Source organism: Streptomyces sp. NPDC045021 (assembly GCF_056432645.1).
Genome location: NZ_JBWKIQ010000001.1, coordinates 1,370,255 through 1,484,268, shown reverse-complemented (window position 1 = coordinate 1,484,268; position 114,014 = coordinate 1,370,255). Strand labels below are relative to the sequence as shown.

Below are 114,014 nucleotides of genomic sequence, written 5' to 3'. Positions count from 1 at the left end.
ACCCATCAGTAAACTTACTCTGGAGTAAGGATGGTGCCCGGCATGGCCGACATCGACAATCTCGACCTCGACACCCTCGACTTCGGGTCGGTCGAGCCGAAGGAATTCGCCCGCATCGTCAAGGAACTGCCCGTCAGGCGGATCGCCGAGCTGATGAGCGGCCCGCAGCGGCAGCGCGTGCTCGACGAGGTGTTCAACCGGATGGAGACCCTCTTCAAGCCGGACGTCGCGGGGAAGCGCGACGCGCTCATCCGGTGGCGGATCACCAACGGCGACGACGCCCGTGACGTGTACGAGACGCATATCGCCGACGGCGCCTGCAAGGTCTCCCAGCAGGACAGCGGCCGCGATCCGCAACTCACCCTCACCATGGCCGCCCCGGAATTCCTCAAGCTCGTATCGGGCAACGCCTCTGGTCCGGCGCTGTTCTTCACCCGTAAGCTCAAGATCCAGGGCGACATCCGCCTCGCCGGCGGACTGACGTACTTCTTCGACATACCGAAGGCGTGAGGGCGTAGATGCGGATACCCCGGCAAGCGGCGCGAGTCGCGGTGCTCGACCCGACCGGAGCGATCTTCCTGCTCCGGTCGGACAACGAGGAGGTCGGTGTCCACTGGCTCATGCCCGGTGGCGGCCTCGACCCGGGGGAGACCCCCCTGCAGGGGGCGCTGCGGGAAGTGCTGGAGGAGACCGGCTGGTCGGATGTCGAGCCCGGCGCCGTGCTGTGCACCTGGGAGCACGACTTCACCCGGGCCGGCGTGCCGGTCCGGCAGTTCGAGCACATCTTCCTCGGCAGCGGCCCGCGCAGGCCGCCGACCGGAGATGTGAGCGGCGTCCACCAGGAGGACGGCATCCTGGAGTGGCGCTGGTGGACCCCTGAGGAGCTCGCGGGAACCACCGAGGCACTGTGGCCCCCGCAACTGCCGGAGCTGCTCACACGGCTGCGCGACGAGGGCCCGCCGGAGCGCCCCGTCGAGCTGGGGTTCATCGCCAACGCCGCCACCCGCGGCGCGTAGCGCAGGTGTTCACCACCCGGCCCACCCTCCAGGGCACCTTCGGCATGGTCTCCTCGACGCACTGGCTGGCGTCGCAGTCGGCGATGGCGGTACTGGAGGACGGGGGCAACGCCTTCGACGCCGCGGTGGCCGCCGGCTTCGTCCTGCACGTCGTCGAACCGCATCTGAACGGTCCCGCGGGCGAGGTGCCGATCCTGCTCGCTCCGGCCGGCGGGCCGGTGCGGGTGCTGTGCGGGCAGGGCCCCGCCCCCTCCGGGGCGTCCATCGGGCACTACCGGAGCCTCGGCCTGGACCTGGTGCCCGGCACCGGACCGCTGGCCGCCGCTGTACCCGGCGCGTTCGACGCCTGGATGGTCCTGCTGCGCGACCACGGCACGAAATCCCCGGCCGACGTCCTGAAGTACGCCATCGGCTACGCCGAACACGGACATCCGGCGGTCGCGGCGATCGGCGCGACCGTGGAAGCGGTGCGGAGCCTGTTGGAGACCGAGTGGACCAGCTCCGCGGAGCTCTATCTGCCGGCCGGTAGCGCTCCGCGCCCCGGCGCCCTGCTGCGGAACCCCGCCCTGGCCGCCACCTGGCGGCGCCTGCTGCGCGAGGCCGACGCGCAGGCGGCGGGCAGCGGCCGGGAGGAGCGCATCGAGGCCGCCCGGCGGATCTGGCGGGCGGGCTTCATCGGCGAGGCGCTGGCCGCCTCCGCGGCCCGCCCCGCGATGGACACCTCCGGCGAACGGCACGCCTCGACGCTCACCGGGGACGACCTGGTCGCGTACGAGGCGCGCTACGAACCCCCGCTGACGTACGACCGCTTCGGCTGGACGGTCTGCAAGCCGGGGCCATGGAGCCAGGGCCCGGTCTTCGCCCAGCAACTCGCCCTGCTGCCCGACGGCTTCGGCTACGCGGAGCCCGGCTACGTCCACACCCTCGTCGAGGGCACCAAGCTCGCGATGGCCGACCGGGAGGCCTGGTACGGCGACGCCGCGGACGTCCCGGTCGGCGCGCTGCTGTCACCCGGGTACAACGACGGGCGCCGGGCACTGATCGGCGCCGACGCGTCCTACGAGCTGCGCCCCGGCAGCCCGGACGGGCGCGTGCCCCGGCTGCCGCGGTTCGCCCTCGACGGCACGCCGCGAGCACCCGGCGCGGGCGAACCGACCATCACCTCGGGCGAACCCACCACCGGATCTACCACCGGACTTGCCGCCGAACCCACCGTCGCCGCCGACGGACGCACCCGTGGCGACACCTGCCATGTCGATGTGGTCGACCGCTGGGGCAACATGGTCGCCGCCACTCCCAGCGGCGGTTGGCTGCAGTCCAGCCCGCTGATCACGGAGCTCGGCTTCCCGCTCGGCACCCGGCTGCAGATGACCTGGCTGGAGGAGGGCCTGCCCAACTCCCTCATACCCGGCCGCCGCCCGCGCACGACACTGTCGCCGTCGATGGCGCTGCGCGACGGCGAACCCGTCCTGGCGTTCGGCACACCCGGCGGCGACCAGCAGGACCAGTGGTCGCTGCACTTCTTCCTGGCCGTCGCCCTGGGCGGGCTCGGCCTGCAGGAGGCGATCGACGCGCCCGGCTGGCACACCGACAGCTTCCCCGGCTCCTTCCACCCGCGCGCCATGCGGCCCGGCAGCGTTACCGTCGAATCGAGGCTCGGCGAGCGGGTGATCGGCGAACTGCGGCGCCGCGGCCATGACGTGACCGTCGGCGACCCCTGGTCGGAGGGCCGGCTCTGCGCGGTCGCCCGCGACCCCGCGACCGGTGTGCTCTCCGCGGGCGCCAACCCGCGCGGAATGCAGGGTTACGCGGTCGGCCGTTGACGGGCCGGGCCGGTGTGCTCCGCCGCGGCCGCCGGGCCGACCCGGTGGCCGTTCTCCAGCTCCGCGGGGCCGGTGCCGGCCATCAGCGCGGCGAATCCGGCGCGGATCCGGCGTTCCATCCCGGGGGAGGCGAACATCCCGACCTGGTCGAGCGGGACGAGGTTCCAGGCGTCCAGCTCCTCCTTCTGGAGCTGGATCGCGCCGATCTGCTCCCCGTCGAGCACACCGCCGTCGTACAGGTACATCGCCAGCGGCGGCCGGTCGGGGCTGGTCACCCAGTCGATCGCGATGAGCGCGCCGGGATCGATGTCCAGACCGATCTCCTCCGCGGTCTCGCGACGCGCGCCCTGCCGCGGCGATTCGCCCTGGCCTGATTCGATCGTGCCGCCGGGCAGAATCCACTTCTTCTCGCCGTCGCGGTAGTTGGGATCCACGAGCAGCACGCGGCCGGCCCGGTCACGGAACAGCACCGCCGTTCCGGCGAGGATCTTCGGCAGCCCGGCGATGTATGAGGCGTAGTCCTGGGTCACGCAGCCCAACCTACGCGGCTCACAGGTCGTCGAAAGGCGCGGCATACGCGAACGCGCCACGCAGCGCCGGATCGGCCGGATCGTAGGCGGCCAGGGTGCGGACCTGGAAGTACTGCCGCCATTCGGGCACCGCGGGGGTGATCCCGTACTCCTCGGCGAGGCGGAAGCCGAACCGTGCGTAGTAGCGGGGATCGCCGAGCAGGATCACCAGCGGCGCGCCCAGCGCGTTGCAGGCGCCGAGGGCCGAGTGCATCAGGGCCTTGCCGACTCCGGAGCGCTGGTGGCCGGGGGCCACCGACAGCGGCCCGATCGCCAGCACCGGCGTCCCGCCGACATGCCCGCGCGTGCCCAGCACATGCCCGATCACCCGGTCGTCCTCGTCGGTCGCGACGAGAGACAGCTCGGGGAGCCATGCGTCGGTCGCCCGCAACCGGTCGACCAGCGACGCTTCGACGGTGCCGCTGCCGGCGGCCTGGCCGGGCTTGGTGAACGCGGCGGCGGTGACGTCACGGATCGCGTCGATGTCGGTGGGTCGTTCACGTCGGATCAGCACCGGCGCACTGTGGCGCACCCCGGCAGAGCGTCGCAATCGAATATTCACCTCGGCACCGTGACGTCCGGTGTGCGGACGGTGAGTGAGGTTCCGGCGGCTCGCGCCCTGTCTCCGGTCATCAGTACGACCCGCTATGGGCGTGAAAGTTCCGGTTTATGGTGGTGGCGCGCTGGACCGACCATGGGCAGGCGGCCGATGGCGGGATATGGTCCGAGCGGCGCGATGTTCCGTATCGGATGGGGAGTAAACGTGTCCGACGCTGCAAGACACACAACGGGGCGCGTACTGATCGCCGCCGACAAGTTCAAGGGTTCGCTGACCGCGGTGCAAGTCGCCGAGCATGTCACGGCCGGCCTGCTGCACGTGGTGCCGGGGCTGACGGTCGAGTCGCTGCCGGTCGCCGACGGCGGTGACGGCACCGTCGACGCGGCGGTCGCGGCCGGCTTCGAGCGCCGCGAGCTCCAGGTGACCGGGCCGCTGGGCGAGCCCGTGACCGCCACGTACGCCGTACGTGACACCACCGCCGTGGTCGAGATGGCCGAGGCCTCCGGCCTGCGGCACCTGCCGGAGGGCGTCTTCGCACCCCTCACGGCCACCACCCACGGCACCGGCGAACTGCTGCGCGCCGCGCTGGACGACGGTGCGCGCACCATCGTGCTCGGCGTCGGCGGCAGCGCCACCAACGACGGCGGGGCCGGCATGCTCGTCGCGCTCGGTGCCCGCCTGCTCGACGCGGACGGAGCGCCGGTCGGACCCGGCGGCGGGGCGCTGGCCGCCCTCGCCACCGCCGACCTCTCCGGGCTCGACCCGCGGCTGGCCGACACCGAAGTGGTGCTCGCCAGCGATGTCGACAACCCGCTGCTCGGCCCGAAGGGCGCCGCGGCCGTCTACGGCCCGCAGAAGGGTGCCACCGAGCAGGACGTGGCCACTCTCGACGCCGCCCTCGGACGGTTCGTCGAGGTGCTCACCGAGGCCCGTGGATCCGCCGCGGCCAGTGCCGCGGAGGCGCCGGGAGCCGGCGCCGCGGGCGGTATCGGCTACGGAGCGCTCGTCGGACTCGACGCGGCCTTCCGCCCCGGCATCGACGTCATGCTCGACGTCCTCGGCTTCGCCGCGGCGCTGGACCGCGCCGACTTCGTGATCACCGGTGAGGGCTCGCTCGACGAGCAGACCCTGCACGGCAAGGCTCCCGTCGGCGTCGCCCAGGCCGCCAGGGCCCGCAACATCGATGTCGTCGCGGTCTGCGGGCGGCTCGCCCTGGCCCCCGGCGCTCTCGGCGGGGCCGGCATCCGCCGCGCCTACGCCCTGACCGACATCGAGCCGGACCCGGCCGTCTGCATGGCGCAGGCCGGCCCCCTGCTGGAGCGCGTCGCCCAGGCCCTGGCCCGGGACTTCCTGGCGCCGTAGCGCAACGCGGTGGCGGGGCGGGCCGGAGAGTATCCGACCCGCCCCGCCACCGTCCCGGCACCACCCCGCGTCAATCCCGCAGTCGCGCCGCCGAGAACTCCAGCAGTTCGTCGAGAGTGGTCTCCCGGGGCTCGCCGTCCTGCGTGTCCCACTCCGCGATGTAGTACCCGCTGTGCCATTCGACGCGCCAGACGTGGCGGTGCCGGTTCTCGAACTCCACGAAACTGCCGTCCGCGCCGTCCAGCTCCCGCAGTTCCGACTCGAGGTTGCGCGGATCGGTGAAGCCGCGGCCGGTCTTCGTACTGCGGCCCAGCGTCCGGGTGTTGGCGAATCGCATCTTCAGGAAGAGCAGCGGCTCGCGCCCGAGGTTGTTCGGCCGCATCATGTCGAATCGGGTGAGCGCTTCCTTCAGCGATTCGTCACCGGCGAACTCCACGGAATAGGCGGGGAAGGCGAGCCGGACCAAAGGAGTGAACTCGGGCCGGTCGTAGTCGTAGAACTCGTGCACCTCGGGAGCAATGCACAGGACCGAGTCGAAGAGGTGCCCGCCCGGCGCTTCGAAGCCGTCCAGCGCACCGAAGTACGGGTTGCGCGCGACGATCTCCTCCTCGTGTGCGCGGGCGAAGGCCAGGGTCGCGACGGCAAGGTCCTTGTCGAACGAGTCGCGTGCGTTCAACTGCAACAGCCGCTTGCCGTCCGCGGAGAGCGCCCCTGCGAAATCGAGACGGGGCGCGGGCGCCCATGTCCAGGCGTTGTCCAGGCCTTCCAGCGGCGCCGCGTCGCGGAAGCCGGTGACTACTTCCCGGATGTCCATGAATTCTCCTTGGTCGGGTGCAGGAGGGTCAGGTACACGAGTATCCCGGTCCGACTTCCTGTTTGTACGTGGCTGTCATCTTGCCGCCGCCGCTCGAGTTCTCCTTGGCGCCCATCGGCTCCATATCGTCCACCTTGTTGTAGAAGTCCTTCCGCGACGCCTTGTCGGAGAATCGCCCCTCCCGGTTCCAGTGGTCGACGACCGGGTCTTTGTGCTCGTACGTTACCGTTTTGTGGAACGGCTTGGGATTGTCGGCGGCCGGGTCCCAGATCTTCCTGCCCTGGCCGTCGTACCAGTTCAGGTCCTCCCGTGGAATGCGATTGCCGTCGGCGTCGAGCGGCGCCCGGCCCTGCGTCCTGCCCTCGTCCGTGTAGTGCTCCGTCATGTGGTCGTGCGTGGACTGACGGTAGTCCGTGCCGTATTGGTTGTTGCGGGTGTACTTGGGCCCCTCGTCGGTCTTCGGCGGAAGGCTGGGATCGCGGCCGAACTTGTTGCCGTTGTTGGGGTCCTGCCAGTGCAGTCCGAGCGGGTCGGTCAGCGTGTACGGGTTCGGCACGTACGCGGTGTCGTTCGGTCCCGCGGTCAGACCGAGCGGGTCGGGAGTGACGTACTGGCCGGTCCGCGGATCGTAATACCGCTGGTAGTTGTAGTGCCAGCCGGTCTCCGCGTCGGCGTACTGGCCCGGGAAACGCAGCGGACAGTCGACACCGCCGTCACCGCCCCCCTGGGCCTGGGCGGGCAGCGGAGCCCCCCACAATGTGGTCCGTCGTGTCCACGCCAGCTCCCCTTCGGCCGAGACGAGCTCGGCGGGCGCCCCCGACAGGTCGGTGACGATGGCGTGGAAGCGGGCGTCCGTACCGGCGCGGTCGAGCTGCGCCACCGGCAGGAAGCTGCTGGGCGCGTAGTCCCAGGAAGTGGACCGGCCGTCGTCGTTGATCTGCTCGATCAGCCGGGCACCGTCCCAGACGAAGAGCGTCTGCTCGAGGAGCGCGCCGCTCTCGTCCACCCGCGCCTTCGCCGTCCGGCGGCCGGCGGGGTCGTACGTGTACTGCCAGCGGGCGCCGTCGGGGGTGGTCGTCGCCACCAGCTGGCTCTGGCTGTTCCAGGTGTAGGAGCGCACCCGGCTCTGGCCGTTGAGCAACCGGTGGACGCTGCGGACGATACGGCCCTCGGCGTCGTGCTCGAAGGTGGTGCGCCCGCTGCGCCGGATGCGGTTGCCGACGAAGGCGCGGCCCGCCTCCTCGGCGTCCACTCCGGGGGTCTCGGCCCGCGTGATGTTTCCCGCCGCGTCGTACGAGTACCGCTCGGACCACCCTCGGGCATCCACCGCGGAGACCCGGTTCGCCGGGTCGAGGGTGAACCGGCGGGTGCCGGAGGTGAGTTCGGCGATCGAGGTCGGGACGCCGTCCGGCCGGTAGGCGTACGCGCGCTGCTGGAGTGGCCCCGCTGCCCGGTCGGCGGCACGGTCGAGACGCTGCTCGCTGATCCGGCCCGCCGGGTCCCAGGACTGGGTGAGCGACACGCCGCCCGGCAGGCCGCGGTGCGTCTCCTGGAGCGCCTCGTTGTAGCCGAACGTCATGCGGTGTCCGGCGGTCTCCAGCGAGGTGGGACTGCCGACGCCGTCGTACGTCCAGGTGGATTCGATCCCGGTGGGCGTGCACCGCCGGGTCCGCCGGCCCAGCACGTCGTACTCGTACGTGGTGGTCCTGCCGTTGACGCTCTCCCACAGCAGCGCGCCGGCCGTGCTGTACTGACGCTCGATGGTGATCCCGGGGCCGGTCTCCCGGACGATGTTCCCGGTGATGTCGTAGGTGAGGCGGGCGGTCTGGCCGTCGGCGTGCGTCTCGACCGTCCGGCCGAACGCGTCCCGGGTGAACCGGATGGTCTCGCCCGCAGCATTGGTACGGGCGATCAGCTCGCCCATCGCGTCCAGTTCGTAGCGCAGCACACGACCGGTGAAGTCGGTCTCCGACGTGACACGGTTCGCCGCGTCGTAGGAGTAGCTCCAGATCCGCTGCTGCGGGTCGGTCACCGTCAGCAGGTTCAGCTCGCTGTCGAAGGCGTAGGTGTACCGGCTTCCGTCGCTGAGCTCGCGGGACGTGGCGACGCCGAAGGGACCGATGGTGAAGCTGGCCGTGCGCCCGATGGAGTCGATGTGCGAGACGAGATGCCCCTCGCCGTTCCACTCCCAGAACTCGCTCTCGCCGGTGCCCTGCTCGCGCCACACGGGGCGGCCCTCCGCGGTCCAGCCGAAGCGGGTGACCTGCCCGAGCGGGTTGGTGAAGGTGCTCACCCGGCCGAAGGGATCGCGTTCGATGGTGCTGACCGCTCCCTGGGCGTCGATGAACTCCACCGGCAGCCCGGCGGCGTCGTTCCTGGCCCGGCTGGTGCGTCCGGCGGCGTCGGTGACGGCGGCGAGGGCGCCGACCGCGTCGTACGCGTACTCCGTCCGGCCGCCCGACGGGTTGACGGTGGACGTGACGTTGCCCGCGTCGTCATAGGTGTGCAGCCACGCCGTGCCGTCGGGTTCCACCGCCCGCACCAGCTGCCGCAGTTCGTCGTAGACCGCTCCGGTGGACGCGCCGTCGGGACGGACCGCCGAGACGATGTCGCCCGCGGCGTCGTAGTCGTAGCGGGTGGTGGCGCCCAGGGCGTCGGTCTGGGCCACCAGGCGGTCGAACTCGTCCCACTCGTTGACCAGCGTCTGGCCGAGCGCGTTGGTCGACGAGACCAGCTGCATCCGTTCGTTGTAGCGGTACGTCGTGGTGTGGCCGAGCGAGTTGGTGTAGACGGTGGTGCGGGCCTCGTTGTCGTACGCGATGGAGCAGCTCAGGTAGCCGTCCTGGCCCACGCCGCTGACGCAGCGGTCCGCGTCGTCGTACTCCCAGCCGTACCAGCGGCCCGTGCGGTCGGTCCGCCGGATGATGCGGCCCTCGGCGTCGTACTCCAGCCGCTCGGTGTTCCCCAGGGCGTCGGTGACCTCCGTGAGGTCACCGTGGACGCTGTAGCCGTACCGGCGCAGGACGGTGCCCTCGGGGCCGTCCTCCGTGCCCAGCAGACGCAGGCCGGTGATGCGCCGGTCGAAGGTGTCGACGGCGAGGTGGTAGCCGCCGCTGTGCCGGACGGCGACAGGGGTGCCGTCGGCCGTGCGCTCGATCTCGATCCGGTTGCCGTTGCGGTCCGATATCGCGGTCAGCCCGAGGGACATCAGCCCGTCGGGCGCGCCGACGGGGGAGTCGACGGGCGTGAAGTGCCGGACGATTCCCGATGCCGGTTCGGTGATCCGGATCTCCCCGGCGGGCGTCCCGTCCCACTCCAGGGGCCAGCGGGGACCGCGGTCCGGCATGATCGGCCGGTCGGGCCGCGGCACCGGATAGATCAGCATCATCGCGTCGTCGGCGGCGAAGACCAGACCGTCGCCGTCCGCCTCGAGCCGCTGGTCGAGCGTGGAGGACCAGGAGGGTCCGAACCAGCGGCCGGTGCGGTAGGACGACACGTGCGTACGGGTCAGCAGCAGCGTGAGGATTCCGGCCAGGGACACGTCCCGATCGGCCAGCAGCATCTCGCCGGAGATCATGTCGATCGGGTCGCCGCCCTTGCAGCGCCCGGAGAACGGCTTGCCCGCCGCGACCTCGTCCTTCGCTCCCCGGCGCAGCGAGGTGAAGACGTCCTTGAACGCCTGGCCGCCCTTGCGGACGCCGTTGGCGATGTTCTCCAGGGCCTTGCCGCTCTTGAGGAGCGCGGGCAGGCTCTTGGCCATCTTGGCGAGGCCGCCGAGGGTGGTGAGGCCCTTGAACATGGGGATGCAGTCGAGGGCGGCGAACGCCACGTCCCAGAGGCTGGCTTTTCCTTGCGCGTATTTGACGAGGGTGTCGGCGAGGACGACGAGGGCGGCGGCGAGCACCAGCCAGGCGAGCGGTCCGCCGATGATCATGACGATGATGCCGAGGACGGCGACGATGACCTTGCAGACCGCGACGATCTCGTCCCAGTGGTCGGCGACCCAGTCGACCGCCTTCTCCCACCAGTGCTTGTTCTTGATCCCCGCGTCCGAGGCCTCGTGCAGCGCGTGCTCGGCGGTGCTCGCCGCGGTGTCCCGCAGATGGGCGGCCTGCGCGGCCAGCTCCTTCGCGGCGTCCAGCCGCTGCTGGGCGTCATGGACGGCGGTGTTCGCGGACCTCTGCGCGTTCGAGGCGTCCAACGCGTTACGGGTCGCGGTGCGGACTTCCTCGGCGGACGGCGGCTCGACGCCCGGCTTGGGGTCGGCCTGGTACTCCTTGGACTTGTCCCCGGCCCGCTTCACCCAGTCGTTCGCGTTGGTCTGGGTGGTCTTGGCGGCGTCCAGGTCCTGGCGTGCGGTGCGGCCCTGGGCCAGCGCCCGGTCGGCGTCCGACTGCGCCGTCTCCAGCTTCGGCCAGTAGGCCTCCAGCGCTCCCGAGGCGAGCCGGTAGGACTTCTCCAGCTTGGTCAGCTCGTTCGGCAGATCCCCGAACTGCTCCCGGTAGGCGTCACCCGACAGGCCCGCCCAGTCCTGGACGGCGCTGTCGCCACTCAGCCCCCGTACCGACCGAAGCGCCGACGAGACGTCATCGGCGAAGTCGCCCAGCTTGCGGGCCAGCTCCTTGACCTCGTACGGATCACCGGGCACCGGGTCCCGGTCCAGATCCAGTACATGCCAATCCGTCGGCCGATTCGCCACGGCTCAACCCCCCATGAATGATCAACTTCGGTCCAATTCTTGCATTGGACGACCAGTCGAACCGCCGGGAGAGGGTGGGTTGTTGAGAATCTGTTACGTCGTCCGTTGCTCCGCGACCGGCCGGGGCGAGCACGCGAAAGGCCCCGGGCGATCGCCCGGGGCCCTTCGTCTGTGCACCGCGTGCTCGGCGGCGGCGCCGTCACTGCTCGGCGCGCGCCTCACGGCGATTGTTACGGAACGTGTTCACCCGACGCGTTGTCGCGAAGAGCGGGATGACCGCCGCGGCGACGATCTGGAGCGCCGCACCGGTCTGGAGCAGCAGGTGCCCGCCCGGTACGTCCAGCGTCCAGGCCGCGAGGCAGCCCATGCTGATGAAGATCCAGGCCAGCGTGATCAGCGCGAGCCGACCGCGGGGCTTGGGGTACTCGACGCGGCTCATCATCAGCCACGCCACACCGACGATCGCCAGCAGCGTCGGGATGAACGGCAGCTCCAGCAGGACGACGGAGACGACCGTCATGGCGCCGAAGGGACTTGGCATGCCCTGGAAGACGCCGTCCCGCACCGTGGTGCAGGAGAAGCGCGCGAGTCTGAGGACCACGGCGAGCAGGACGACGACCGCGGCCACCGCCGAGACCCGACCGTGCGCATCGTCCGCGACAAGCCCCCACACCACCACGAAGTACGCGGGTGCGAGGCCGAAGCTGATCAGGTCCGACAGGTTGTCGAGCTCGGCTCCCATCGCGGAGCTGCGGAGCTTACGCGCCACCAGCCCGTCCAGGAGGTCGAAGACGGACGCCATCAGCATCAGCGTCACGGCCGTCGCGGCGTTGTGCCGCGCCATGCCGCCGTCGGCGGTGCCCATGAGGTGCGGCACCAGCACTCCGGTGGTCGTGAAGTACACGGCCATGAATCCGCAGATGGCGTTACCGAGAGTGAGGGTGTCCGCGATGGACAGCCGCGTGGACAGCGGGAGGTCGTCGACCTCTTCCTCCAGCTCGGTGACCCAGGGGGCCTGTGTGTCGGGATCAATCACGGTCAAGACGAGTCACCCCAGCCATGGTGGTCTGGCCGACCTCGACATCGGGCAGGACGCCCTCCGGGAGATAGACGTCGACGCGGGAGCCGAAACGGATCAGACCGATGCGCTCGCCCTGCTCGACCTTGGTGCCCGAGGGCACGTAGGGCACGATGCGGCGGGCCACGGCGCCGGCGATCTGCACCATCTCGATGTCACCGAGTTCGGTGTCGAAGTGCCAGACAACGCGCTCGTTGTTCTCGCTCTCCTTGTTGAACGCCGGTACGAACCCGCCGGGGATGTGTTCCACGGAGGTGACGGTGCCCGCGAGCGGTGCGCGGTTCACATGGACGTTCAGCGGGCTCATGAAGATCGCGACGCGGGTACGCCCGTCCTTCCACGGCATGATGCTCTGCACCACGCCATCGGCAGGTGAGATCACCCGGCCCTGAGCGATCTCTCGCTCAGGGTCACGGAAGAACCACAGCATGCCCGCCGCCAGGGCGGTGGTGGGCACGGCCACGGCCGCCCAGCGCCCGGAGCGGCGGGCGCGGACAAGGCTGACTGCCGCGGTGGCAACAGTCGGGAGGAGCCACGGCGACGCTCCGCGCGCGAGGCGGACCCGGCCGCGAGGTGCAGAGGAATGGCTGTGGGGCATGGAAGACCTTCGTAGCGGAGGATGCCGCAAGATGGTTCTGGGGACGGCGGCTTTACCAAGATGGTATCGGTTGGCACCCACAACTCGGCAAGCGCGAGGGCGAGTCGATGGCCGGTAACCGATGACTGGGTGTGACCTTCACCTCGGATATATCGTTTATATCAGGACATTTAACCCTGGATACGATACTCCTCCAGCAGCCTGCGGCCAATGATCATTTTCTGGATCTCAGCGGTACCTTCACCGATCAGGAGCATCGGGGCCTCCCGGTAGAGCCGCTCGATCTCGTATTCCTTCGAGAAGCCGTACCCGCCGTGGATGCGGAAGGCGTCCTCCACGACCTCCTTGCAGTACTCCGAGGCCAGGTACTTCGCCATGCCGGCCTCGAGGTCGTTGCGGTGGCCGGAGTCCTTCTTGCGGGCGGCGTTGACCATCATCGCGTGCGCGGCCTCGACCTTGGTCGCCATCTCGGCGAGCTTGAAGGAGATCGCCTGGTGCTCGATGATCGGCTTGCCGAAGGTGTGGCGTTGTTGCGCGTAGGAGATCCCGAGCTCGAACGCGCGCTGTGCGACTCCGCAGCCGCGCGCCGCCACATTGACCCGGCCGACCTCGACGCCGTCCATCATCTGGTAGAAGCCGCGACCGCTCTGACCTCCGAGAACGCGGTTCGACGGGATCCTGACGTCCTCCAGGATCATTTCCGTCGTGTCGACGCCCTTGTAGCCCATCTTCTCGATTTTGCCGGGCACGGTGAGCCCGGGAACCGTCGGATTCGGACCGAAGCCCGGCTCCTTCTCGATGAGGAAGGTCGTCATCGACTTGTGCGGCTTGGCCGCCGCTTCCTCGGGGGAGAGGCCCTCGTCGGTCTTGCAGAGCACGGCCACCAGGTTGGACGAACCACCGTTCGTCAGCCACATCTTCTGGCCGTTGATGACGTAGTCGTCGCCGTCCCGGACGCCCTTGGTGCGGATCGCGGAGACGTCGGAGCCCATCCCGGGCTCGGACATCGAGAAGGCGCCACGCACCTCGCCGGCCGCCATGCGGGGCAGGAAGTACTCCTTCTGCTCCTGCGTTCCGTGCTGCTTGAGCATGTAGGCGACGATGAAGTGAGTGTTGATAATTCCGGACACACTCATCCAGCCGCGGGCAATCTCCTCGACTGTGAGGGCGTATGTGAGAAGAGACTCACCAAGACCCCCGTACTCCTCGGGAATCATCAGCCCGAAGATGCCAAGTTCCTTCAAACCTTCAACGATTTCGGTGGGGTACTCGTCGCGGTGTTCCAGCTCCGTCGCGACCGGCAGGATCTCCTTGTCCACGAAGCTGCGGACGGTGGAGAGGATCTCCCGCTGGATGTCGGTCAGCCCGTCGGTCTGAGCGAGACGGCTCATGTCAGTTCTCCTGCAGGTCGGGGCGGCCGGGCTGCTCGCCGCCGCGTTCCTTGATGTACGTGGCGGTGGGGACCATGACCTTGCGGCGGAAGACGCACACCAGGGTGCCGTCCTGCTTGTAGCCCTTGGTCTCGACGTAGACGATGCCGCGGTCGTCCTTCGACTTGGACGGCCACTTGTCCAGGACGGTGGTCTGCCCGTAGATGGTGTCGCCGTGGAACGTCGGCGCCACGTGCTTGAGCGACTCGACCTCCAGGTTGGCGATCGCCTTGCCCGACACGTCCGGCACGGACATGCCCAGCAGCAGGGAGTAGATGTAGTTCCCCACCACGACGTTCTTGCCGAAGTCGGTGGTGTTCTCGGCGTAGTTCGCGTCCATGTGGAGCGGGTGGTGGTTCATCGTGAGGAGGCAGAAGAGGTGGTCGTCGTACTCGGTGACCGTCTTTCCGGGCCAGTGCTTGTAGACAGCACCGACCTCGAACTCCTCGTAAGTGCGACCGAACTGCACCGTCATACCTCCAACTTGTTCGCGAGCCGGATCTCGTCCACGATCCGGCCGATGATCTCAGTGATACCGAAGTCCTTCGGGGTGAACACCGCCGCCACCCCGGCGGCGCGCAACGCCGCCGCGTCCGCCGGCGGGATGATCCCGCCGGCGATCACCGGTACGTCGTCCACGCCGGCCCGGCGCAGCCGGTCCAGCACGTCCGGCACCAGGGCCGCGTGCGAACCGGACAGGATCGACAGGCCCACGCAGTGCACATCCTCGGCCACGGCCGCGGAGACGATCTGCTCGGGGGTGAGCCGAATGCCCTGGTAGACCACTTCGAAGCCGGCGTCGCGGGCCCGTACGGCGATCTGCTCGGCGCCGTTGGAGTGCCCGTCCAGGCCCGGCTTGCCGACCAGCAGCCGGAGCTTGCCGCTGCCGAGTTCGGCGGCGGTCGCGGCGACCTTGCGACGGACCTCGGCCAGTGGGGTGCCCGCCTCGGCGGTGACCGCCACCGGGGCGCTGCTGACGCCCGTGGGGGCGCGGAATTCGCCGAAGACGTCCCGCAGCGCCCAGGACCACTCGCCGGTCGTGACACCGGCGCGTACGCACTCCAGGGTCGCGGCCATCAGGTTCTCGCTGCCCGCCGCAGCGGCCTTCAGCGCCGCGACCGACTCCTGGGCGCGCTGCTCGTCGCGGTTGTCCCGCCAGGTGTGCAGCGCGCTCACGACGCGCGCCTCGTTGGCCGGGTCGACGGTCATGATGGCGGTGTCGAGGTCGGCGGTGAGCGGGCTGGGCTCGGTGCCCTGGTAGGAGTTGACGCCGACGATCTTCTCCTCGCCCGACTCGATGCGGGCGCGGCGCTCGGCGTGCGAGGAGACCAGCGCCGACTTCAGGTAGCCGGACTCGACGGCGGCCATCGCGCCGCCCATCTTCTCGATGCGCTCCATCTCGGCCGTCACCAGCTCCATGAGCTCGGTGACCTTGGCCTCGATGACGTGGCTGCCCTCGAAGATGTCCTCGTACTCCAGCAGGTCGCTCTCATGGGCGAGCACCTGCTGGATGCGCAGGCTCCACTGCTGGTCCCAGGGCCGCGGCAGGCCCAGCGCCTCGTTCCAGGCGGGAAGTTGCACGGCGCGGGCGCGGGCGTCCTTGGAGAGCGTGACGGCCAGCATCTCCAGGACGATGCGCTGGACGTTGTTCTCCGGCTGGGCCTCGGTCAGCCCCAGCGAGTTGACCTGCACGCCGTAGCGGAACCGGCGCTGCTTGGCGTCCTCGATGCCGTAGCGCTCCCGGGTGACGGTGTCCCAGAGGCGCCCGAAAGCCCGCATCTTGCACATTTCCTCGATGAAGCGGACACCCGCGTTCACGAAGAACGAGATCCGGGCGACCACCTCGCCGCGGCGGTCCTCCGGGATCTGCCCCGAGGCGAACACCGCGTCCAGGACGGCGATCGCGGTGGACATCGCGAAGGCGATCTCCTGGACCGGCGTGGCCCCGGCCTCCTGCAGGTGGTAGCTGCAGATGTTGATCGGATTCCACTTGGGGATGTTGTTGACCGTGTACGTGATCATGTCGGTGGTCAGCCGCAGTGAGGGGCCGGGCGGGAAGACATGCGTCCCGCGCGACAGGTACTCCTTGACGATGTCGTTCTGCGTCGTCCCCTGGAGCTTGCTGATGTCCGCGCCCTGCTCCTCGGCGACCACCTGGTACATCGCCAGCAGCCACATGGCGGTGGCGTTGATGGTCATCGAGGTGTTCATCCCCTCCAGGGGGATGTCCTGGAAGAGCCGCCGCATGTCACCGATGTGCGAGACCGGGACGCCGACCCGGCCGACCTCGCCGCGGGCGAGGATGTGGTCGGGGTCGTACCCGGTCTGGGTCGGCAGGTCGAACGCGACGGACAGGCCGGTCTGCCCCTTCGCGAGGTTGTTCTTGTACAACTCGTTGGACGCCTCGGCGGTGGAGTGGCCGGCGTACGTCCGCATGAGCCACGGACGGTCCTTCTCGCGCCTCGGCATCAGATGTTCCGGAAGCGGTTGATCGCCGGCAGGTGCTTCTCGCGCAACTCGTGGTCGGTGACACCGAGACCCTCGCCCGGGGCCAGCGCCAGGACGCCGACCTTGCCCTGGTGGAGGTTGCGGTGGACGTCGAACGCGGCCTGGCCGGTCTCCTCCAGGGTGTACGTCTTCGACAGCGTCGGGTGGATCTTGCCCTTGGCGACCAGGCGGTTGGCCTCCCACGCCTCGCGGTAGTTGGCGAAGTGCGAGCCGACGATCTTCTTGAGCGACATCCACAGGTAGCGGTTGTCGTACTCGTGGTTGTAGCCCGAGGTCGAGGCGCAGGTGACGATCGTGCCGCCCTTGCGGGTGACGTACACGCTCGCGCCGAAGGTCTCGCGGCCCGGGTGCTCGAAGACGATGTCCACGTCCTCGCCGCCGGTCAGTTCGCGGATCCGCTTGCCCAGCCGCTTCCACTCGCGCGGGTCCTGGGTGTGCTCGTCCTTCCAGAACTTGTAGTCCTCGGCGCTGCGGTCGATGATCGCCTCGGCGCCCATCGCCCGGCAGATGTCGGCCTTCTTGTCGCTGGAGACCACGCAGATCGGGTTGGCGCCGCCGGCCAGCGCGAACTGGGTGGCGTAGGAGCCGAGTCCGCCGGACGCGCCCCAGATGAGGACGTTGTCGCCCTGCTTCATGCCGGCGCCGTTGCGGGACACCAGCTGGCGGTAGGCGGTGGAGTTCACCAGGCCGGGGGCGGCGGCCTCCTCCCAGCTGAGGTGCGCGGGCTTGGGCATCAGCTGGTTGGACTTGACGAGCGCGATCTCGGCGAGGCCGCCGAAGTTGGTCTCGAAGCCCCAGATGCGCTGCTCGGGGTCGAGCATCGTGTCGTTGTGGCCGTCGGAGGACTCCAGCTCGACCGAGAGGCAGTGCGCCACGACCTTGTCACCGGGGTGCCAGGCGTTGACGCCCGGGCCGGTGCGCAGCACGACGCCCGCGAGGTCGGAGCCGATCACGTGGTACGGCAGGTCGTGCCGCTTGGAGAGCGGCGAGAGCTTCCCGTACCGCTCCAGGAACGTGAACGTGGAGACCGGCTCGAAGATCGAGGTCCAGACGGAGTTGTAATTCACCGAGCTGGCCATGACGGCGACAAGGGCCTCACCGGGACCGAGCTCGGGAACCCGCACGTCGTCCAGGTGCAGGGACTTGCGCGGGTCCTTGTCGCGGCTGTCGAGGCCGGCGAACATCTCGGCCTCGTCCTTGTGGACGGTGATGGCGCGGTACGACTCGGGCAGCGGCAGGGCTGCGAAGTCGGCGGCGGAGCTGTCCGACGCGAGAATCGCGTCCAGGATTTCCTTCACGGGGTGCCTCCGGCGAAGCGCGACGTAGAAACGTTTGAGGGAACGTCGGCGAGGGCTGACGGGTGACTGGTGCCGTCGGTTCGGCGGGGGTACTGCTCCCGTGACGGTCGCACGGGTGAAACCGGTGCGCGCGGTGGCGCGGTGGTTCCCCCGGACGGGTCCGGGGATGCCTGTGACGCAGGCGTCCGGGCCTTTGGGGACAGACGGCGTGCGTGGGATCACCACACGCCGCCCGCCCGGACACGGCTTACGTTATGGCACGCGGTGCCACTCGTAAAGACACTGCGTGCCAACAATTTCTCTCAAGTGTCATCCCGGCGCCACAAACGAGCAACAGCGGCCGCCCGGATTGCCCGGACGGCCGCTGTTGTGCACCTCTGAGGAGGCTGGGCGGGCGGTCAGCCGCCCCGCAGCGCCCGCTCGATGACCCGCATCACTTCGGCGGGGGAGGCGTCCGTACGCGCCACCGTGACCACCACCTCACCGGTCTGCGAGACCGCCGCGGCGGGCGTCGAAGGGGGCCCGGACAGCCGCCCGACCCCTATGCCGGTGCCGAAGGTCGCCTTGATCACGTCGAAGGCGTGGTCCAGCTGCGCCTCCACGTCGCCCTTGCCGCCGGCCCGCAGCCAGCGCCGCAGCACATGGTTGTGCGCCGCCACCACGGCCGACGCGGCGACCTCGGCGAGCAGCGGGTCGTCGTCGCCGTCATGGTGCGCCGACTCGTCGAAGTGACCCAGCAGATAGCGGGTGAACAGCCGCTCGTAGCGGGCCACCGAAGCGATCTCGCGCTCCCGCAGCGTCGGCACCTCACGGGTCAGCCGGTACCGCTCCACGGAGACCTCGGGGGACTCCGCGTACATCCGCAGCACCTCGGTGATACCGCGGCAGACGGTGTCCAGCGGGTGCTCATGGGGTTCGGCGGAGTCCAGGACGGCCTGGACCCGCACCAGGGTGTCGTCGTGGTCGGGGAAGATCGCCTCTTCCTTGGACCGGAAATGGCGGAAGAACGTCCTGCGGGCCACCCCGGCCGCCGCCGCGATGTCGTCCACGGTCGTGGCCTCGTACCCCCGGGACGCGAACAGGTGCATCGCGGAGGCGGCGAGGTCCTGCCGCACCCGGTGGCGCTGGGCGGCGGCACGGCGGCCGTTCGCCGTCGCCGGCGCCGGGCCTTCGGCGGTGCTCTTCGTCGCGGACTTGAGGGGCTGGGCCATACGTGGAACGTACTCCATGGCCGGGCCCGCGCGGGACGTACGGGGCGGCCGGGACGGCCCTCGCGGGCCGAGCAGACCACCCCAGCCGCCCTCATGATCAGCGCCGGGCATACTCGCGGAAGCCGCGGCCCGTCTTGCGGCCCAGGCACCCCGCCGACACCAGGTGCTCCAGCAGCGGCGAGGGCGCCAGGCCCGGGTCGCGGAACTCCTTGTGCAGCACCTGCTCGATCGCCAGCGACACATCCAGGCCGACGACGTCCAGCAGCTCGAACGGGCCCATCGGGTACCCGCCGCCGAGCTTCATCGCGGTGTCGATGTCCGCCACCGTCGCGTAGTTCTCCTGGACCATCTTCACCGCGTTGTTCAGGTACGGGAACAGCAGGGCGTTGACGATGAAGCCGGCCCGGTCCCCGCAGTCCACGGCGTGCTTGCGCACCTTCGCGCACACCTCGCGGACCGTGGCGTGCACATCGTCCGAGGTCAGGACGGTACGAACGACCTCGACGAGCTTCATCGCGGGCGCCGGGTTGAAGAAGTGCATCCCGATCACGTCCCGCGGGCGCGAGGTCGCGCGGGCGATGGCGATGACGGGCAGCGAGGACGTCGTGGTGGCGAGCACCGCACCGGGCTTGCACACCTCGTCCAGCGCGGCGAAGAGCCGCTGCTTGACGGCGAGGTCCTCGGCGACCGCCTCCACGGCCAGGTCCACGTCGCCGAAGGCGTCGTACGAACCGGCCGGCGTCACCCGCGCGACGGCCGCGTCGCGCTGCTCCTGCGTCAGCCGTCCCTTGGCGACCGAACGGTCCAGCGACTTGGCCAGCTTGGCGACGGCCTGGTCGGCCTTCTCCTGCGAGCGGGCGGCCAGCACGACGTCGTAGCCGGCCTTCGCGAACACCTCGGCAATACCCGTCGCCATCGTGCCGGACCCGGCGACGCCCACGCTGCGGACGTCGCGGCCCGCGACACCGGCGGTCCCGGCGGTGTCCGGGGTCGAGGCGTCGGTGACGACGGCCTCGCTGCCGGGCGCCTCGTAGGTGTAGAAGCCGCGGCCCGACTTGCGACCCGACAGACCGGCCGCGGCCAGCTGGCCGAGGATCGGGGCCGGCGCGTGCAGCCGGTCGTGGGACGCCTCGTACATCGCCTCCAGGACGGTCTGCGCGGTGTCGATGCCGATCAGGTCGAGCAGCGCCAGCGGGCCCATCGGCAGGCCGCAGCCGAGCCGCATCGCGGCGTCGATGTCCTCGCGGGTCGCGTACTTCGACTCGTACATCGCCGCGGCCTGGTTGAGGTAGCCGAAGAGCAGGCCGTCGGCGATGAAACCGGGCCGGTCGCCGACCGGGACCGGCTCCTTGCCGAGCGCGCGCACCAGCGCGGTCACCGAAGCGGTCGCCTCCGGCGAGGTCAGGACGGTGGAGACCACCTCGACCAGCTTCATGGCGGGCGCCGGGGCGAAGAAGTGCAGCCCGAGGACGCGGTCCGGGCGCGAGGTGTGCGAGGCCAGCCGGGTCACCGACAGGGCGTTGGTGCCCGTCGCGATGATCGCGTCCGGCTTCACGATCAGGTCGAGCGCCTCGAAGACCGTCTGCTTGACCTCGAACTGCTCGTTCACGACCTCGATGACCAGGTCGGCCTCGGCGGCCGCCTGCAGATCGGAGAAGGTGCGGAACCGCGCGAGGGTGTCGGCGCGCTCGGCCTCGGTGATCCGGCCGCGCTCCACGGCGCGCGCCGTGGACTGGTCCAGGGCCGTGACGGCCGTGCGGGCGGCGGTGTCGTTGGTGTCGATGCCGATGACCTCATGGCCGGCGCGGGCCATGACCTCGGCGATTCCGGCGCCCATGGTGCCGAGGCCGACGACGGCGACGGTGGGAAGGACGAGGGAGGGCAGGGGACTGCTGCTGGACGGACGGTCCATCGCGAAACTCCAGATGCTGAGGAGACCGCGGCTGCCGGGAGGCGCGCGCGGCTGAGGAGTTGGTGGAGTCGCGGGCCACGGAGAAGGGGTGGATGCCCGCATGAGGTGAAGGGCGAGCCCTGTCCCGGGGCTGCGCCGCGATGGTGCCGAACCGACGTGATGTGGTGCCTGCTGCTGAGCGGTGGTGCGTGCTCGTACTGCGTGAGGGTGGTGCGTTCCGAGCTGTGCGCGGCGGCTGCGTCACCAGGCTGCCGTGCACGTTGGTCCGAGGGTAACCGGCCAGTAACCTACGCGCCAGACCACCGCCCATGTGATCTGTACCGCGTACAGATGAGCGCGCCGTAGGCTGAGCGGGTGGATTCCGCAGCGCGCGACGAACTGGCCGGCGTACTCACCGCACCGGGACAGCCCCTGGAAGCCAGGGAGGCCGCCGCCGTGGCCCTGGCCGGCGCGGGCGACCGGAGAGCCTTCGAGACCCTCGCCCTGCTGCTCAACTACCGCGAGCCCGCGCGGGCCGAGACCGCGGCCCGCGCGTTGGCCCGTCTGGGGGACCCCCGCACCGCGCGGGCCGCCGCCGCGCTCGCGACCAATCCGCTCCGGGTCGCCTACGCCGTACAGCCGATCCGGCTGCTGGTCGAACTGCGCGCTCCGGAATCCGTCCCCGCGCTCATCGAGACCCTGGACCGGCTGCTGGCCGAGCAGGCCCTCGGCTGGGACGCCGTTCCCGCCTGCGTGGAGGGGCTCGGCGAGCTCGGCGACCCCCGGGCCGCGACGGTCCTGCGCGCCGCGTGCGCGCATCCCCGGCTGCGCACCGCCGCCCGCGCGGCCCTCGAACGGATCGGCTGCTACGAGCCCGACGGGTCCGACGGGTCTTAGGAGGTGCCGCGGACGTAGCGCACCTCGCGCAGGAACACGTCGTCGTAGTCCTCCTGCTGTTCCGCGCCGTCGGCCACGAAGCCGGCCTTCTCGTAGAACCGCCGGGCGCGCGCGTTGTCGGCCAGTACCCAGAGCCGCAGGCGCGGGAAGCCGCGGTCCGCCGCCCGGGACAGCACCGCGCCGACGAGCGCGCGGCCGGCGCCGGTGCCGATCAGATCCGGGCGGACGTAGATCGCGTACAGCTCGCCGTCGCCCGGCTCGGCGTCCTCGCCCCGGTACGGGCCGTGGGCGGCCCAGCCGATGACCTCGGCCCCGTCGGCCGACACGAGGTTCTCCACCCGGCCGGTGTCGTTCGCGAACCACTCGCGGCGACGGGCCGCGTCCGCCGGCGCCGACATCGCGTCGAGGTAGCCCTGCGGCACGATGCCCGCGTACGCGCTCTGCCAGCCGCGCACCCGGATCGCGGAAACGGCGTCGATGTCGTCGCCGGTCATCACTCGAACATCGGTCATGGGCAGGAGACTAGAGCAGCGACAGCTGGGTGGGCGCGTCGACTTCCACCGGGGCGGCGGCGGGCGGGGGAACGGCTCGCAGGGCGCCGGAGCGGGCCGGGCCGATGCCGAACTCCGTCGCGAACTCGTGCACCTGACGGGTGATCCGCCGCTGGTACCACGTGGGGGCGTAGGAGCCGTCCGCGTAGAGCGCCTTGTAGCGGCCCAGCAGCCGCGGATGATGCACGGAGAGCCAGGCGAGGTACCACTCCCGGGCGCCCGGCCGCAGGTGGAGGACGAGCGGGGTGACGGAGGTCGCCCCGGACCGCGCGATGGCGTGGACGGCGGCGCGCAACTGCTCCGGTGAGTCACTGAGGTACGGCAGCACGGGCGCCATCAGGACGCCACAGGGGATGCCGTTCTCGTTCAGTGTCCGGCAGACCTCCAGCCGCTTGCCCGGGGACGGGGTGCCCGGTTCGACGGTGCGCCACAGCTCGCGGTCGAGGAAGCCGACGGAGACGGCCGTGGAGACCTCGGTGACCCGGGCCGCCTGCCGCAGCAGGTCCAGGTCGCGCAGGATCAGCGAGCCCTTGGTGAGGATCGAGAACGGATTGGCGTGGTCGCGCAGCGCGCCGATGATGCCGGGCATGAGCCGGTAGCGGCCCTCGGCCCGCTGGTAGCAGTCCACGTTGGTGCCCATGGCGATGTGCTGTCCCTGCCAGCGGGGCCCGGCGAGCTCCTTGCGCAGCAGCTCGGGCGCGTTCACCTTGACGATGATCTGCGAGTCGAAGTCGAGCCCGGTGTCGAGGTCGAGATAGCTGTGCGTCTTGCGGGCGAAGCAGTAGACGCAGGCGTGGCTGCAGCCCCGGTACGGGTTGACCGTCCAGTCGAACGGCATCTGCGAGGCGCCCGGTACGCGGTTCACGATCGAGCGGGCCCGCACCTCGTGGAAGGTGATGCCGCGGAATTCGGGGGTGTCGAAGGTCCTGGTGACCACGTCCGTCCCGAAGAGCGCGGGTGTGGTGGTGGCGGCCTCGTCGCGGCCCAGGTTGTCCCAGCGCATGACGCCCTCCTCAGTAGCTCCTCCATAGAATAGAACACATATTCGGTTAGCGGGTGTGGTTGGCTTGCCCGGCACATGCGGGCACGGACCGGAGGAGAAGAAATGGCGCAGGTGGAGGCCACCACCCAGCGGGTCATCGAGGCGGCACCGGAGCGGGTGTACGACGCTCTCGCGGACTACGCGGGCACCAGGAAGACCCTGCTTCCCGAGCAGTTCAGCGAGTACGAGGTCCGCGAGGGCGGCAGCGGCGCCGGCACGCTCGTGCACTGGAAGCTGCAGGCCACCAGCAAGCGCGTCCGCGACTGCCTCTTCGACGTCACCACGCCGACCACGGGGCAGCTGGTCGAGGCCGACCGCAACTCGTCCATGGTCACCACGTGGACGGTGACTCCGGCGGGCACCGGGCAGGCCAAGGTCGTCTCCACCACCACCTGGGACGGCGCCGGCGGTATCGGCGGCTTCTTCGAGCGGACCTTCGCACCCAAGGGCCTCGGCCGCATCTACGACGAGGTGCTCGCCAAGCTCGCCGCCGAGGTCGAGTCGGCCAAGTAGCCACGGCCGTCCCGTCGGGGCCGAGGTCGGGGTCGGGGAGAGCCGGAGCGAGGGGGCGGGGCGCGCAACAGCCCCCTTCGGGTTCGATCGTTCACTGGTACGGGTGGTTCTGCATCGCTTCGGAGAATCGTCGGGCTTGTTCGTCGTTGTCGCTTAATGCGGGAAATGGGCGACGAGTCAGGTGCGACGAGGGGAGCGGCACGTGGGCGGAACCACTCTGGCCGAACGGGCCGGTAGGTCCGGGCCGGCCGGGCCGGCGGGCAGCGGCACGCCATCACCCGGCCTCGAACCGGCCGATGCCCCGCCACCCGGCGCGAACGGCTCTGCTGGTTCGGCCACCGGCATCCCCCCGGCCGACCTGACCCCGCGCAGAGTGCGACTGGTCTTCCTCGGCCTGATGCTCACGCTGCTGCTCGCCGCCCTCGACCAGATGATCGTGGCGACCGCTCTCCCGAAGATCGTCGGAGAGCTGCACGGCCTGGAGAAGATGTCCTGGGCTGTCACCGCGTACCTGCTCGCGTCGACCATCGGCCTGCCGATCTACGGAAAACTCGGTGACCTCTTCGGCCGCAAGCGGGTCTTCCAGTTCGCGATCGTCGTCTTCGTCATCGGCTCCGCGCTGGCCGGCTGGTCGCGCACCATGGACCAGCTGATCGCCTTCCGCGCCGTACAGGGCGTCGGCGGCGGCGGGCTCATGATCGGCGTGCAGGCGATCATGGCGGACATCGTCCCGCCCCGCGAACGCGGCCGCTACATGGGCCTGATCGGCGCCGCCTACGGGGTGGCGTCCGTCGCCGGACCGCTGCTCGGCGGGTTCTTCACCGACCACACCTCATGGCGCTGGTGCTTCTACATCAACGTGCCGTTCGGCCTGTTCACCCTCGCCCTCATCACCGTCGTGCTGCGGCTGCCCCGGCCCACGATCCGGCCAAGGCTCGACGTGCTCGGTGCGCTGCTGCTCGCGGCCGGCTCCACCTGCCTGGTGCTGCTGACCAGTTGGGGCGGCACCACCTACGCCTGGCGCTCGGAGATGATTGTCGGCCTCGGCGCCGGCGCCCTCGCCAGCGCCGTGCTCTTCGTCCTGGCCGAGCACTTCGCGGCCGAACCCGTCATCCCGCTGCGGCTGTTCCGTGACGGCATCTTCAACGTCACCGCGCTGGTCGGCGCGGTCGTCGGCGTCGCGCTCTTCGGCGCCGCCAGCTACCTGCCGACCTTCCTGCAGATGGTCGACGGCGCCAGCGCCACCGGCTCCGGGCTGCTGATGCTCCCGATGATGCTCGGCGTCGTCCTCGCCTCCGTCGCCTCCGGCCAACTGATCAGCAGGACCGGCCGCTACAAGATCTTCCCGCTGCTCGGCGGCGCCCTGTCCGCGCTCGGCATGTGGCTGCTGTCCCTGCTCGACGCGGGCACCTCCCGCGTCGAGTACAGCGCCTTCATGGCCGTGCTCGGCCTCGGCATCGGACTCGTCCTGCCCGTCCTGGTGCTCGCCGTGCAGAACTCGGTACGTCCGGCCGACATCGGCGCCGCCACCAGCGCCAACAACTACTTCCGGCAGATCGGCGGATCCGTCGGCGCGGCCGTCTTCGGCACGCTGTTCGCCAACCGGCTGGCCGACCGGCTCGCCGTCGAACTCCCGCGCGGCGCCCGCCTGCCGGACCCCCAGTCGATCACCCCGCAACTGGTGCACACGCTGCCCGCGGCGCTGCGCGACGGCTACGTCCAGGCGTACGCGGAGGCCATGCCGCGGATCTTCCTGTACCTGGTGCCGGTGCTCGTCCTCGGCTTCCTGCTCGCATTCCTCCTGAAGGAGAAACCCCTGGTGACCCAGTACGGTCCCGTCTCCGATCCCGCCGTCCCCCCGGCCAGGACGGCCGTCGGCCGCACCGCCGACGCCGGGGGAGTCCCGGTCTGCGGCACGGTCCAGCACTCCGACGGCACCTCGGTGGGCCGCGCCGCGCTCACCCTGATCGACGTCACCGGCAGGCAGATCGGCCGCGGGGCGACCGGCGAGGACGGTCGGTACGCGCTCAGCACCCCCGGCACCGGCAGCTACGTGCTGATCGCGGCCGCGGGCGGCCACCAGCCGCAGGCCGTCAGCGTCACGGTCGGGGACCGGCCGGTCGAGCTGGACGTGGTGCTCGGCGGTGCGGGCCGGCTGGCCGGCACGGTGCACACCTCCGACGGCACCCCCGTCCGCGAAGCCATCGTCACGCTCACGGACGTACGCGGCGACGTCGTCTCCAGCACCCGCAGCGCCCGCGAGGGCAGCTACGTGCTGACCGATCTGGTGGCGGGCGAGTACACGCTGGCCGCCAGCGCGCCGGCCTACCGCCCCGCCGCGCTGCCGGTCTCCGTGCAGGCGGCCCGCGAGACCCGGCAGGACGTCGAGCTGGCCGGCGGCGCGGTGCTGCGCGGCACCGTTCGGGCGCCCGGCGGCCGGGTGGTCGAGGACGCCCGGGTCACCCTGCTGGACGCGGGGGGCAACGTGGTGGACTCGGTGACGACGGGGGCCGACGGCCACTTCCGCTTCGTCGATCTCGCGGCAGGGGAGTACACCGTGATCGCCGCCGGCTACCCGCCGGTGGCCACCGTCCTGCAGGTCACCGGCGGCGGTCGCACCGAACGCGACCTGCAACTGGGGCACGAGGACTGAGAGGGATCGACGGGGACACGACGGGGACGGGACCGGGGGCGCACATGGTGCGGAACTCCCTCGGCGCGTGGCGCGCCGAGGGAGGTGTGCGCCGGGCGGCGCCGGGCCGGCCGGCGCCCGGGACCAGTTGTCGCCGGGGGTCAGTCCTTCTTGCAGGGCGTCCCGCGGGACAGGGCGTAGCGCCCGCCTATCCGGTACGTCCCCGGCGCCGGCGCGTACAGCCGGGTCCAGTCGCCGGCCTCGGCCAGACAGCCGTGATCGGAGTCCGTGGCTCCCGCTATCGCGAGCCACGGCGACCACGGGATGCGCAGCAGCACCGGACCCGCCTTCGGGACCTCGACGACCAGCTCGGCCGGCCCCGCCTGGCGGACGATCGACGGCGGGTCGGCCATCGGCTCGGCCCCGGTCACGCTGTACAGGCGCCAGTGGTCGTCCTGCCAGACCGGCTGCAGCCAGGCGTGCCCGGCCGCGACGATCTTCGCCTCGGCGACGGCCGCGCCGTCCGGTTCGTCCGACGGCAGGACGACGTATCCGACGCCCCAGCGCTGCAGCCACGCCAGGTAGGTGGCCGGGGTGAGGGTGCCGTCGTAGAAGAGCGGGTTCCGCTCGACGTCCGCCTGCCGGTTCCAGCCGCGGGCGAGGTTGACGTGCGGGGCTATCCCCGACGCCTCCCAGTGCGAGCGCAGCGGAACGACCTCGACCCGGCCCCGGTCGGCCCCGACCCGGGCCAGCTCGTCTATGAGTCCCTGGGCGTGCTCGATGGTCGCGGTCACCGGCGCGGTGTTGACCAGGTCGGTGACGGGCTTGGCGACCTGCCAGACCGCGATGGCGGTGAACGCCGCGAAAATGACGAGGGTCTTGCGGCCCCGATCGGTCCGCCCGACCGCGGCCGCGAGCAGCGCGGTGCCGCCGAAGAGCAGCGAGAGCCGCTCGACATTGCTGCCGATCGGCGACGGTATCGCCCAGGTCAGCACTATGCCCGCGGAGTAGACCCACGATCCGGTGCGCAGGGTGCGCCAGGAGCGCGGTACCAGCAGCGCCACCAGTACGGCGGCGGCCAGCGGCAGCGCGGCGAAGTACCAGGTGAACGGCTGCACCCCGTAGAAGGGGAACAGCAGCGAGGTGCCGCCGACCACGATCGGCGGGCTCGCGGCCAGGATGTACGCGTGCTTGCGCCGTCCGGTGAGGAACAGGGCGGCCGCCAGGACCTCGATGAACAGCCCGGCCACCGGGCTGCACATGGTGGCAAGCCCGCCCAGCGCGGAGGCCCCGATGATGCGCGAGTTCCGCTGGTCCTCGTCGGGGAAGACCAGGGCGGTGGCGGCGAGCGCGAAGAGCATCCCGAGCGCGAAGGTCACCCGGCCCGACGCCACGTCGCACCAGAGCGCGAACGCCGTCCACAGCGCGGGCAGCATCGGCCGTCTGATCCGGTACCGGACCAGCAGATACGCGGCGACCGTCGCCGAGAGCGTGCCCGCGATCACCGCGGTCGTGCGGACACCGAGCCACGCCATGATGTAGGGCGACAGGATGCTGTACGAAGCGGGATGCATCCCGCCGTACCAGGAGAGGTTGTACGCCGAGTCCGGGTGCTCGCGTATGAAGTCGGTCCACGCGAACTGGGCGGCCATGTCCCCGGCGTCCTTGGCCAGGAACAGTGCCCACACGATGTGCAGCACCGCCGCGAACAGCGTTGCGGCCATCACGGGCCGGCGTGGATCGGCTAGCCGGAGAAAGGACTTGGGACGCTTTGCGGCGGCCCAGCCCGCGGTCTCCCAGGTGGTCACGGTGTCTCTTCCAGTCGCGGGTCCTACGTGCTCCGGCTTGGATCCCCACCCGGCCGGAGTCGAACTCGCACCACGGATCTGGAGTTCGAACAGAGAGGAAGGACGCTAGCACGTGCCGAGGGGGGCGCTCACGCGCGGGCGTGCGCCCGGATTCGGGCTTTGCCCTTCGCGGGACCCTGTTCCGGCCGTACGGTGGTACCGGTGCCGCAGATCTTGCACCGGGGTGGGACATCCCGACCGCTCCTGTGAAGCGGCTCCGAGGGAAGGAGCCCACCCAGCCATGGACCGCCGCATTCCTCCGGGGCTGTCCGGACGGATCCCGCTCGCGGTGATCGTCGTGGACGGCGCGGGACTCGTATCGCACTGGAGCACCGGTGCGCGCAAACTCTTCGGCTGCTCCAAGGAAGAGGCCGTCGGCCGCCCCGCGGTGGACCTGCTCCCGGTCTCCGGCGCTCTGAACAGCGACATCGCGGACGCCGCCGGGCCGGACGACTTCGGGCCCGAGCTGGACGCCTCGCTCAGCGGCGAGACCTCGTACCCGACCGCGGGCCGGGCCCGGCTCTTCGACGACTGCCACGGCGGCGGCGCGGACCGGGAGGGCGGGGCCGTGGACGTCCTGTGGTGGGCGTACCCGCTCGTCGGCCCGGGTCCCGAGCGGTTACTGGTCCTCGCCGCCGACGCGGCTCAGCTGGGCTCCTCGCCGGATCCCGAACCGGGCCAGGACGCGGAGGTCGGCGCTGACGCCGGTACGGAGGCCGCGGAATTCGAACGGATCGCGCCCGGTTTCGCCCTGCACACCGAGTTCTCCGGCGCCGACCAGCTCGCCAAGCGGCTGCCCGAGATCCTGCCGAGCATGAACCCGGCGGAGAGCGCCCGGATCGTCTCCCAGGTGCTGGAGCTGGGCTATCCGGTGCTGGAGTTCAGCCGGCACGACCGGGTGCCGGTCACCCCGGACTGGGGCGTGCCCAGGCGTGACGAGCGGCGGGCCAGGCGGCGTGCCGCCGCGGCGGCCGCCCAGCTCGACCCGCAGGCCGCGGCCCCGGCCGACCTGGCGCCGGACCTGGAGTACGCCGCGGTGCGCGAGCACCTCGAATTCCTCAACGAGGTCAGCGCTCGCATCGGCACCTCGCTGGACCTGGCCCGCACCATCCAGGAGGTCAGCGCGGCCGTCGTGCCGCGCTTCACCGACGTCGCGGGCGCCTATCTGCGCGAACAGGTGCTCGCGGGCGAGGGGTTCCCGGACGGGCCGCCCGACGTCACCACCATGTGGTACCGGGTGGCCCTCGAGCACACCGACGAGCCGGGGCGCTGGGACGACGTGGTGCCGGTCGGCGAGTCGATGCCGTTCCCCGAGCACACCCCGTTCTTCCAGTGCATGACCAGCGGACAGCCGGTGCTCGTGCCGCGGATCACGGAGCAGATGGGCAACGCGATCGCCGCGCAGTTCGAGAAGCGGGACATCAGCCCGCTGATCAACAACCGGTCGATGCTCGTGGTGCCGCTCAAGGCCCGCAACGTGGTGCTCGGTTTCATGATCCTGCTGCGTCACCAGGAGCGGCCGGTCTTCAACGACATGGACAAGGCGACGGGCGCGGAGTTCGCCGCCCGTGCCGGCCTCGTGCTGGACAACGCGCGCATGTACACCTACCAGGAGAACGTCGCCGACACCCTCCAGGACAGCATGCTGCCCCGCATCACCCCGCGGATGCCGGGCTGTGACGTGGCCACCCGCTATCTGCCCGGGACACGGCTGGGCCGGGTCGGCGGTGACTGGTTCGACACGATCAAGCTGGCCGGCTCGCGGCTGGCGCTCGTCGTCGGCGACGTCATGGGGCACGGGCTGAACTCGGCCGCGATGATGGGCCAGTTACGCACCGCCGTGCAGACCATGGCGGCGATGGGCATGCCCCCCGCCCAACTGCTGCGCAATCTCGACGATCTGGCGCAGCGTCTCGGCGAGCACTACCTGGCCACCTGTCTGTACGCCGTGTACGACCCGATCGAGTCCGAGCTGATGATCTCCAACGCCGGGCACATCCCGCCGGTCCTGGTGCGGGCGGCCGACGGGCGCAGCGAGCTGCTCGACGTGCCGACCGGCGCCCCGATCGGGGTGGGCGGCGTCCCGTTCGAGACGGTCACGGTGCGGGTCGCGCAGGGCGACCGGCTGGTGCTGTGCACCGACGGGCTGGTCGAGGTGCGCGGGCAGGACATCGGCACCGGGCTGGCCGCGCTGTGCGAGAGCGCCGCGCATCCCGCGGCGTCGATGGACGACGCCTGCGACACGATCATCCGCGCGCTCAACCCGCGCGGCGGCCGCAAGGACGACGTCGCCCTGCTGATGGCCCGGCTCAACGGCATCCCGCGGTCGGACGTGGCGACATGGCAGCTGGCCCGCCACCCGCGCGAGGCCGCGCGCGCCCGCCTGCTGACCCGCGAGACGCTGCTCGACTGGGGTCTGGAGGAGGTCACCGAGACCGCGGAACTGCTGGTCGGCGAGGTCGTCACCAACGCGATCCGGCACGCGGCCACCAGCCAGGTCGAGCTGCGGCTGGTGCGGGCCGACGCCCTGTTGTGCGAGGTCACGGACGACGACCACGCGGTCCCCGTCCTGCTGAACACCGGTTCTGAGGACGAGTACGGGCGGGGCATGGGCATAGTGAGCAGGCTGGCGCGGCAGTGGGGTACGAGCCGTACGGCGCAGGGCAAGACGGTCTGGTTCGAGCAGACGCTGCCGCGGTCGTCGCGGCGGCGGCGCTGACGGGCCGGCGGCCGGGCTGTTCAGCGCCGGGCCGTCGGGCTCTTCATCGCCGGGCCGCCGGGTTGCCGGTTTGCCGCGTTCCGAGCCGCCGCTCTTGCCGAGACACCGAGTCACTGAGGTTTCGTCGGATCCTGGGGAGTCCCGAAATGAACGTGCCCGGCACCTACACGCAGGCCTGGGAGAGCTTCTGGCGCGATGCGCCCACCGCGCCGGGGGCGGTGTTCTGGGACGCGGACGCGTCCCTCACCGCCGAACTGCAGGTGCCGCTCTTCGAGCCGTACTTCGACGCCGGCCTCCCGGTCGTCGACTTCGGCTGCGGCAACGGCACCCAGACCCGATATCTCGCACAGCGCTACGACCGGGTGGTCGGCGTGGACCTGTCCGAGGCGGCGATCGGCCACGCGCGCCGCGCGGACCCGCACGGCGTCGCCGAGTACCAGCAGGCCGACGGCGCCGACGCGCACACGACACGCCGGCTGCACGCGGAGATCGGTGACGCGAACGTCTACCTGCGCGGCGTGCTGCACCAGTGCGAACCCGCGGACCGGGCGCCGCTGATCGAGGGCGTCGCGGCGCTGCTCGGTGAGCGCGGGCGGGTGTTCGCGGTGGAACTGGCCGAGGCCGCGAAGGGCGTCCTGATGGGCCTGGCCCAGGGACCCGGCGGTCCGCCGCCGAAGCTGGGGGCGGTCTTCGCACACGGCCTCACACCGGGCGAGGTGGCCGACGAGGCGGTCCCCGGCTACTTCCGGGCGGCGGGCCTGCAGCTGCTCGCGGGCGGCGAGCAGCTGCTGACGACGACGGAGTTCCGTTCCGACGGCACGCGCATCGAACTGCCGTCGAAATGGCTGGTGGCGGGGGTTGCGGGGTAGGATCTGTCCGGGTTTGTAGAGGTCTAGACCGCTGTAGTTGTCCACAGGCCTGGTAGGCGATGCCCAAAACCGCGTAGCGTTGCCTCGCATGAAGATCCTGATCTCGGCGGACATGGAGGGCGCCACCGGCGTCACCTGGCCTGCCGATGTGCTGCCGGGAAGCGAGCAGTGGCAGCGCTGCCGCCATATGTTCACGTCCGACGTGAATGCCGCCATCGCCGGGTTCTTCGACGGCGGAGCCGATCAGGTCCTGGTGAACGAGGCGCACTGGACCATGCGCAACCTGCTGCTGGAGAAGCTCGACGAGCGCGCCGAGATGCTCACCGGCCGGCACAAGGACCTGTCGATGGTCGAGGGCGTGCAACAGGGCGACGTCGACGGCATCGCGTTCGTCGGCTACCACACGGGCGCCGGGACCGAGGGAGTCCTCGCGCACACCTATCTCGCCAACTCGATCACGGGCGTGTGGGTCAACGGCGAGCCCGCGAGCGAGGGGCGGCTGAACTCGCTGGTGGTCGCCGAGTACGGTGTGCCCGTGATCCTGGTGACCGGCGACGACCGTACCGGCATCGACGCGCACGGCTACGCCCCGGGGGCCCGTACGGTCGCGGTGAAGGACTATGTGTCGCGGTACGCGGCGGTCTGCCGGCCTCCGGCCAGGACCGCCGCGGACATCCGGGCCGCGGCGAAGGAAGCGGCGGCCCTCGCGGTGCGCCATGAGCCCGAGCAGGCCGGGCCGTTCCACGTCGAGCTCGAGTTCGATGCCGTACATCTTGCCGGGGCCGCCACGGTGGTACCCGGCGTGGCGCGGACCGGCGAACGCCGGGTCGGCTACACATCACCGACCATGTACGAGGGAATCCGCGCTTTCAAGGCGGTCACCACGCTCGTGTCGGCAGCGGTGGAGGAACAGTATGGCTGAGCAAGCGGTCTTCGAATCGGTCGGCCTGGGGGTGGATCAGCAGGCACTGGATGAGGTGGTGCGCTTCACCTCCGACCTGATCCGGATCGACACGACCAACCGCGGCGGCGGCGACGGCAACGAGCGGCCGGCCGCCGAGTACGTCGCCGCGCTGCTGGCCGACGCCGGGATCGAGCCCACGATCCTGGAGTCCGCCCCCGGCCGTACCAATGTGGTGGCTCGTATCGAGGGCAGCGACCCCGGTGCCGACGCGCTCCTGGTCCACGGGCACCTGGACGTCGTCCCGGCCGAGCCCGACGACTGGAGTGTGCACCCCTTCTCCGGCGAGATCCGCGACGGAGTGGTCTGGGGCCGCGGCGCCGTCGACATGAAGAACATGGACGCGATGGTCCTGGCCACGGTCCGGGCCATGGCCCGCACCGGACGCCGCCCGGCCCGGGACATCGTGCTCGCGTTCACCGCGGACGAGGAGGACAGCGCCGCCTACGGCTCCGGCTTCCTTGCCGACCAGCATGCCGAGCTCTTCGAGGGCTGTACCGAAGGCATCAGCGAGTCGGGCGCCTTCACCTTCCACGCGGGCGGCGGCATGCGGCTGTACCCGGTGGCCGCTGGGGAGCGCGGCACCGCCTGGCTCCGGCTGACGGCGCACGGCAAGGCCGGGCACGGCTCCAAGGTCAACCCGGCGAACGCCGTCAGCAGGCTGGCCGCGGCCATCGCGCGGATCGGCGAACACGACTGGCCGGTCCGGTTGACCGCCACCGTGCGCGCCTCGCTGACCGAACTCGCCGTACTGCACGGCATCGAACCCGACCTGGACGATGTGGACGGGCTGCTCGGCAAGCTCGGCCCGTCCGCCGCGCTCGTCGAGCCGACGGTCCGCAACAGCGCCAACCCGACGATGCTGCAGGCCGGCTACAAGATCAACGTCATTCCCGGGACTTCGACCGCCTATGTGGACGGACGGATGCTGCCGGGCGGCGAGGCCGAGTTCACCGAGACCATGGACCGGCTCACCGGCCCGGACGTCGAGTGGGAGTTCCACCACCGCGAGGTGCCGCTCCAGGCCCCGGTGGACTCGCCGACGTACGCGGCGATGCGCGAGGCCCTGGAGCACTTCGACCCGGATGCCCATGTCGTCCCGTACTGCATGTCGGGCGGCACGGACGCCAAGCAGTTCTCCCGGCTCGGCATCACCGGCTACGGCTTCTCCCCGCTGAAGCTGCCCCCGGGCTTCGACTACCAGGCGCTCTTCCACGGAGTGGACGAGCGCGTGCCGGTCGAGGCGCTGCACTTCGGCGTCCAGGTGCTGGACCGCTTTCTGACCTCCTCCTCAGGGAAGGCACCGGAATGACCCAGGACGTCCCGTACGGAGCCTGGCCGTCGCCGATCGGCGCGGCGACGGCCGCCTCCCACGACGGCAGCCCCGAATTCGTGGGCGTCGTCGGGGACGAGGTCTGGTGGACCGAGCCGCGCCCCGCCGAGGGCGGGCGCCGCGCGCTGGTCCGGCGGCTCGGGGACGGCACCGAGCAGTGCCCGCTGCCCGCACCGTGGAACGTCCGCAGCCGCGTCATGGAGTACGGCGGGCGGCCGTGGGCCGGCACACCGGGGGCGGACGGCCCGCTGATCGTCTTTGTGAACTTCGCCGATCAGCGCCTGTACGCCTACCGTCCGGGTGCCGAACCGCGGCCGCTGACGCCGGTCTCGGCGGTGGGCGACGGTCTGCGGTGGGTGGATCCGCAGATCCACCAGGACCGCGGTGAGGTCTGGTGCGTCCTGGAGGAGTTCACCGGCGACGGCCCGTCCGATCTGCGGCGCGTCATCGCCGCCGTTCCGCTGGACGGTTCGGCCGCCACCGACCGCGCCGCGGTGCGCGAACTGACCGACGACACCCACCGGTTCGTCACCGGCCCCCGGCTCTCGCCGGACGGACGGCAGGCCGTGTGGATCGCCTGGGACCATCCGCTGATGCCCTGGGACGGCACGGAACTCCAGCTCGCGCAGGTCGGGGAGGACGGCGCCTTCACCGGCGTGCGCACTCTCATCGGCGGCCCGACCGAGTCGGTCGCGCAGGCCGAGTGGGCCCCGGACGGCACCCTGGTCGCCGCCACGGACCGCACCAGCTGGTGGAATCTGCACCGCGTCGACACCAGCACCGGCGACGCCGTCAATCTCTGCCCGCGCCAGGAGGAGTTCGCCGGCCCGCTGTGGAAGCTCGGCTACCGCTGGTTCGCGCCCGTCGGCGAGGGACTGCTCGCGGTTCTGCACGGCGTCGGGGCCCAGCGGCTGGCGATACTCGACCCGGCCACCGGCGAACTGGTCGACGTCCCGGGCCGCTGGACGGAATGGACCGCCGGCCTCGCCACGTCCGGTACCCGGGTGCTGGGCGTGGCCGCGAGCGCGCGCTCCTCGTTCGAGATCGTCGAAGTGGACACCAGCACCGGGCACCCACGGGTCATCGGCTGCGCGCACCAGGACACCGTGGACCCCGCGTACGTGCCGGAGCCCACCGCCCGGACCTTCACCGGACCCGACGGGCGCGAGGTGCACGCGCAGGTGTACCCGCCGCGGAACCCGGCGGCCGGCGCGCCGGCGGGGGAGCTCGCGCCCTACGTGATCTGGGCGCACGGCGGCCCCACCAGCCGGGTGCCGATGGTCCTCGATGTGGAGATCGCCTACTTCACCTCGCGCGGCATCGGTGTCGCGGAGGTCAACTACGGCGGCTCCACCGGCTACGGCCGCGCCTACCGCGAGCGGCTCCGCGAGCAGTGGGGCGTCGTGGACGTCGAGGACTGCGCCGCCGTCGCGCGGGCGCTTGTCGACGAGGGCACCGCGGACGGGGCCCGGCTCGCGATCCGCGGCGGCAGCGCGGGTGGCTGGACCACCGGTGCCTCGCTCACCACCACCGACCTGTACGCCTGCGGCACCATCAGCTACCCGATTCTGGACCTCACCGGCTGGTCGGCCAACGGCGAGACGCACGACTTCGAATCGCGGTACCTGGAGTCCCTCGTCGGCCCGCTCGCCGAGGTCCCCGACCGGTACCACGACCGTTCGCCGGTCAACGGCGCCGACCGCGTCACCGCACCGTTCCTGCTGCTGCAGGGGCTGGACGACGTGATCTGCCTGCCCGTGCAGTGCGAGCGCTTCCTGGAGCGGATCGCCGGACGGGGCATCCCGCACGCCTACCTCACCTTCGAGGGCGAGGGCCACGGATTCCGCCGCCAGGACACGATCGTCGCCTGTCTGGAGGCCGAACTCTCGCTCTACGGGCAGGTCTTCGGCTTCGTGCCGCCCGGCGTCCCGCAGCTGAAGCTCACCACATGACGCGGCCCGGCATGGAGCCCCTGAGCCGCGCGCGCCGGCTCGTTCCCGGCGACCGGGTCGCCGTCGTCGCCCCCAGCGGCCCCGTCCCGCGCGAGCGGCTCGACGCCGGGCTGGACATCCTGCGCGGCTGGGGCCTCGACCCGGTCGTCGGGCCGCATGTCCTGGACGAGCACCCGTACCTGGAGTACCTGGCCGGCGCGGACCAGGACCGTGCCCGGGACCTCCAACAGGCGTGGTGCGACCCGTCGGTGGCCGCGGTGATCTGCGCCCGCGGCGGTTACGGCGTCCAACGGATGGTCGACCTGCTGGACTGGGACGCCATGCGGGCCGCGGAGCCGAAGGCGTTCATCGGCTACAGCGACATCACCGTGCTGCATGAGGCGTTCGCGACCCGGCTCGGGCTGGCCACGCTGCACGGCCCGATGGCCGGGGCCGCCACCTTCCTCAAGGACGACCCCACCCAGGAGCACCTGCGCCGCACCCTGATGGATCCCGCGACCGTCCAGGTCCTCGGCTCGCCCGCCGCCCGCACCATGGTCCCCGGCCGGGCCCGCGGCCGTACCCTCGGCGGTACCCTCTGCCTGCTCGCCGCGGACCTCGGCACCCCGAGGGCCCGGCCCGGCGCCGCCGGTGGGATCCTGCTCCTGGAGGACACCGGCGAGGAGCCGTACCGGCTGGACCGCTACCTCACGCAACTGCTGCGCTCCGGATGGCTGGACGGTGTCGCCGGCATCGTGCTGGGCTCGTGGGCGGAGTGCGGCCCCTACGAGGCCATACGTCCGCTGCTGCTCGACCGGCTCGGCGAACTGGGGGTGCCGATCCTGGAGGAGCTGGGGTTCGGCCACTGCGACTCCACCATCACCGTCCCCCTCGGCCTGCCCGCAGTCCTGGACGCCGACGCCCGCACCCTGACCATCGAGGTCCCGGCACTCCTTACAGACCGCTGACGGCCCGGCCGGGTCACGCCGTCAGGACCGGCCGTGCCCGTAGCGTCGGAGCATGCTGACACTTGTCACCGGCGGCGCGGGCTTCATCGGCTCGCACATCGTGACCACCCTCCTCACAGCCGGACACGACGTGCGCGTCCTGGACGCGCTGCTCCCGGCCGCCCACGGCGACCACGCCGAACCTCCCGCCCTCCCGGCGGGAGCCGACTGGCGGCGGGCCGACGTCCGGGACCGCGCGGCCGTCGAGGACGCGCTGCGCGGGGTGGACGCGGTGTGCCATCAGGCCGCGATGGTCGGACTCGGCAAGGACTTCGCCGACGCGCCCGACTACGTCAGCTGCAACGACCACGGCACGGCGGTGCTGCTCGCCGCCATGGCCGCCACCGGTGTGCGGTCCCTGGTGCTGGCCGGTTCCATGGTGGTCTACGGCGAGGGCCGGTACTCCTGCGCGCGGCACGGCGTCGTCCGCCCCGGCCCGCGCCGGATCGCCGACCTCGACGCGGGCCGCTTCGAACCGCCCTGCCCCCAATGCGGCGACCCGCTCGACCCCGGCCTGGTCACCGAGGACGCCCCCACCGACCCGCGCAATGTCTACGCCGCCACCAAGCTCGCGCAGGAACATCTGGCCGCCGCGTGGGCCCGCGCGGCCGGCGGCCGCGCGGTGTCCCTGCGGTACCACAACGTCTACGGTCCCGGGATGCCGCGCGACACCCCGTACGCGGGGGTCGCGGCGCTCTTCCGTTCCGCCCTGGCCCGCGGTGAAGCCCCGCGCGTCTTCGAGGACGGCGCGCAGCGGCGGGACTTCGTGCACGTACGCGATGTCGCGGCCGCCAACGCGGCCGCCCTCGGTGCGCTCACCGACGGACCCTCCGGCGGGCTGCGGACGTACAACGTCGGTAGCGGCACCGTCCACTCGGTGGGCGACATGGCCGCCGCCCTCGCCTCGGCCACCGGCGGCCCCGGACCCGTCACGACGGGCGAGTACCGGCTCGGCGACGTCCGGCACATCACGGCCTCGTCCGCGCGTATCCGCACCGAACTCGGCTGGGCGCCGGCCGTCGGTTTCACGGACGGCATGCGGGACTTCGCCCACGCAGAGCTGCGGGCCACCGCGGCGCCCGCGCCCGCACGGGCCTGACGTCAGCCCGAGGCGGCCGGCAGGACGACCTCGAAGCGGCAGCCGCCCGGTACGTTGCTGACCGCCGCGTGGCCGGCGTGGGCCTCGACGATGCCGCGGACGATGGCGAGGCCGAGTCCGGCTCCCGCGGGAGGCGTTCTGGCTCCGGTGCCGCGCCAGCCGGTGTCGAAGACCCGGGGAAGGTCGTCGGCGGGGATGCCGCCGCAGCCGTCGGTGACGGAGAGGACCACGGAGTCGGCATCGCGGTGCGCCGAGACGGCGACCGTTCCGTCGGCCGGCGTGCGGTGGATGGCGTTGGCCAGCAGGTTCGCCAGCACGCGCGTCATCTCGCGGCCGTCGACCTCCACCGGCACGGACTCGACACCGTCCCCGATCAGCCGGACCCCGTGCTCGCGGGCGAGCGGATTGGCGCCGGCGATGGCGTCGCCCACCAGGTCGTAGACAGACATCCGGGACGGGGCCAGGGCCAGCACCCCCGCCTGGATGCGGGAGAGTTCGAAGAGGTCGCCGACCATGCCGCTGAGACGTTCCACCTCGGTCCTGATCTGCGCGTGATAGCGCGCGGGGTCCTCCGCTATGCCGTCCTCCAACGCCTCGGCCATGGCGCGTAGCCCGGCCAGAGGGGTGCGCAGGTCGTGCGAGATCCAGGCCACCAGTTCCCGGCGGGACGCCTCCAGCGCGCGTTCCCGTTCCCGCGACGCGGCGAGCTTCTCGCTGGTGGCGGCCAGCTCGCGGCCCAGATCGGCGAGTTCGGCGGTCGGCGGCCCGGCCGGCGCGGCGAAGATGTCGCTGTCGCCGAAGTCGCGGGTGGCGCTCGCCAGCGCGCGGCTGCCCGCGACGACCCTGCGGCCGAGCAGCAGGCTCACGGCCAGTGAGACGACGGCGGCCATCGCGCACACCGTTATGACGACGCCGAGGTCGTGGGAGGACAGGAACATCGCCCAGGCGACCGAGAGCGTCCCGGCGAGCATCGCCGCCACCGTGACGGCGGCGACCACAGCGAGCGACAGCGCCACCGACCGGTTCCGCAGCAACCGCAGTGCCAGCGCGCCGAGGAGTCCGGCGGCCGCGGCGCCGACGGCCGCGTAGGCCGCGATCAGCAGGACATCATGCATCGGGATTCACCGTTTCCTGTACTGCTGCCGGTGCGGCATCGGGTGCGGGTCCGCCGGGCGGGTCGAAGCGGTAGCCGACGCCCCAGACCGTGCTGATCAGCAGCGGCCGGGCCGGATCGTCCTCGACCTTCTCGCGCAGCCGCCGCACATGCACGGTGACGGTCGACAGATCGCCGAACTCCCAGCCCCACACCCGCCGCATCAGCTCCTCGCGCCCCAGGACCCGCCCGGGGTGCCGGAGGAAGAACGCGAGCAGGTCGAACTCGCGGATCGTCAGCGCGAGTTCCGCCTCGTCGCGGGTGGCGCGCCGGGCGGCCGGGTCCAGGGCGAGCGGCCCCGACCGCAGCCAGGGGCCGTCGGGCGCCGGCGTCCCGGCGCGGCGCAGTACCGACTCCACGCGCAGTACCAGCTCGCGCGGGCTGAACGGCTTCGTGACGTAGTCGTCCGCGCCGACCTCCAGACCGAGGATCCGGTCGTCCTGGTCGCCGCGGGCGGTCAGCATCACGACCGGGACGGGGCCGCGCTCGCGTATCCGCCGGCACACCTCCAGCCCGTCCAGGCCGGGCAGCATCAGGTCGAGCACGACGAGGTCAGGGCGGACGGCGGCGGCACGGGCCACTGCGGTCGGTCCGTCGGCGGCCCGGTCCACGACGAAGCCCGCGCGGTGCAGGTATCCCGCGACGACTTCGGCCACGGTCGGATCGTCGTCCACGACGAGGATGCGGCGTTGTGCGGGGTCGGTGGTCACGCTTCGAGTCTGGCACCGGGCGGCGGCACCGTGCCCCCGGACGGGGCTCCGGGGGGTCGACGTCCGTGTTTCGTAAGGATCCAAAGTCCGGAATGTCGGTCTCTCATTCGTAAGGTGAAGAGCGTGACCAACCCACCGACACCGCCCGTCGACGTCGTACTGCCGTGCCTGGACGAGGCCGGGGCCCTGCCCTGGGTACTGGAACGGATTCCGTCCGGCTGGCGGGCGATCGTCGTCGACAACGGCTCGACCGACGGCTCCGCCGCCCTGGCGTCCTCCCTCGGCGCGACGGTGGTCCGCGAGCCGGTGCGGGGCTTCGGCGCCGCCTGCCACGCCGGACTGCTCGCCGCGACCGCCGACATCGTCTGCTTCTGTGACTGCGACGCCTCCCTCGACCCCGCCCTGCTGCCGTCCGTCGCGGACCCGGTGCTGCGGGGTGATCTCGACCTGGTGCTCGGCCGCCGCCGGCCGACCGCCCGTGGCGCCTGGCCGCCGCACGCCCGGCTCGCCAACCTCGAACTGGCCCGGCGGATCCGCCGCCGCACCGGCCTGCGGCTGCGCGACCTCGGCCCGATGCGGGCCGCCCGGCGTGAGGCGCTGCTCGGCCTGGAGCTGACCGACCGCCGGTCCGGCTACCCGCTCGAAATGCTGGTCAGAGCGGCCGACGCCGACTGGCGGATCGCCGAGACCGACGTCCCCTACGCACCCAGGACCGGCCGCTCCAAAGTGACCGGCACCTGGCGCGGGACCTGGCAGGCGGTCAGCGACATGAGCGCCGTGCTGCGGCAGCCGCCGGTGGGCACGGCGAGGGACGAGCGGACCGCCGCGGTCGCCCGGACCGCACGATGACGGGCGCGACGGGCACGCCGGGTGTGACGACGCTGCTGGTGATCGCCAAGGAACCGGTACCGGGACGGGTCAAGACCCGGCTCACGCCGCCGTACTCGCCGCGGCAGGCGGCCGCGCTGGCCGAGGCCGCACTCGTCGACACCCTGGAAGCGGTGCTGCGCGCCCCGGCCCGGCGGCGGGTCCTGGTCCTCGACGGCGCGCCCGGCGCGTGGCTGCTGCCTGGCTTCGAGATCGTTCCGCAGGCGGCCGGCGGCCTGGACGAGCGGCTGGCGGCGGCGTTCGCCGGCTGTACCGGGCCGACGCTGCTCGTCGGCATGGACACCCCGCAGCTCACCCCGGCCCTGCTGGGGCCGGCGCTGCGGCCGGACGCCTGGCTCGGCTGCGACGCGTGGTTCGGTCCCGCGGAGGACGGCGGCTTCTGGGCACTGGGCCTCGCCGAACCGGATCCCTCGCTGTTCCCCGGAGTGCCCATGTCGACCGACCGGACCGGTGAGATCCAGCGCCGCCGCCTCACCGACGCCGGGCTGCGCGTCCGTGACCTGCCAGGACTGCGCGACGTGGACACGGCCGCCGACGTCGCCGAGGTCGCCGCCCGCGCACCCGGTTCACGTTTCGCCGCCGCACTGCGGGCGGCCGGGCCTTCGATTGCGCCCCCGAAGATTCCCGGCGCTGCGCACATGCCGGCGCCCGCGAGTCGCGTCGGCGCCGGCCGGACGGCGGTCCGGTGACGGCCGTGGACGGAGCGACCGCGACGATCGCGCAGCGGCCCGGCGCCCCCGCCCCCTGGATCGACGATCCGTACGCGCACGCGATCCGCTCCGGGCGGGGGCCGCTGTTCCTGCGCAGGGCCGACGGCTGGCTGCTGCCCCTGGACGTGGAGCGGTGGTGCGCCGCGCCGGATGCCGCCGACACCGCGCTGCTGTACCGGTGCCGGCGCGGCCCGGTACTCGACATCGGCTGCGGGCCCGGCCGTCTGGTGGCGGCGATCGCGGCCACCGGGGTCCCGGCGCTCGGGGTCGATGTCAGCCCCGCGGCCGTGGCCCGCACCCGGGACAGCGGGGGAGCGGTGCTCTGCCGGTCGGTCTTCGACCGGCTGCCGGCGGAGGGCCGCTGGGGCACGGCGCTGCTGATCGACGGCAACGTCGGCATCGGCGGCGACGCCCGGGCACTGCTGGCCCGGGTCGGTGAACTGGTCGCCCCCGGCGGCCGGTTGCTCGTCGAGGCCGCGGCCTACGACGTCGACGAGCGTTTCACCGTCCGGGTGGAGGACGGCCGGGGCCGGTACGGCCGGGACTTCCCGTGGGCGCGGCTGGGAGCGGCCGCGCTGCGGTCGGCCGCCGACAGCACGGGATGGACGACGGTCGAGGAGTGGTCGGTGGACGGCCGCCACTTCGTCGAGCTGTGGCGCTGCTGAACCCCACGGCCCGGACGGGCCTCAGTCGCGGCGCCGGGCGCCGGCACCGAGCCTGACCTCACGCCCACGTACGGTCCAGGAAGTCCGCGATCAGCGGTGCGATCTCCCCGACGCACTCCTCCAGCGCGAAGTGCCCGGTGTCGAAGGAGTGGACCTCGGCGTCCGGCACATCGCGCAGGAACGCGTGCGCTCCGGCCTCCACGAAGATGGCGTCGCGGTTTCCCCACAGCACCAGCGTCGGCGGCTGGTGCTTGCGCAGCCACGCCTGCCACTGCGGGTACAGCTCGACGTTGCTGTGGTAGTCGTAGGCCAGCTGCAGCTGGATCACGTCGCGCCCCGGCAGGTCGAGGAAGTGCTGGTCCAGGACCCAGCCCTCGGGGGCGACGGTTGACGCGTCGGTGGTGCCGCCCTCGTACTGGCTCCGGGTGAAGGCGGGGGTCAGCATCTGGCGCATCCGCTCCTCGGAGCCCTCGCTCTCGGGGCGCTCGGAGACGAAGGCGAGGGCAATCGGGCTGAGCCCCTCCTCGTAGGCGTTGCCGTTCTGCACCACCAGGCCGGCGATCCACTCCGGGTGGCGGGTGGCGAGGCGGAAGCCGACCGGGGAGCCGAAGTCGAAGGCGTAGAGCGTGAAGCGGCGCAGCCCGAGGGCCTCGCAGAAGCCTTCCACGACATCGGCGAGCAGGTCGAAGGTGTAGGTGAGGGACGCCGGCGCGTCGCTGTGCCCGAAGCCCGGATAGTCGGGGGCGATCAGGTGGTACTGGCCGCCGAGCGCGTCGATGAGCCGCCGGTACTGGTGCGAGGCGGACGGGAAGCCGTGCAGCAGGAGCAGTGTCGGGGCGTCCGGGTCGCCGGCCTCGCGGTAGAAGACGCGTACTCCGTCCACATCGACAAACCGGTGTGCCACCCGGGGAAGTTCCAGAGCCGTCATCGCGTGTGCCTCCCATGCGTGTCGGCGGGACTGTTCCGCCGACACGCACATGCTAATGGTTGAGAGGCGATCTATGCATTAGTTTTTATGAAGAGGTCGAGATCGGGATCGGCGCAGCGCCGCCCACCCGGCTGCCAGGGCGGTCAGCACGGCCACCACCCCCAGCACGATCAGCGTGTTGCGGGGATAGTCCAGCGGAAGCACCGATGGGTTGGACGTCGCGCTCGGCCGCAGCAGGAACGGCAGCGCCACGGCGGTCAGGCAGGCGGCGACGATCAGCCCGCCGCGCACCGGCCGCCGCACGCGCGGCGGGAGCCACCGGGAGAGCAGCGCGCCGACGCCCAGAACGACCGGCGCCAGCAACGCGTCGTGCAGCACGATGGCGCCGGCCAGCCAGATCAGTACATCGACCGGCGCCCGCACCTGACTGTTCGTCAACAGCTGTACGGCGCCGAGACCCATCGCCGCGACACCCACCGCGCCGAGCGCGATACGAGCCTTCATGCCAGCACCTCCAGCCGGGAGACCCACTTCGTCTGCAGTACGCCGGGCCGGTTCGGCGCGATGATCCGGGCCGGGAAGCCGTGGTCCATGGAGAGCGGCGCGCCGTTCAGCGAGAGCGCCAGCAGTGTCAGCGGATCGCGTGCGTACGAGGCGCCCATCTCCATCACCGAGTAGGCGCCGCCCTGTTGCAGGGAGACCACCCGGAGCCGCGCCCCGTGCGGGGCGCCCGCCCGGTCCAGCAGATCGCGCACCCGCACGCCCTCCCAGTGCGCGTTCCTGCTCCAGCCCTCGACGCACGCGATCGGCAGCAGCGAGGTGTGCTGCGCCAGGGCGCGCAGTTCGGGCAGCGTCAGCTCGTACGGTCGCGGCCCGGCCACCCGCAGCCGCCAGTCCGCCAGCCGCGCGGTGGTGATCCCGGCCGCGGCCGCCGTCCTGTTGACGGGCAGTCCCTGCGGGCCGTGGTCGGGATGGCGCGGCGCGAGCAGGTCGAAGTCCTTCAGCGGGGTGAAGGACTGTCCGACGGTCGTCAGCGTGACCGCCCCGACCGCCGCGCCGACCCCCAGTACGAACGCCCGCCGGTCCGGACCGTCCGCCGCGGGCAGTTGCGCGGTGCCGGCCGACCGCCGCGACCAATGGGCCGCGATGACGGGTGCCTTCACCGCCAGATGCAGCAGCAGCGCGCCGATCGCGACCCAGGCCAACGCCCAGTGCACGGGCACGAAGTTCCACGGCCACGGGTACCACTGCAGCGTGTTCAGCAGCCCGGTGAGCAGCTGCAGCAGCACCGTCCCCACCAGCACCGCGATCGACAGCCGCTCCAGCGCTTTGCCCACCGACCGGGCCGGCGGCCAGGCGAAGAGCCGCGGGTACACCGTCCACAACTTGGCGAACAGCAGCGGTATCGCCGCAATGCCGCTCGCCACGTGCAGCCCCTGGGTGAGCCGGTAGCCCCACGACGGGCGGCTGGGCAGCCAGTCGGCCGCCCAATCGGGCGGATGCTGCAGATAGTGGCTGATCAGGCCGGTCACGAAGCAGACCGCGATGGCCGCGCCCAGCGCGCGGCCGACCACCGTGGCCGTCCGCGCGTCGTGCAGCCGCCCGGTGAACGCTCCCTCGCGCAGCGGACCCCGGCGCAGCCGGGCCGGCGGATCGTGGAGCGCGAACCGCGCACGGCCATGAACCGGCGGGCTGCTCGGCGGGTCGCTCCGGGGGCTTGGAGGCTTCGGGGGACGCTCCCCGTCTGATGGATTCTGCATGGCTCCATCACACCCCCGGCCAGGGCCTCAACAGGCGGGGCGACTCCTTACGGAATGCGGACGGGGCGCCGCCCCTTCACGAATTGCCGGCGTGGTGCTGGCGTGGTGCCGACGCGGTGCCGACGGGGTGCTCACTCCTTACGGATTGCGGACGCCCGGCTCGGCAGGAGCCCTTCGGGCGGCTCCGCCTGCCACGGTGGACGGTGTGGGAGTCCGCACCGTATGCACCTCAGTCCTCGTCGCCGCGCTGACCGCCGTCGTCGCCGTCACCATCCGGTCAGGAGGCTCCGAGGCACACCCCCGACACCTGCTGTACTGGTACGCGGCCGCCTGGGTGCTGTTCGCCGGAGCCGTCTGGGCGGTCCGCAAGGTGCCCGTGCGCGCCGCCGTGGTCCTCGTCCTCGCCGGCAGCGCCGCGCTGTCGCTGGCGGCGCTGGGCGGACCGCCGCGCACCAGCAGCGACATGTACCGCTACGCCTGGGACGGCCGGGTGCAGGCCGCGGGCATCTCCCCGTACGCGTATCCGCCCGCCGCGCCGGAACTGGCCGGGCTGCGCGACCGCTGGCTCTTCCCGCCGGGCCCCGCCTGCCCCTTCCCCGACCTGAGCACGGCCGGTGCGCAGTGCACCCGGATCAACCGCCCCGCCGTGCACACCATCTACCCGCCGGTGGCGGAGGGCTGGTTCCTCGCGGTCCACGCGCTGTCCCCCGACGGCGCCCGCCACAAGCCGACCCAGATCGCGGGTGCGCTGCTGGCCGTCGGGACCAGCGCCGCCCTGCTCCTCGTCCTGCGCCGGCGCGGCGATCCACGCCGTGCGGCGCTGTGGGCCTGGTGTCCCGCGGTGTCCTTCGCGGCCGTCAACGACGCGCATGTCGACACGCTCGGCGTGCTGCTGACGGTGCTCGCGCTCGGCACGTCCGTCCTGCCGCGCCGCGGTGCGCTCCTCGGGGCGGCCATCGCCGTCAAACTGATGCCCGCGGTCGTCCTGCCGGGCGCCCTCGCCCGCCGGAGCCCCCGCGACGCCGCGCGCGTCCTGCTGCCCGCCGTCCTGGTCATCGCGCTCGCCTATCTGCCGTACGTCCTCACGTCCGGCTTCGGCGTCCTCGGGTATCTGCCCGGCTATCTGCAGGAGGAGGGGTACGAATCAGGCAGCGTCCGCCGCTTCGCGCTGCTGCGGCTCTTCCTGCCGGACGGCGTCGCCGCCCCGCTCGCGGTGGCCCTGATCGCGCTGACCGCCCTCCATGTGCTGCGGCGCGGCGATCCCTGCCGGCCCTGGAGCGGCGCGCTGCTCGTCACCGGCACCGCGCTGCTCCTGACCTCGCCGTCCTACTACTGGTACGCCCTGCTGGTGGTCGCGCTGGTCGCGCTCGACGGCCGCTGGGAGTGGCTCGCCGTCCCCCTCGCGGGCACCGTGCTCTACATCGGCAACGCCATGGGAGCCCACGGCAGCTGGCTCCAGTCCTGGTCCTACGGGACCGCGGCCGTGGTGGTGCTGGCCGGGGCGGCGCTGCGGGCCCGCGCGGCGGGGCGGGGGAGCGGGCGTCGCGTCCACACCGTGCCGGAGCAGGCCGGGGCGGTGCCGAGCGGCGCCCGGGCCGGGGTCACTCCCCGGTGACGCCGTCCGTCAGCTCGCGCAGGAGGTCGGCATGGCCGTTGTGCCGCGCGTACTCCTCGATCATGTGGACGTAGACCCACCGCAGGTCGATCGGTCCACCACGGCGCGGATGGGCGAACGTCTCGTCCAGCGATCGTCCCGCGGCGGCGCGGTCCGCGAGTTCGCACTCCGTAGCGAACACCGCGAAGTCGGCCTCGGCGGCCGCGCCGTCGGCGAGGTCGAAGTCGCCGTCCGGTTCCTCGTCGGTACAGAACACCATGCCGAGTTCCGGCTGGGCGTCGAACAGGATCCGGAACCACCACCGTTCCACTTCCGCCATGTGCCGTACCAGCCCGAGCAGCGACAGCGCCGACGGCTTCGCGGAGCGCAGCGCCAGCTGCTCGCCGGTGAGCCCGGCGCACTTCGTGAGGAGGGTCGCGCGGTGATAGGCGAGCCAGCTCTCCAGCGAGGCGCGCTCCTCGGCGACCATGGGGGGATCAGTACGCGGTACTTCGGGTGCGGTCCAAGTCATCCGCACATGATGACGGCGGGGGACGGCGCCCGCACCCCTTTATCGGCGCTTTGCGGGCCCGGTAGGGACGAGGCCCGCCCGGCAGCGCTATCCTCCGCGCGGAGGTGCAAAGTTGAACGATGAACTGGACCGAAGACGTCCGCTGGCGGTCTTCGACCTGGACGGAACCCTCACCGACACGCGGCACCGGCTGATCCACCTGGAGCGGCAGCCGAAGGACTGGGCCGCCTTCTTCGCCGCCGCGGTGGACGACCCCCCGCTGGCGGAGGGCGTGGCGCTGGCGCTGGAAACCGCCGTCGAATGCGATATCGAGTACGTCACCGGCCGGCCGGAACGCTGCCGCCGTGACACGGCGGCCTGGCTGGAGCGCCACGGGCTGCCGCCGGGCCGCGTGTGGATGCGGACGGACAACGACCGTAGGCCGGCCCGCGTCACCAAGCTGGAACTGCTGCGGCGGCTGGCGCGCAAGGGCGTGATCCGCGTCGTCGTCGATGACGACAAGCAGGTCTGCGACGCGTACGCGGCCGCCGGATTCACCGTACGCAGGGCCCGCTGGATGGAGTCCGCGCCTCTGCTGGAGCACGCGCAGGACAGCGAAGGGCGCACCTGAGGCAGCCGGCCGGGCGGCGCAGGATCAGCCTTCACGGCCCGCGGATCCTCCACGGCCCTCGCCGAGGATCAGTCTCCCCGGCCCTCGCGGAGGATCAGCCTCCCCGGCCCCCGTGGCGTTGCCTGCTACTGACAGGGACAGGCTGCGAACGGGCGGCCGGGGGAGACTGATCCCTATGGACACTCCCGCGGAACTCGGCGAATTCCTGCGCACCCGCCGCGCCCGGCTGCGGCCGGAGGACGTCGGACTGATCTCCTACGGCGCCAGGCGACGGGTGCCGGGACTGCGCCGCGAGGAGCTGTCGCAGCTCGCCGGGGTGAGCGTCGCGTACTACACCCGGCTGGAACAGGGACAGAGCAACAACGCCTCGGAAGGGGTGCTCGACGCCCTGGCCGCCGCGCTGCGCCTCACCGAGGACGAGCACACCCACCTGCGGAACCTGGCGCGCCCCGGCCGCGCCAAGCGCCGCCCGGCCGAGCGTCCCGAAAGCGCCAGGCCGGGGACCCGGCAGCTGATCGCGGCGATGGGCGACGTGCCCGTCGTCGTCCTGGACCGGCGCTTCGAGGTACTGGCCTGGAATCCGCTGGGGCACGCGCTCACCGCCGGGCACCTCGACGCGCGGAGCCCCGACCGGCCCGCCGACCGCCCCAACCTGCAGCGGCTGCTCTTCCTCGACCCGCACACCCGCGAGCTGTACCCGCGCTGGGACGAGGAGGCCCGGCGCGCGGTCGCCTCGCTGCGGCTGGCCGCAGGACAGTACTCCGAGGACCGCAGGCTCGCCGAGCTGATCGGCGAACTGTCGATGAAGAGCCCCGAGTTCGCGGCCCTGTGGTCGCGCCACCCCGTGAACGGCTGCACCTTCGGCACGAAGGCGTTCCACCACCCGACGATCGGCCCGCTGGCGCTCTCCTTCGAGATGCTGCAGGTCCCGGACGACTCCGGGCACCGGATGCTGATGTACAGCGCCGAGGCGGGCTCCTCCTCCGAGGCGGCGCTGCGCCTGCTCGGCTCCTTCACCCGAACGGACGAGTCGAACGCCCGCCGGGACCCGAAGACCGCGATGCTGAACGCAGGGGGTGACGGTCGAGCCGAGAGCAGGTGACCCGCTGTGAGTGCCGACAAGTCGACGTCCAGCAGCAAGTCCGGCAGCAAGTTCGGCAGCGGAGTCGTCACGCCGGGCCGGATCGTGGTGGCCGTGCTGGCGGTGCTCGGCCTCGTCTTCATCTTCGAGAACACCCGGCAGGTCAAGATCCGGCTGATCATCCCCGAGGTGACGATGCCGCTGTGGCTCGCCCTGCTCGCGATGGCCATCATCGGTGGTGTCTGCGGCGCCTACTTCTCCCGCCGGAAGCAGTGATCAGCGGCGGGGAGCCGGCTCAGGCCCCGTCGGGCAGTGTGAGCGCCTTGCCGAGGCACACACTGAGCTCCTCGTACCGGTACAGCCCGAACTTCGTCACCGGTGTGTAGCCGCACGACTCGTACAGCGCGATGGCCTCCGGCTGCTTCGTGCCGGTCTCCAGGACCATGCGGGACCGCCCGGCCGCCGCGGCGCTCGCCTCCAGCTCGGCGAGTATTCGCCGCGCCAGCCCCCGGCCCCGTGCCTCGTCCACCACGTACATCCGCTTGAGCTCCGCGTCGCCGTCCGAGTGCCCCTCGGGCGAATCGTCCTGCGCCCGCCAGCCGCCGCTGGCGACCGGCTCCCCGTCCACGTACCCCACCAGGTACAGACCCTGGGGCGGGTCGAACTGGGTGGCGTCCATCGGGGTCAGATCGCCGTCGCCGTACCGCTCGACGTACTCCAGCTGCACCCGGTCGTTGAGCTTCATCGCGTCGGGGTGGTCGTAGCGCATGATTCGAATCTCCACCACGGCATCGTACGTGTGTACGTGCGCGGGCCCGCCCCGTGCCCGACCGGTGTCCGCCCCATGCCCGCCCCGCGCCCGATCCGCGCACGTCACGGTCGCGTAGGCTGCGCTGCGCCGATATCCGCAATTCGGGAGCAAGCTGTGCTGACTGTGACGACCGTGAATGTCAACGGGCTCCGCGCCGCCGCCAAGAAGGGCTTCCTGCCCTGGCTGCGAGCCACCACCGCCGACGTGGTCTGTCTGCAGGAAGTACGCGCCGAGGCCGACCAGCTCCCGGACGAGGTCCGCGAGCCCGACGGCTGGTCCGCCTTCCACGCCCCCGCCGCCGCCAAGGGCCGTGCCGGCGTCTCGATCTACAGCCGCAGCGAGCCCACGCGCGTCCAGATCGGATTCGGCTCCGACGAATTCGACAGCTCCGGCCGCTACATCGAGATCGACCTTCCGGGTATCACGATCGCCAGTCTCTATCTGCCCTCGGGCGAGGTCGGCACCGAGCGCCAGGCGGAGAAGGAGCGCTTCATGGCCGAGTTCTACGTCCACCTCACGGAACTCCGCACCCGGGCCGCCGCCGACGGCCGGGAGGTCCTTGTCTGCGGGGACTGGAACATCGCCCACCGCGAGGCCGACCTCAAGAACTGGAAGGCCAACCAGAAGAGCTCCGGCTTCCTCCCCGAGGAACGCGCCTGGCTCGGCAAGGTCTTCGAGCAGGGCGGCTACACCGATGTGGTCCGGCAACTCCACCCCGAGGCCACCGGCCCTTACTCCTGGTGGTCCTACCGCGGCCGGGCCTTCGACAACGACGCGGGCTGGCGCATCGACTACCACGTCTCCACCGCCGGTCTCGCGGGCAGGGCCACGTCGGCCGTGGTGGAGCGCGCCGAATCGCACCCCGAGCGCTGGAGCGACCACGCGCCCGTGACGGTGACCTTCGAGCACTGACCGGCATTGCAAGCGGCCGGGTCGCCGATCAGCCGGATGCCAGGACGCTCGCGAGGTCGTAGCGGACCGGCTCGTCGAGCTGGGCGTACGTACAGCTCTCCGGGTCCCGGTCCGGACGCCAGCGGCGGAACTGGGTCGTGTGGCGGAAGCGGTCGCCCTGCATGTGGTCGTAGGCGACCTCGCACACCCGCTCCGGCCGCAGCGGCGTCCACTCCAGGTTCTTCGCGCCGCTCCACCGGCTGGGAGCGCCCGGCATCCGGTCGGTCGCGTGTGCCTCCTGGTCCTTCCACGCCGCCCAGGGGTGCTCGTCCGGGTCGGCCAGGCGCAGCGGGGCCAGCTCCGCCATCAGCTCCTCGCGGCGGCGCATGGGGAAGGACGCGCACGCGCCCACGTGCTGCAGCCGTCCGTCCGTGTCGTACAGGCCGAGCAGGAGCGAGCCGATGACGGGCCCGCTCTTGTGCTCGCGGTACCCGGCCAGGACGCAGTCGGCGGTGCGCTCGTGCTTGACCTTCACCATCAACCGCTGGTCGGGGCGGTAGAGCAGCTCCGGCGACTTGGCCACGATGCCGTCGAGGCCGGCGCCCTCGAAGCGGCTGAACCACTCCTCGGCCACCGCCAGGTCCATCGTCACCGGCGCGACGTGCACGGGCGCGACCACGCCCGCCAGAGCCCCTTCCAGGGCGGTACGACGCTCCCGCAGCGGTGTGTCCAGCAGCGCGGTGTCGCCGAGGGCGAGCAGGTCGAAGGCGACGAACGAGGCGGGCGTGCGCTCGGCGAGCAGCCGGATCCGCGACTCGGCCGGATGGATGCGCTCCTGCAGCGCGTCGAAGTCCAGCCGGTCGCCGGAGACGATGATGATCTCGCCGTCCACGACGCAGCGGTCCGGTAGCTGCTCCAGCAGCACGCTCGCCAGCTCGGGAAAGTACCGGGTGAGCGGCTTGCCGTTGCGGCTCCCGATCACGATCTCGGGACCGTCGCGGTGCACGATCGCGCGGAATCCGTCCCACTTGGCCTCGTACTGCATCCCGGGCGGAATGCGCGCTGCCGCCTTCGCCAGCATCGGCCTGACCGGCGGCATCACGGGAAGGTCCATGGTCCGAGTGTGCGTCCGCCCGCGCCGGGGCGCCTCCCGCGAGAGGCGCGCGGTGGCGCGGCAACCGTCGTCGCGTGGCGGCACTGCCCCGGAGGCGCGCGTCCGGAAGCGGTTCTAGCGTGGAGCCATGGCTGAAGCGCTGGAGCTGCAGATCGGCGAGCGGACGGTGCGGCTGACGCATCCGGACAAGGTGTACTTTCCCGAGCGGAACCTCACCAAGCTCGACCTCGCCCACTACTACCTGGCCGTCGGCGAGGGCGCCCTGCGGGCGCTCCGCGACCGCCCGACGACCCTGCAGCGCTTCCCCGAGGGCATCGCCGGGGAGTCGTTCTTCCAGAAGCGTGCCCCGAAGGACCTCCCGGACTGGACCCCGACCGCCCGTATCGCCTTCCCCAGCGGGCGCTTCGCCGACGAGACCTGCCCGACCGAGGTCGGCGTGCTGCTCTGGGCCGCCAACCGCGGCTGTCTGACCTTCCACCCGTGGCCGGTGCGCCGCGCGGACACCGACCACCCGGACGAGCTGCGCATCGACCTCGACCCGCAGCCGGGCACGGAGTACGCCGACGCGGTGCGCGCCGCGCACGAGCTGCGCGACGTGCTGTCGGGGATCGGCCTGCGCGGCTGGCCGAAGACCTCCGGCGGCCGGGGCATGCACGTCTTCATCCCCATTGCGCCCCGGTGGACGTTCGTGGAGGTCCGCCGGGCGACCATCGCCATCGGGCGTGAGCTGGAGCGCCGGATGCCCGAGCAGGTCACCACCGCGTGGTGGAAGGAGGAGCGCGGAGAGAAGATCTTCGTCGACTACAACCAGATGGCCCGCGACCGCACCATCGCGTCCGCCTACTCCGTCCGCCCGTTCCCGCACGCTCCGGTCTCCGCGCCGCTGCGCTGGGAGGAGCTGGACAGTGCCGTGCCGCGGGACTTCGACCTCGTCTCGATGCCGGCGCGCTACGCGGACGTCGGCGACGTCCACGCGGACATGGACGAGCACGCATTCGACATCACCGCCGCCCTGGAACTCGCCGCACGCGACGAGCGGGACCACGGGGCGGGCGATCTCCCCTACCCGCCCGAGCACCCGAAGATGGCGGGCGAACCGAAACGGGTACAACCCAGCCGCGCCAAACACTGACCCGCGGGCGCCCAACCGCACAGACCGCGCTCAGTCGTGGTCGTAAACCGTCACCACAACCCCACGATCCGCCAACCGCGACTGGACCAGCGGCTCTATTCGCTCCCAGCGCCCGCCCGCCAGCCCGCAGCCGATCCGGGGCATGTGGACCGAGGCCCCGAGGCCGGTCGCGTGGCCGGCGAGTTTCTCCAACGCGGCGTCGATGGCCTCGTAGCGCACCGGGACCCCTTTGCTGCCGGTGCGTATCCCGCGCTGGCCCACCATGTTGGCGATCCACACCAGCCGATCGACCTGCACCATCTGCACGGCCCCGAGCCCGAAGTCGTTGCCCGAGCGCTCGCGGTGCCAGCGCCGGTACTCGCGCTCCGGCTCGGGCCAGCGTCGCGAGACGGCCAGCACGAAGCCCTTGCCCCAGCCGCCCAGGTCGTTGCAGACATGCGCGATCACCTTGGGCCCCTTGCCCAGCGGCGTGGTCGCGTCTCCCCGTACGTACTCGATCCCCGTCCCCATACCGACGACCGTACGCGGCGCCTCTGACAACGTGGCGCCTCTGACAACGCAGCGGCCCGGCGCCCGGACGGAAACTCCGTCCGGGCGCCGGGCCTCAGCGACTGCTGGTGATCAGTGGTGCAGGTTGAGACGGTGCACGCCGCCGTCGATGGTGCCGACGTAGAGCGTGCGGCCGTCGGGGGTCGCGGCCAGTTCGGTGGTGTCGGTGTTCTGCAGGCCGGTGGAGATGTTGTGCCAGCTCAGGCCGTGGTCGGTGCTGCGCAGTACGCCGCGGCCGCCCTGCAGGAGGCCGCTGGCCCCGGACCTGGTGGTGGCTGCGTACAGCGTGTCGCCGACCCGGAGCAGGTCGGAGACATGGATCGCGAGGGCGCCGGTGTCCGCGGTGCGGAAGGTCCGGCCGCCGTCGGTGCTGACGCGGACGCTCTCGCCGCCGATGACGAGACGCTTTCCGTCGAGATCGATCGCGGCCACCGGGCCGTCGGCGACCTTGGTGACGGTCACCCCGCCGTCGTCCGACCGGTAGAGGCCGGCGGAGTTGCCGAGCCACAGCCGCAGCGGATTGGCGGGATCGCCCACGATGGTGTCGAAGGAGCGCTCGTGGAAGAGGTTCTTCCACGTCGCGCCGCCGTCGGTGGTGGCGAACAGCCCCTGGCCCAGCAGGCTCCGGAAGCTCACCATCACCCGCTTCGGGTCGGCGGGATCGACCAGGAGCGCGGTCGGCACCTCCGACGAAGTCCCGCGCACCTCCCAGGTGGCGCCCGCGTCGGCGCTGCGCTGGACGACGAACGTTCCGACCGCCGTGCGCCGGACCTTCCAGATCACGTTCGGCTCCTTGGCCGAGACCGCGAGCTGCGAGACGGTGACGCCGATCCTGCCCTCACCGCCGGACTGGCCCCATTCGGGGCTCGCGACGGGAAGAGCGGTGCGGTAGAGCGCGCTGTCGGTGGCGGCGAGCAGATGGCCGCCGCTGATCGCGAGATCGTTGACGGTCAGTCCCTGGACGCCGATCCGCCGGAATCCGGTGCCGTCCGCGGCACCCCGGTAGAGACCGTCCTGCTCGCTGGAGACGGTGACAGAACCGTCGCTCCAGCGGTCGTAGTCCATCGGCACCGCCGCGCGCGACGGCGACGCGACCGTGGTCCACGTCCGTCCGTGGTCGTGGCTGAGCCGGCCGGTGCCGGTCAGCGTGCTCAGGTACAGGTCGTCGCCCGCGACGGTCAGGCCGAGACCGCCGAGCGGCATGGGCAGCAGGGTGGACCAGGTCTTCCCACCGTCGTGGGAACCGACGACTCCGGCGCCCAGGACGTACACCGCCACGACCGAGGAGTCGGCGGCCAGTCCGCCGACGTTCTTGTTGCCCGAGTCGAAGAGCCGGCGCGCCTCGCCGGGGTTGCCCGAGCCGATGCCGGAGCGGGTCCAGACGCCGCGCGGCGTCGTCATGTAGAGGGTGTCACCGGTGACGACGGCGCCGGTGATGTCGCCGGTGACGCCGGTCGGGTACGTCGTCCAGTGGTCGCCCGCGTCGCTGCTGACCAGCAGCGCGCCGGAGATGACCGCGACCAGGGTGCGGGTCTTCTCATCGGCGGCGAACGCCGAGACGCGGGTGTCCGGGACATCGAGCTTGCGCCAGGTGCGCCCGTTGTCGTCGGTGCGCAGGATGGTGCCGCGGCGGCTGCCGTCGTGAACGCTGTTCACGGCGTACCACCAGCGGTCGGGGTTTTTCGCATCGACCAGGAGGGGTCCTGTGCCGTCCGCGACCGGCAGCCGGCCCAACTGGCGCCAGGAGGCACCGTTGTCGGTGGTCAGCCAGGGAGCCGCCTTCTGGTACTGGGTGAGTACGGCCTGTCCCGGCCGGACCGTCGAGACGGCGACCCAGCCGGCCTCGCTGTTGGGACCGACCGGCTCCCAGCGGTCCTTGCGGCTGTCGACGGGGGTGACCTCGAAGGCGCTGGAACCGGTGAGCCGCTGCCCGGTGCCGGCGGTGCCGCGTACCGAGACCCGGTAGGCGCCGGCCACGCTGCCGGTCACCTCGGCCCGGTAGTAGCCGGTGGCGGGGTCGAACGTGGAGGTGACGTCCACGGACCTGCCGCGCGGCGGCCTGACGGTGACGACCGGCGGCGCCGCCAGCCGGGTCGGCGGGGCGATGTGCACGGTGGAGTGACCGTCGCTCGGGTCGGGTGCGGCCTGCACGGCCAGGTGCCGGACAGCGAGCAGGTAGGGCACCCCGATCGCCGGTCCCCGGTCCGGAGTCGCCGTGAGGCGGCCGCTGATCTCGGCGTCGGTGGCGGGACGGTCGACGCGCAGCGAGACCGTGACGGTCGCGGTCCCGCCGGCCGGTACGGTGACCCACTTCGGAGAGACCGTGGCCGGTCCGTCGGTCTTGAGCGTGGTGGTGACCGGCCGCTTGCCGGAGTTCCGCAGCGTCACCTTCGCGGTGCCGCCGACGGAACGCCCGGACAGATCGGCGAGTCCGAAGGACACCGACGCCGGTGAGGCGCTGACCGTCGCCGACGCGGCCGCGGCCACATCGAGCCGGCCCGAGCCCTGCGTCGTGGGCCCGCTGCCGCTGAGCGGCTTCGCGGTGCCGACCAGCGCCGCCTTGACCTCGGCGGGCGCCTGGCCCGGGTGCAGCTGGCGCAGCAGAGCCGCCGCGCCGGCCACGTGCGGGGTCGCCATCGACGTGCCCGACATGCGGTACTCGCCGGGCCCGTACATCGCCTTGGGAACGGTGGAGCGGATCTCCACGCCGGGCGCGACCAGATCGGGCTTGAGACCGAAGGCCTGCGTGGGACCGCGCGAGGAGAACGAGGCGATCTGGTCGGTGGTGTCGGTGCCGCGCAGCGTCACCGAGACCTTCCCGGCGGCGAGCCGGGTGGTCAACTCCGTGTACTGGGTCGAGTCGATACCCATGACCACCAGGTGGTCCATGCGCAACGAGTCGCCGGAGGCGTCGATCCGCGCGGGCGAGGACGGCACCTGGGCCACCCCCGGCACCGGAGTCACCTCCGGCGGCCGGACCGCTCCCGACGCTCCGGCGACGAACACCGGGCCGTCGTTGGTGGGCAGGCCGGCCAGCACGGCGATCGCGCCGCGCTTCTCCGCCTCCTGCGCCCACTCCACGGCGCTGCCCGACAGGTCCTGGACATCGGAGGCGACGGGGAACTGGGCTCGTACGATCTTCCCGCGTACGTCGCCGACCCGCTTCCAGTCCTCCGCGGTTCCCTCGCCGACGTCGACGAGCTGCGCGGTGACGGGGTTCTGCGGCGGGTTCGCGGACAGGATGCCGCGGTACGTCTGGATCAACTCGGGCTTCTTGCCGGCCAGATACGCGCTGGGCAGCCGCAGATTGCTGGTCGACGCGCCGACCGCGATGACGCCGTCGGCCGAACCCGGGCTGCTGACCGTACCCGCGCCCGGTCCGTCGTTGCCGGCCGCGGCCACCACGACCACACCGGCCCGTACCGCCGCCGTCGCGGCGCGGCCCAGCGGGTCGGTGCCGTCACCGGGGCCGCCGAGACTCATGTTGATGACATCCGCGCGGTGCGGGTTGGCCGGATCGGACGCCGCCTCGATACCGGCGATGATGTCCGACGTGTAGCCGGCGCCTTCGGAGTCCATCACCTTGTAGGCCAGCAGATTCGCGTCGGGTGCCACGCCGGTGATGCCGCCCTTCACGGCGGCCTTGCCCGCGATGATGCCGGCGACGTGGGTGCCGTGGCCGTTGTCGTCCATCGGGTCCTCGTCACCGTTGACGAAGTCGTGGCCGCCGATGACCTTGTGGCCCTTGCCGAGTCCACCGCCCAGGTCGGGGTGGGTGTAGTCCACCCCGCTGTCCAGGATCGCGACGGTGGTCCCCTTGCCGGTGACGCGGCTGCCGGCGGGGTCCTTGCGCTGCCACACGTCGGGCGCGCCGATCAGCGGCACGCTCACGTCCGTCTTCGCCAGCACCCGGGTGTCGGGGCGGACGGCGACGACGCCCGGCAGCGAGGAGAGCCGGGCCACCTCGGACCCGGGCACCGTCATCGCCACGGCGTCGATGAGCAGTCCCAGCTTGCGGGTTGACGCAGGGTGGAGCCCGGCGTGCTTCGCCGAGCCGAGGAACGTCTCCTGCCGCGCGTCCAGCGCTCGGCGGGCGGCACCGACGCCGGGGGCGGCCTGGGCGGACAGCAGCGATCCACCGGGCGCGGCGGTGACCGCGGCGTTCCCGGACAGTTCGACGATCACTCGTTGCGACGGGTCGGGCGTGGACGCGGTGGCGGCACCCGGTATCGCCGCCAACGTGCCGGCGAGTACGACGGCGGCGAGACCGGCATGACGCGATCTTCGTGAGTTCTTTGCCATACGTAAAGGTCCTAGTGGTGCGGGCACTTGCCGCACAACGAATATCCATGGCCCATTGCTGCCGCTGGCACAACTGGGCCACCATCCGTTCATGACTCCCGAGACGCCGGAACTCACGGCGGCAGGCATCGACCCGTTCGACGAGAGCGTCTACCGCGCCGTCCTGACCCGGCGCACGGCGGCGCCGGCCGAACTCGCCGCGGATCTCGGCTGTTCGGCCGAGCGCGTCGCCAGGGCGCTGGACCGGCTCCGCGACCACGGGCTGGTCGGCCGGCTCGCCGGCGCCCGCCGTCGGTACGCCGCGATCGAGCCGGGGGCCGCGGTCGAGGCGCTGGTGCGGGCCAGAAGCAATGATCTGGAACGGGTCCGCTCGGCGGCCGGCGAGCTGTCCCGGCTCTTCGCCGCCGCCCGCACCGGCGCGACCGACGAGGACGAGGTGGAGATCACCACCGGCAGTGAGGCCCTCGGCCGCTGGTTCGTCCGGCTGCAACAGGAGGCCCACGAGGACGTCATGACGCTGGACCGGCCGCCGTACGCCCTGACCACCTCCAACCCGGTGGAGGCCACGGCGCTGGGCCGCGGCGTACGGTACCGCGCGGTCTACGCCCCCGAGGCCCTGGAGTGGCCTGGCGTCCTCGACGACATCCGCGAGCTGGTCCGGCACGGCGAACAGGCCCGCGTGCTGCCCGGTCTGCGTATCAAACTCGCCATCGCCGACCGCAAGTTGGCCCTGATGCCGCTCTCCCTCGACCTCAACGACGTCCGCGCCGCGGTGATCCGCCCGTCCACTCTGCTCGACGCCCTCACCGACTACTGGGAGATGTGCTGGAAGCAGGCCCTGCCCCTCAACGCCCCCGCCGACGACCCCCTCGACGAGGAGGACCGCCTCGTCCTCACCCTCCTGGTCAGCGGCCTCAAGGACGAGGCGATAGCCCGCCAGCTCGGCTGGTCCGTCCGCACCATGCGCCGCCGCATCAGCCGCCTCCACGACCTCCTCGGCGCCGCCAACCGCTTCCAGGCCGGCGCAATAGCCGCCCGCCGCGGCTGGCTGTGAGGGCTCGCTGTGCGTCCTAGGCCGTCGGGCCGGTGAGTTTGGTGGTGAACCAGGTCAGGGCGCGGGGGATGAGCTTCTTGAAGTCGGAGGTGTAGTGGCGGCCGCCGGGGAGTTCGTAGTACTCGATCTTGACGGGGGCGACGGCCTTCTTCACCCAGGTCTTGACCAGGTTGGTCTCGTACGCCTCGCCGCTGCCCGCGGTGGCGAGGATGCTGACATCCGCTTTGCCCTGCTTGATGAGGGTGTTGGGGCTGTTGGCGAGGCGGTCGGCCTCGTGGCCTCTCCAGAGGCGGGAGTCCGGGTCGAAGTAGGCGTCCATCGGGATGGCGGCCTTGAAGACGTCGGGGTGCTGCAGGACGAGCTTCGCGCTGCAGAAGCCGCCGGTGGAGGCGCCCATGACGCCCCAGCCGTCGCGGCTGCGCAGGGTGCGGAAGTTCGCCTTCGCGAAGTCGGGGACGTCCTTGGCCATCCAGGTGCCCATCTTGGGCTGGCCGGGGATGTCGGCGCAGTCCAGGGCCGCGTTCTCGTGGGAGTTGAAGTTCTGGACCGGCATGATCATGATGAACGGGTGGGCCTTGCCCTGCTTGCTGAGCTTGACGTCGGCTTCCTGGATCGGGAGCTGGGGGTCGGTCCAGGTGTTGTAGCCGTTGCTCTGGCCGCCCGCGTACATCATCACGACGGGGAAGCCGTAGGTCGCGTACTTGGGGTCGCTGTACTCCGGGGGCAGCCAGACCCAGACCTTCCCGGTGACGCCGGACTTCGCTCCGCGTACCGAGGTGACCATGATCGGGCCGGCCTTCGTCGACCGTGCCAGCTTGAGTTCCGCCTTCGGTCCGGTGGGCATCAGCACCTTGGACGGCGTCGCCGCGGGGCTCGGCGTCCGCGGCGCGCCCTTGCCGTCGCCGGTGCCGGCATCGGTGGAGAGGTGGTCGTTCGCCGGGGTGGAGCCCCCGTCGCCGGAGGAGCCGCAGCCCGCGAGAGCGGCGAGCGCGAGCAGCACGGCGGCCGCGGGCAGGACCAGGGGGCGGTGACGCCGGGGACGCGGATCCATCGTGGAAAATGCTCCGAACACGAGATCGAGGACAAAAGGCACCTTCTAGGAGAGCAGCTCGCGCGCTTTGGTTCCCTCGCGACGCGCGCGGTCTACGCGCGAGGCTTCCCGCGCCACTCCGGGAGACGCCGTGGAAACCCCCATACGGGCAGCGACCGTGCTACCTTGATCCCAGTTGCAGTTTTGGTACCCATGAACTTTGTGTGCGCCTGACGGGATGTAACCCTCAGGCGCACTCTTGTTTTTACCGGTCATCTCCGGATGGGCACAATGCGGCGACGAGGAATCTGCGCAGTGCAGATTTCCGGCTCTGCACCTATTGAGGAGATTGACATGGCTTCTGGCACCGTGAAGTGGTTCAACGCGGAAAAGGGTTTCGGCTTCATCGAGCAGGACGGTGGCGGCGCTGACGTCTTCGCCCACTACTCGAACATCGCCACCCAGGGCTTCCGTGAGCTCCAGGAAGGTCAGAAGGTGACCTTCGACGTCACGCAGGGCCAGAAGGGCCCGCAGGCCGAGAACATCGTTCCCGCCTGACGCTTGACGCGCACCACGTAGTTGGGGCCCGCACCTGAGGGTGCGGGCCCCAATTCGTTTTTTTCCGGTATTACTTTGGCTCGTTTTTGCGATTCTTCGCCCGGTTTTCATTTTGCGGAGTCTTCCCGGACACGTGCCGTTCCGAGGAAGGCTTTCTTTTGTACCGCTCCTCCGGCTCCGTTCCCGCGCGTAATCGCCCGTCGTATTCCCGCGGCCAGTCCGCGCCACGCCGCCGCCCGATGTCGACGCCGGGCGAGTTCGCCCTCCCCGTCAGCACCACGCCGTCCCTTCCCGCGGTCGAGTCGTTCGCGGATCTGGACATGCCGTCCGAGCTGCTCGACACGCTCACCCGCGAAGGCGTGACGGTCCCGTTCCCCATCCAGGGCGCGACGCTGCCGAACTCGCTGGCCGGCCGGGACCTCCTGGGCCGCGGCCGTACCGGCTCCGGCAAGACCCTCGCCTTCGGCCTGGCGATGCTCGCCCGTACCGCCGGACAGCGCGCGGAACCGCGGCAGCCGCTGGCCCTGGTGCTGGTGCCGACCCGCGAGCTGGCGCAGCAGGTGACCGACGCGCTCACCCCGTACGCCCGCTCGCTGCGGCTGCGGATGGCCACTGTCGTCGGCGGGATGTCGATCGGCCGCCAGGCGAGCATGCTGCGCGGTGGCGCCGAGGTCGTCGTCGCGACGCCGGGCCGGCTCAAGGACCTGATCGAGCGCCGTGACTGCCGGCTCGACCACGTGGCCATCACCGTTCTGGACGAGGCCGACCAGATGGCGGACATGGGCTTCATGCCGCAGGTCACCGCCCTGCTGGCGCAGGTACGCCCGGACGGTCAGCGGATGCTCTTCTCCGCCACACTGGACCGCAACGTCGACCGGCTGGTGCGCCAGTTCCTGACCGATCCGGTCGTCCATTCGGTGGATCCCTCGGCCGGCGCGGTCACCACGATGGAGCACCACGTCCTGCACGTGGCCAGCGCCGACAAGCAGGCCACCACACGGCGCATCGCGGCTCGCGAGGGCCGGGTGCTGATGTTCCTGGACACCAAGCACGCCGTCGACCTGCTGACCCGGGACCTGCTGGCCAGTGGCGTGCGGGCCGCCGCGCTGCACGGCGGCAAGTCCCAGCCGCAGCGCAACCGCACCCTGGACCAGTTCAAGAGCGGACACGTGACCGTGCTGGTCGCGACCAACGTCGCTGCCCGCGGCATCCACGTCGACAACCTGGACCTGGTCGTCAACGTCGATCCGCCGACCGACCACAAGGATTACCTGCACCGCGGTGGCCGTACCGCCCGAGCGGGTGAATCCGGCAGCGTCGTCACGCTCGTGATGCCCAACCAGCGCCGCGAGATGGCGCGCCTGATGTCGCACGCCGGCATCACCCCGCAGACGACCCAGGTCCGCGCCGAGGACGACGAGCTGGCGCGGATCACCGGCGCGCAGGAGCCCTCCGGGGTTCCGATCGTCATCGCGGCGCCCCCGGCGACCGAACGCGTGCGGCGCACCTCGTACGGCAGCCGCGGCCGTGGCGGCCGCCCCGCGCAGCGCCGGCGACCGGCCGCCGCGTAGGTCCATGTCCTGGCAGATGGAGACAGCTGTTTAGGCTGCCTTCATGAAGGACTGGGATTTGAGGAAACTGCAGATCCTCCGGGCTCTGCAGGAGACGGGGACGGTCACCGCGGCCGCCGCCGCACTGCGGATGACGCCGTCGGCCGTCTCGCAGCAGCTGTCCGCGCTCTCCAAGCAGGCCGGCACCCCGGTGATCGAGGCCCAGGGCCGGGGCGTGCGGCTGACCGGTGCCGCCCACGTCCTGTTGCGCCACGCCGACGTGGTCTTCGCGCAACTGGAGCGCGCCGGCGCCGAGCTGGCGGGGTACACGCAGGGCGAGGCGGGCGAGGTCCGGGTCGGCGCCATCGCCACGGCCATCACCCGGCTGGTCGTCCCCGCCTCCCGGCTGCTGCGCCAGGACTTCCCGCGGATCACCCTGTCGGTCCGGCAGGCCGAGGCCGCCGAGGTCTACGAGCAGCTGGCGGGCGGCGACGTGGATCTCGCCGTGACGCTGGCGGTGCACGCGCCCTCGGCGCGGGACCCGCGGTTCCACCGGATCGCGCTGCTGACCGACCCCCTCGACGTGGCCCTGCCCGCCGGCCACTCCTGGGCGGCGCGGCCGGGACTGCGGCTCGCGAACCTCGCCCAGGAACCGTGGATCTTCGGCAGCAGCGGCCCCTGGCGGGAGATCACGCTCGCGGCCTGCGCCGACGCGGGCTTCGTCCCGGAACAGGCGCACGCGGCGACCGACTGGTCGGCGATCCTCGCCATGGTCGCCGCGGACCTCGGTGTCGCGTTGGTGCCCCGGATGGCGACGGTGGGGGAGCGGCAGCACGTCGCGATCCGCCCACTGGACGCCGACCGGCCGCGCCGGCACGTGGTGGGTGTGGTGCGGAGCGGATCCGAGGACGGGCCGCTGCTCCGGCGGGTGATCCGGGTGCTGCGCCAGGTCGCGGAGGAACCCGTGGCACCGGTCGAGGCTGCGCAAACGTTCAGTTGAACTGAAGGTATGGTTCAGAAATTTTCGATGGACGTGAACGATGCTGTCCGCTCACAGTAGAGAACATGACGACATCAGAGACGCCCTCCGGCACCCCATCCACCAGCTCCACCACGTCCACCACTTCCTTCACTGGCGATGCGCGGCCGTTCGGTGGGGGTGATCCGTATGCGGATTACCGTCGTGCGGAGTTGCCGTTCACGGATCTGGTGGATCTGGCGGATCGGCGGTTGGGTGCGGGGGTGATCGCGGCGAACGACGAGTTCTTCGCGGAGCGGGAGAATCTGCTGATCCCGGAGCCGGCGCATTTCGATCCGGAGCACTTCGGGCACAAGGGCAAGATCATGGACGGGTGGGAGACCCGCCGCCGCCGGGGTACGGGCACTGATGCTCCGCATCCGGTTGACGCGGATCATGACTGGGCGTTGATCCGGTTGGGCGCGCCGGGGGTGATCCGCGGGATCGTGGTGGACACCGCGCACTTCCGGGGCAACTACCCGCAGTCGGTCTCGATCGAGGCGACCGCGCACTCGTTGTCGGCGTCGCCGGAGGATCTGCTGGCGGAGGGTGTGGAGTGGACGACGATCGTGCCGCGTACGCCGGTGGGGGGTCATGCGGCGAACGGGTTCGTGGTGGAGGTGGATCGGCGGTTCACGCATCTGCGGTTGAACCAGCACCCGGACGGTGGGGTGGCCCGGCTGCGGGTGTATGGGGAGGTGGCTCCGGATCCGGGGTGGTTGGCGGAGCTGGGCACCTTCGACCTGGTGGCGTTGGAGAACGGCGGCACGGTGGAGGACGCGTCGGATCGTTTCTACTCCTCGCCGGTCAACACGATCCTGCCAGGCCGCTCGCGGAAGATGGACGACGGGTGGGAGACGCGCCGGCGCCGGGACAAGGGCAATGACTGGGTGCAGTACCGCCTGGTGGCGCAGGGCGTGATCCGGGCGGTGGAGATCGACACCGCGTATCTGAAGGGGAACTCGGCGGGTTGGGCTGCGTTGTTCGTGCAGAACGACGGGTCGGACGAGTGGACCCAGCTGCTGCCCCGCACCAAGCTCCAGCCCGACACGGTGCACCGCTTCCTGGTCAACCCGGTCCCGGCAACGCGGGTGCGGATCGACATCTTCCCCGACGGCGGCATCTCCCGCCTGCGCCTGCACGGCTCCCTGACCGCACGCGGAGCGGAGCAACTCACCACCCGCACCGAAGAAATCAGCTGACGGCAGCAAGTGCGGCGGCTGTCACTCACATGACAGCCGCCGCCTCATCCGGCAGCCGGCATCCCCGCAGGAGTCACTGCGCGCCGAAGAGCTTCAGCAGCTCGTCCTTGCCGAACATGCGGGCCGTGTCGATGGCGTTGGGAGTGCCGGCGGACGGATCGGCGCCACCCTCCACCAGTGCGCGGACGACCGCGTCCTCGCCCTTGAATACCGCACCGGCCAGCGGGGTCTGGCCGCGGTCGTTGGGCCGGTTGGGGTCGGCGCCGCGCTGCAGGAGGGCGGCGACGGCGTCGGCGTGCCCGTGGTAGGCGGCGAGCATGATCAGCGTGTCGCCCCGGTCATTGGTGAGATTCGCGGGGACGCCCGCGTCCACATACGCGGCGAGGGTCGCCGTTCCGCCCTCACGGGCGAGCTCGAAGACCTTGCCGGCCAACTGCAGCATCTCGGGGTCGTGCGCGGGCTCGATGTCGGGGTTCGGTTCCGTCATGCGAACACCCTACGTGTCGATCACCGTACAGAGCCCGTCGTGGAGCGCCGCGGCGTTCGGAGCGCCCTGGCACCGTCGCCGCCCCGGCAGCGTCACCGTCCCGGACCGTCTCCATGTCCCTCCCGAACCGTCTGCGTGTCTATCCCGGACCGTCACAGGGTCCGTCCCGGCCGTCCCGGCCGTTCGATCTTCTGACCGATTGCGTGGGCTTTGCCCAACCCTGACCGAGGCAGGGCCTGTTCAGCGGCGCCGTAACCCTGTTCCATGGTCATCAGACGGCCGCCTGTTCCCCGGCGGCCCCGCGTGACTGGATGAGGTGGCCTTGGCTACGACCGTGCGACGTATCGCTGTGACCATCCCGGCTGCCCCCATCGGCCCCGAGAACCCGCTGCCCGCGCTGTGCGCCCTCGACGAGGTGCACCAGCTCGATCCGCGCGAACGCGCCGGACTCCCGGCCGACATGGCACGCCAGGTCGGTTACGCGCCGCTGCACTCCGTCCTGCCGGTACGGCTCCTCGACGGATACGGGCGCGAGCGCGCCCCCGCCGAGTTCGAGGCCGTCGTCATAGAGAACGACCGGGTACGCGCCACCGTCCTGCCCGGTCTCGGCGGGCGGTTGCACTCGCTCGTGCACAAGGCCACCGGCCGCGAACTGCTCTACCGCAACCCCGTCGTCCAGCCGGCCGACTTCGGTCTGGCCGGCGCCTGGTTCTCCGGCGGTGTGGAGTGGAACCTCGGCGCGACCGGGCACACCACCCTCACCTGCGCGCCGCTGCACGCCGCCCGCCTGCCCGCCCCCGACGGCGGCGAGATGCTGCGCCTGTGGGAGTGGGAGCGGCTGCGCGACCTGCCGTTCCAGATCGACATGTGGCTGCCGGAGGACTCCGACTTCCTCTACGTGGGCGTCAGGATCCGCAACCCGCACCACCGCACCGTGCCGGTCTACTGGTGGTCCAACATCGCCGTCCCGGAGACCGACGGCACCCGCGTACTCGCCCCCGCCGACGAGGCGTGGCACTTCGGTTACGCCCGCTCCCTGCGGCGCGTCCCGGTGCCCGAATGGGACGGTACGGATGTCACGTACCCGACCCGGTCCGAACACCCCGCCGACTACTTCTACGAAGTGGAGGACGGCAACCGCCGCTGGGTCACCGCCCTCGACGGCGACGGGCAGGGGCTCGTCCAGACCTCGACCGACCGGCTGCGCGGCCGCAAGCTCTTCCTGTGGGGGAACGGGCGCGGCGGCCGCCGCTGGCAGCAGTGGCTCACCGAGCCGGGCACCGGCGGCTACCTGGAGATCCAGGCGGGCCTGGCGCGCACGCAGCTGGAGCACATAGCCATGGAGGCGGGCGCGGAGTTCTCCTGGCTGGAGGCCTACGGCCCGCTCGCCGCCGACCCGGCCGCCGTCCACGGCGACGACTGGAGCGCCGCCCGCACGGCGGTGGAGGACCGGCTGGAGAGCGTCCTGCCACGTGCGGACGTCGACGCCGCCTATGCCGCCTGGCTGCCGCACGCGGACACCGAACCGAAGGACGTCATCGCCACCGGCTCGGGCTGGGGAGCGCTCGAGGTCGAGCGGGCCCGGTTCGAGCTGCCGGGTACGCCGTTCGACCCCGCGACGCTGGGCGCGCAGCAGAAGCCGTGGCTGGAGCTGCTGGTCGCGGGCATGTTCCCGAGGCCGGTGGAGGACGCGCCGCCCGGGCCGGCTCTCGTGGCGCCGGAGTGGCGCGAGCTCCTGGAGGCCGCGGACACCTACAGCGGGAACGAGTGGTACCGGGACTACTTCCTCGGTGTCGCGCAGTGGCATGCGGGCGACCGCGCCCAGGCCATCCGGAGCTGGGAACGTTCGGCCGGGCAGCACGAGACCTGGCCGGTGCTGCGCTGTCTGGCCGTCGCCGACCAGGAGGACGGTCACCTCGAACGGGCCGCTGACCGCTTCCTGAGCGCCTCCGACATCGCGCACTACGAGGTGCTCGACGACGACGCCTGGTGGGCGGTCTCGGCCGGTCTCGCCCGGGAGGCGGTCACCGCGCTCCTCGCGGTGGGCCGCGCCGACGACGCCGCGTTCGTCCTGGCGGAGCACGTGCCGGGGCACGCCGGGCGCGGCCGGTTCCGGCTGCTGGAGGCACAGGTCCTGCTCGCGCAGGGCGATGTGCCGGGCGCGCGGGCGATCTTCGACGCCGGTTTCGTGGTCGACGACCTCCGCGAGGCCGAGGAGTCGCTCAGCGACACCTGGTACGCCATCGCGGAGCGGCTGATCGCCGGCGACGGTCCGGTGACCGCCGACATCAGACAGCGGGCGCGCGCCGAGCACCCGCTGCCGGAGGCGTACGACTACCGGATGCGTCCGGCGCAGGAGCTCTGACGGAGAGGCCGCCCGAAAAGCCGCCCGAAAAGCCGCCCGAACGGCCGCCCGAACGGCCGCTCAGACGCGCTCGGTCCGCCCGCTCCGCTCATGGGAATCGATGAGGGCCGTCAGCTCGGGGATCGTGAACTCCCCGGGCCGGCGGCCCTCGCGGGCGAACGCGTTGGCGACCTGCTGCAGCGCCGCGTTGACCGGGGTGTCGATGCCGGCCATCCGGCCGAGCAGCACGATCTCCCCGTTGAGGTAGTCCGCCTCGATCGAACCCGTGCCACGGGTGAGGCTCTGCCACGACGAACCGCCGCCGCGGGTCACCCCGTTCAGGGGCTGCGGCTGGATACGGTCACCCCGGGCCGCCGCCTGCTCGGCATCGCTCGCCCGGTCGATACCGGCCGCGTCCAGGACCGCTTCGCCTTCCGCGACGGCACGCCGCAACACGTCGAGGGCGTCGTCGCCCTGGAGCGGACCACAGGTGGCCTCCAGGGCGTTGGCGAGGTTCTTGAGGAGCTTGCCGTACTTCCAGCGCATCACGTCGGGCGGTGTGGGCGCGTCGAACCCCGAGTCCTTGAGATCCGCGGCGACGCGCTCCGCCAGCGGGTCGATCCCTGAGGTGCCGGTGGTTCCCGCCGGGAAGCGGCCGATGTGCAGAATGCCGGTCAGCGGCGCGCACGACGCCTCGATCACGCCGGGCTCCAGATAGGTGGCCGGCAACCAGACGCACATGCCGAACACCCGCCGGAACCGCCGCAGCGCGAGCCGCTCGCCCGCGACACCGTTCTGCGCACACACCACCGGCAGCCGCTCACCCGCCGTACCCCCGCCCACCACCGGCCGCCCGGCCCACGCGTCCAGGGCCGTGACACTGTCCTGCGTCTTCACGGCGAGGACGAGCACGTCGTCCGCATGCAATTCGACGGCCTCCGGCCCGTCCACGACCGGGATCGGCAGCTTGAGCGACCCGCTCGGCAGCCTCAGCCGCAAACCGCCGTCCCGCAGCGCCTCGTAGTGCGCACCCCGCGCCACGAGAACGACCTCACGGCCGCTGTCGAAGAGCCTGCCGCCAATGGTCCCGCCGATCGCACCGGCGCCGATGATGATGTATCGCACCGCCCGAGACTCGCACACCCGTCAAGTCCGCCCGCATGGTGGGCTCCCCGTCGGCGCCGCATCAGGAAATCCGCTGGCCGTGCCGGCGTTCCGGCAGCGACAGTGGTGGCGGGAACCCGGCGGTCGCCGGGTTCGGGGTGTACTGACGTACTGACGTATGACGGGGGAGGGCGGGCGCATGTCCACGCTGCGTGTGAGTGCTGAGCGGCTCACGATTCATGAGCATCCGAACGCGGACGCGCTGGAGCTGGCACAGGTCGGGCTGTATCGGGCGGTCGTGGCGAAGGGTACCTACCGGACGGGTGAGTTCGCGGTGTACATACCCGAGCAGTCCGTGCTGCCCGAGGGGCTCATCGGGGAGCTGGGGCTGACCGGGCGGCTCGCGGGGTCGGCCGCGAACCGGGTGAAGGCCGTGCGGCTGCGCGGGGAGCTCTCGCAGGGCATCGTGTGCCGGCCGCGGGCGCTCGTGGGGACGGATCTGGAACGAGCCGCCGCCGAGGGGGAGGATTTCGCGGAGCGGCTGGGCATCGTCAAATGGGTGCCGCCGATCCCGGTGTCGATGAGCGGTGACGTGGAGGCCGCGCCGGATCTGCTGCCGTGGACCGACATCGAGAACCTCAAGCGCTATCCGGACATCTTCGCGCCCGGCGATCCGGTGGTCATGACGGAGAAGCTGCACGGCACCGCCTGCTGCTTCAGCTACTTCGCGGACACCGGCCAGGTCCAGGTCACCTCCAAGGGGCTCGGCTCCCAGCGGCTGGCGCTGCAGGAGGCCGACGGCAACCTGTACTGGCGCGCCGTGCGCGGCCACGGGCTGCCCGCCGTCGCCGCCCGGCTCGCGGCGCGGCTCGGCGCGGACCGGATCGGCATCTTCGGTGAGGTCTACGGGGCCGGCGTGCAGGACCTCGGATACGGGGAGGACGGCCGGCGCGACGTCCCCGGGTACGCGGCCTTCGACGTGTCGGCGGAGATCGACGGGCAGGTGCGCTGGCTCGATCCGCACGAGCTGCTGCAGGGCGAGCTACCGCTGGTGCCAGTCCTGTTCAGCGGCCCCTTCGACCTGGACACCGCGCTGAAGCTGGCCCAGGGGGCCGAAACGGTGTCGGGGCGCGGACTGCATGTGCGCGAGGGCGTCGTGGTGCGGACCGCCGACGACCGCTACAGCCCGGTGCTCGGCGGCCGGGCCATCGCCAAGGTCGTCAGCGACGCCTATCTGACCCGCAAGGGCGGCACCGAATACGAGTGAGACCCCTGGTGAAACCCGCTCCGCGCCCGTCAGCCTTCCAGCCGGGCGCGGAGCCGGCGCTTCGCGTCCGGCCACTCGTCCGCGAGAAGCGAGAAGAAGACGCTGTCACGCCAGGTGACGCCGTCCGACCGCAGCCGGTGGCGGCGCCAGACGCCCTCACGCTGCGCACCCAGCCGCAGGATCGCTTCCTGGGAGCGGGTGTTGAGCAGGTCCGTCTTCCACATGATGCGGCCCATGCCCAGGTCCTCGTAGGCGTAGGTCATCAGGAGCAGCTTCGTCTCGGTGTTGACCGGGCTGCGCCAGTACGCGCGGCCGTACCAGGTCCAGCCGATCTCGAGCCGCTCGTCGACGGTGCTCACCTCGTGGAACGTCGTCCAGCCGATCGCCCGGTCGCTGCTCAGCTCGATCACCGCGAAGGCGACACCGCCCGCCTCCCGACTTTCCGCGCAGACCGTGACCGCGAGATCACGCAGCTCGTCCTCCGTCCGCGGCGGGTCCGCGGGCAGCCAGCGCCACACGTCCTCGTCACCGCCCCCGGCGGCGAACAGATCCGGCACATGCTCCGGGCCGAGCGGTTCGAGCCGGACGAAGCGGCCGGTCAGGACGGTGGGCGAAGGAGCCTTGGCAACCATGGACGCACGGTAACCAAAGGACTCATGGGCCGGCCAGCCGGTTTTGGATCCTGGACGGCATGTTCCGGTGCCTCATGGGGTACGCGGGAGATTCAGTCGCCGAAAGGACTCGCAGCCATGACCGACATCCATTCCAATGGCGCCCTGCCCCCGGCGCAGCAAGCTCTCCACGAGATCGCCCAGGGCGGCGAGAACGTGATCGCGCTGAGCACCCTCGCCCTCAGTGACGTGCTGCTTCCCGTTCCCGGCGGGCCCGGCGAGCCGGACGCAGAGGAGCCGGAGCCCGCAGCGCCGCAGGGCATCCAGCTGCCGGTGTACGAGCAGGAGGACGGCGTCAAGCTCGTGCCGGTGTTCACCTCCGAGGAGCGGATGGCGCAGGCGCTGCCGGGTACGCACCGCTACCGGCTGGTGCCGCTGTCCGCCCTCAGCGGCAGCTGGCCGTCCGACGAGCTCACCCTCGCCATCGACACCGGCTCCCCGGATGCCCTGAGCATTTCGGGGCCCGGGGTGCGGGCGCTGGCGGCCCTGTCGGGCTCGGGGTCCCCGGGATCAGGGTCGGGTTTCTGAACGGGATCGACGGGCCAGGCAGGCTCGTCCTGACGCGGGCCCGGCTCGTCCTGCCCCCGGGCCCGGCTGCTCGTCCTGACCAGGCCCTGCCCGACGCCCTCCCCGGCACCCGACTCCGACGGCTCACGGCCGGTAGACCACCAGGGCGCTGGGCAACTTGCCGAGCAGCAGTTCCGACGGCGCGGGGACCACCTCGCCGTCGTAGGCGAGATGGCTGCCCGCTGCCAGGCCGCGGATCCGCAGCCGGCGGAGCTTGGCGGCGGAGTACACCGGGGAGCGGGTGAGGAAGCCGGTCACGGCGGCCCCGAGCAGCCGCGTACGGGCGAACGGGCCACCGTCCACGATGCGTACGTCCAGGATCCCGTCGTTCAGATCGCGGCGGCGGACCGGCGCGAGCCCCACGCTCGAATAGGCGCAGTTCCCGGCGAAGAGCAGCCAGACCGACCGGCGGCGTCCGTTGATCTCGATGTCGACCGGCTCGGACGTGCGCAGCACGTGCACCGCCGCCAGCACGCTCGCCGGCCAGCTGCCCACCCGCCGCGACCAGCGCTCGCGGATGCGCACCAGCTCCGGGTACGAGCCGATGCTGAACGTGTTCACGAAGGGGACGGCCTCCGCGCCGCCCGGGGTGTCGTACGAGGTGTACGTCGCGAGGTCGACGGCGGACGCGGTGCCGGCGACGACCGCGGCGGCGGCGTCCTCGACCGTTTCGATGCCGAGGTCCAGCGCGAAGTGGTTGCGCGTTCCACCCGGGAAGGCCACCAGCGGGAGGCCGTGCCGCAGGGCGATCGACGCGGCCAGGGTGACCGTGCCGTCGCCGCCGCACACCCCGAGCGCCCCGCCGTGCTCGACCGCCTGCCGGGCGGCCTTCTCCAGCAGCTCGGCCAGGTCGTCGTCCTCCGTGCGCTCCGCGACCCCGGCCAGCGGCAGGGCGGTGCGGATCCGGTCGGCGGGTGGATTGAGCAGCGCGGGCGGCCCCGATGCCTCGTTGACCACGACGAACAGTCCGCGCCCTGCCGGCAGCGAAGGAGCCTTCACGACCGGACCCACGTCAGCGGTCGTGCCGTCCGCGGTGGGGATGAGCGCCCGTACGGCGAGTGCGGCGCCCACACCGAACGCCGCACCGGCCGCCACATCGCTCGGATAGTGCACCCCCGTGTAGATCCGGGAGAACGCCACCGAGGCGGCGATCGGTGCCACCACCGCGCCCCAGCGGCCCGACTCCATGACGACCCCGGTCGCGAAGGCGGCCGCCGAGGCCGCGTGCCCGGAGGGGAAGGAGGTGGTGAAGGGCTGGTGCCGCAGCCGGCGTATCACCGGAACGGTGTCCACGACCGGGCGGGCCCGGCGAACGGCCCGCTTGCCCACGGTGTTCACCGTCGCGGAGGCCAGCGCCAGGGATCCCACACCGCGCAGCGCCGCCCGCCGGCCGGGCTTGCCGCCGACCGCGGCGATCCCGGCGGCCACCCCGAACCACAGCAGCCCGTGGTTCGCGCTGCGGCTCAGCCGGGGCAGCACCGGCTCGGCACCCGGCCACCGCCGGTTCGCGACCTGGTGGAACAGCTTGTGGTCCCACGTTTTCAAGGGGTGGGCCCTACCGCGTAGCTTCATGCGATAGCGGCTACCCGGGCAACCGCCTTCGATACCACCGGGCTCGCCTAGGATGCCCGGGTGGCTGATGATCGAATAGACCTGGTGATCTTCGACTGTGACGGCGTCCTGGTGGACAGCGAACGCCTCGCCGTCCGCGTCGACGCGATGATGCTCGCCGAACTCGGGTGGCCGCTGACCGAGTCCGAGATCGTCGAACGCTTCGTCGGCCGCTCGCACCGCGACATGACCGCGGCGATCGAGAAGCAGTTGGGCCGATCCCTCCCGGAGGGCTGGTACGACCGTTACCGGCCCTGGTACCGGTCGGCGTTCGACGCCGAACTGACCGCCGTGGACGGCATCGCCGAGGCGCTCGGCCTGATCGCCCTCCCCACCTGCGTCGCGTCCAGCAACACCCACCCGGGACTCCGCTACACGCTCGGGCTCACCGGCCTGTACGCGCGCTTCGAGGGGCGGATCTTCAGCGCGTCCGAGGTCGAACACGGCAAGCCGGCACCTGACCTCTTCCTGCACGCGGCCCGCGCTCTGGGCGCCGATCCGGCCCGCTGCGTCGTGGTCGAGGACAGCCGTTACGGCGTCGAAGCGGCCCGCGCGGCGGGCATGCGCGCCTTCGGCTACTACGGCGGGCTCACCCCGCGGGCCTGGCTCGAAGGCCCGGGGACGGTCGTCTTCGACGACATGCGTGACCTTCCGGAACTGCTCCTCGGCGGGTTCTGAGCCGGGCGGGCGGCGCGAGCGGGGCGAGTCGAAACACGGCCTCAGCCGAGTCAGGACCCAGCCTCACCCGCGTCGGGACCCAGCCTCACCCGCGTGGAGACCCAGCCTCATCCGACCCTCACCCGAGCCCGACCCGAGCCGGTCGCGGTGGGATCGCCCGAGCCGGTCGCGGTCGGATCGGGAACCCGGCCCGGGGCAAACGGGTGGGCGGCGTCGCGGGAGGGCATGGCACTGCGGTGACGCGCGCGTCGGCTGGGAAGGTGGCCGCAGCCACTGACCCACCGGAGGCACGGATGCAGGGGACGACCCCGTACGATCTCAGACCCGATCCGGGGCTTCCCGTCCCCGCGTACTGGACCGCGCACCTCGCGGGCAGCGGGCTCGAACCGGCGGGCGGCGGCCCGGCCGTACGCCAGGCCGCGGCCGGGTACTGGGAGCGCCGCGGGCTGTGGACCGATCCGGCGCGCGTCGTGGCCGCGCCCGGCGCCGAGTCGCTGCTGCTCACGATCCTCGCCGCCACCGGCGGCGGTCTGGTGCTCGCCCGGCCCTCGGCCGCCTGGCAGGCGCCCGTCGCCCGGCTGCTCGGTCGCGACGTGTTCGCCGTGCCGACCCCGGCGGAGGGCGGCGGCGCGCCGGACCCGTTCGCCCTGCTGGAGACCGTCCGCCGGGCGCGGACGGAGGGCGGGGACCCGCGGGTGCTCCTGCTGTCGCCGGCGGACGACCCGACCGGCACCGTCACCTCGCCCGAGCTGCTGCACGAGAGCTGCGAGGCGGCCGCCCAGGCGGGGCTGATCGTCGTGTCCGACGAGACGTACAGCGACACCCGTCACGACGCGGGCACGGTCCTGCTCAGCCCCGCCGAGATGCTTCCCGAGCGGACGATCGTCCTCTCCGACCTCGGCGGGTCCCTCGCGCCGGCCTGCTGCCCGGTCGCGCTCGCCCGGTTCCCGGACTCCGAGGAGGGCACCGGGCTGCGGGAGCGGGTGGCGCTCGGCTGCGGCGAGTTGCGGGCCGCCCTGCTCGCACCGGTCGCCTCCGCCGCGGCGTACGCCCTGACGGAACCGGCCGACGTACGCGCCCACACCGGGGCCGCGAACCGACTGCACGCTGCCGTCGGGGCCGGCGCGTACCGCGCCCTGACCGCCTCCGGCGCGCTGTGCCGCCCGCCGCAGGCCGGCTTCCAGCTCTACGCCGAGCTGACCTCGCACGACACCCACGACCTGCCCGATGCACCAGCCCTCGAACGTCACCTCACCCACCGGCTCGGCCGGCCGGTCCTCGGCGGCCACCGGTTCGGCGACGACCCGGCCGCGCTGCGGGTCCGGATCGACACCGGCCCGCTGCACGGCGGAACCGACCAGCAGCGGCGTACCGCGCTCGACGCGATCGAGCCGCTGGAAGTCCCGCACGTATCCCAAGCGTTGACAGAACTCGAGGCGGCCTTCACCGAACTGACGGCCGGCTGAACTCCGGTCGGTGACCGGGGGCGCTTCCCACCACGCCCGTCCGAGCCCGCGCAGCCAACGGATGGGAGACTCGATGACCGATCAGACCGAGCGCGCCCTCGCCGATCCACGCCCCCTCGCCGAAACACGCCCGCTCGGGAGCGCCGCGTATGGCCGAGATCCTTCGCGGACCGACTCACCGCCCCGCTCCCCGGGTTCCGCGAGATGGCCCGAACCCTGCGCGAAGGGGCTCTGCGCCCCACCGCCGAATCGCTCGCCACGATTCCCGGACTGCCCCTGGAACCCGGCCCGCTGCCGCTCGTCGACGCCGACACGGTCGCCGTCACCTGGGCCGGGCACGCCAGTTGCTGAGCCGCGAGCCGTAGAAGGGGCACCCGGCGCGGGCGCCGCATCTCACTCGCCGGGCGGGCCGGCCTTGCGTCCCGCCCGGCGCCACACCTGCGGCGCCAGCGCGACGAGGAAGGCGATGCCGACCGCGAGCGCCACGCCCTGCCAGGGCTCGGGGAAGAGCGAGCCGCCGACGATCCCGATCAGCTGGTACGCGGCGGCCCACGCCAGGCAGGCCGCGATGTCGCCGCGTACGAAACGGCGCAGCGGCAGCTCGCCGAGCAGACAGGCCACCATCACCGGGATCCGTCCGGCGGGAATCAGCCGCGACAGCACCAGGACCGCCACACCGTGCTCGTCGAGCTGCCGCTGGGCCCTGGCCAGATGCTCCGGATCCGCCCGGCTCTGCAACCGGCGCAGCCAGCGCGAACCGTTCTTCGAGCGGATTCCGCGCTGTCCGAGCCAGTACAGACCGACGTCGCCGATGAACGCGGCGAGCGCCGCCACACCGAAGACCAGTGCCGGCGCGAACGGTGAGGTCTCGTGGAACGCGACGACGGCCGCGCCGCTGACCACCGCACCGGTCGGGATCACCGGCACCAGCGAGCCGAGCACCACCAGCAGGAAGAGCGTCGGATAGCCGACCGCCTGCCGGGTGGTCTGGGAGGTGGAGGACGACGCCGCCTCCGCGAGAAAGCGGATCACCGTGCCGCCGCCAGCCGTACGCTCTCGCCGTGCTCCAGCCGGTGCACGGCCACCTCCGGCGCGAGCAGCGCCGCGTGCCGTACGAACTCGGTCCCCGGGGTGTGGAATTCGTGCGGCCGTACCGCGTCCATGCCCACCGGCCAGTACGTGCCGTAGTGGATCGGCACCGCTGCCCCGGGTGCGAGCTGTGCCAGGGCCTGCGCGGCCCGTCCGGCGTTCAGGTGCCCCGCGCCCAGGAACGGGCCCCAGCCGCCGACCGGCAGCAGCGCCGCGTCGCACGGTCCGACCTCGTCGGCCATCTCGTCGAACAGCCCGGTGTCCCCGGCGAAGTACGTCCGAGCCTCACCGTGCACGACGTATCCGAGCGCCGGGACGCGGTGCGGTCCGTACGGCAGCCGCCGCCCGTCGTGGGCCGCGGGCACCGCGCGGATCGTCAGCGGGCCCACCCGTACCTCGTCGCCCGCCACCACCTCGACGAGGTCGAGTTCCGTCAGCCGCCGCAGCCCCGGCACGGCCTGCGGAGCGCCGCGCGGCACCAGCACTCTCGTGCCGGGCGCGAGGCGGGCCAGGGAGGCGGGATGCAGATGGTCGGCGTGCAGATGGGAGACGACGGCGACGTCCGCGACCGTCGCCTCCGGTGGCGGCACGGCCCCGCGCCGCCGCCGCAGATGCGCGAGCCGGCTCACGAACAGCGGATCCGTCAGCACCCGGACGCCCGAGTCCCGCACGGTCACCGTGGCATGCCCCCACCACGTGATCTCCACCGCCACCGGAACCGTCCTTCCACCGCACCGTCTGCTGTTCGCGTCCGCCGTCGGGGGTTGCCGTCCGCGTCTGCCGTCTGCCTTTCGCTGGCTGCCGTTCGCGATTGCCGTCCCCGGCTTCCCTCCCCCCGACCCTATGCCGGTCACCGGGCGGGCGCGGGGGTGGCCTGCCCGGCGGCCGGGGGACGTTGTGGCAGGGTGGAGAGCGTGGCGGAGTCATCCGGGTCCGGCGATGCCGGAACCCGGCGGCGGAACGGGACGTGAGGTGAGCCGGGCGTGCTGCGGCGATGGCGGTGGCGGTCCATGGGGCGGGCGGCCGCGCGGGTAGTGATCGTCTGGGCGGTGTCGGCGGCGACGCTGGCCGCTCTGGCGGGGATCCTGCCCGATTTCAGCATCCAGTCGCCGAACGGCGACGACCCGCCGCAGATCGCGGTCACGGCCGGGATCGGCGCGGGCGCCTTCGGCGTGCTCAGCGCCCTGGTCTGGCCCGTGCTGGTGCGCGCCCTGCTGATGGTCCCGGCACTGGTGCTGGGCATGCTCGTCTTCTTCCTCAACGGTTCGCTGCTGCTGATCGCGCTGCGGTTCACCCCGCACGGCGAGGTCACGCCCGCCACCGCTGTCGTCATCGCGGCCGTGATGTCCGCGACCTCGTCGGCGACCAGTACCGCGCTCGCGGTGCGCGACGACGAGGCGTACGGGAGACGCCTCGCGCGGCTCGCGGGCCGGCGCCGGCCCGAGCGGGGCGCAGTGGGACCGACGTACCCCGGCACGGTCTTCCTCCAGCTGGACGGCGTCGGACATGACGTACTGCGGGAGGCCGTGCGCCCCTCGCAGCGCGGCGGGCGGACCAGACCCCCGGCGATGGAGACCGTCGCCGAGTGGCTGGACAGCAGCCACCGGCTGCTGCCGTGGCGCACCGACTGGAGCAGCCAGACCGGCGCCAGCCAGCTCGGCATCCTGCACGGTTCCAACCACGATGTGCCCGCTTTCCGCTGGTTCGAGAAGGACACCGGGCAGCTGATGGTCTGCAACCGGCCCTCCAGCGCCGCGGAACTGGAACGCCGGGCGGTCGCCCGTACCGGTGCGAGCGGCCTGCTCGCCGAGGACGGCGCGAGCCGCGGCAACCTCTTCAGCGGCGGCGCGGACCAGATGGCGCTGGTGATGTCGGCGGCCGCCCAGCGTGGGACGTTCCGCCGCTCGCGGTCCGGCTACTTCGCGTACTTCTCCGACCCCGCCAACGCCGTACGCACCGCCTGGTCCTTCGTCGCCGAAGTCGCCCGCGAGATCGCGGAGTCGACGGCCTCGCGGCTGCGCCGGGACCGGCCGCGGATCAAGCGCGGCGGCCTGTACCCGCTGCTGCGCGCCTTCGCGACCGTCATCGAGCGCGATGTCGCGGTCGCCGCGGTGATCGGCGACATGCTCGCCGGCCGCACTGCGGTCTACGCGGACCTCGTCGCGTACGACGAGGTGGCCCACCATTCCGGGCCCCGCAGCCGCGACGCGTTCAAAGTGCTGAACCGGCTGGACCGTTCGATCCGACTCATCGCCGACGCCGCCCGCTACGCCCCCCGCCCCTACCGGATCGTGCTGCTCTCCGACCACGGCCAGAGCCACGGTGAGACCTTCGCGGACGCGTACGGCCTGACGCTGAAGGAACTCGTACGCGCCGGCTGCGACCTCCCCGTACCGCGCCGCGCCGGGCGCAGCGTGAGCGGCGCCGAGGCCAGGACCGCGGCCCGCGCAGCCCTCCACCGGGACGAACGTGGCCGGCACCCGGAGGAGGAGAAGGAGTGCGCGGGCCCGCCCTCCGACCCGGTGGTCCTGGCCTCGGGCAACCTCGGACTCGTCACCTTCCCCGGCCTCACCGGCCGCGTCACCCAGGAGGAGATCGAGCAGCGCTTCCCCACCCTGCTGAAGACCCTGGTGGACCACCCGGGCATCGGCTTCGTCCTCGTCCGCAGCGCCACCCGCGGCCCGCTCGCCCTGGGCGCGGGCGGCGCGGAACACGAACTCGGCACCGGCCGCATCCACATCGCGGACCCTCTCGCCCCGTTCGGCAAGGGCGCCGCCGAAACGGTCCGCCGCACCGACACCTTCCCGCACGTCGCCGACCTCATGGTCAACTCCTCGTACGACCCCGCCACCGGCGCCGTCCACGCCTTCGAGCAACAAGCCGGCTCCCACGGCGGCCTCGGCGGCGACCAGAGCCGCCCCTTCCTCCTCTTCCCCGGCAGCCTGACCGAACCCGAACACCCCCTGGCAGGCGCCGAAGCGCTGCACGACGTGCTGCGCGGCTGGCTCGCGGACCACCCTGACCAGCCCCTCCCCGAAAACCCGTTTGCACCGGACCTGCCAGAACCGGGAGAGTTGCCACTACGCCAAGGGGCGTAGCTCAGCCGGCCAGAGCGCTGGTCTCCAAAACCAGATGTCGCAGGTTCGAACCCTGCCGCCCCTGCCCATCGCTCACTTCCGCTGGAAGAAGTGGGGAACCGCGCCGACGGTCTCAACGGAAAGTCGGCGCGTGCGGTACGTGGTCGCGGAACCGAATGCCGCCGTCGGTGTCCAACGGAGGCTCGTCCCACGGGATCACCCGGTACGCGACGATGCACGGGCCGCAGGCGTGCAAGGTCCAACCGGGGCCGGCCCCGGACCGCTTGAAGCCGATGACGACGTTGGTGTCCTCGTCGAGCCGGAGTTTGCAGAAGTGGCACCAGGCGAGCAGTGGCGCGGTCATCGGATGGGCTCTCCCACGCGGCAGCGCCTGCAGGCGCAGAACGGCCAGTAGCCGGTGAGCGGCCGGTTGGCGGCCGGGATGGAGCGCTTGGGCTGGACGGTCGTGCGCTCGCCGCGTTCGTTGACCTTGTAGACGGCGATCGTCAGGCCGGGGTGCCTGCGTTGCTGTGGCGGCAGGGCCACGGCGCGCAGGTCTTTGAAGTTGCTGCTCATGTCGTCTCCTGAGTGACTTCTGCCCAGAGGCCGTGATCGTCCGGAGTGACGCCGTGGCCGGACGAGAAGCTGCGGATGATCGAGAGGCCGGCGCCGCGGATGCTGTGCAGCGGTAACGCCCGGCTGCCGGATGCGGAGATGCGCGCGCGGTAGCCGGCCGTGGAGACGGTCATCTGGATCGTCGCCGACCGTGTCGCCAGGACGGCGACGAACAGTTCGTTGGCCAGCAGCGGGGCGTCCTCGTGGTGCACGTGGCTGCCCGCCCATACCCGGGCGGCGTGAGCCTGCTCGGCGGCCGCCGGGAACCGGCGCTGCCAGCTCTGTCCGGATTCAGGCATGGGTAGGCTCCCGGAGTCCGCAGAATTCTGAGTACGGAAAATCTCTTTCTGTACTCAGAATCGCGCGCGACTTGGCGGTGGTCAAGTGAAGCGGCCAATATGTGAGTACAGAAACGGACGATCACTCGGGAGGGTGGTTCGCGTGCCCCGCGAGGAACGGCCGGAGTACCTCCGCATCGCCGCCGAAGTGCGTGCCCAGATCCACGACGGCACCTACGCACCCGGCGACCGCCTGCCCACCCTGCCGGAACTGTGCGAGGCCCACGGCGTCTCCGAGACGACGATCCGCAACGCCCTCGCGGTCCTGCGCAACGAGGGGTTGATCGAGACGCGAACCCGCGCGGGCACCATCGTCCGCAAGCGGCCGCCCGTTCACCGCATGGCCGCCGACCGGTATCGCACCAACCCCGCCCTGCCACAGACCGCGTTCACCAAGGACCAGGGCATCGGCTGGTCCGAGTACCGGCTCGACAAGCGGTACGTGAAGAAACGGGCCGACGCTGAACTGGCCGCGCTCTTCGAGTGCGAGGTCGGCGAACCGCTCCTCGCCCGGCACTTCGTGTTCTACGACAACGACGCCCCGACGCAGATGTCCATCAGCTACGTCCGCTGGTCCGACGTAGCCGCGACGCCCGTCGCCGACCCGATCAACGAGCCCTGGCCCGGCGGCACCCGCGCGCAGCTCAAGACGCTGGGCATCCACGTCACCCGCATCACGGAGTCGTTCACCACGGGCATGCCCACCGAGGAGGAGCAGGCGACGCTGCGTATCGGCGGGTCCGTCCCGGTCATCCGGTTCACGCGCCGGCACGTCGCCGACGACGGCCGGGTGGTCGAGGTCGCGCACCCGATCGTGCGCCGCGGTGACACCACGGTCGTCGAGTTCGCCATCGACCTTGAGGACTGACGCAGGCGCACGAAAACGCTCCCTCCCGCCGGAGCGGGAGGGAGCGTCCATCGAAGTAGGCGTCCAGAGATCAGAGTTTGCGACGGTGACAAACGCGCTCTGCCGTTGAGCTACCGGCGGCTGGGCCGCAGGCCGGGAGTTGAACCCGGAACCTCGTCCTCCTGAAGGAAGTAACCGTTGCTTGCGCACCTGGACAATGTCAGCTTAGACGGATGATCAGTGCGCGTCGCCCGGTTTTTGGGGCTGGGCGGCGGGCGCGATCGCCTTGGGGACCCGGTCCGGCGGAAGGTTCGTGGGTGCGGTGGAGTCAGGCGGTGCTGCCGCCGTCCAGGACGAGGTCGGTGCCGACGGCGAACCCGGCCTCGGGGGAGGCGAGATAGAGCACCGCGGCGGCGATCTCGTCGAGGGTGCCGGCCCGCCCCGCGGGGACGTCTCGCCGCATGCGCGCCGCCTTGTCGGTGGCGCTCTCACCGGGGCGGGTGGACAGGGGGGTGTCGACGGGGCCGGGGCTGATCGCGTTGATGCGGACGCCGTCGGCGATGTGGTCGAGGGCGGCGTTGCGGGTCAGGGCGCTGACGGCGGCCTTGGCGGCGACGTACGCGCCCAGGTTCGGACCGCGGCCGTGGGCGCCGCGGTTGGAGGAGACGTTGACGATCGCGCCGCCGCCGTGGGCACGCATGTGGGCGATCTCGTACTTCATGGAGAGCCAGGTGCCGGTGAGGTTGGTGTCGAGGCTCGACCGCCAGTCGTCCTCGGAGATGTCGGCGACCGGGGCCGGAGTCGTCAGGATGCCGACGTTGTTGACGGCGATGTCGAGTCCGCCGAAGCGCGCCACCGTGTCCTGGACCAGGCGCTGTACGTCCTGCGAGCGCGTGATGTCGGCGGTGAGGACGGCGGCTTCGCCGCCTTCGGCCTCGATGAGCGCGGCGGTCTCCTTCAGCGGTTCCGCCCTACGTCCGGCGACGGCGACCCTGGCCCCCTCCCGGGCGAACGCGAGGGCGATGCCCCGGCCGATGCCGGATCCGGCGCCGGTGACGAGGACGGCCCTGCCGGTGAAGCGTGCGGTCATGGCGACAACTCCTTGGCGTTAATTACTGGATCGATCGTTCTTGTATGCGGGCATGCGGAAGCCGCTCCGGGCGGGTTTTCGTTGAATGGTCAGTCGAGGAGTGACAGTGCCTGCGCCGCCGCGTCCCTGGCGCGGGACGGGTCCTGGCCGGCCTTGCCGACCACCCGCAGGCCCTGCATGAGGACCAGCAACAGCCGCGCCAGCGCCCGCGGATCGCACCCGTCGGGCAGCTCCCCCTGTGCTCCGGCGCGGGTGAGCGCCGAGGTGAGCGCCGTCTCCAGTCGGTCCCAACTGGCCTCGACGCGCCGGGCCGCGACCCGGTCGTGCGGAGCCAGTTCGACCGCGGTGTTGGTGACGAAACAGCCGCGTCGCAGCTCGTCGCAGGCGGATTCCTCCGCGAAGCGCGTCACCAGGGAGCGGACGGCGGGGAGCGCCGGCCCGGGCTGGGAGAGCTCCTCCATCAGGCCCCGGTCGCAGAGCTCGCTGTAGCGCTCCAGCGCCCTGACGTACAGCTCGTGCTTGCTGCCGAACGTCCCGTAGATGCTGGCACGGGCGATGCCGAGGTGCTCGACGAGGTCGGCCATCGACGTCGCCTCGTAGCCGCGCCGCCAGAAGAGCTCCAGAGCCGACTGCAGTGTGCTGTCGGGATCGAATTCCTTGGTCCTGGCCACGGAAATGACGCTACTCGTATCGAGAACGATGAGTCAAGAATGGTTGATCCAAACCCCTAGACCGGGGCGGATCGGGGTCAGACCTCCAGGCGCAGCCGCAGGCGGCGCAGGCCGTCCCGGTTCGTCTCCACGGTCCCGTCCGGCCGCCACCCCAGCCGGGCGTAGAACGCCCGCGCCCGTTCGTTGTGCTCCCACACCCCCGCCAGCCCGGTGAGCACGCCCGTCTCGCGCAGCGACTGGACGTACGCCGCGTGCAGCCGGCCGCCGATGCCGCGCCGCCACTGGCCGGGCCGCACATGGATCTGCGACAGCTCCAGCGCGGTGCCGGGTGCGTCGGACTCCATGGTGAGCACGCCCACCACCTCACCGTCCGACTCGGCGATCAGCGTCGTCTTCCCGGGCAACTGGATCGCCCGGGCCCACCCGTTGAAACGCGAGACGAGCCCGTCCGTCGCGTCGAGCTTCTCCCCGGCCGCGCCGCCCTCCCGGTACGACGCGGCGCATGCCGCCGTATGGATGCTCACTACCGCGTCCAGGTCGTCCATCTCGGCCGGGCGTATGCGTACAGGAAGATCATTCATGCTGAATATGACGCAGATCGACGGCCATTGGTTCCCCGAATCGAGACCGGCCCGTTACCGGACCGACGCCTGCGTCCTCAGCCGGGCACCACGAAGCCGCATTCGTAGGCCGCGATGACGGCCTGGGTGCGGTCGCGGGCGCCGAGTTTGGACAGGACGCGGGCGACGTGGGTCTTGACGGTCTCGGGGCCGAGGCCGAGCCGTTGGGCGATCTCCGCGTTCGAGTGGCCCGACGCCATCAGGCGCAGCACGTCGGCCTCGCGCTCGGTGAGGCGGTCGCGGAGGGCCTGGGAGGGGTCGACGGGGGCGTAGCGGGCGGCGAGCGCGCGCACGGCCGCCGGGAAGAGCAGCGAATCGCCGCAGCTCACCAGCCGTACAGCCTGAACGAGTTGGTCCGCCCCGGCGCGCTTCAGCAGGAAGCCCGAGGCTCCGGCGCGCAGCGCCTCGTAGACGTAGGCGTCGTTCTCGAAGGTCGTCACGACGACGATGCGCGGCGGATCCGGCATCGTGCGCACCAACTGCTCGGTGGCGCGGATGCCGTCGATCTCCGGCATGCGGACGTCCATCAGGACGACGTCCGGGCGCAGTTCGCGCACCAGCGGGATGGCCTCGGCGCCGGTGGCTGCCTCGCCGACGACCTCCATGTCCGGTTCGCTCTCCAGGATCGCGCGCAACGCCGTACGCACCATCCGCTCGTCGTCGGCGAGGACGATCCGCAGGCTCATCGGGTCCCCGCCCGCAGTGGCAGGGCGACGCTCAGGCGCCACCGCGAGCCGTCGGTACCGGCCTCGAACCGGCCGCGCAGTACGGCGGCGCGTTCCTCGACGCCCATCAGACCGCGCCCGCCGCCGGTCCTGCGGGAGGGCGCCGCCACCACCGGGTTCACCATCTCGATCTCCAACTCGTCCTCCGTCAGGGCGATCCGCAGCCGCACCGGGACCTGTCCCGCGTGCCGCAGCGCGTTGCTGAGGCCTTCCTGCACGATCCGGTACGCCTCGCGGGAGACCATCGGCTGCACCTCGCCGAGATCGCCCTCGACGGACGCGTCCAGCGGGACACCCGCCGCCCGCGTCTGCCCCAGCAGGGCATCGAGGCCGTCGAGAGTGGGGCCCGGGGGAGCGGTCGTGCCGTCGCCGTCCTCGCGCAACAGGCCCAGTACGTCGTCGAGTTCGGCGACCGCGCGCCGGGTGGTCTCCTCGATGGCGGCCAGAGCCTGCCGGGCGAACTCCGGATCGCGGTCCAGCACCTTGCGGGCGGCGCCGGCCTGCAGCGTCACCGCGCTGAGCGCGTGCCCCACCGAGTCGTGCAGCTCGCGGGCCAGCCGGTTGCGCAGGGCCAGCCGTACGGTGCGCTGCTCGGCGGCGGCCAGCCGGTCGACCGGGGTCGGCCCGAGCAACTCGGGGGAGCAGCGCGCCAGGAGGGCGGCCGCGCCCTTGGCGGCGAGCGCGAGCGCGGCCATCAGGACCACGGCGGCGAACGGGGCCAGTACGTGATGGCTGAGGGTGAGCGGGCGGGACCAGGGGAGTTCGTTCTCGCGCAGCCGCGCGGAGAACGGTAGCGCCAGCAGCACCACGGCGGCCGGTGGGACGGCCAGGGTCATACCGCTGACGATGCCGCCGAGCCCCACATGCAGCACGAACCAGCAGGACGTCCGGGCCCGCGCCGCCCACGTCCGGTCCTCCGAAGGAGCGGGCCCGCCCTCGGGGCCCGCGCACAGCGCCCGCGCCGCCGACCCCTCCAGATCGCGTACGAGGGGGAAGACCGCGGCCGCGGCCGCCGCGATCGGCAGGGCGAGGGCGAAGGAGCCAAACTGCTGCGCGACCCAGGCACCGCTGCCCTCGTCGGCGTGCGCGACCACGGTCAGCACGGTGTTCATCAGCAGGTAGAACGGCATCAACAGCGCGCCGCCGAGGATGAGATGGACCCACCGGAGCCGGGCCCGCCGCCCGAACAGCGCGCCGGCCGTCCGGGACAGCGCTCCGCGCGCTCGGGACGGCACTCGCGGCGATCCGGGCGTCGGTCCGGGCGGCGGTCCAGCCGTCGGCCCGAGCTTCGGCCGGAGCTTCGGCCCGGGCGTCTGCCCGTGCGCCGGCCCCTGCGTTCGGTCAGCCACGCCGGAGGGCGGCTGCTGTGCCGCGCGCCGCGGAGCGTTCGGTGAGCAAGTAGACGCCGACGACGAGAACGAGCATCCCCAGGAGCATCTGCACAGCGTAGGTCAGGTCCATGAGCGGGGTCGTGGCCGGATCACCGCTGTCGTCCGGGGCGACGATCCCGGCCAGCAGCATCCAACCGCCCCAGGCCGCGGAGGCCGCGCCGCCGGTCCAGCCGAGGGCCAGCGGGACCGCCAGTCGGGTCCTGCCCGGACGGAAGGCGGCCAGCAGGACGCCGACGGCGCCCAGTACCGCGAACGCGGCGGTGTCCGCTTCGACGATGGCGGTGCTCGTGGTGTGTTCCGCGATCCGCGAGGCGCTGAGGCCCACGGTCCCGCCGCAGGCCCAGAGGGTGTGCAGGGTGGCGGGCAGCAGTGCGGCGACCGCGGCGGCCACCGCGACGATCTGCTGGACGGACCGGGTGGGGCTCGCCGTGAGGTCCGCGGTCCGGCCGCGCAGCAGCGGGCCCCAGCGGTCCTTCGCGTAGAGCACGAACAAGGTGCCCAGGGCTAGCCCTTGGATGCCGAACCCGGTGTAGACGACGCCGAACACCCACTCCGCGAGCCAGGGTTCCTCCTGCGGGATGGTCTGAGTGCCGGTGATCCAGGAAGCGGCGGTCTGCAGCGGGAAGCCGACGATGATCGGGGCGATCAGGCCGGTGGCGATCCAGCCGGGCAGGACGAGCAGCCAGGCCGGCAGGCGACGGCCCCAGGGGCGGGTCAGGGCGAGGGCGAGCGCGACGACGGCGAGATCCATCACGACCGTCATGACGTTGACGGCGAAGAAGGCGCTGTCCTTCAGGCTGTCGCGCAGCGAGCTGCCGGCCGGAATGCCGACGGTGCTGCCCGAGAGCCAGGCGATCTTGAGCATCAGATACGGGACGCAGGCGGTGACGGCCACGGCACGCAGGACACGGCGGGCCGGCGGGGTCCGCCGCTGCTGGGGGACGGTCGGGGACGGGTGATCGAGCACGGTGTTTTCCATACCGTCCACGCTCCCGGCCGGGAGCGGCCGCCACGTCCGGCCGGAAGACGATCCGCATCCCCAGAACGGGGGACCTCCCGGCCGCGGCAATCGTCAACCAAGGGTTGACGCTCCCTTGTCGTCAACCTAGAGTTGACGCATGACGGGACAACCAGTACGACTCGACGACCTCATCTCCCACGTCAAGGAACGGCACCCGGACGGCGACCCGCTGCAGAACCTCTCCGACGCGGTGACCCTGGCGGAGCACGTCGGCGAAGTCGCCGACCATCTGATCGGCCACTTCGTGGACCAGGCCCGCAGGGCCGGTGCCTCCTGGACCGACATCGGCCAGAACATGGGCGTCAGCAAGCAGGCCGTACAGAAGCGCTTCGTACCGAGAACCCCCGACGACCTCGACCTGCCGCTCGACTCCCTCTTCGGCCGCTTCACCAACCGCGCCCGCAACACGGTGAAGTGCGCCCAGGAGGAGGCGCGATCCGCCCTGCACGCGAGCCTGGGCACCGAACACCTGGTCCTCGGCCTGCTCCATGAGCCGGAAGGGCTGGCCTGCCGCGCCATGGTCGAACTGGGCGCGTCGCCGGAGGCGGTCCGCGCCGCCGTCAGTACCCCCGGCGGGGAGACCGAGCCGGTGAAGGGCCATATGCCGATCACCGCCGGCGGCAAGAAGGCGCTGCACCTCGTCCTGCGCGAGGCGCTGCGCCTCGGGCACAACTACATCGGCACGGAGCACATCCTGCTCGGCGTCCTCAGCGACGAGCAGGACCCCGCAGCCCAGGCCCTGGTGGGCCTGGGGGTCACCAAGGGCCTGACGGAGGAGTGGGTCGTCGCGATGCTCCACGAACTGTCGAAGTAGCCCGCCGGACCGGCCGCGCGGAAGCGGCCGTCAGGCGTCCTTGCCCAGGGTGAGCAGCCGGTAGACCGGGTCGGGGCGCGGGGTGTGCTGGCCCGGCAGCGCGGCCAGGCCGTCGATGACGCCCTGGGCCTGGCTCGGGCTGAACTCCAGGGCGGAGGCGAAGTATCCGGCGCGGATCTTCTCGACCGTCAGCGCCGGGGAGCGCCCCTGGCCGTGGCCGGTGAAGGAGATCTCCGTGCCGGGCCGCAGCCCGTGACCCGCCGCCCAGCCGACGACGGCCGCGGCCTCGTCGTAGGCGTCCGGGATGAGGTGCGGGGCGAGCAGCGCGTCGATGTCGCTGTCCACCCCGTGCGCCAAGTCCTTGTCGACGGTGGTGATGAACACCCCGCCGGGCCGCATCACCCGCGCGCACTCGGCGACCACCTCGGCAGCGTCCGGCAGCAGATGCAGCAGCCAGATGGCGCACACCGCGTCCACGGACCCGGTGGCGAACGGCAGCCGCCGACTGTCGCCGAGCACCACGGCGGCTCCGACCCGCCCGGCGGCCACCGCCGCCATACCGGCCGACGCGTCGACACCGAGGACCCGCAGCCCCGGGCGGACGAGCCGCTCGGTCACCAGGCCGGTCCCGCACCCCACATCGAGCAGGGTGCGGGCCCGGTCCGGCACGAGGTGGAGTACGGCGCGGGCCGCGGCTTCCGCCCGGGGGACGCCTCCGCGGGTCGCGTCGTACCGTTCGGCTTCTGCGTCGTAGTTCAGCACACGGGCAGCCTACGGGGAGTCATCAGCCGGCGAGGAAATCGTGTACTCCCTGCGATACCCCGTCGTCCCCGAGCAGGTCATTGTGGTTGAGGCACCCCGCGTCCGTGTTGACGGCGCCGCTGAGCGCGACGCTGCTGTCCGGGTTGATGACCTCGTCGCACTCCGACCAGAAGGTCGCGTACTTCACCGCGCCCGGTGTCTCGTCCCCGGCCGCCAACTGGTTCTGCACGTACGACCCCGGCGACATGTCGCGGCACGCCTGGTCCCAGATCACGCACGCCCACGAGGTGTACGTGCCGTGGTTCGGACCGCCGAGGGAGACCCAGTGGTCGACGGTGGCCGTACCGCCGCGGAACTTGACGTACCAGCGGGTGGTCAGGCTGCCGAAGGAGTGCGCCACCAGGTCGACCTTGGACGCGCCGGTCCTGCTCAGCACGGAGTTGACGTAGTCGGTGAACCGGCCCGCCAGCACCTCGTTGACCGACTGGTGGGTGTCGTACCCCCAGCTGTACAACTCGTCGTCGGTGTAACCGGCGGCCTTGAAGTCGCTGATCATCCCGCCCCACACGCCGGGGTCGGCGTTGTAGCCGTGGACGAAGATCACCGGATGGTGCGCGGGCGGTCCTGCGGGCTGTGCGCCCATCGACGCGGGCGCCGCGCCGAACAGCAGGGCCAGGGCGCCGAGTACGGACAGGAGCACGGTCGATCTGCGACGCATGAACTGCCTCCTACGAGGTGGGGGGACGGGCCGGGCCGCGGTGCGCGCGGATCCCTCCTAACTCGTGGGGGAGTAGGAGTAGACCGTGGTGGAGACCATGCAGATGCCCGGCTGGACGACCTCCGCGCGCAGCGTGCCGGAGCGCGGGTCGTAGTCGATGCCCTCGGACTCGAAGGTGCCGGAGCAGATGCTGCGCTTGGGTAGTTGGAGCAGCGTCGTCACCTGGCCGGTGACCGCGGTGCCGTCCAGCGCGTGCGGGAGATCGACCTGCAGCAGGTCCTTGGCGTCGTCGTCGGAGACACAGACCAGGCGGGTGTCGGAGACGAAGTCGCAGCCCTGGATGTTGTCGACCGCGCGGTTCAGGGTGATCTGCCCGGCCTGCGCGAGAGCGCCGCCGGTGCGCGGGGTGGCCGGGTTGAGCAGTGGCGCCGGGAAGACCTGGAGGCGGTCGCGGGTGCCCCACTCGCCGGAGACCAGCCACTGCGCGTCGGGGGAGACGGCGGCGAAGGAGTTGTTGAGCGCCTCGCCGGGGTCGAGTTGGTGGACGTACTCGTAGCGCTGTCCGCCGGGCGTGGTGACCGTGTACATCTTCGACGTGGCGCCGTCCCCGCCCTGGTAGGCGTCGAAGACATGGCCCTGGGCTATGTCTGGGTCGCCGATGTGGTTCCAGCCCTCGATGCGCAGGGCGATCGGGATCGAGCCGAGACCTCGGTAGAGCAGCGAGCCGTCGGCGCGGCTGGCCACACCCTCGCCGCCGGTCAGGGAGCCGGTGTACGAGGTGCCGGACGGGGTCCAGCCACCGGGGGACGCGGCCGAGGCGGTGGAGCCGACGAGGGCGAGGGCGATGGCACCGGCCAGTACGGCGGTGGCATGGAGCGGCTTGGCGATCACTGATCCTCCGTCAGTTTGACATCAGGGGGCAGATCGTAGACCGGATGTCCGCACGTATCTACCCTTCGGTAACCAAGTCCCCCTAGGCTTCCGCTGCTTCTCCACCCACGTTCACCGGGAGTGTTCCGTGAGACTTGCCCGAGCCGCCACCGCCTGTGCCTTCGTGCTCCTGCTCGGTTCCGCCGCCACCACGCCCGCCGTCGCGTCCCCCGCCGGTACGGCGGACGCGGCGCGCACGGCGCAGAGCCCGCAGGTCCCCCAGATCAAGCTCGTGACCAGCAACGTGATGATGCTGTCGCGCAACCTGTACCCGAACTGGGGGCAGCTGCAGCGCGCGGACCTGATCGCGAACGCCGGCTACACGCAGAACGCCGATGTCGTCATATTCCAGGAGGCGTTCGACAACGCCGCGTCCGACCGGCTGCTCGGCAACGTCAAGGGCCGCTACCCGTACCAGACGCCCGTTCTCGGCCGCTCCACCAGCGGCTGGGACCGCACCGAGGGCGCGTACAGCTCCTGGACCCCGGAGGACGGCGGTGTCGCCGTCGTCAGCAAGTGGCCGATTCTGGAGAAGGTGCAGCATGTCTACGCGGACGGCTGCGGCGCCGACTACTACTCCAACAAGGGCTTCGTGTACGTCGTCCTGAACGTGAACGGCACCCGCGTGCACATCGTCGGCACCCACACCCAGGCCGACGACTCCTCCTGCGGCTCCGGCGCGGCCGCGAGCATCCGGCACGGCCAGGACCAGGAGATCGACGCCTTCCTCGACGCCCGCAACATCCCCGCCGCCGAACCCGTCATCATCGCCGGCGACCTCAACATCGACGCGCACGGCGGCGACTATCCGGGCCTGCTCGCGGACCTCGACGCGGCGGCCCCCGACGCCAACCCCGGCCCCGCCGACAGCTTCGACCCCGTCACCAACTCCGTCGCCCGGGACCGCTACCCGAACGACCCGGGGCAGCGCCTGGACCACGCACTGCTGCGCAACGGCCATGCCCGGCCGGCCCACTGGAACAACCGCGTCGTGGACGAGCACTCGCCGAAGTGGTCCGTATCCAGTTGGGGCACCACGTACTCGTACACCGACTACTCCGACCACTACCCGCTGGTCGCGGGCGACGTGTAGCCGGCAACTCCTCTCCAGGGGCGGAGAAGTGGGTGCGGCGGCGGGAAAACCAGTTGTGCGGACCATCCACGGCCGTCACGCTGGGTAATCAACACCCGCCGCTCCACTCACCGTCCCGGAGAGCCCGCACCGTGCAGTCCGCCATCACCGTCACGCCCACCCGCATACCCGAGCTGCTGCTCGGGCTGGCCACCGTGCGTCCGGTGTTCCTCTGGGGTGCGCCCGGGATCGGCAAGTCCTCCCTGGTCAGGGCCTTCGCCGAGTCGCTCGGTCTGGAGTGCGTCTCGCTGCTGGGCACCCAGCTCGCCCCCGAGGACCTGATCGGTGTTCCGCAGATCCACGACGGGCGGACGCGCTTCTGCCCGCCCGAGGCCATCGCGCGCGACGAGCCGTACTGCCTGTTCCTGGACGAGCTCAACGCGGCGACGCCCGATGTCCAGAAGGCCTTCTACTCGCTGATCCTGGACCGCCGGATCGGCTCCTACGAGCTGCCCGCGGGCTCCATCGTCATCGGCGCGGGCAACCGGTCCACCGACAACGCGCTCGCTCGCCCGATCGCGTCCGCGCTCATCAACCGCCTCACCCACGTCCACCTGCAGGCCTCCGCGAAGGACTGGCTGGTGTGGGCGGGCGAGAACGACATCCACCCCTGGGTGGTGGAGTACCTCACCGACCGGCCCGACCACCTGTGGTCGAAGGCGCCGAAGACCGAGGAGGCGTTCTCCACCCCGCGCTCATGGCACATGCTCTCCGACGCGCTGCACTCCTTCGGCCCGACGCTCGACGAGGACACCCTCAAGGTCATCACGCACGGCACGCTCACCCCCGCGCACGCCGTCTCCTTCTGCGGCTACGCGAAGATCGTCCGCAACGCCTACGGGCTCGACGCGATCCTCAAGGGCGACGCCCCCTGGCCGCGCCGAATCGAGGACCGCGATCTGCTGTACTACCTCGCCGACGCGTTCCGCGGCCGGCTCGCCAAGGAGCTGCCGGCCCGCAAGGAGCACGCCTCCGCCGCCGTCCGGCAGACCGCCTTCCGGTCCAAGGCGCTGCTCGTGCAGCTCGCGGAGATCTCCGTCGAGGTCGCCCAGACCGTCATCGCGGACGACATCGACGGCAATCCCGTGCTGCCCGCCTGGTTCCTCGTCGAGGCCGCCCGCGACATGCCGCGGCTGGTCGAGGCGCGCCGGTGAAGGCCCGCGCCAAGAAGCCCGACAAGCAGCGGGATCTTGCCGACGCGGCGTATCTGCAGGCGTGTTCTGTCATCTCGGCGCACCCCGCGCTGTCCGCCCTCGATGTCGCGTTCTGCCGGGACCCCACCTGCAAGCACCGCCCGGAGCACGGCCTGGCCCTGGTCGACTCCAGCGGCACCGTCCACGCCCACCCGTACCGCCGGGCCGACCCGGCCGCGTGGGCCTGGGCGCTGGCGCACTGCCTGCTGCACCTCGGCTTCGGCCATGTGCCGGCCGCCACCGGGCCGCGCCAGCAGCCGGACGTGTACGACCTCACCGCCCGTTGCGTGGTCGTCAACCGCTTCCTGGCCGTGATGCCCGTCGGGGAAACGCCCGAACACCTGCCGCGCAGCTGGCCGGACGGCGACGAGGACAAGCTCGCCGAGCGCTTCCGCCGTGACGGCATCCCGCCCGCCTACACCGACTGCGGCACCGCCGGCCCCGGCGAACCCGACCAGTTGCTCACCGAGTGGAGTGCCTGGCGCGGCGCCCTGCCGGACTGGAGCAACGCGCTCGCGCACGCCCTGACCCGTACGGTGTCCGCCGCGATGGACATGGCGGGCGGCCGCCGCGACAGCCTCACCGGAGCCCGCCTGGAGCAGCGGCCCTGGGAGCGCGCGCTCAACTGGTTCGTGTCCTCGTACCCGCTGCTGGGCGGGATCGCCGCGGGCATGACGCTCGTCGCCGACGCCGAACTCGCCCGCGCGCACGGCATATCCATCGCCGCGGTCAGCGCCGAAGCGGCCGAGATCTACATCAACCCGCTGATCAGCCACACGGACGAGGAGTGGCGCTTCATCCTCGGCCACGAGATGCTGCACGCCGCCCTGCGGCACGGTGAGCGCTGCGGCGGCCGCGACCCGTACCTGTTCAACGTCGCCGCCGACTACGTCATCAACGCCTGGCTGGTCGAGATGGACGTCGGCGACATGCCCGCCGGTCTCCTGCACGACCCCGAGCTCAAGGGCCTGTCCGCCGAGGAGGTCTACGACCGCATCGCCACCGACCTGCGCCGGATGCGACGGCTGGCGACGCTGCGTGGCAAGGGCAAGGGCGACATCCTCGGTGAGCCGCTGGCCCGACCCGCCCAGCCGGCGGAGTGGGTCGACCTCGACGAGTTCTACCGCCGCGGACTGATGACCGGCTTCGACCTGCACTCGACGCGCGAGCGCGGGCTGCTCCCGGCCGGGCTCGTGGAGGAGATCAACGCGCTCAGCCACCCGCCGCTGGCCTGGGACGCCCAACTCGCCCGCTGGTTCGACGAGTACGTCCCGCGTCCCGAACCCGTCCGCTCCTACGCCCGCCCCTCCCGCCGCCAGTCGTCCACCCCCGACATCCCGCGCGCCGGCCGGTACTTCCCGCCGGAGGAGGTGGCCCGCTGCACCTTTGGGGTCGTCCTCGACACCTCGGGATCCATGAGCACCACGCTGATAGGCAAGGCGCTGGGCGCCATCGCCTCGTACGCGGCGGCCCGCGACGTGCCCGCCGCCCGCGTCGTCATGTGCGACGCGGCGGCGCACGACGCGGGCTACGTGCCGGTCGCGGACATCGCCGGCCGGGTCCGTATCCACGGGCGCGGCGGCACCGTGCTCCAGCCCGCCCTGGACCTCCTGCACCGCGCGGACGACTTCCCGCCGACCGCCCCCGTCCTGATCATCACCGACGCCGAGTGCGACGTGCTGCGCCCGCGGCGCGAGCACGCGTACCTCGTACCGCGCGGCGCGGTGCTCCCGTTCGTCCCGAAGGGTCCGGTCTTCCGGATGGTGTGACACGTCGGCGGGCCGTGAAATGTGGTGCGGTGCGGGGGACGGGGCGGCAGACTCGGCCGGATGGAGACGTATCTGATCGGTGGCGGCTGGAACGAAGCCGCCGCGCCCCTGGTGTACGGGCCGTTCCTCGCCGCGGCGGGCCCCGACCCGGTCGTGGCGTGCCTGCTGATCGACGAGGGTGTCGGGGCGGCCGACTTCGGCCGGTACGAGGCGGCGCTGCGCACCGTGGCGCCCTGCCGGCCGTACCCCGTGCTGGTGCCGCCCGGCGGGGAGCTGGACCCCTCCGCACTGGACGGGGCGGCCGCGGTGCTGGTCTGCGGCGGTCTGACCCCCGCCTACGGCGATGTCGTCGCCGCGCACGCGGACCTGCTGCGGTCGATCCCCTACGCGGGCTTCTCGGCGGGCGCGGCCGTCGCCGCGGACCTGGCGCTGGTCGGCGGCTGGCTCTCGGGCGGGATCCCGGTCTGCCCGGAGGAGACCGCCGAGGACCTCGACGAGATCACCCTGCGGCCGGGGCTCGGCCTCGTCCCGTGCACCGTCGAGGCCCATGCGGCCCAGTGGGGAACCCTGGCCCGCCTCATCGAGACGGTGGCCCGCGGCGACGTCGCGGTGGGCGTCGCCATCGACGAGAACACACTGCTCACGGTGGAGGACGGCCGCTGCACGGTCGACGGCCTCGGCCGGGTCCATCTGGTGCGCGCGGGTGAGGCGACGACCGTACGGTCCTACCGGGCAGGAGAGACGTTCACGCTGTAGGCGACGCGGTTACCGGCCCGCGGACATGACGATGGCGGCACCCGTTCGGGTGCCGCCATCGGATCACGTTCTCAGTTGACTGCCTCGGGGTCCGGGCCAATGCGGTTGCCCGCGTCGAGGCCGGCGAGGGCCGCCATGTCGGCGGCGGTCAGCTCGAAGTCGAAGACATCGATGTTCTGCTGGATCCGGGACGGCGTCACGGACTTGGGGATCACGACGTTGCCGACCTGGAGGTGCCAGCGCAGGACGACCTGCGCCGGGGTGCGGCCGTGCCGCCCGGCGATCGTGCCGATCACCGGTTCGTCCAGCAGGCCCTTGCCCTGGCCGAGCGGGGACCACGCCTCGGTGGCGATGCCGTGCTCGGCGTGGAAGGCGCGCAGCGGGGCCTGGGCGAAGTCCGGGTGCAGCTCGACCTGGTTGACGGCCGGGACGACCGAACCCTCGTCCAGGACCCGGCGCAGCTGGGCCGGGCCGAAGTTGGAGACGCCGATGGCCTTGGCACGGCCGTCCGCGTGGATCTTCTCCAGGGCGCGCCAGGTGTCGGTGTACAGGTCGCGGGCCGGCGTCGGCCAGTGGATCAGGTACAGGTCGACGTAGTCCAGGCCCAGCTTGGCCAGCGAGTCGTCGACGGCCGCGAGGGCCTTGTCGAAGCCGTGTGCGGAGTTCCAGACCTTCGTCGTGATGAAGAGTTCCTCGCGCGGCACAGCGGAGGCGGCGATCGCCTTGCCGGTGCCCTCCTCGTTGCCGTAGATCGCGGCGGTGTCGATGCTGCGGTACCCGGCCTCCAGCGCGGTGGAGACAGCGGCCGTGGCCTCGTCGTCCCCCACCTGCCAGACACCGAAACCGAGCTGCGGCATCCGGACGCCGTTGTTGAGGGTGATGAAGGGGACCTGGCTGCTCACGAGCGGCGATCCTAACGTTGACGTACAGGGTTCTCCGTGCAACCACGCCCTCCGGACCCCCATTCCCGCTCACCGGAAACGTTTCCGGGGACGTTGCCCGGAACGTTGCCGGGGACGTTTCCTGCCCGGAAACTTGCCGGGTACGCCGACCCATCGGGACCCACCAGTCAGGCCGTCGTCCCCAGATAGGCGTCACGCACCGCCGGATCGGCTCTGACCTGCGCGGGGCTGCCCTGCGCGAGCACCGTCCCGAGGTCCAGGACGACGACGCGGGCGCACAGCTCCATCACGAAGGCCACGTTGTGCTCGACCAGCAGCACCGCGCACCCCTCCTGCGCGGCGAGCCGCCGCACGACATCGGCGAGCTGCTCGCGTTCCTCACCCGACATCCCCGAGGCGGGCTCGTCCAGCAGCAGCACCCGGGGCGGGTCCGCCAGCGCGCGGGCGACCTCCACCATCCGGGCCTGGCCGACCGGGAGCGTTCCCGCGTAGGCCGACCGCAGCTCGTACAGACCGCACTGGCGCAGCACCTCCTCGGCCCTCGACCGCCGCACCCGCTCCCGCGACCGGCGGGACGGCGCCGACACCAGATCGGCCGCGAGACCGCCTCCTCCGCCGTCCCACTCCTGGGCGACGACGAGGTTGTCGGTGACGGTGAGCTGCCCGAAGAGCTGCTGCCGCTGGAACGTGCGGCGCAGGCCGTGTCGGGCCCGCCAGACGGGAGAGCGGCCGGTGATGTCCCGGCCGTCGAGCAGCACCCGGCCCTCGTCGGGGCGGCGGATGCCCGAGACGGCGTCGAAGAACGTCGTCTTCCCCGCGCCGTTCGGGCCGATCAGCCCGCACACCTCGCCCGCGCGGACACCGAGGCCGACCCCGTCCAGGGCGCGGACGCCGCCGAACCGCACACCGATGCCGTCCGCCCGCAACACCTCACCCGTCATGGCTGGACCACCTCCCCCTCCATGTCGGCGTTCCCTGGCGGGCTGCCGTTGTCCGCCGACGCCGCGATGCCGAGGTACGCCTCGGTGAGCCGGTCCGTCTCCACCTCCGCGCGCGGGCCGCACCACGACACCACGCCGGACGACAGATACGCGACGGTGTCGGCGAGGCCGAGCACCTCCGCCGCCTTCTCCTCGACGAGCAGCAGCGCGGTACCCGCCGCGCGCAGTTCGGTGAGTACGGCGAAGACCTCGTCGACGACGCGCGGGGCGAGACCCAGCGAGGGTTCGTCGGCGACCAGGACCTTCGGCGGTCGCTGCAGCAGCGGGGCCAGCGCCAGCATCTGCTGTTCGCCGCCCGACAGCGACCCCGCGACGACCCCGCGCCGCGCCGCGAGCTGCGGGAAGCGGTCGTAGACCTGCCCGCGCGCAGCCCGGTCGGACAGATACAGCGTCAGATTCTCCTCGATGGTCAGCGCGGCGAAGATCCCACGGCCCTCGGGGGCGAGCAGGATTCCCCCGCGCGAGCGCTGGACCGGGCCTTCCCGGGTGCCGTCCCTGCCGTGCGTCAGCACGGTGCCCCGCGCGGGCGCGACCATCCCGGCGGCGACCCGGCAGATGGTGCTCTTGCCCGCCCCGTTGGGACCGAGCAGCGCCAGGATCTCACCGGATCTGACGGTCAGATCCACCCCGTGCAGGACGGATGCGCCGTCGTATCCCGCGTGGACGCCACGCAGTTCGAGCGCGGGCGGCCCACCGGAGGAAGGGGGCGGCACGAACGGGCGGCGCGGTGTGGCCGGGATCGGAAAAACACCGGCTGCGGGCTGCTCCGTTCGGGTCACCCGCTCCGCCCGCCGCCTGCGCAGCCGCACGGATATCGCCGCGCAGTAGCCGTCCGGGTCGTTGGCGAGGGCCAGGCCGGCCAGGCCGAAGAGGATGACCGGCAGGTGTGCGGAGTCGGTGACATAGGTCTGGAAGAGGTGCGGGACGATCGCGAAGACCAGCCCGGCGACCACCGCGAACTGCGGCCGCCGCAGCCCCGCGGCGACGACCACCGCCAGCCAGACCAGGCCCGTCAGCGCGGTGAAGTCCGTCGCGGTGATCCGGGTGTTGTAGGAGGCGTACATGACCCCGCCGAAGCCCGCGAGCCCCGCGGACAGCGCGAAGAGCACCAACTTCGTACGGACCACCGAGACCCCGGACGCCATCGCGGCGGCGGGCGCCGACCGCACCGCCAGGACGGCGCGGCCCGTCGCCGAGCCGCGCAGCGCGCTGAGCGCAGCGACGACCGCGCACAGCAGCACGATCAGGGCGACACCCATCGCCCGGTCGTCGCCCAGGTCGACCGGGCCCAGCACCGGGCGCGGGATCGGCCACCCCGCGTCGCCGTTGCGCAGCCAGCCCAGTTGGAACAGCACCTGGTCGGAGAGGAAGGCCAGCGCGAGTGTGGCGAGGGCCAGGCTGCGCCCTCCCAGCCGCAGAGCGGGCAGCGCCACCAACGCGCCGAGCACCGCGGCGACGCACGTCCCGGCGGCGGCCGCCGCGACGAACGGCCAGCCGTGGCTCATCAGCAGACCGGCCACCAGTGCGGCGCCGGTCACGAACGTGGCCTGGGCGAGGCTCACCATCGCGCCGAGCCCGGTGACGAGGGTGAACGAGACGAACACCAGGGAGATCGCGAGCCCTTGAGCGAGCAGACCGCTCCAGAACGGGGTGGTGACGGTGTAGAAGGCGACGGCGAGCAGCGCGGCGGCCGCCGTCCAGGGCCCCCAGCGCCGCGCCCAGGACGCCCCCGCCAGATAGTCGGGGGTGGTGACGTCCGCCGCGGCCGTGCCCGCCGCGCGCTGCCGCCGGGCCATCAGCAGCAGTCCCGCGAAGAGCAGGAAGAACGGAACAGCGGTACGGAATCCGGTGATCCGGTCCGCGAAGGAGGCGTAACCGGCGGCCAGGTTCTGCAGGACGCCGAGGGCGAGGCCGCCCGCGAACGCGAGCGGGATCGACGCGAAGCGGCCGAGGACGGCGGCGGTCGCGGACACGAAGAGGAAGAGCGTGTAGTCGTGCGCGGACAGACCGAGCAGCGGGGTGGCGAGCACCCCGGCGAGTCCGGCCAGCGCCGAGGAGAGCATCCAGGCGATCGACGACAGCCGGTCCGCGCTGATCCCGCGCAGCTCGGTCAGTGACCGGTTGTCGACGGCCGCGCGCAGCCGCAGGCCCAGGGTGGTGTGCCGGAGCAGGACCCACAGGCCGAGGGCGACGACGGCCGTGGTGATCCAGGTGATCAGCTGGTCGGAGTCGACGCCCACCCCGTCCACGAGCTGCCAGGACGTCGCCGGGCTCGGCCCGACGCCGGGCAGCCCGAACTGGTTCTCGGCGGGCTGCACGGAAATGCCCGCGTCCCGCAGGAGTTCCACCGCCCACAGCCCGGCCGCGGGCAGCGCGACGAGCAGGCCGATGGTCGCCACGATCTGCGCGGTCTCCCCGGCCTTCGCCAGCTTCCGGAACATCGTCCGGTCCAGCGCCCACCCGGTGGCCGGTGCGACGATCAGGACCAGCAGCAGCGCCGCCGGGACGGCCGGCCAGCCGAAACCGGAGTGCAGCTCGTAGTAGCCCAGCGCGCACAGATACGCGGTGGCGCCGTGCGCGAAGTTGAACAGGCCCGAGGCGGAGTACGACAGGACGAGTCCCGTTGCCAGCAGCGCGTAGAGCGCGCCCGACACCAGACCGCTCAGTACGAAGCCCAGCAGGTCTCCCATGGCCACTGCCTTCCGCGGTCGCTCGTGACTACGTGACTACCTGAGGAGGTGGTGCAGGCCTTACTTGAACGGGATGGCGGGGTAGCACTTGAAGGGCACGGCGACCTCGTACGTCCCGCCCTTGAGCCGTACCAGGCTGCCGCAGCCGAAGCCCTGGGTGTGTCCCTTGGGGAAGCTCCGGTCACCCGCCGGGCTGCCGGTGTCCGCGAAGCTGTCGGCCGCCTTCTGGAAGGTGGCGGTGGTGAGGTCGCGGCCGGTCTTCTTCGCGATGGCCAGGAAGAGGTCGGCCGACAGATAGCCGGTCATCATGTGGAGGTTGGGGCGGACATCGGCGCCGCCGACCTTCCGCACGTCCTTCAGGAACTGCGCGATGGCCGGGCTCGTCGACTCGAAGGGCTCGAACTGCACCAGGACGTAGACGCCGTCGAGCGCCTGCGCGGAGGTGGCCTTGGCGAGCAGCCCGGGGTCGTAGTCGGTGGGGTCGGAGAGCGCGCCGTGGAACCCGGCGCGCTTGAGGGCGGTGAACAGCCCGATGTTCTGCGGGGTCTGCATCACGGAGACGACCGCGTCCGGTGCCTTGCCGCCGTTGCTCTTCAGGATCTCGCCGGTGTACGCGGACCAGTCGCTCGGCGCGGCGGCGGCCGGGACCGAGGCCTTGGCGTACGTCACCTTGAAGCCGGCGGCCGTGAAGCCCTGGGTGTAGGTCCTGATGCCGAACTTGCCGGCGTCGCTGTCGGCGGCGATCAACGCCACGCTGCGGTCCTTGGCCCCGCCGAGCGCCTGGGCCAGACCCTCGGGCCAGGACTGGGTGATGGTGCCGCCGGGGCTCGGTACCAGGCAGCCGTTGAAGCCGTAGGTGGTGGCGGGCCCGCAGAAGGCGGGCAAGGTGCCCCAGCCGAAGACCGGCACCTTCTGCTGCTGGAGGAAGTCGGCGCCGGAGAAGGTGACCGAGCTCATCGGCACGACGGTGAAGACCTTGTCCTGCTGGACGAGCTTGCGGGCGGCGGCCAGGTTGCGGCTGGGGTCCTGACCGTCGTCCTCCGCGCCCAGGTAGTCGATCTTCCGGCCGTTGACGCCGCCCTCGTCGTTGGCGCGCTGGAAGCGGGCCTTGGCCCCGAGATCGGTGTCGGCCTTGCTGTACCCGCTCGACGAGGTCTTGGAGACGATGCCGCCGACCGTGATCGAGTCGTCGGTGACACCCCGGGCGGAGGCGCCGGCCTTGTCCTGCGGGGAGGTGCCGGTGGAGGCGGAGTTGCAGGCGGTGGCGAGCAGCAGCGAGGCCGCGGCTGCGGCGAGGAAGCGGATCGGTCGCGACACGTCAGGATCCCTCCGGAGCCGGATGAGTTCCTGCATTCTGCGGTTGACCTGACGGTCCGTCAATGAATAATCCAACATCATGTGACGATCCATCAGATATGGATCGGCTCCCGGGCCGGTGCCCCGGCGACACCCCAGCGGTTCCCCGGCCGGCGTTCAGGACGGAAGCTGTCAGCCCCGGTAGAGCGCCTCGATCTCCTCCGGGAACGCCTTCTCGATCGCCTTCCGCTTCAACTTCAGCGACGGCGTCAGCAGCCCGCGCTCCTCGGAGAACTGGGCGGCCAGGATCCGGAACGTACGGATCGACTCGGCCTGCGAGACCAGGGTGTTGGCGGCGACCACCGCCCGCCGGATCTCGGTCTCCAGATCCGGGTCGTGGACCAGTTCCGCGTCCGGCAGCCGCGGCTTGCCGCGCATCGTCAGCCAGTGCCCGACGGCCTCCGGGTCGAGCGTCACCAGCGCGGCGATGAAGGGCCGGTTGTTGCCGACCGCCACGCACTGCGCGATCAGCGGATGGGACCTGACCCGGTCCTCCAGCCCGACCGGCGAGACACTCTTGCCGCCGCTGGTGACCAGGATCTCCTTCTTGCGGCCGGTGATGGTCAGATAGCCGTCCTCGTCGAGCGCGCCGATGTCGCCGGTCGCCAGCCAGCCGTCACCGAGCACCTCGGAGGTGGCCCGCGGGTTGTTGAGATACCCCTGGAAGATCTGACCGCCGCTCAGCCAGATCTCGCCGTCCTCCGCGATGTGCACGGTGGTGCCCGGCACCGGCTGCCCGACCGTGCCGAACCGGGTCTGCTCGGGCGGGTTGGCGGTCGCGGCGGCGGTGGTCTCGGTGAGCCCGTACCCCTCGTAGATCGTCACCCCAGCGCCGCTGAAGAACAGCCCGAGCCGTCTTTCCATCGCCGAACCGCCGGAGATCGCGTGCCGCACCCGCCCGCCGAGCGCGTCCCGCACCTTGCTGTAGACGAGCTTGTCGTAGATCTGGTGCTGCATCCGCAGGGCGGCGCTCGGGCCGTGGCCGGTGCCGAACGCCTTGGCCTCCAGCGCCTCCGCGTACCGCACCGCGATCTCCACCGACTTGTCGAACGGGCCGAGCTTCCCGCTCGCCTCCGCCTTGCGGCGGGCCGCCTGGAAGACCTTCTCGAAGACGTAGGGGACGGCGAGGACGAACGTCGGACGGAAGACGGCCAGGTCCGGCAGCAGGTCGGCGGCGGTCATGCTCGGCTGGTGCCCGAGCCGGATCCGGTGCCGGATGCACGCCACTTCGACCATCCGCCCGAAGACGTGCGCGAGCGGCAGGAAGAGCAGCGTGGACGGCTCCTCGCCGGGCTTGTTCGCGAAGACCGTCTCCCAGCGGGCCACCACGTTGTCCGCCTCGGCCATGAAGTTGCCGTGGCTCAGCACACAGCCCTTGGGCCGGCCGGTGGTGCCCGAGGTGTAGATGATGGTGGCCGTAGCGTCCGGGGTGACCGCGAGCCGGTGCCGGTCGATCACCTCGTCGCCGATGTGGGTGCCGGCCGCGGCGAGCTCCTCGATGCAGCCGGCGTCGAGCTGCCACAGCCGGTTCAGCTGCGGCAGTTCGTCGACGGCTGCACCGATTGTCATCGCATGGTCCTCGTGCTCCACCACGCAGGCGACCGCGCCCGAGTCGTGCAGCATCCAGCGCACCTGGTCCAGGGAGGACGTCGGGTACACGGGGACCGACTGGGCGCCGATGGTCCACAGCGCGAAGTCGAAGATCGTCCACTCGTAGCGGGTGCGGGACATGATCGCGACGCGGTCGCCGAAGCGCACCCCGTTGGCGAGCAGGCCCTTCGCGACCGCCACCACCTCGTCGCGGAACTCGAGCGCGGTCACGTCGTTCCACTGCCCGTCCGTCCTGCGGCCGAGCACAACCTGGTCCGGGTGATCGGCAGCATTGTTGAACACGGCGTCCGCCAGTCCTCCGACCTGGGGCGCCGTGGCCATCGGGGGAACGGTGAAGTCGCGCACTTTTGTGCTCCTCGGGCCGCTTGGGCCTGTCCGGCGGGCGGGCCGTAAGCTACCTGATCCTTCGAGCGGGCGGGAAGGCTTGGTACGCACCAGTATTTCGGACGTCTGTGCTGGTAGGGCACTGGTTCCCGGTCGTCGCAAGGGAGAACGGCCGAGGGCCGGACCCCCGAAGGTTGTCCGGCCCCACCCGATCCTCACCAAATCTGCGCCAACCGGTTACCGCCGCTCTACAGCGGAAGCCGGTGCGCGACCCGCATCCCGGACCGACCGCGGACCGGGCGTCCCAGCCGAGGTTTCGCCGGCCGCACCTTCGCCGGGCGTCGCTCCCGCCGGAGCGGGCACCGCGGGCCGGACCGCCGGGGTCCGTACGAGGAGCAGCACCACGATGCCCGCCAGCACCCCGATGACGCCGGCCACGACGGCCGCCGTGCTCAGCCCGGACGCGAAGGCCGAGTGCAGCGCGTGGTCCATGGCCGCCCGCTTCCCGGCCGGCGTCCCGCCCAGTACGCCCTGGGCGCCGCCGCCCGCGAGCGCCCGCGCCGTGCCGTGCGCGTCGGGCACCTCGCGGCGCAGCGAGGTCTCCATCCGCGCGGCGACGATCGTGCCGAAGACCGCGACCCCGAGCGCGTAGCCGAGCTGGCGGAAGGTGTTGACCGCGCCGCTGGCCATGCCCGCGCGGTGCGGCGGTACGGAGGCGAGCGCCGCGCCCGCCACCGCGGGGTTGACGAGTCCGACCCCGACGCCGGCCACCAGCAGCCCGGCGGTGAGCGAAGCCCAGCCGGAACCGGCGTCCAGCAGGCTCTGACCGAACGCGCCCAGCCCGATCAGTACCAGCCCGATCCCGATCACCAGCCGGTACGGGGCGCCGTGCAGGAACTTGCCGCCCAGCGCGGCCGTGACGAACCCCGCCGCCGCCAGCGGGACCAGCACCAGGCCGCCGAGGACCGGGCTCAGGCCCAGCAGCGTCTGCAGCCAGATGGAGGTGTACGGCAGGAACCCGAACGCGGCGGCGTTGAGCGCCAGCGCGCCGACCATCACCCCGACGAACGAGGCGTTGCGGAACAGGCTCAGATCGAGCAGCGGATGCGTCGACCGGCGCTCGACCGCGATGAACAGCCCGAGTGCCGCGACCGCCGCGAGCAGCGTCCCGATGGTGCGTCCCGAACCCCAGCCGACCGCGTCGGCCCGGATCACCGCGTAGGTGGCCAGACCCGCGAAGAGCGTGAAGGTGGCCGTGCCCGCCCAGTCGATGCGGTGTCCGGCGCCTTCCCTGCGCGATTCGGGGACCACCTTGAGCGTGAGCCACACCGCCGCGAGGCTGACCGGCAGATTGACGAAGAAGATCCAGCGCCAGTCGAACCCCTGGGTGAGCAGACCGCCCACGATCGGGCCCAGCGCCGCCGCGCCGCCGCTGACCGCGCCCCACACACCGAGCGCCACCGACCGGTCCCTGCCCTGGTAGACGGCGGCCAGCAGGGAGAGCGTGGTCGCGAACATCGCGGCCGCGCCGATCCCCTGGACCGCGCGCATCGCGACCAGCACCGTGGTGTTCGGCGCCAGACCGCAGGCGAGCGAGGCGGCCGCGAAGACGACCGTCCCGGCCACGTACATCTTCCGCCGGCCCACCACGTCCGCCGCGGATCCGGCGCCGATCAGCAGGGCGGCGAGCGCCAGCGCGTAGATGTCGATGACCCACTGCAGGTCCGACAGGGACGCGCCGAGCGAGCTGGTGATGTCGGGCAGCGCGACGATCACGATCGTGACGTCGAGCAGCAGCATGAACGTACCCAGACAGACCGCTACCAGCGGTCCCCACTTACGCATCGTGATTCCTCGTTCTCTTCGGTTCTCCCGGTCCGGCGCCCGTTGACCCCGTGACTCGCCCTACGATCGATATCGGCGGACGCATTCACCAGCCATGGCTGACCAAGCGTCGCTTTCCGACATCAAGGAGGGCTTGAGCGGTGGATTCTCCTTCCTTCGACGAGCTGGACCTCAAGCTGATCCAGGCGCTGCAGATCGACGGCCGGGCGCCCTTCAGCCGGATCGCCGCCGTCCTCGGCGTCTCCGACCAGACGGTCGCCCGTCGCTTCCGCAGGCTGCACGCCGGCGGCGCGCTGCGGGTGGTCGGCGTGGCCGACGCCGAACGGCTCGGCCGCACCAGCTGGCTGCTGCGGCTGCGCTGCGCGCCCGACGCGGCGGAGCCCATCGCCCGGGCCCTCGCCCGCCGTCCCGACACCAAGTGGATCGGACTGACCTCCGGCGGCACGGAGTTGGTCTGCGTCGCCGAACCCCGCACCCGGGACGACCACACGGCGCTGATGCTCGGCAAACTCCCGCGCACGCCCAGCATTCTGGAGATCAGCGCCCTGTGCCTGCTGCACACCTTCTACGGCGGCCCGCTGGGCTGGTTCGCCAAGGGCGAGGGACTGGCCCCGGCCGAGGTCGAGGCCCTCACCCCGCCGCCGACCGACCCGTTCACCGACCCGATCACGCTCGACGCCGAGGACGAGCTGCTGATCGACGCGCTGGGCCGCGACGGCCGGGCCACCTACCCCGAACTCCAGCAGCTCACCGGGTTGTCGGAATCGGCCGCCAAACGGCGGCTGGAACACCTGCGCCGGATCGGGGCGCTCTTCATCGACGTCCAGTTCGACGCGGAACAGCTCGGTTACCACGCCCACGCCGTGCTCTGGCTGACCGTGCGACCGTCGGCCCTGTCGGACGTCGGACAGGCGCTTTCCGAGCACATTGAGGTGGCGTTCGCCTGCGCGACCACCGGCTCGTCGAACCTCTTCGCCGCCATCCTCTGCCGCGACACCGCGCACCTCTACCGCTACCTCAGCGAGAAGATCGGCGCGCTCGACGGCGTCCGGCACGTCGAGACCGCGCCCACGCTGCGTCGCGTCAAGCACCTGGCGTACGAGGAGCGGCGGCGCTGAGCCGATCTCGCGCAGCCGGCGGCAGCGCGGGCCCGCACGCTCACACCGGCCGGTGCAGCCGCTCGCCGCCCTCCAGGATCGCGGCGGCCAGCGCGTCCGCGGCGTCGGCCGCGGCCGACGCCGAGCCGCGCCGGCGGCCGTGCAGCAGGACGAACTCGACGCCGCCGAGCACCGGCAGGCCCGCCCGGGACGGGACGGGGGCCAGGCCGGGCGGGATCAGGCCCTCGGCGTGCACCATCACGCCGAGGCCGGCGAGCGCCGCGGCGGTCAGCCCGCTCAGGGAGCGGCTGGTGCAGGTGATCCGCCAGGCGCGGCCCTGCCGGCCGAGCACGTCCAGGGCACGGGCCCGGGTGATGCCGGGCGGCGGATAGACGATCAGCGGCACCGGCCGGTCGGGATCGAGCCGGAGCCGCCGGCCCTCGGCGGCGATCCACACCAGCTTGTCGCGCCAGACGAGCTGCCCCGGCCCGCCCTCGCCGAGCCGCTTGGCGAGCACCAGGTCGAGATGGCCGGCCCCCAGCCGTTCGTGCAGGGTGCCGGAGAGCTCGACGGTCAGCTCCAGGTCCACTTCGGGGTGGTCGCCGCGGAAGCTCTCCAGGATCTCCGGCAGCCGCGGCGTGGCCAGATCCTCCGAGACGCCGAAGCGCAGCCGCCCGCGCAGCCGGGTGCCCGCGAACCAGCCGGCGGCCCGTTCGTTCGCCTCCAGGATGGTGCGGGCGAAGCCGAGCATGGCCTCCCCGTCCTCGGTCAGACCGACGCTGTGGGTGTCGCGGGAGAAGAGCCGCCGCCCGGTGGCCTCCTCCAGTCGGCGCACCTGCTGGCTCACGGTGGACTGCCGCAGGCCCAGCCGCCGGGCGGCCTGGGTGAAGCTCAGGGTCTGCGCGACGGTCAGGAACGTCTTCAACTGCGCGGGGTCGTACACAGCGCAAGGTTATCGCGGAACGTGATAACAGTCAGAACGGCCAGAGGGATTCCCGATCACCATGATCAGGAGGAGGCTGGAGAGGCAACCCGCCCGCCCCGAGGGGTCGGGCCGTGTCCGGCCGCACCACGAAGCAGGAGCAATGCGCCGCCCCACGTACCCCGCCTGGCTCCCGGTCGATCCGTTCATCGCGGCACTCCTCGGCACCGTCCTGCTGGCAGCGCTGCTGCCTGCCACCGGCGGCGCCGCCACCGCCGCGGGCGGAGCGACCGACGGCGCGGTCGCGCTGCTCTTCTTCCTCTACGGTTCGCGGCTGTCGACCCGCGAGGCCGTCGACGGCCTCAAGCACTGGCGGTTGCACCTCACCGTGCTCGCCTGTACCTTCGCGCTCTTCCCGCTGCTCGGACTGGCCGCCCGCGGCCTCGTCCCGTTCGCCCTGTCGCCGCAGCTGTACACCGGACTGCTCTTCCTGTGCCTGCTGCCCTCCACCATCCAGTCCTCGATCGCCTTCACCTCGATCGCCCGCGGCAACGTGGCCGCCGCCATCTGCGCCGGCTCGTTCTCCAGCCTGATCGGCGTCCTCCTCACCCCGCTGCTGGCCGCAACTCTGCTCGGTGGTGGCGGCGGGGTCTCGGCGGACTCGGTGCTCGACCTCGCGCTGCGCCTCCTCGCGCCGTTCCTCGCCGGGCAACTGCTGCGCCGCTGGACCACCGGCTTCCTGACCCGGCACAAGAAGGCCCTCGGCTATGTCGACCGGGGCTCGATCCTGCTGGTCGTCTACACCGCGTTCAGCGCGGGGATGGCACAGGGCATCTGGCACCAGGTGACTCCCGTGCGGCTGCTGGAGCTGCTCGTCGTGGAGGCCGTGCTCCTCGCGGCGATGCTCGCCCTGACCTCGTACGGCGCCCGCCGGCTCGGCTTCGACCGCGCGGACCGCGTCACCATCGTCTTCGCGGGATCGAAGAAGAGCCTGGCGTCGGGACTGCCCATGGCCACCGTGCTCTTCGGGGCGCAGGCGGGCCTGACCATCCTGCCGCTGATGCTCTTCCACCAGATGCAGCTGATGGTCTGCGCCGTGATCGCCAAACGCTGGGCGCGGCGGGCCGCCGATCCGGCCCCCGAGCCTGCCCGGGATCCGGCCCCCGAGCCGGTCACTGATGTTCGTCCCCTGGAGATGTCACATTCGCGCGGCCCCGATCCGTCCTACGGGCATGACTGACATCGAGAACACCACCGACAACACCAGCGGGAACAGCGGGACGACGATTCTGCTGGCCGGCGCGACCGGAGTGTTCGGACGGCACATCACCCGCGCGCTGACCGCCGCCGGGTACCAGGTGCTCGGGCTGGGGCGGGGCGCCGGCAACGACGTGACCGCCGACCTGATGGACCGGGAGGGCCTGCTGCGGGCGGTGGCCGGGGTCCGGGCCGATGTGGTGATCCACGCGGCGACGGCGCTGCGCAAGCCGCCCATACGCCACCAGGACATGGCCGCCACCGACGCGCTGCGCATCGAGGGCACCGCCAACCTGCTGGCCGCGGCCCGGGAGACCGGGGCGCGGCGCTTCCTCGCCGAGTCGATGGTCTACGGCTACGGCTACGGGGACCACGGCGAGCGCCCGCTCACCGAGGACGGCGACCTCTTCGCGCCATCCGGAACCGACGCCCGCCTGGAACGGCACCTGGCGGGAATGCGCGTCAAGGAGGAACTGACTCTCGGCGCCGAGGGCATCGAGGGCGTGGCCCTGCGCTTCGGGCTGTTCTACGGCGCGGGCGGCACCGACGCGCTCCTGCCGCTGCTGCGCAGGCGCGCCCTTCCCGTCGCCGCCGACCACGGCCGGGTGGTGCCGTGGGTGAACCTCGCCGACGCGGCCGACGCCGTCGTACTCGCCGTTCGGCACGGCCGGCCGGGCCAGGCGTACAACATCGCGGACGAGCTGCCGATCGGCTTCGCCGGTCAGATAAGGGCCACCGCCGAGGCGTTCGGCCTGCCCAAGCCGCTGACGGTCCCGCTGTGGCTGATGCGCCCGATGTCGTACGCGTACGCCGCGATGGCGACGAACCTGCGGGTCTCCACCGACAAGGCGCGGGCCGAACTGGGCTGGAAGCCGGCCCACCCCACCAGCCACGACGGCCTGGCGGAGCTGGCCCGCGCCAGCAGGTGACCGACGACCCGCGCGGTCAGCGCGGGACGTTCGCGATCGGCAACTCCTAGCGCGGAGTGCGGACGCGGGCGAGTTGCCTGGACTGGGCGACCAACCGTCCCGTGGAGTCCCACACTTCGGCGTCCTCCTCCATGTAGCCGTCCGCGAAGTTGCGCGTCGAGTGGACGACGCGCAGCCAGCCCGGGGCGGGCTTCGCCCGGACGTGCACGGTCAGTTCCAGGGTCGGAGCCCAGCCGCCGATGCCCAGGTCGAAGCTGACCGGGGGCAGCGCGTCCACCGCGAGGAGGAGCAGCAGCGGGTCGGGCTCGCGGCCGTCGGGCATCCGCAGCCAGCCCCGGATGATGCCCCGGCCGGACGGTGCGCCCATCGCCCAGCCGACGGTGTCCGGGTCGAGCCGCAGATCGAGCCGGCTGAGCAGCTCCGCCTGCTCGACGAAGGAGGGCGGCGCCAGTTCGGCGCCGACGCACTTCTCGGGCGGCGGAAGGTTCGGGGGCGTGGCGCTGGTGCGGACGTCGCCGGCCGCGTGGCCGTCCAGGTCGCCGTACGTGGCGATGGCCCGCAGCCGCTCCTCGCCGCCCTGCAGGAGCGAGACGGTGCCGGTGGAGACGGTGCGGCCGCGCCGCAGGGTCTCGGTGCGCAGTTCCGCCGGGCCGGCGGTCGAGGTGGACAGGTAGTAGGCGCTGATGGAGAAGGGGTCGCTGTGGCCGTCCTCCCCGCCGCCCAGTTCCTCCCCGAGCGCGCGTGCCGCGAGCGCCAGCAGCAGACCGCCGTTGATGCCCTTGCCGATGCGCCAGCCGCCGTCGAGGTCGGCATCGAAGACGGACGGCTCCCCGGCCCGCGCCACCACGGCGGTCCCGCGGTCGAACTCGTACCCCTGGTCAGTCATACGATCTGTCACACCGCGCAGCCTAAGGTGCGGCGGGGACCGGCCGGCGCAGGGGGCGCACCCCGCCTGCCGGTCCCCGCCCGTGTGCGCGGACGGCCTCAGCTTCCGTCGGCCGCGGTCCGCAGGATGATCCGGTGCTCACCCGCGTACACGTTCATGGAGGAGCCGCGCAGGAACCCGACCAGCGTCAGTCCCGACTCGGCCGCCAGGTCCACCGCCAGCGACGACGGCGCGGAGACCGCGGCCAGTACCGGGATGCCGGCCATCACCGCCTTCTGGGCCAGTTCGAAGGACGCGCGGCCCGAGACGAGCAGGATCGAGTTCGAGAGCGGCAGCAGATCCTGCTGCAGGGCCCGGCCGACGAGCTTGTCGACGGCGTTGTGCCGCCCGACGTCCTCCCGGACGTCCACCATCTCGCCGTCCGCCGTGAAGAGTGCGGCGGCGTGCAGCCCCCCGGTCCGCTCGAAGACCTGCTGGGACGCCCTGAGCCGGTCGGGGAGGACGGCTAGCAGGTCCGTGCCGATACGGACCGGGGGAGTGTCGTCGATCTTCCAGAGGGCGTTGGTGCGCACGGCGTCCAGGCTGGCCTTGCCGCACAGGCCGCACGAGGACGTGGTGTAGACGTTGCGCTCCAGCGTGATGTCGGGGACGGTCACGCCCTCGGCCAGCCGGACGTCGACGATGTTGTAGGTGTTGGAACCGTCCACCGTGGCGCCCGCGCAGTACACGATGTTCGCGATCTGGTCGGCCCGGCCGATGACGCCCTCACTCGCCAGGAACCCCACGGCGAGTGCGAAGTCGTCGCCGGGGGTGCGCATGGTGATGGCCAGCGACTTGCCGTTCAGCCGGATCTCCAGTGGCTCCTCCGCCACCAGGGTGTCGGCGCGGTGTCCGGCCACGCCGTCCCTGATGCGGAGTACGCGGCGGCGCTCGGTGACCCGTCCCATAGCTGATCAGTCCCGGTTCTGTACATGCTGGAAGCCGAAACGGCCCTTGATACAGAGGTTGCCATGGGTGACCGGGTTGTCGTGCGGCGAGGTCACCTTGACTATCTCGTTCTCCTGGACGTGGAGCGTCAGATTGCACCCCACACCGCAGTATGCGCAGATCGTCGTCGTCTCGGTCTGCGCCTCCTCGTCCCAGGTGCCGGCCGCGCGCATGTCGTACTCGGTCTTGAAGGAGAGCGCTCCGGTGGGGCAGACCTCGATGCAGTTGCCGCAGTACACGCAGGCCGAGTCGGTGAGCGGCGCCTCCTGCTCGACGGCGATGTGGGAGTCGAAACCGCGGCCGGCGACCGCGATCGCGAAGGAGTTCTGCCACTGCTCGCCGCACGCGTCCACGCACTTGTAGCAGAGGATGCACTTGCTGTAGTCGCGGACGTAGAGGTCGTTGTCGACCTTGGCCGGCTGCCCGGCGACGGTCGCGGCATCGGGCCCGAAACGGCCGGGATCCGCGCCGTACTCCGCGATCCACTCGGCCACCCGGGGTGTGGTCGACATGTCGACGGACGAGGCGAGCAGCTCCAGCACCACCTTGCGGCTGTTGCGGGCCCGCGGTGTGTCCGTGCGCACCGTCATGTCCGGCTCGGCCTTGCGGGAGCAGGCGGGGGCCAGGGTGCGCGCGCCCTCGACCTCGACGACACACACCCGGCAGGCGTTCTTCGGGGTGAGCGTGTCGCCCTGGCAGAGCGTCGGGATGTCCTTGCCGGCGGCCGTGCACGCGTCGAGGATCGTCGAGCCCTCCGGAACGCGGACCGGCTCGTCGTCGAGGGTGAACTCGACGATGCGGCGCGGCAGGCCGAGCATGATCGGGGCGGTGGTGCTCGCAGTGGTCGTGGTGGTCATTCGAAGGCTCCCAGCCGGTCGATGGCGGACTCCACGGCATTCCAGGCGGTCTGTCCGAGACCGCAGATCGACGCGTCCCGCATCACCCCTCCGACGTCCCGCAGCAGCGCGACATCGGCCGCCGCCTCGGCGCCCACACGGTCCGCGATCCGGTGCAGCGCCTCCTCCTGGCGTACGGTCCCGACCCGGCACGGCACGCACTGGCCGCACGACTCGTCGCGGAAGAACTCCGCGATCCGCAGCAGGACGCGGGGCAGCCCGACCGTCTCGTCGAGCACCAGGACCACCCCCGAGCCGAGCGTCGTGCCGGCCGCGCGGGTGCCCTCGAAGGTCAGCGGGATGTCCAGCTCGTCGCCCCGGACGAAGCCGCCCGCCGCGCCGCCGAGCAGCACCGCGCGCAGTGTGCGCCCCTCGGGGACACCGCCCGCCAGCTCCAGCAGCTCACGCAGCGTCGCGCCGAACGGCAGCTCGTAGACGCCGGGGCGGCGCACGGTGCCCGAGACGCAGAACAGCTTGGTGCCGGTCGAGGTGCCGGTGCCGGTCGCCGCGTAGGCGGCGGCGCCGTGCTCCAGGATCGGCAGGACGTTGAGCAGCGTCTCGACGTTGTTGACGGCGGTCGGCTTGCCGAACAGCCCCTTCTCGACCGGGAAGGGCGGCTTGCTGCGCGGCTCGCCGCGCCTGCCCTCGATCGAGTTGAAGATCGCGGTCTCCTCGCCGCAGATGTACGCGCCCGCGCCCCGCCGGATCTCGATGTCGAACGCGAAGCCCTGCCCGAGCACGTCGGGACCGAGCAGCCCGCGGCCGCGCGCCTGCCCGATCGCGTGCTCCAGCCGGCGCAGCGCGCGCGGGTACTCACCGCGCAGATACAGGAACCCGCGGTGCGCGCCGACCGCGTAGCCGGCGATGGTCATCGCCTCGACCAGCGCGTACGGGTCGCCCTCCATCAGCACCCGGTCCTTGAACGTGCCGGGCTCGCTCTCGTCCGCGTTGCACACCAGGTAGTGCGTGCGCTCCGGCTGCCGGGCCGTGGCGTCCCACTTGCGGCCGGTCGGGAACGCGGCGCCGCCGCGGCCGACGAGCCCGGCCTCGAGCACTTCGCGGATGACGGCGGCCGGGCCCAGGGAGAAAGCGCGGCGCAGTGCGGCGTAGCCGCCGTTGGCGCGGTAGTCGTCGAGGTCGGTCGGGTCGACGACGCCGACCCGTCGGAGCAGGACGAGGCCGTCGCCACCCGCCTGGGGTACGGCCGAGGATTCGGCCGGCTCGCCCGGGGCCGCCTCCGGTGCGAGGGTGGCGGCCGCCACGCTCTTCGCTGTCGCGGGGGCGATCACGGCGGTCGCGTACCGCTGGGGGGCGCCTGCGGCGGGCTCTTCCCCCACCCCGCCCCTTCCCGCAACCAGGGGCTCCGCCCGTGGACCCCGGTCCTCAAACTCCCCCGGAATCCGTGCGGGGGGACCCCCAGCGGCTGGCATGCCTGCCTGGAGCACCAGCGTCGCCGGAGCCCGCTCGCACAGCCCCAGGCAGGGGCTCGGCTGCCACACCACCCCGTCCCTCGCCTGGCCCGCAGGGCCGAGGCGGGTCTCCACCCCTGCGACCAGCGCGGCGGCCCCGCGTGTCTCGCACGCGAGGTCCGTGCAGACGTGCAGGACCCGCGCCGGGCGCGGTTTGACGGAGAACATGGCGTAGAAGGTGGCGACGCCGTAGCCCTCGGCAGGAGGAACCGTCAGCCGGCGGCAGATGTAGTCGAGGGCGCCCTCGCTGAGCCAGCCGATGCGGTCGTTGACGGCGTGCAGTGCCGGGAGCAGCTGGTCCCGGTGGTCGCGGGCCTCGTGGCCGCCTCGGGCCCAGCGCAGATCGTCCTCGGTGCGCTCGCCGCCGTCCCAGCCGTTCAGCGGCGGGCCGAGCAGCGCGTCGACGGCGGCCCGCTCCTCGTCGGTGGGCTTCGCGTCCGTGAAACGCAGATCCATCACGCCACCGCCAGTTTCTCGATACGGATGGCCGTGGCCTTGTACTCGGCGGTGCCCGCGATCGGGCAGGTCGCCTCGATGGTGAGCTGGTTGGTGTCCACCTCGTCCGGGAAGTGCATCGTCATGAAGGCGAGCCCGGAGCGCAGCCCCGGGTCGATCCAGACGGGCGCGGTGACCGCGCCGCGCCGGGAGCTGATCGTCACGTCCTCGCCGGCCGCGACGCCGTACCGCGCCGCGTCCTCCGGTGACAGCTCGATGTACTCGCCGCGCCGCAGCGGGGAGGCGAAACCGCTGCTCTGCACGCCGGTGTTGTAGGAGTCGAGGCGGCGGCCCGTGGTCATCCTGATCGGGAAGAGCTCGTCGAGGACGTCGACGGGCGGGGAGTGCTTGACGGCGCCGAACGGCGCCGCCCTGCCGCGTTTGCCGGGGTCCTTCTCCCACAGCCGGCCGTGCAGGAACGGCGGCTCCACGCGGTCCTCGGAGGGGCAGGGCCACTGGATGCCCTGGAGCTCCTCCAGCCTTCCGTACGTCATGCCGAAGTGATCGGGGGACAGGGCGCGGAGTTCGTTCCAGACCTCTTCGGAGTCGGTGTACTTCCAGTCGTGGCCGAGCCGGGCGGCCAGGTCGCAGATGATCGCGATGTCGTCGCGGGCCTCGCCGGGCGGGGTGATGGCCTTGCGGACCCGCTGGACGCGGCGTTCGCTGTTGGTGGCCGTGCCGTCGGTCTCGCACCAGGCGGCGGAGGCGGGCAGCACGACGTCGGCCAGTTCGGCGGTCTTGGTCAGGAAGATGTCCTGCACGACCAGGTGGTCCAGGGAGCCGAGGCGGGCGATGGTGTGCTCGCAGTCGGCCTCGGACTGGGCGGGGTTCTCACCGATGCAGTAGACGGCGCGCAGGGTGCCGCGTTCGATCGCGTCGAGCATCTTGGTGAGGTTGAGCCCGATGCGGGGCTGGATGACGGTGTTCCAGGACGCCTCGAACTTCGCCCGGGTCCGCGGTTCCAGGAGGTCCTGGAAGCCGGGGAGCTTGTCGGGGATGGCGCCCATGTCGCCGCCGCCCTGGACGTTGTTCTGGCCGCGCAGCGGCTGGCAGCCGGAGCCGTAGCGGCCGACATGGCCGGTCAGCAGCGACAGGTTGATCAGGGCGCGGACGTTGTCGGTCGCGTTGTGATGCTCGGTGATGCCCAGCGTCCAGCAGAGCTGGGCGCGCTCCGCGGTGGCGTACGCGTGGGCCAGTTCGCGGATCGCCTCGGCGGGTACGCCGGTGACCTGTTCCGCGACGGCGAGGGTCCAGGGCTCGACCTCGGCCGCGTACTCCTCGTAGCCGCTGGTGGCGCGTTCGACGAACGCGGTGTTGGCGAGCCCGGCGTGGATGATCTCGCGGCCGACGGCGTGCGCGAGCGGGATGTCGGTACCGACGTTCAGCCCCAGCCAGCGGTCGGCCCATTCGGCGGTGCTGGTGCGGCGCGGGTCGACCGCGTACATCCGGGCGCCGTTGTGGATGCCCTTCAGCACGTGCTGGAAGAAGATCGGGT

General features: G+C 71.8%; 100 protein-coding genes and 1 tRNA gene (1 of these 101 cut by a window edge). 45 read left to right on the top strand and 56 right to left on the bottom strand.

Annotation, left to right across the window (positions count from 1 at the left end; genetic code table 11):
• Positions 1-42 precede the first annotated feature (42 nt).
• From AC07DC_RS06595 to AC07DC_RS06585, 3 genes are read left to right on the top strand one after another with little or no spacing between them, the layout of a single operon-like run.
• Complete coding sequence (locus AC07DC_RS06595; RefSeq protein ID WP_478912391.1) at positions 43-510, top strand: SCP2 sterol-binding domain-containing protein; 468 nt, start codon at positions 43-45, stop codon at positions 508-510.
• A gap of 8 nt (positions 511-518) precedes the next feature.
• Positions 519-1,016 carry an NUDIX hydrolase gene (locus AC07DC_RS06590; RefSeq protein WP_478912389.1) on the top strand — a complete coding sequence of 166 codons (498 nt, stop codon included), beginning with the start codon at positions 519-521 and terminating at the stop codon, positions 1,014-1,016.
• 5 nt (positions 1,017-1,021) lie between these two features.
• On the top strand, positions 1,022-2,839 hold the full coding sequence (locus AC07DC_RS06585; protein WP_478912387.1) for a gamma-glutamyltransferase family protein: 1,818 nt from the start codon (positions 1,022-1,024) through the stop codon (positions 2,837-2,839).
• On the opposite strand, the gene AC07DC_RS06580 is transcribed toward AC07DC_RS06585, so the two are convergent.
• A complete protein-coding gene (locus AC07DC_RS06580) occupies positions 2,821-3,414 on the bottom strand; it encodes an NUDIX domain-containing protein (protein ID WP_478912385.1) in 594 nt (197 codons plus the stop codon). The two genes, AC07DC_RS06585 and AC07DC_RS06580, sit on opposite strands and share 19 nt — an antisense overlap.
• Entirely contained in the window at positions 3,389-3,922 is a 534-nt protein-coding gene (locus AC07DC_RS06575) for a GNAT family N-acetyltransferase (protein WP_478912383.1), read from the bottom strand. The genes AC07DC_RS06580 and AC07DC_RS06575 overlap by 26 nt, the downstream gene beginning before the upstream one ends.
• Positions 3,923-4,144: 222 nt before the next feature.
• Between AC07DC_RS06575 and AC07DC_RS06570 the strand changes: the two genes are divergently transcribed.
• On the top strand, positions 4,145-5,329 hold the full coding sequence (locus tag AC07DC_RS06570; RefSeq protein ID WP_478912381.1) for a glycerate kinase: 1,185 nt from the start codon (positions 4,145-4,147) through the stop codon (positions 5,327-5,329).
• A 70-nt stretch (positions 5,330-5,399) separates the two neighbouring features.
• Here the strand turns inward: AC07DC_RS06570 and AC07DC_RS06565 are convergent, their stop codons facing one another.
• The 10 genes from AC07DC_RS06565 to AC07DC_RS06520 all read right to left on the bottom strand — a co-directional run bounded on the left by AC07DC_RS06565 (position 5,400) and on the right by AC07DC_RS06520 (position 20,877).
• Complete coding sequence (locus AC07DC_RS06565) at positions 5,400-6,143, bottom strand: hypothetical protein (RefSeq protein WP_478912379.1); 744 nt, start codon at positions 6,141-6,143, stop codon at positions 5,400-5,402.
• Positions 6,144-6,171: 28 nt separating this feature from the next.
• Positions 6,172-10,842, bottom strand: a complete 4,671-nt coding sequence (locus AC07DC_RS06560; RefSeq protein WP_478912377.1) for an RHS repeat-associated core domain-containing protein — start codon at positions 10,840-10,842, stop codon at positions 6,172-6,174.
• 199 nt (positions 10,843-11,041) lie between these two features.
• Positions 11,042-11,884: a CDP-diacylglycerol--serine O-phosphatidyltransferase gene (pssA, locus tag AC07DC_RS06555; RefSeq protein WP_138355547.1), complete on the bottom strand. Its 843-nt coding sequence runs from the start codon at positions 11,882-11,884 to the stop codon at positions 11,042-11,044.
• Positions 11,871-12,518, bottom strand: a complete 648-nt coding sequence (locus AC07DC_RS06550) for a phosphatidylserine decarboxylase (RefSeq protein WP_478912376.1) — start codon at positions 12,516-12,518, stop codon at positions 11,871-11,873. The genes pssA and AC07DC_RS06550 overlap by 14 nt, the downstream gene beginning before the upstream one ends.
• 170 nt (positions 12,519-12,688) lie before the next feature.
• On the bottom strand, positions 12,689-13,909 hold the full coding sequence (locus AC07DC_RS06545) for an acyl-CoA dehydrogenase family protein (RefSeq protein WP_478912374.1): 1,221 nt from the start codon (positions 13,907-13,909) through the stop codon (positions 12,689-12,691).
• 1 nt (position 13,910) lies between these two features.
• Positions 13,911-14,417 carry a MaoC family dehydratase gene (locus tag AC07DC_RS06540; protein ID WP_277441394.1) on the bottom strand — a complete coding sequence of 169 codons (507 nt, stop codon included), beginning with the start codon at positions 14,415-14,417 and terminating at the stop codon, positions 13,911-13,913.
• A 2-nt stretch (positions 14,418-14,419) separates the two neighbouring features.
• The gene (locus tag AC07DC_RS06535) at positions 14,420-16,417 is read right to left on the bottom strand and encodes a protein meaA (protein WP_478912373.1); all 1,998 of its coding nucleotides are present in this window, start codon (positions 16,415-16,417) and stop codon (positions 14,420-14,422) included.
• A complete protein-coding gene (gene ccrA, locus AC07DC_RS06530) occupies positions 16,417-17,754 on the bottom strand; it encodes a crotonyl-CoA carboxylase/reductase (protein ID WP_478912371.1) in 1,338 nt (445 codons plus the stop codon). The genes AC07DC_RS06535 and ccrA overlap by 1 nt, the downstream gene beginning before the upstream one ends.
• A gap of 398 nt (positions 17,755-18,152) precedes the next feature.
• Positions 18,153-18,983 carry a TetR family transcriptional regulator gene (locus AC07DC_RS06525; protein ID WP_478912369.1) on the bottom strand — a complete coding sequence of 277 codons (831 nt, stop codon included), beginning with the start codon at positions 18,981-18,983 and terminating at the stop codon, positions 18,153-18,155.
• A gap of 79 nt (positions 18,984-19,062) precedes the next feature.
• Positions 19,063-20,877 carry a 3-hydroxyacyl-CoA dehydrogenase family protein gene (locus AC07DC_RS06520; RefSeq protein WP_478912367.1) on the bottom strand — a complete coding sequence of 605 codons (1,815 nt, stop codon included), beginning with the start codon at positions 20,875-20,877 and terminating at the stop codon, positions 19,063-19,065.
• Positions 20,878-21,231: 354 nt separating this feature from the next.
• On the opposite strand from AC07DC_RS06520, the gene AC07DC_RS06515 reads away from it, so the two are divergent.
• On the top strand, positions 21,232-21,753 hold the full coding sequence (locus AC07DC_RS06515) for a HEAT repeat domain-containing protein (RefSeq protein ID WP_478912365.1): 522 nt from the start codon (positions 21,232-21,234) through the stop codon (positions 21,751-21,753).
• Here the strand turns inward: AC07DC_RS06515 and AC07DC_RS06510 are convergent.
• Both AC07DC_RS06510 and AC07DC_RS06505 read right to left on the bottom strand, forming a co-directional pair.
• The gene (locus AC07DC_RS06510) at positions 21,750-22,265 is read right to left on the bottom strand and encodes an N-acetyltransferase family protein (protein WP_478912363.1); all 516 of its coding nucleotides are present in this window, start codon (positions 22,263-22,265) and stop codon (positions 21,750-21,752) included. The genes AC07DC_RS06515 and AC07DC_RS06510 overlap by 4 nt on opposite strands.
• 10 nt (positions 22,266-22,275) lie before the next feature.
• Positions 22,276-23,307: an Rv2578c family radical SAM protein gene (locus AC07DC_RS06505; protein WP_478912362.1), complete on the bottom strand. Its 1,032-nt coding sequence runs from the start codon at positions 23,305-23,307 to the stop codon at positions 22,276-22,278.
• A gap of 102 nt (positions 23,308-23,409) precedes the next feature.
• Between AC07DC_RS06505 and AC07DC_RS06500 the strand changes: the two genes are divergently transcribed.
• Entirely contained in the window at positions 23,410-23,859 is a 450-nt protein-coding gene (locus AC07DC_RS06500) for an SRPBCC family protein (protein ID WP_478912360.1), read from the top strand.
• Between the two features lie 202 nt (positions 23,860-24,061).
• On the top strand, positions 24,062-26,512 hold the full coding sequence (locus tag AC07DC_RS06495) for an MFS transporter (RefSeq protein ID WP_478912358.1): 2,451 nt from the start codon (positions 24,062-24,064) through the stop codon (positions 26,510-26,512).
• A gap of 140 nt (positions 26,513-26,652) precedes the next feature.
• Here AC07DC_RS06495 and AC07DC_RS06490 read toward each other — a convergent pair whose 3' ends face one another.
• Entirely contained in the window at positions 26,653-28,215 is a 1,563-nt protein-coding gene (locus AC07DC_RS06490) for an MFS transporter (protein WP_478912356.1), read from the bottom strand.
• A 364-nt stretch (positions 28,216-28,579) separates the two neighbouring features.
• On the opposite strand from AC07DC_RS06490, the gene AC07DC_RS06485 reads away from it, so the two are divergent.
• The 7 genes from AC07DC_RS06485 to AC07DC_RS06455 all read left to right on the top strand — a co-directional run bounded on the left by AC07DC_RS06485 (position 28,580) and on the right by AC07DC_RS06455 (position 38,257).
• Positions 28,580-31,057, top strand: a complete 2,478-nt coding sequence (locus tag AC07DC_RS06485; protein WP_478912354.1) for an ATP-binding SpoIIE family protein phosphatase — start codon at positions 28,580-28,582, stop codon at positions 31,055-31,057.
• Between the two features lie 146 nt (positions 31,058-31,203).
• On the top strand, positions 31,204-31,926 hold the full coding sequence (locus tag AC07DC_RS06480) for a class I SAM-dependent methyltransferase (RefSeq protein WP_478912352.1): 723 nt from the start codon (positions 31,204-31,206) through the stop codon (positions 31,924-31,926).
• An 88-nt stretch (positions 31,927-32,014) separates the two neighbouring features.
• On the top strand, positions 32,015-32,848 hold the full coding sequence (locus AC07DC_RS06475; RefSeq protein ID WP_478912351.1) for a M55 family metallopeptidase: 834 nt from the start codon (positions 32,015-32,017) through the stop codon (positions 32,846-32,848).
• Entirely contained in the window at positions 32,841-34,199 is a 1,359-nt protein-coding gene (locus tag AC07DC_RS06470) for a M20/M25/M40 family metallo-hydrolase (RefSeq protein ID WP_478912349.1), read from the top strand. The genes AC07DC_RS06475 and AC07DC_RS06470 overlap by 8 nt, the downstream gene beginning before the upstream one ends.
• Positions 34,196-36,172: a prolyl oligopeptidase family serine peptidase gene (locus AC07DC_RS06465; RefSeq protein ID WP_478912347.1), complete on the top strand. Its 1,977-nt coding sequence runs from the start codon at positions 34,196-34,198 to the stop codon at positions 36,170-36,172. The genes AC07DC_RS06470 and AC07DC_RS06465 overlap by 4 nt, the downstream gene beginning before the upstream one ends.
• Positions 36,169-37,119 (top strand): S66 peptidase family protein, encoded by a 951-nt coding sequence (locus AC07DC_RS06460; protein WP_478912346.1) that lies wholly within the window; start codon positions 36,169-36,171, stop codon positions 37,117-37,119. The genes AC07DC_RS06465 and AC07DC_RS06460 overlap by 4 nt, the downstream gene beginning before the upstream one ends.
• A 52-nt stretch (positions 37,120-37,171) precedes the next feature.
• Entirely contained in the window at positions 37,172-38,257 is a 1,086-nt protein-coding gene (locus AC07DC_RS06455; RefSeq protein WP_478912344.1) for an NAD-dependent epimerase/dehydratase family protein, read from the top strand.
• Between the two features lie 2 nt (positions 38,258-38,259).
• On the opposite strand, the gene AC07DC_RS06450 is transcribed toward AC07DC_RS06455, so the two are convergent.
• Positions 38,260-39,372: a sensor histidine kinase gene (locus AC07DC_RS06450; protein ID WP_478912342.1), complete on the bottom strand. Its 1,113-nt coding sequence runs from the start codon at positions 39,370-39,372 to the stop codon at positions 38,260-38,262.
• Positions 39,365-40,120 carry a response regulator transcription factor gene (locus AC07DC_RS06445; RefSeq protein WP_478912340.1) on the bottom strand — a complete coding sequence of 252 codons (756 nt, stop codon included), beginning with the start codon at positions 40,118-40,120 and terminating at the stop codon, positions 39,365-39,367. Before AC07DC_RS06445 ends, AC07DC_RS06450 begins: the two co-directional genes overlap by 8 nt.
• Before the next feature lie 114 nt (positions 40,121-40,234).
• On the opposite strand from AC07DC_RS06445, the gene AC07DC_RS06440 reads away from it, so the two are divergent.
• Genes AC07DC_RS06440 through AC07DC_RS06430 form a run of 3 tightly spaced genes read left to right on the top strand, consistent with a single transcriptional unit; the run spans position 40,235 to position 42,383 of the window.
• Positions 40,235-40,969: a glycosyltransferase family 2 protein gene (locus AC07DC_RS06440; protein ID WP_478912338.1), complete on the top strand. Its 735-nt coding sequence runs from the start codon at positions 40,235-40,237 to the stop codon at positions 40,967-40,969.
• Positions 40,966-41,697, top strand: a complete 732-nt coding sequence (locus AC07DC_RS06435; protein ID WP_478912336.1) for a TIGR04282 family arsenosugar biosynthesis glycosyltransferase — start codon at positions 40,966-40,968, stop codon at positions 41,695-41,697. The genes AC07DC_RS06440 and AC07DC_RS06435 overlap by 4 nt, the downstream gene beginning before the upstream one ends.
• Before the next feature lie 5 nt (positions 41,698-41,702).
• On the top strand, positions 41,703-42,383 hold the full coding sequence (locus tag AC07DC_RS06430; RefSeq protein ID WP_478912334.1) for a methyltransferase domain-containing protein: 681 nt from the start codon (positions 41,703-41,705) through the stop codon (positions 42,381-42,383).
• Between the two features lie 58 nt (positions 42,384-42,441).
• Here the strand turns inward: AC07DC_RS06430 and AC07DC_RS06425 are convergent, their stop codons facing one another.
• From AC07DC_RS06425 to AC07DC_RS06415, 3 genes are all read right to left on the bottom strand, one after another.
• Complete coding sequence (locus AC07DC_RS06425) at positions 42,442-43,311, bottom strand: alpha/beta fold hydrolase (protein ID WP_478912332.1); 870 nt, start codon at positions 43,309-43,311, stop codon at positions 42,442-42,444.
• Positions 43,312-43,389: 78 nt separating this feature from the next.
• Positions 43,390-43,815 carry a hypothetical protein gene (locus AC07DC_RS06420; protein WP_478912330.1) on the bottom strand — a complete coding sequence of 142 codons (426 nt, stop codon included), beginning with the start codon at positions 43,813-43,815 and terminating at the stop codon, positions 43,390-43,392.
• Positions 43,812-45,071 (bottom strand): molybdopterin-dependent oxidoreductase, encoded by a 1,260-nt coding sequence (locus tag AC07DC_RS06415; protein ID WP_478912329.1) that lies wholly within the window; start codon positions 45,069-45,071, stop codon positions 43,812-43,814. Before AC07DC_RS06415 ends, AC07DC_RS06420 begins: the two co-directional genes overlap by 4 nt.
• A 205-nt stretch (positions 45,072-45,276) precedes the next feature.
• Here AC07DC_RS06415 and AC07DC_RS06410 point away from each other — a divergent pair, with 205 nt between their 5' ends.
• On the top strand, positions 45,277-46,686 hold the full coding sequence (locus AC07DC_RS06410; RefSeq protein ID WP_478912327.1) for a glycosyltransferase family 87 protein: 1,410 nt from the start codon (positions 45,277-45,279) through the stop codon (positions 46,684-46,686).
• Here AC07DC_RS06410 and AC07DC_RS06405 read toward each other — a convergent pair.
• Positions 46,673-47,197: a DinB family protein gene (locus tag AC07DC_RS06405; RefSeq protein WP_478912326.1), complete on the bottom strand. Its 525-nt coding sequence runs from the start codon at positions 47,195-47,197 to the stop codon at positions 46,673-46,675. The genes AC07DC_RS06410 and AC07DC_RS06405 overlap by 14 nt on opposite strands.
• 124 nt (positions 47,198-47,321) lie before the next feature.
• Here AC07DC_RS06405 and AC07DC_RS06400 point away from each other — a divergent pair, with 124 nt between their 5' ends.
• The 3 genes from AC07DC_RS06400 to AC07DC_RS06390 all read left to right on the top strand — a co-directional run bounded on the left by AC07DC_RS06400 (position 47,322) and on the right by AC07DC_RS06390 (position 49,164).
• Positions 47,322-47,807: a phosphatase domain-containing protein gene (locus AC07DC_RS06400; protein ID WP_478912646.1), complete on the top strand. Its 486-nt coding sequence runs from the start codon at positions 47,322-47,324 to the stop codon at positions 47,805-47,807.
• A 175-nt stretch (positions 47,808-47,982) separates the two neighbouring features.
• On the top strand, positions 47,983-48,909 hold the full coding sequence (locus AC07DC_RS06395; protein WP_478912325.1) for a helix-turn-helix domain-containing protein: 927 nt from the start codon (positions 47,983-47,985) through the stop codon (positions 48,907-48,909).
• A 6-nt stretch (positions 48,910-48,915) separates the two neighbouring features.
• Complete coding sequence (locus AC07DC_RS06390) at positions 48,916-49,164, top strand: LapA family protein (protein WP_478912323.1); 249 nt, start codon at positions 48,916-48,918, stop codon at positions 49,162-49,164.
• 19 nt (positions 49,165-49,183) lie between these two features.
• Here AC07DC_RS06390 and AC07DC_RS06385 read toward each other — a convergent pair whose 3' ends face one another.
• Positions 49,184-49,672, bottom strand: coding sequence for a GNAT family N-acetyltransferase (locus tag AC07DC_RS06385; protein WP_478912321.1), 489 nt, complete (start codon positions 49,670-49,672; stop codon positions 49,184-49,186).
• Positions 49,673-49,813: 141 nt separating this feature from the next.
• Here AC07DC_RS06385 and AC07DC_RS06380 point away from each other — a divergent pair, with 141 nt between their 5' ends.
• The gene (locus tag AC07DC_RS06380; protein ID WP_478912319.1) at positions 49,814-50,611 is read left to right on the top strand and encodes an exodeoxyribonuclease III; all 798 of its coding nucleotides are present in this window, start codon (positions 49,814-49,816) and stop codon (positions 50,609-50,611) included.
• Between the two features lie 28 nt (positions 50,612-50,639).
• On the opposite strand, the gene AC07DC_RS06375 is transcribed toward AC07DC_RS06380, so the two are convergent.
• Positions 50,640-51,704, bottom strand: a complete 1,065-nt coding sequence (locus tag AC07DC_RS06375; protein ID WP_478912317.1) for an ATP-dependent DNA ligase — start codon at positions 51,702-51,704, stop codon at positions 50,640-50,642.
• Between the two features lie 127 nt (positions 51,705-51,831).
• On the opposite strand from AC07DC_RS06375, the gene ligD reads away from it, so the two are divergent.
• Complete coding sequence (gene ligD / locus AC07DC_RS06370; protein WP_478912315.1) at positions 51,832-52,836, top strand: non-homologous end-joining DNA ligase; 1,005 nt, start codon at positions 51,832-51,834, stop codon at positions 52,834-52,836.
• A gap of 30 nt (positions 52,837-52,866) precedes the next feature.
• Here ligD and AC07DC_RS06365 read toward each other — a convergent pair whose 3' ends face one another.
• Together AC07DC_RS06365 and AC07DC_RS06360 are read right to left on the bottom strand one after the other, a co-directional pair.
• Positions 52,867-53,346 carry a macro domain-containing protein gene (locus tag AC07DC_RS06365; RefSeq protein ID WP_478912313.1) on the bottom strand — a complete coding sequence of 160 codons (480 nt, stop codon included), beginning with the start codon at positions 53,344-53,346 and terminating at the stop codon, positions 52,867-52,869.
• A 111-nt stretch (positions 53,347-53,457) separates the two neighbouring features.
• On the bottom strand, positions 53,458-57,687 hold the full coding sequence (locus AC07DC_RS06360) for a S8 family serine peptidase (RefSeq protein ID WP_478912312.1): 4,230 nt from the start codon (positions 57,685-57,687) through the stop codon (positions 53,458-53,460).
• Between the two features lie 91 nt (positions 57,688-57,778).
• Between AC07DC_RS06360 and AC07DC_RS06355 the strand changes: the two genes are divergently transcribed.
• Positions 57,779-58,741, top strand: a complete 963-nt coding sequence (locus AC07DC_RS06355) for a helix-turn-helix domain-containing protein (RefSeq protein WP_478912311.1) — start codon at positions 57,779-57,781, stop codon at positions 58,739-58,741.
• A gap of 16 nt (positions 58,742-58,757) precedes the next feature.
• On the opposite strand, the gene AC07DC_RS06350 is transcribed toward AC07DC_RS06355, so the two are convergent.
• Complete coding sequence (locus AC07DC_RS06350) at positions 58,758-59,792, bottom strand: alpha/beta hydrolase (protein WP_478912309.1); 1,035 nt, start codon at positions 59,790-59,792, stop codon at positions 58,758-58,760.
• A gap of 333 nt (positions 59,793-60,125) precedes the next feature.
• Here AC07DC_RS06350 and AC07DC_RS06345 point away from each other — a divergent pair, with 333 nt between their 5' ends.
• The 4 genes from AC07DC_RS06345 to alc all read left to right on the top strand — a co-directional run bounded on the left by AC07DC_RS06345 (position 60,126) and on the right by alc (position 64,099).
• Positions 60,126-60,329, top strand: coding sequence for a cold-shock protein (locus tag AC07DC_RS06345; RefSeq protein WP_069779708.1), 204 nt, complete (start codon positions 60,126-60,128; stop codon positions 60,327-60,329).
• Between the two features lie 158 nt (positions 60,330-60,487).
• Positions 60,488-61,900, top strand: coding sequence for a DEAD/DEAH box helicase (locus AC07DC_RS06340; RefSeq protein WP_478912307.1), 1,413 nt, complete (start codon positions 60,488-60,490; stop codon positions 61,898-61,900).
• A gap of 43 nt (positions 61,901-61,943) precedes the next feature.
• A complete protein-coding gene (locus AC07DC_RS06335; protein ID WP_478912305.1) occupies positions 61,944-62,879 on the top strand; it encodes a LysR substrate-binding domain-containing protein in 936 nt (311 codons plus the stop codon).
• Positions 62,880-62,944: 65 nt separating this feature from the next.
• Positions 62,945-64,099: an allantoicase gene (gene alc / locus AC07DC_RS06330; RefSeq protein ID WP_478912303.1), complete on the top strand. Its 1,155-nt coding sequence runs from the start codon at positions 62,945-62,947 to the stop codon at positions 64,097-64,099.
• A 73-nt stretch (positions 64,100-64,172) separates the two neighbouring features.
• On the opposite strand, the gene AC07DC_RS06325 is transcribed toward alc, so the two are convergent.
• Entirely contained in the window at positions 64,173-64,586 is a 414-nt protein-coding gene (locus AC07DC_RS06325; RefSeq protein ID WP_478912302.1) for an ankyrin repeat domain-containing protein, read from the bottom strand.
• A 322-nt stretch (positions 64,587-64,908) separates the two neighbouring features.
• Here AC07DC_RS06325 and AC07DC_RS06320 point away from each other — a divergent pair, with 322 nt between their 5' ends.
• Positions 64,909-66,951 carry a DUF5107 domain-containing protein gene (locus AC07DC_RS06320; protein WP_478912300.1) on the top strand — a complete coding sequence of 681 codons (2,043 nt, stop codon included), beginning with the start codon at positions 64,909-64,911 and terminating at the stop codon, positions 66,949-66,951.
• Between the two features lie 60 nt (positions 66,952-67,011).
• Here the strand turns inward: AC07DC_RS06320 and AC07DC_RS06315 are convergent, their stop codons facing one another.
• Complete coding sequence (locus AC07DC_RS06315; protein ID WP_478912298.1) at positions 67,012-68,055, bottom strand: ketopantoate reductase family protein; 1,044 nt, start codon at positions 68,053-68,055, stop codon at positions 67,012-67,014.
• 178 nt (positions 68,056-68,233) lie between these two features.
• Between AC07DC_RS06315 and AC07DC_RS06310 the strand changes: the two genes are divergently transcribed.
• Complete coding sequence (locus tag AC07DC_RS06310) at positions 68,234-69,301, top strand: RNA ligase (ATP) (protein ID WP_478912296.1); 1,068 nt, start codon at positions 68,234-68,236, stop codon at positions 69,299-69,301.
• 29 nt (positions 69,302-69,330) lie between these two features.
• Here the strand turns inward: AC07DC_RS06310 and AC07DC_RS06305 are convergent, their stop codons facing one another.
• Entirely contained in the window at positions 69,331-69,933 is a 603-nt protein-coding gene (locus tag AC07DC_RS06305; RefSeq protein WP_478912294.1) for a GNAT family N-acetyltransferase, read from the bottom strand.
• Positions 69,934-70,050: 117 nt separating this feature from the next.
• Here AC07DC_RS06305 and AC07DC_RS06300 point away from each other — a divergent pair, with 117 nt between their 5' ends.
• A complete protein-coding gene (locus tag AC07DC_RS06300) occupies positions 70,051-70,500 on the top strand; it encodes an SseB family protein (RefSeq protein WP_478912292.1) in 450 nt (149 codons plus the stop codon).
• Between the two features lie 123 nt (positions 70,501-70,623).
• Here AC07DC_RS06300 and AC07DC_RS06295 read toward each other — a convergent pair whose 3' ends face one another.
• The gene (locus AC07DC_RS06295) at positions 70,624-72,111 is read right to left on the bottom strand and encodes a phosphatase PAP2 family protein (protein WP_478912290.1); all 1,488 of its coding nucleotides are present in this window, start codon (positions 72,109-72,111) and stop codon (positions 70,624-70,626) included.
• 84 nt (positions 72,112-72,195) lie between these two features.
• On the opposite strand from AC07DC_RS06295, the gene AC07DC_RS06290 reads away from it, so the two are divergent.
• The 3 genes from AC07DC_RS06290 to AC07DC_RS06280 all read left to right on the top strand — a co-directional run bounded on the left by AC07DC_RS06290 (position 72,196) and on the right by AC07DC_RS06280 (position 74,645).
• Positions 72,196-72,828: an HAD family hydrolase gene (locus tag AC07DC_RS06290; RefSeq protein WP_478912644.1), complete on the top strand. Its 633-nt coding sequence runs from the start codon at positions 72,196-72,198 to the stop codon at positions 72,826-72,828.
• A gap of 260 nt (positions 72,829-73,088) precedes the next feature.
• Complete coding sequence (locus AC07DC_RS06285; protein ID WP_478912288.1) at positions 73,089-74,294, top strand: aminotransferase class I/II-fold pyridoxal phosphate-dependent enzyme; 1,206 nt, start codon at positions 73,089-73,091, stop codon at positions 74,292-74,294.
• A 204-nt stretch (positions 74,295-74,498) separates the two neighbouring features.
• The gene (locus AC07DC_RS06280; RefSeq protein WP_478912286.1) at positions 74,499-74,645 is read left to right on the top strand and encodes a hypothetical protein; all 147 of its coding nucleotides are present in this window, start codon (positions 74,499-74,501) and stop codon (positions 74,643-74,645) included.
• A gap of 42 nt (positions 74,646-74,687) precedes the next feature.
• Here AC07DC_RS06280 and AC07DC_RS06275 read toward each other — a convergent pair whose 3' ends face one another.
• Together AC07DC_RS06275 and AC07DC_RS06270 are read right to left on the bottom strand one after the other, a co-directional pair.
• Complete coding sequence (locus tag AC07DC_RS06275; protein WP_478912284.1) at positions 74,688-75,326, bottom strand: DedA family protein; 639 nt, start codon at positions 75,324-75,326, stop codon at positions 74,688-74,690.
• Positions 75,323-76,096: an MBL fold metallo-hydrolase gene (locus AC07DC_RS06270; RefSeq protein ID WP_478912282.1), complete on the bottom strand. Its 774-nt coding sequence runs from the start codon at positions 76,094-76,096 to the stop codon at positions 75,323-75,325. The genes AC07DC_RS06275 and AC07DC_RS06270 overlap by 4 nt, the downstream gene beginning before the upstream one ends.
• Before the next feature lie 297 nt (positions 76,097-76,393).
• Here AC07DC_RS06270 and AC07DC_RS06265 point away from each other — a divergent pair, with 297 nt between their 5' ends.
• Positions 76,394-78,481 (top strand): phage holin family protein, encoded by a 2,088-nt coding sequence (locus AC07DC_RS06265; protein ID WP_478912642.1) that lies wholly within the window; start codon positions 76,394-76,396, stop codon positions 78,479-78,481.
• A tRNA-Trp gene (locus tag AC07DC_RS06260) sits at positions 78,472-78,545 on the top strand. Before AC07DC_RS06265 ends, AC07DC_RS06260 begins: the two co-directional genes overlap by 10 nt.
• 48 nt (positions 78,546-78,593) lie before the next feature.
• Here the strand turns inward: AC07DC_RS06260 and AC07DC_RS06255 are convergent.
• The 3 genes from AC07DC_RS06255 to AC07DC_RS06245 are packed head-to-tail and all read right to left on the bottom strand — an operon-like array spanning position 78,594 to position 79,374.
• The gene (locus AC07DC_RS06255; RefSeq protein WP_478912280.1) at positions 78,594-78,824 is read right to left on the bottom strand and encodes a hypothetical protein; all 231 of its coding nucleotides are present in this window, start codon (positions 78,822-78,824) and stop codon (positions 78,594-78,596) included.
• Positions 78,821-79,036 carry a hypothetical protein gene (locus AC07DC_RS06250; protein ID WP_478912278.1) on the bottom strand — a complete coding sequence of 72 codons (216 nt, stop codon included), beginning with the start codon at positions 79,034-79,036 and terminating at the stop codon, positions 78,821-78,823. Before AC07DC_RS06250 ends, AC07DC_RS06255 begins: the two co-directional genes overlap by 4 nt.
• Entirely contained in the window at positions 79,033-79,374 is a 342-nt protein-coding gene (locus tag AC07DC_RS06245) for a hypothetical protein (RefSeq protein WP_478912276.1), read from the bottom strand. Before AC07DC_RS06245 ends, AC07DC_RS06250 begins: the two co-directional genes overlap by 4 nt.
• Before the next feature lie 142 nt (positions 79,375-79,516).
• Between AC07DC_RS06245 and AC07DC_RS06240 the strand changes: the two genes are divergently transcribed.
• Positions 79,517-80,281 carry a GntR family transcriptional regulator gene (locus AC07DC_RS06240; protein ID WP_478912274.1) on the top strand — a complete coding sequence of 255 codons (765 nt, stop codon included), beginning with the start codon at positions 79,517-79,519 and terminating at the stop codon, positions 80,279-80,281.
• Positions 80,282-80,588: 307 nt separating this feature from the next.
• Here AC07DC_RS06240 and AC07DC_RS06235 read toward each other — a convergent pair whose 3' ends face one another.
• From AC07DC_RS06235 to AC07DC_RS06210, 6 genes are all read right to left on the bottom strand, one after another.
• Complete coding sequence (locus AC07DC_RS06235; RefSeq protein WP_478912272.1) at positions 80,589-81,350, bottom strand: SDR family NAD(P)-dependent oxidoreductase; 762 nt, start codon at positions 81,348-81,350, stop codon at positions 80,589-80,591.
• 89 nt (positions 81,351-81,439) lie between these two features.
• The gene (locus AC07DC_RS06230; protein WP_478912271.1) at positions 81,440-82,021 is read right to left on the bottom strand and encodes a TetR/AcrR family transcriptional regulator; all 582 of its coding nucleotides are present in this window, start codon (positions 82,019-82,021) and stop codon (positions 81,440-81,442) included.
• A gap of 77 nt (positions 82,022-82,098) precedes the next feature.
• Positions 82,099-82,602: an N-acetyltransferase family protein gene (locus AC07DC_RS06225; RefSeq protein ID WP_478912269.1), complete on the bottom strand. Its 504-nt coding sequence runs from the start codon at positions 82,600-82,602 to the stop codon at positions 82,099-82,101.
• Positions 82,603-82,679: 77 nt separating this feature from the next.
• A complete protein-coding gene (locus AC07DC_RS06220) occupies positions 82,680-83,327 on the bottom strand; it encodes a response regulator transcription factor (protein ID WP_478912267.1) in 648 nt (215 codons plus the stop codon).
• Complete coding sequence (locus tag AC07DC_RS06215) at positions 83,324-84,601, bottom strand: sensor histidine kinase (protein WP_478912265.1); 1,278 nt, start codon at positions 84,599-84,601, stop codon at positions 83,324-83,326. Before AC07DC_RS06215 ends, AC07DC_RS06220 begins: the two co-directional genes overlap by 4 nt.
• A 106-nt stretch (positions 84,602-84,707) precedes the next feature.
• Positions 84,708-85,736, bottom strand: coding sequence for a hypothetical protein (locus AC07DC_RS06210; protein ID WP_478912263.1), 1,029 nt, complete (start codon positions 85,734-85,736; stop codon positions 84,708-84,710).
• A gap of 139 nt (positions 85,737-85,875) precedes the next feature.
• Between AC07DC_RS06210 and AC07DC_RS06205 the strand changes: the two genes are divergently transcribed.
• Entirely contained in the window at positions 85,876-86,592 is a 717-nt protein-coding gene (locus AC07DC_RS06205) for a Clp protease N-terminal domain-containing protein (RefSeq protein ID WP_478912261.1), read from the top strand.
• Between the two features lie 30 nt (positions 86,593-86,622).
• Here the strand turns inward: AC07DC_RS06205 and AC07DC_RS06200 are convergent, their stop codons facing one another.
• The 3 genes from AC07DC_RS06200 to AC07DC_RS06190 are packed head-to-tail and all read right to left on the bottom strand — an operon-like array spanning position 86,623 to position 88,960.
• Positions 86,623-87,354: a class I SAM-dependent methyltransferase gene (locus AC07DC_RS06200; protein WP_478912259.1), complete on the bottom strand. Its 732-nt coding sequence runs from the start codon at positions 87,352-87,354 to the stop codon at positions 86,623-86,625.
• Between the two features lie 22 nt (positions 87,355-87,376).
• Positions 87,377-88,072: an esterase/lipase family protein gene (locus AC07DC_RS06195; protein WP_478912257.1), complete on the bottom strand. Its 696-nt coding sequence runs from the start codon at positions 88,070-88,072 to the stop codon at positions 87,377-87,379.
• Positions 88,073-88,129: 57 nt separating this feature from the next.
• Positions 88,130-88,960 carry a hypothetical protein gene (locus AC07DC_RS06190; protein WP_478912640.1) on the bottom strand — a complete coding sequence of 277 codons (831 nt, stop codon included), beginning with the start codon at positions 88,958-88,960 and terminating at the stop codon, positions 88,130-88,132.
• A 130-nt stretch (positions 88,961-89,090) separates the two neighbouring features.
• On the opposite strand from AC07DC_RS06190, the gene sph reads away from it, so the two are divergent.
• The 4 genes from sph (at position 89,091) to AC07DC_RS06170 (ending at position 93,852) form a co-directional block, all read left to right on the top strand.
• A complete protein-coding gene (gene sph, locus AC07DC_RS06185; protein ID WP_478912255.1) occupies positions 89,091-90,095 on the top strand; it encodes a sphingomyelin phosphodiesterase in 1,005 nt (334 codons plus the stop codon).
• A 131-nt stretch (positions 90,096-90,226) separates the two neighbouring features.
• The gene (locus AC07DC_RS06180; protein WP_478912253.1) at positions 90,227-91,288 is read left to right on the top strand and encodes an ATP-binding protein; all 1,062 of its coding nucleotides are present in this window, start codon (positions 90,227-90,229) and stop codon (positions 91,286-91,288) included.
• A complete protein-coding gene (locus tag AC07DC_RS06175) occupies positions 91,285-93,096 on the top strand; it encodes a vWA domain-containing protein (protein WP_478912251.1) in 1,812 nt (603 codons plus the stop codon). Before AC07DC_RS06180 ends, AC07DC_RS06175 begins: the two co-directional genes overlap by 4 nt.
• Positions 93,097-93,156: 60 nt before the next feature.
• The gene (locus tag AC07DC_RS06170) at positions 93,157-93,852 is read left to right on the top strand and encodes a type 1 glutamine amidotransferase family protein (protein ID WP_478912249.1); all 696 of its coding nucleotides are present in this window, start codon (positions 93,157-93,159) and stop codon (positions 93,850-93,852) included.
• Positions 93,853-93,923: 71 nt separating this feature from the next.
• Here AC07DC_RS06170 and AC07DC_RS06165 read toward each other — a convergent pair whose 3' ends face one another.
• The 6 genes from AC07DC_RS06165 to AC07DC_RS06140 all read right to left on the bottom strand — a co-directional run bounded on the left by AC07DC_RS06165 (position 93,924) and on the right by AC07DC_RS06140 (position 103,581).
• Entirely contained in the window at positions 93,924-94,709 is a 786-nt protein-coding gene (locus AC07DC_RS06165) for an aldo/keto reductase (RefSeq protein WP_478912638.1), read from the bottom strand.
• Positions 94,710-94,921: 212 nt separating this feature from the next.
• Positions 94,922-95,695 (bottom strand): ABC transporter ATP-binding protein, encoded by a 774-nt coding sequence (locus AC07DC_RS06160; protein WP_478912247.1) that lies wholly within the window; start codon positions 95,693-95,695, stop codon positions 94,922-94,924.
• On the bottom strand, positions 95,692-98,445 hold the full coding sequence (locus tag AC07DC_RS06155; protein ID WP_478912245.1) for an ABC transporter permease subunit: 2,754 nt from the start codon (positions 98,443-98,445) through the stop codon (positions 95,692-95,694). The genes AC07DC_RS06160 and AC07DC_RS06155 overlap by 4 nt, the downstream gene beginning before the upstream one ends.
• A 60-nt stretch (positions 98,446-98,505) precedes the next feature.
• On the bottom strand, positions 98,506-99,762 hold the full coding sequence (locus tag AC07DC_RS06150; RefSeq protein ID WP_478912243.1) for an ABC transporter substrate-binding protein: 1,257 nt from the start codon (positions 99,760-99,762) through the stop codon (positions 98,506-98,508).
• A gap of 171 nt (positions 99,763-99,933) precedes the next feature.
• Positions 99,934-101,757, bottom strand: a complete 1,824-nt coding sequence (locus AC07DC_RS06145) for an AMP-dependent synthetase/ligase (protein WP_478912241.1) — start codon at positions 101,755-101,757, stop codon at positions 99,934-99,936.
• Between the two features lie 216 nt (positions 101,758-101,973).
• Positions 101,974-103,581, bottom strand: a complete 1,608-nt coding sequence (locus AC07DC_RS06140) for an MFS transporter (protein WP_478912239.1) — start codon at positions 103,579-103,581, stop codon at positions 101,974-101,976.
• 140 nt (positions 103,582-103,721) lie between these two features.
• Between AC07DC_RS06140 and AC07DC_RS06135 the strand changes: the two genes are divergently transcribed.
• Entirely contained in the window at positions 103,722-104,699 is a 978-nt protein-coding gene (locus AC07DC_RS06135; RefSeq protein WP_478912237.1) for an Lrp/AsnC family transcriptional regulator, read from the top strand.
• Positions 104,700-104,739: 40 nt separating this feature from the next.
• On the opposite strand, the gene AC07DC_RS06130 is transcribed toward AC07DC_RS06135, so the two are convergent.
• Positions 104,740-105,621: a LysR substrate-binding domain-containing protein gene (locus tag AC07DC_RS06130; RefSeq protein WP_478912235.1), complete on the bottom strand. Its 882-nt coding sequence runs from the start codon at positions 105,619-105,621 to the stop codon at positions 104,740-104,742.
• A gap of 142 nt (positions 105,622-105,763) precedes the next feature.
• Here AC07DC_RS06130 and AC07DC_RS06125 point away from each other — a divergent pair, with 142 nt between their 5' ends.
• The gene (locus AC07DC_RS06125; protein WP_478912233.1) at positions 105,764-106,840 is read left to right on the top strand and encodes a bile acid:sodium symporter family protein; all 1,077 of its coding nucleotides are present in this window, start codon (positions 105,764-105,766) and stop codon (positions 106,838-106,840) included.
• Entirely contained in the window at positions 106,833-107,786 is a 954-nt protein-coding gene (locus AC07DC_RS06120) for an NAD-dependent epimerase/dehydratase family protein (protein ID WP_478912231.1), read from the top strand. Before AC07DC_RS06125 ends, AC07DC_RS06120 begins: the two co-directional genes overlap by 8 nt.
• A gap of 46 nt (positions 107,787-107,832) precedes the next feature.
• Here the strand turns inward: AC07DC_RS06120 and AC07DC_RS06115 are convergent, their stop codons facing one another.
• The 5 genes from AC07DC_RS06115 to AC07DC_RS06095 all read right to left on the bottom strand — a co-directional run.
• On the bottom strand, positions 107,833-108,672 hold the full coding sequence (locus AC07DC_RS06115) for a thioesterase family protein (RefSeq protein ID WP_478912636.1): 840 nt from the start codon (positions 108,670-108,672) through the stop codon (positions 107,833-107,835).
• A gap of 98 nt (positions 108,673-108,770) precedes the next feature.
• Positions 108,771-109,619: a formate dehydrogenase accessory sulfurtransferase FdhD gene (gene fdhD / locus AC07DC_RS06110; RefSeq protein WP_478912229.1), complete on the bottom strand. Its 849-nt coding sequence runs from the start codon at positions 109,617-109,619 to the stop codon at positions 108,771-108,773.
• A gap of 6 nt (positions 109,620-109,625) precedes the next feature.
• Positions 109,626-110,477, bottom strand: a complete 852-nt coding sequence (locus tag AC07DC_RS06105; protein ID WP_478912634.1) for a 2Fe-2S iron-sulfur cluster-binding protein — start codon at positions 110,475-110,477, stop codon at positions 109,626-109,628.
• A 35-nt stretch (positions 110,478-110,512) separates the two neighbouring features.
• Complete coding sequence (locus AC07DC_RS06100; RefSeq protein ID WP_478912227.1) at positions 110,513-112,480, bottom strand: NAD(P)H-dependent oxidoreductase subunit E; 1,968 nt, start codon at positions 112,478-112,480, stop codon at positions 110,513-110,515.
• Positions 112,480-114,014 carry the 3' portion of a molybdopterin oxidoreductase family protein gene (locus tag AC07DC_RS06095; protein ID WP_478912225.1) on the bottom strand. Its footprint extends 412 nt past the window's final position, so the window shows 1,535 of its 1,947 coding nt (coding positions 413-1,947); its start codon lies off the right edge, out of view; the stop codon is at positions 112,480-112,482. Before AC07DC_RS06095 ends, AC07DC_RS06100 begins: the two co-directional genes overlap by 1 nt.

Excerpts from the sequence above, each read along its gene's own strand:
- AC07DC_RS06525 (WP_478912369.1), bottom strand. The coding sequence starts at position 18,983 with ATGGAGTACGTTCCACGTATGGCCCAGCCCCTCAAGTCCGCGACGAAG.
- AC07DC_RS06255 (WP_478912280.1), bottom strand. The coding sequence starts at position 78,824 with ATGACCGCGCCACTGCTCGCCTGGTGCCACTTCTGCAAACTCCGGCTC.
- AC07DC_RS06435 (WP_478912336.1), top strand. The coding sequence starts at position 40,966 with ATGACGGGCGCGACGGGCACGCCGGGTGTGACGACGCTGCTGGTGATC.
- AC07DC_RS06205 (WP_478912261.1), top strand. The coding sequence starts at position 85,876 with ATGACGGGACAACCAGTACGACTCGACGACCTCATCTCCCACGTCAAG.
- AC07DC_RS06580 (WP_478912385.1), bottom strand. The coding sequence starts at position 3,414 with ATGCCGCGCCTTTCGACGACCTGTGAGCCGCGTAGGTTGGGCTGCGTG.
- AC07DC_RS06485 (WP_478912354.1), top strand. The coding sequence starts at position 28,580 with ATGGACCGCCGCATTCCTCCGGGGCTGTCCGGACGGATCCCGCTCGCG.
- AC07DC_RS06465 (WP_478912347.1), top strand. The coding sequence starts at position 34,196 with ATGACCCAGGACGTCCCGTACGGAGCCTGGCCGTCGCCGATCGGCGCG.
- AC07DC_RS06235 (WP_478912272.1), bottom strand. The coding sequence starts at position 81,350 with ATGACCGCACGCTTCACCGGCAGGGCCGTCCTCGTCACCGGCGCCGGA.
- AC07DC_RS06105 (WP_478912634.1), bottom strand. The coding sequence starts at position 110,477 with ATGCTCGGCCTGCCGCGCCGCATCGTCGAGTTCACCCTCGACGACGAG.
- AC07DC_RS06195 (WP_478912257.1), bottom strand. The coding sequence starts at position 88,072 with ATGCGTCGCAGATCGACCGTGCTCCTGTCCGTACTCGGCGCCCTGGCC.
- AC07DC_RS06545 (WP_478912374.1), bottom strand. The coding sequence starts at position 13,909 with ATGAGCCGTCTCGCTCAGACCGACGGGCTGACCGACATCCAGCGGGAG.
- AC07DC_RS06490 (WP_478912356.1), bottom strand. The coding sequence starts at position 28,215 with ATGGCCGCAACGCTGTTCGCGGCGGTGCTGCACATCGTGTGGGCACTG.
- AC07DC_RS06305 (WP_478912294.1), bottom strand. The coding sequence starts at position 69,933 with ATGGTTGCCAAGGCTCCTTCGCCCACCGTCCTGACCGGCCGCTTCGTC.
- AC07DC_RS06345 (WP_069779708.1), top strand. The coding sequence starts at position 60,126 with ATGGCTTCTGGCACCGTGAAGTGGTTCAACGCGGAAAAGGGTTTCGGC.
- AC07DC_RS06120 (WP_478912231.1), top strand. The coding sequence starts at position 106,833 with ATGACTGACATCGAGAACACCACCGACAACACCAGCGGGAACAGCGGG.
- AC07DC_RS06100 (WP_478912227.1), bottom strand. The coding sequence starts at position 112,480 with ATGGATCTGCGTTTCACGGACGCGAAGCCCACCGACGAGGAGCGGGCC.
- AC07DC_RS06125 (WP_478912233.1), top strand. The coding sequence starts at position 105,764 with ATGCGCCGCCCCACGTACCCCGCCTGGCTCCCGGTCGATCCGTTCATC.
- AC07DC_RS06140 (WP_478912239.1), bottom strand. The coding sequence starts at position 103,581 with ATGCGTAAGTGGGGACCGCTGGTAGCGGTCTGTCTGGGTACGTTCATG.
- AC07DC_RS06420 (WP_478912330.1), bottom strand. The coding sequence starts at position 43,815 with ATGAAGGCTCGTATCGCGCTCGGCGCGGTGGGTGTCGCGGCGATGGGT.
- AC07DC_RS06335 (WP_478912305.1), top strand. The coding sequence starts at position 61,944 with ATGAAGGACTGGGATTTGAGGAAACTGCAGATCCTCCGGGCTCTGCAG.
- AC07DC_RS06460 (WP_478912346.1), top strand. The coding sequence starts at position 36,169 with ATGACGCGGCCCGGCATGGAGCCCCTGAGCCGCGCGCGCCGGCTCGTT.
- AC07DC_RS06310 (WP_478912296.1), top strand. The coding sequence starts at position 68,234 with ATGTCCACGCTGCGTGTGAGTGCTGAGCGGCTCACGATTCATGAGCAT.
- AC07DC_RS06170 (WP_478912249.1), top strand. The coding sequence starts at position 93,157 with ATGGAGACGTATCTGATCGGTGGCGGCTGGAACGAAGCCGCCGCGCCC.
- AC07DC_RS06505 (WP_478912362.1), bottom strand. The coding sequence starts at position 23,307 with ATGCGCTGGGACAACCTGGGCCGCGACGAGGCCGCCACCACCACACCC.
- AC07DC_RS06450 (WP_478912342.1), bottom strand. The coding sequence starts at position 39,372 with ATGCATGATGTCCTGCTGATCGCGGCCTACGCGGCCGTCGGCGCCGCG.
- AC07DC_RS06395 (WP_478912325.1), top strand. The coding sequence starts at position 47,983 with ATGGACACTCCCGCGGAACTCGGCGAATTCCTGCGCACCCGCCGCGCC.
- fdhD (WP_478912229.1), bottom strand. The coding sequence starts at position 109,619 with ATGGGACGGGTCACCGAGCGCCGCCGCGTACTCCGCATCAGGGACGGC.
- AC07DC_RS06245 (WP_478912276.1), bottom strand. The coding sequence starts at position 79,374 with ATGCCTGAATCCGGACAGAGCTGGCAGCGCCGGTTCCCGGCGGCCGCC.
- AC07DC_RS06535 (WP_478912373.1), bottom strand. The coding sequence starts at position 16,417 with ATGCCGAGGCGCGAGAAGGACCGTCCGTGGCTCATGCGGACGTACGCC.
- AC07DC_RS06350 (WP_478912309.1), bottom strand. The coding sequence starts at position 59,792 with ATGGATCCGCGTCCCCGGCGTCACCGCCCCCTGGTCCTGCCCGCGGCC.
- AC07DC_RS06405 (WP_478912326.1), bottom strand. The coding sequence starts at position 47,197 with ATGACTTGGACCGCACCCGAAGTACCGCGTACTGATCCCCCCATGGTC.
- AC07DC_RS06355 (WP_478912311.1), top strand. The coding sequence starts at position 57,779 with ATGACTCCCGAGACGCCGGAACTCACGGCGGCAGGCATCGACCCGTTC.
- AC07DC_RS06165 (WP_478912638.1), bottom strand. The coding sequence starts at position 94,709 with ATGCCGCAGCTCGGTTTCGGTGTCTGGCAGGTGGGGGACGACGAGGCC.
- ligD (WP_478912315.1), top strand. The coding sequence starts at position 51,832 with ATGGCTGAAGCGCTGGAGCTGCAGATCGGCGAGCGGACGGTGCGGCTG.
- AC07DC_RS06500 (WP_478912360.1), top strand. The coding sequence starts at position 23,410 with ATGGCGCAGGTGGAGGCCACCACCCAGCGGGTCATCGAGGCGGCACCG.
- AC07DC_RS06595 (WP_478912391.1), top strand. The coding sequence starts at position 43 with ATGGCCGACATCGACAATCTCGACCTCGACACCCTCGACTTCGGGTCG.
- alc (WP_478912303.1), top strand. The coding sequence starts at position 62,945 with ATGACGACATCAGAGACGCCCTCCGGCACCCCATCCACCAGCTCCACC.
- AC07DC_RS06220 (WP_478912267.1), bottom strand. The coding sequence starts at position 83,327 with ATGAGCCTGCGGATCGTCCTCGCCGACGACGAGCGGATGGTGCGTACG.
- AC07DC_RS06360 (WP_478912312.1), bottom strand. The coding sequence starts at position 57,687 with ATGGCAAAGAACTCACGAAGATCGCGTCATGCCGGTCTCGCCGCCGTC.
- AC07DC_RS06570 (WP_478912381.1), top strand. The coding sequence starts at position 4,145 with ATGTTCCGTATCGGATGGGGAGTAAACGTGTCCGACGCTGCAAGACAC.
- AC07DC_RS06155 (WP_478912245.1), bottom strand. The coding sequence starts at position 98,445 with ATGGGAGACCTGCTGGGCTTCGTACTGAGCGGTCTGGTGTCGGGCGCG.
- AC07DC_RS06510 (WP_478912363.1), bottom strand. The coding sequence starts at position 22,265 with ATGACCGATGTTCGAGTGATGACCGGCGACGACATCGACGCCGTTTCC.
- AC07DC_RS06295 (WP_478912290.1), bottom strand. The coding sequence starts at position 72,111 with ATGAAGCTACGCGGTAGGGCCCACCCCTTGAAAACGTGGGACCACAAG.
- AC07DC_RS06265 (WP_478912642.1), top strand. The coding sequence starts at position 76,394 with ATGGGGCGGGCGGCCGCGCGGGTAGTGATCGTCTGGGCGGTGTCGGCG.
- AC07DC_RS06115 (WP_478912636.1), bottom strand. The coding sequence starts at position 108,672 with ATGACTGACCAGGGGTACGAGTTCGACCGCGGGACCGCCGTGGTGGCG.
- AC07DC_RS06590 (WP_478912389.1), top strand. The coding sequence starts at position 519 with ATGCGGATACCCCGGCAAGCGGCGCGAGTCGCGGTGCTCGACCCGACC.
- AC07DC_RS06160 (WP_478912247.1), bottom strand. The coding sequence starts at position 95,695 with ATGACGGGTGAGGTGTTGCGGGCGGACGGCATCGGTGTGCGGTTCGGC.
- AC07DC_RS06210 (WP_478912263.1), bottom strand. The coding sequence starts at position 85,736 with ATGGAAAACACCGTGCTCGATCACCCGTCCCCGACCGTCCCCCAGCAG.
- AC07DC_RS06520 (WP_478912367.1), bottom strand. The coding sequence starts at position 20,877 with ATGGACCGTCCGTCCAGCAGCAGTCCCCTGCCCTCCCTCGTCCTTCCC.
- AC07DC_RS06565 (WP_478912379.1), bottom strand. The coding sequence starts at position 6,143 with ATGGACATCCGGGAAGTAGTCACCGGCTTCCGCGACGCGGCGCCGCTG.
- AC07DC_RS06300 (WP_478912292.1), top strand. The coding sequence starts at position 70,051 with ATGACCGACATCCATTCCAATGGCGCCCTGCCCCCGGCGCAGCAAGCT.
- AC07DC_RS06425 (WP_478912332.1), bottom strand. The coding sequence starts at position 43,311 with ATGACGGCTCTGGAACTTCCCCGGGTGGCACACCGGTTTGTCGATGTG.
- AC07DC_RS06415 (WP_478912329.1), bottom strand. The coding sequence starts at position 45,071 with ATGCAGAATCCATCAGACGGGGAGCGTCCCCCGAAGCCTCCAAGCCCC.
- AC07DC_RS06470 (WP_478912349.1), top strand. The coding sequence starts at position 32,841 with ATGGCTGAGCAAGCGGTCTTCGAATCGGTCGGCCTGGGGGTGGATCAG.
- AC07DC_RS06455 (WP_478912344.1), top strand. The coding sequence starts at position 37,172 with ATGCTGACACTTGTCACCGGCGGCGCGGGCTTCATCGGCTCGCACATC.
- AC07DC_RS06325 (WP_478912302.1), bottom strand. The coding sequence starts at position 64,586 with ATGACGGAACCGAACCCCGACATCGAGCCCGCGCACGACCCCGAGATG.
- AC07DC_RS06250 (WP_478912278.1), bottom strand. The coding sequence starts at position 79,036 with ATGAGCAGCAACTTCAAAGACCTGCGCGCCGTGGCCCTGCCGCCACAG.
- AC07DC_RS06480 (WP_478912352.1), top strand. The coding sequence starts at position 31,204 with ATGAACGTGCCCGGCACCTACACGCAGGCCTGGGAGAGCTTCTGGCGC.
- AC07DC_RS06475 (WP_478912351.1), top strand. The coding sequence starts at position 32,015 with ATGAAGATCCTGATCTCGGCGGACATGGAGGGCGCCACCGGCGTCACC.
- AC07DC_RS06550 (WP_478912376.1), bottom strand. The coding sequence starts at position 12,518 with ATGCCCCACAGCCATTCCTCTGCACCTCGCGGCCGGGTCCGCCTCGCG.
- AC07DC_RS06225 (WP_478912269.1), bottom strand. The coding sequence starts at position 82,602 with ATGAATGATCTTCCTGTACGCATACGCCCGGCCGAGATGGACGACCTG.
- AC07DC_RS06365 (WP_478912313.1), bottom strand. The coding sequence starts at position 53,346 with ATGGGGACGGGGATCGAGTACGTACGGGGAGACGCGACCACGCCGCTG.
- AC07DC_RS06375 (WP_478912317.1), bottom strand. The coding sequence starts at position 51,704 with ATGGACCTTCCCGTGATGCCGCCGGTCAGGCCGATGCTGGCGAAGGCG.
- AC07DC_RS06280 (WP_478912286.1), top strand. The coding sequence starts at position 74,499 with ATGGCCCGAACCCTGCGCGAAGGGGCTCTGCGCCCCACCGCCGAATCG.